The sequence below is a fragment of the Mucilaginibacter sp. OAE612 genome, from assembly GCF_041806395.1.
Taxonomy (GTDB): Bacteria; Bacteroidota; Bacteroidia; order Sphingobacteriales; family Sphingobacteriaceae; genus Mucilaginibacter; species Mucilaginibacter rubeus.
In genome coordinates this window covers 461371-576713 of sequence record NZ_JBGMUW010000001.1, presented here as the reverse complement: position 1 = coordinate 576713, position 115343 = coordinate 461371, and the positions used below count along the sequence as shown (strand labels likewise).

Here is a 115343-nt window from a genome sequence, read left to right as displayed (position 1 = left end):
GTGCACCTCATCAATAATATAAACCTTGTAACGTGCCGCCTGGGGCGGGATCCGTACCTGCTCAATCAAACTGCGGATATCATCAACAGAGTTGTTTGAAGCAGCGTCAAGCTCATGAACATTAAAAGAATTTCCGTTTTCAAAAGCCTTGCATGAAGCGCATTCGCCGCAGGCTTCGCCATTGGGCTGTAAATTGGTACAGTTAATGGTTTTTGCCAGGATCCGTGCGCAGGTAGTTTTGCCCACGCCACGCGGCCCACAGAACAAAAATGCCTGTGCCAGCTGGTTATTTTTTATAGCGTTTTTGAGCGTATTGGTTATATGTTGCTGACCAACAACGGTTTCAAAAGTAGCCGGGCGATACTTACGGGCCGAAACAATGAAATTATCCACAAGTGCTAAGGTAGTGAGAAATTAGATTTGGTGAAAGAGCGGCTTTGCTAATTTTTTTACACACCGGCCTCTTCGCCATGTTAAACCCGGCATTATTACATAAACGCTTTTGACACCTTTAAAATAATGCCAAACGAATTGTAAAGCAGACCCCCATGATCATATGCCAGATCATATCCAACAGAATAACCATTTTTTAACGCCCTGATTCCCTCAAAATAGGTTGAGTATTGATGCACCTTTTTAAATGCCCCATAATTGGCAGGGCTTCGTATTTTGCCTCCAACCGATCTATACAGTTCAGTGCCATTATCATAAGTTCCCATATTTTCTGAATAGGAAAACTTGCCTGTATAAAGCCAGTTAAAGGCATAAAACTGCACACCGGTATGCAACGCTAAAACCCTGTTATTTACAAAAAATTGCTTGTTATTACCTATTTGGCTGTCTCTTACATCATTTACTGTAGTTATAAAGGGGGTACCCAATCCAACTTCGTTATATGACCATCCTTCTTCGTACTCATAATTATTGTAATAATTTTCAGCACCTGATTTTGTTTTCTTGGAATCCGCCTTACCAGCCTGGTTCGCTGTGTATAAAAATTCAAATAAAAACTTCTTCCAGTAAAAATGATCCGAGTTTGGCTTGTTATTAACGAAAGTAATTCCGTTTAAGCCATCTGTGACATTAGCTAATGACCTTAAGGCACCTATATCATAAAAGTTTTGGCGATATATTGATACCGTGACCCCATCAAATCTATATTCAGCGCCCATGTCTAACGAACCTAAATGATTGCCAACTTTACTTCCCTGATATAATTTACCGGTAAGCACATACCAATACGTTTCGGATCCCGACAATTGAAAACGGCTAAACACACGTTTTTCATTTCCCCATAAGGCTTCATGATTATAGCCCGCCTGAAACTTAAATCTCCATGATGGCTTGCCTATTTTAACATACAGTGTATTTTCCAGATAATAACCTTTGAAATCTGTTGGCCTTTCACCAGTTCTAACTTTAACATCTCCTAAATAACCACTTGCTAACGTCCCCTTAACTGCAAATAATTTCCCGAAAAATGGAATACTATAATAGTTGGGTATGCTTAAACTAATCTTGGGTATGCCTAAGGCATTACCTGAAATCGGAAATGCCCCGGATGAAAGGGTCGAATCTACAATCCCCACAATATCCTTTGAACGGCCAGCTTTCAATTCAAAAATACCGGCGTGGGCCTTTACAAATCCCTCAACTAAAATAAACTTGCTATTATTTCCGGCATTTCCTCTACCTTCAAAGGATGCGGCCCAGTCGTAAGTTTTTGTTGTATCATAATCTTTCCGAATTTTTCCGATTAAGCTACCGGACCCACCCGATAACGGAATACTGCCAAACTGATTTGCCCTTAACCAAAATGGCACTGAATTATTGGTAGTGACAATGCCCTGGGCCTCCAGGCTAATATGCACATCCTGATTTTGTGCTTTTGCTAAAAAAAAAGATAATAATATCGGCAATAAGACGACTAATTTTTTCATAACAGACAGTTTCGGCTAACGATTAATTTCAAATAACAAAAAATGATAATCTATTAAAAATAATATTATTTTTTTATTAAAATCACATCAATAATACTATTACTAATACAAAAACAATCGTAATGTAGCAAATAAATTACATTATTCGCATTTTAACTTCAAATTAAATTTAACTATCCGTTTAAGTCAATGAAACTCAGGTCGAAAAAAATTAAATCATGAAGAAAAAAATAGACACAAAAGAGCCTGCGTTATGATTACTACGCAATTTTAATTTAACTCAGCTTAGGGAATAGGCTGCTCTGATTGCCTTTTTAAGGCAGCAACAGGAAATAAACAGGAATAAGCAAAAAGGAACTTAATATATCGCGGTCAAACAAACACGACTTAACACATAATATATTAAATATCATCATCAGGCAAATGATCATCATCTTCGGGGTCGGGCTCACCGATACTGCCATCAACCTGTATTTCATGCAGATCTTCTTTATCCTCAAGGATATCATCAAAATCTTCATCTTCCTGGTCGTCCCAGTCGCCTTCAAGGGGATCATCCCCTCCGCCATACATTAAGATCTCATCGAAAGTAAGCGGATTGCTTGTTCCTTTTTCGGCTTGAATAGTTGCGGGTTGCATAGCTTATGAGTTTTTAAGTAAAACCATAAGCTATGCCATAAGTTTTAGAAAAAATATTGTTTTTATCAACACAATCTCTCCCCTGTTTACAGAATATCTATCGATACTATTTCCTTTACCGTATAATACCCCTTGGCTTGCGGCAGATACACTTCCAGGTCCTTCCAGGTTATCTGCAGTTTTTTACCGGCAAGTTTAGCCGGTGAAGCATCTATAAATTTCTCAGACCCGGAAAACTGCCTGAGCCAGATAAATGATTTTTCGGCCGCCGCCTTATCTGTTATAACAATATAATTAAATCCCTTTGTATCAATCCGTTTAAATGCGCCGGTAGTAACTTGGGTACCGCTATCCTCAGCATTGTCATCCTTTCCCATTTTCATGGCCAGCTGCATAAAAGATCCACATTTTTGCTTCATCAGGTTTTTACCAATCTCCACGCCTACTTTACTCATTGCCGGTTCATCGGTTACCTCAACATTTTGCTCTTTGGCTACATCCATCAGCAAGTCGGCATGGTTTTCAAAACACTTTTCAAAAGCATCATTGGCAGCTTGTTTGGTAGATATCTTTGCCACGTCAATTTTGGACAGTTCCTTACAAAGCGAATCAAGCAGGCGTTGCTGCGCGGGCCCTATTGTTTGTGCTTTTATTGCACCGGTTGTTGTTATAAAAAATGCGATAAAAAGGAGCAGGTTCTTTTTCATAATATTAATTTGGCTGCTAATATAAATATAGCACTGCCGGGCTAATTTGCTGTTACACACGTAGCATTTCATTTAAAAACATTTGATTGTTTCAATAATTACCCCTACATTTGCAGCCCCGTTATAGCGGGTAAATAATTAAAAATCAAGTATAATGCAACAGTACGAAATCGTGATCGTTCTAACCCCGTTGCTTTCAGAAGAGACTGCTAAAGAGGCAAATGCCAAATACAGCAAAATTCTTACTGATGGCGGAGCCGAAATTGTCCAGGAGGATAATTGGGGTTTGAGAAAATTAGCGTACCCAATCCAAAAGAAAACTACAGGGTACTATCACTTAACTGAATTTAAGGCTCCGGGTGAATTAATTAACAAATTGGAGATAGAGTTAAGGCGCGATGAGCGTGTTTTGCGTTTCCTGACCATTGCTTTGGATAAACATGCCATTGCTTACAATGACAAAAAACGCAGCGGTGCTTTTAACAAAAAACCAGCAGCTAAAGCAGAGGAGGCAGCAAACTAATGGCTAACGAACAAATTAAATACGTTACCGCTCCAAAAGTGGAGGATAACCGTAAAAAATACTGCCGTTTCAAAAAGAACGGTATCAAGTATATTGATTACAAAGACGCAAACTTTTTATTAAAGTTCATTAACGACCAGGGTAAAGTATTACCACGCCGTTTAACCGGTACTTCATTAAAGTTTCAGCGTAAAGTGGCACAGGCTGTTAAACGCGCACGCCACATCGGTTTATTACCTTACGTTACAGATTCATTAAAATAATAGGAGATTTAAGAAATGGAAGTTATTTTAAAACAAGATGTAAAAAACCTGGGTGATAAAGACGATATCGTAAATGTGAAACCAGGTTATGGCCGTAACTACCTTTTACCAAAAGGCTACGCCATATTAGCTACCGAAAGCGCACGTAAAGTTTTAGCCGAAAACCTTAAACAAGCTCAATTTAAGCAAGAAAAAATCCGCAAGGATGCTGATGCTATTGCAGCTCGTTTAGAAGGTGTTAAACTTAACATTGGTGCTAAAGCCGGCGAAACAGGCAAAATCTTCGGTGCTATCAACACTATCCAAATTGCTGATGCATTGAAAAAAGAAGGTTTTGAAGTTGACCGTCGTCGTATCACTTTTGACCAGGAGCCAAAATTTGTTGGTGAGTATGTTGCCAACATCAACCTGCATAAAGAAGTTAAAGTACAGGTTCCGTTTGAAGTAGTAGCGGAATAATTATATTTCGGAATTCGGATTTAAGATTTCGGATTTTGAAAAACTTAAAAGGTGTTTTGTTAATTCAAAACACCTTTTTTTTATGATTAGAATTAAATAAAAACAAATTCGAAATCGAAAACTCGAAATCCGAAATCAAGAATATTTATTTCGGATTTCTGGAAAAAATTTAGAATTTTAGAGGGTGTTTTGCTAAAGCAAAGCACCCTCTTCTTTTATCAGGAAATATTTTATAACAGTGTTCAAATTCTTCGGCAAAAACAACCAAAAATCAAAGTCGGGCAAACGGAATTCACCATCGGATTCAAAGCTTTATGGCATCCCTAAATTGATATTCAGGATTTTTAAACTGATATTCATCCTGTTTTTTGGGTTAAGCCTTTTGGGTGTAATTGGTTACCGTTTTATAAACCCTCCTTTTACCTGGTTAATGATCGAACGCGGCTTTCAGCGTAAATCGGCAGGTAAGGAATGGAAGATAGATAAAAAATGGAAAGATTTTGACGAGATCTCCGACAATATGAAACGTGCCGCCGTTGCTGCCGAAGACCAGACCTTTTTAGAGCACCACGGCTTCGATTTTAACGCCATCGAAAAAGCTATCGAAAAAAACTCGCACAGCAAAAAACTAATTGGCGGCAGTACCATATCACAGCAGGTAGCCAAAAATGTTTTCCTTTGGGAAGGCCGTTCCATACTCCGTAAAGGTATCGAAGCTTATTTTACCATATTGATAGAAACCTTTTGGAGCAAAAAGCGCATCATGGAGGTTTACCTGAACGAGATTGAAATGGGCGATGGCATATACGGAGTTGAGGCTGCTTCGCAGGCTTATTTTCACAAACCGGCTTCCGATTTAACCCGGCAGGAAGCTGCCGCCATAGCGGTAATTTTCCCAAGCCCGCTAAAATGGTCGGCCACCAACCCAACCAAATATTTAAGGCACAGGCAATATCTCATCATGAAAAATATGAGGAGGTTAGGGCCTTTGGATTTTTAGGCCCCTGCCCCCCTAAAGGGGGAATGAAAATTCCTTTCCTGGTATTTCTTTTTTATTTCAGCAACGCTGCAACCTTTTGTAAATTAAGACTATCTTAATTTATATAACCACACGCCATGTTGAAACAAAGTATCAAGACCAGCCTCTGTCTGCTTGCTTTTATCTTTTTCGCAAACATTGCTGCCGCGCAGGTTAAAAGCGATACCCCCGCCCCTTTTACGGACAAAGACATGGTGCAATGGGACTATCACTCAACAGTTATTGGCGAAGATTATACCATCTACGTACATTTTCCTCCGGGTTATGATACTACTAAAACCAAATACCCGGTATTATACATGACTGATGGCGACTGGAACATGACCGTTGCCATGAACTGCTTCAACATGCTCCGGCAGGATTATGAAACCACCGAAGCACTCATTGTAGGCATTGGTTACGGCAGCCGCCCAAACCAGCGCAGCCGCGATCTGAACCCCACAACCGGCGGACCAAAGTTCATATCATTTATTGAGCAGGAAGTAATTCCTTTTATACAAAGCAAGTACCGTGTAACCGATAATAAAGCCTTATATGGCTATTCGTTTGGAGGTATGTTCACTACTATGGTATTGTTTGAGCACCCCAGCCTGTTTAACATGATTTTCATAGGCGCTCCGGGCAACAGCGGCAGTGAACTTATCCCTTCGGCTAAAAAATACTTCGCTAATAATCATGACATTAACTGCAGGGTATTTTTAGGTGTAGGTTCTTTTGAGCTCTTAACCAGCAAAAATATTCAGGATTTTAAAATCTACATGGAAAATCAGCATTGTAAAGGGCTTGATATTGCTACCGCAATCACCCCAAATGCAGGTCACGGCGCAGCCCTGGCGCAAGTAATGCAAAACGCCATAAAATTCGCTTATTGCAAACAGCATAAGGCTATTAATATACCTGCAAAGCAACTGGAACAATATGCAGGTAATTACCAGATAGCAGGCGATGAAAAAAACAAATTCAAGACTTATGTTGCTGAAGGCAAGCTATACTTCGTCCAAAATGATGCAATACCTATGGTAATTGTATCATATGCAAAAGCGTCGTTCTTTATGTACGAAAATGAACGGGCCGATATTACTTTCCATACAGAAGGCAACAAAATTTACATGGTGTTCAGCTTTCCAAATGAAAAACCAACCCGGCTGGATAAAATAAACTAAACCTATTCCGCACCGTCCAGCAGTGCCGTTAAATCTGGATGATACACAGGAGTCAAGAACTCGGTGACGGTAAATTCAGCAAGTTTATGCTTGTAAAAGGGATCTTCGGTAATGATCTTCTCTATTTGCTCCCTTGAGCCTGCAAAGGCCAGGATTACCCCACCCGTGCGCGGCACCTTAGGCCCCCAAACAACAAACACCTTTTCATCATAATATTTATTAAGATGCTTCAGATGGACCTCCATATAAGCATCAATCTCTTCAAGAGGGGCGATATACTTAAGATCGATGAAAAACATAAGCGTTAAGTTTAATATTCGGTATTTGGAATTTATTTGTACTTCCAGTGCCTTGATTTACCCTCAGTAAGCCACTCAGCAGCGGTTTCCATACGCTTAAGGCGGGTGGCCTCGGTTTTGGCTTCGGTTATCCATTCAATATACTCCTTTTTCTGCGAGTAGCTGAATTGGTTAAGGTTTAACCAGGCTTGCGGATGAGCTTCTAAAAATTTCACGAAGTAGTCAGGTACTACCAGCTCGTCGCGTTGGGCGGGCGACTTTTTTTGGGAAGCCGGCCTCGGTTTATTGTCCTCATTTAAAGCTATTGCCTGTTGTATAAACTCAACAAGTACTTCCTTTGGAGGTAGGTCATCAATACTGGTCAGGCGGCCGAAGCTACCTGCAGCCTGATCGGCCAGGCTCAATACCTTTTGTGGGTCGTATAATAACGATGCCTTCCAAAAACCAAATGAGCAATGTTGTTTAAAAGCGGCCATATTGCAAACCACACCTTTATAATCAAAAAAAGGCATGCTCCATTTCATGGTTTCAATTATCATAGGCGAGGCTTCATGCACCACAGCTCTCAGATAGTTTAAAATCGGCTTTGCAAATTCGGGCGATTTTTCGATGTAGGCATCAACCCGGTTATCGTAATGTTCCATAATTAAAGTTAGCGATTACAACAACTCCGGCAAAATGGATTTAAATACGCCCCGCCAAAACCGGATGGCTACAAGCTCCTGCAAAAAAGGCCCGCTTCAAAAAGAAGCGGGCCTTAAAAAATGTATCAACCATCTCTCCCCTTCAGGGGCCGGGGCTTACGAATCTATTTTAGCGTATTTAGCGTTGCGCTCAATAAACTCGCGGCGTGGGGCAACTTCATCACCCATCAGCATACTGAAGGTATGGTCGCACTCGGCTGCGTTTTCAATGGTAGCACGTTTAAGCGTGCGGGTGGCAGGGTTCATGGTAGTATCCCAAAGCTGGATATCGTTCATCTCACCCAAACCTTTATAGCGCTGCACGTGCACACTGTCTTCCTTGCCGGCACCTTTAAGGCGCTGAATAGCGGCATCGCGCTGTACATCATTCCAGCAGTATTCATACTCCTTACCTTTTTTAACCTGGTAAAGCGGCGGCGAAGCAATATATACATAACCGGCCTCAACCAGCTCCTTCATGTAACGGAAGAAGAAGGTAAGGATCAGCGTGGTAATGTGCGAACCGTCCACGTCGGCATCCGTCATGATGATGATCTTATGGTAACGGAGCTTGCTTAAGTTAAGGGCCTTATCATCTTCAGGAGTACCGCGGCTTACGCCCAAACCGGTAAACATGTTCTTGATCTCCTCGTTTTCGTAAATTTTATGCTCCATGGCTTTCTCCACGTTCAGGATCTTACCACGTAATGGTAAAATAGCCTGATACTCACGGTTACGGCCCTGTTTGGCGGTACCACCCGCCGAGTCACCTTCGACAAGGAATAACTCACAAAGGGTTGGATCGCTATTGGCACAATCAGACAGCTTACCCGGCAATCCCGAGCCTGTCATCACACTCTTGCGCTGCACCATTTCGCGCGCTTTACGGGCGGCGGCACGGGCAGTAGCGGCAAGGATCACTTTATTTACAATCAGGCGGGCTTCTTTAGGGTTCTCTTCCAAAAAGTTACCCAAAATTTCACCCACAGCTACGTCAACCGCGCCCATTACCTCGTTGTTACCCAACTTACTTTTGGTTTGGCCTTCAAACTGAGGCTCCTGAACTTTTACTGATATAATGGCAGTTAATCCTTCGCGGAAGTCATCGCCGCTGATCTCAACTTTTACGTTTTTCAGCAGGCCCTCTTTATCGGCATAAGCTTTTAAAGTGCGGGTTAAACCGCGACGGAAGCCTGCTACGTGCGTACCACCCTCAATGGTGTTAATGTTATTTACGTACGAAAAAACATTCTCGCTGTATGTATCATTATACTGGAGGGCAAGCTCAACCGGGATGCCCCCCTTATTACCATCTACATAAATGGGCTCGGGGATGATCGATGTACGTGTTCCGTCCAAAAACTTAACAAACTCGCGCAAACCACCTTCTGAGAAAAACTCTTCGCTACGGAAAGTACCATCTTCCTGGGTTTCACGCTCATCGGTTAAACTCAGGCGAATGCCTTTGTTCAGGAACGACAGTTCACGCAAACGGGCAGCAAGCGTATCATATTTATACTCGGTAGTTGTAGTAAAAATCTCCGGATCGGGTTGAAAGGTTTGAATAGTACCTGTTTTATCAGATACGCCAATTTCCTTAACGTCAAACATCGGCTTGCCGCGTTCGTATTCCTGGGTAAAGATCTTGCCTTCACGGTGCACAAGGGTCTTCACATGGGTTGATAATGCGTTAACGCAACTCACACCCACACCGTGTAAACCGCCGGATACTTTATAAGTATCCTTATCAAATTTACCACCGGCGTGCAAAACGGTCATTACAATTTCAAGCGCCGATTTACCCTCTTTTGTATTGATACCCGTAGGGATACCACGACCGTTATCTGATACGGTTATGGAATTGCCAACATGTATAGTAACTTTTATATCATCGCAATAACCGGCAAGGGCTTCGTCGATAGAGTTATCAACTACTTCATATACAAGGTGGTGCAAACCTTTAACACCTGTATCGCCAATGTACATCGACGGACGCTTGCGCACCGCCTCTAAACCTTCTAAAACCTGTATGTTATCTGCTGAATAATTGGATTTATCCTGAATTTCTTCGCTCATATTTATTTAATGAAACAATCTTCAAAATTACAAAAAATACCCCGTATTAACGATTATTTGTGGATAAAAGTACAGTTGTGGAGAGTTGTCAGAATCAGAATTTACAGGATTTTAGGATTAACAGAATACCTTGTCTGAACTCGAATTTTATAGAATTTAAAGGATTTATAGAATTTGTTGTATTTCCAACCCTGGCAATGCATTAATAATTTTAAAGAATCCAGTTCATAAGTTCCGAAATCAAAAATCCGATATTCAAAATCATTAATGGCGTTGCCTGCGGCCGGGCTATCCGCTCATACGCCTGCAGGCATTACACTCAGGCCGGTATCCGCTACTATCCCTAACGCAAATTTACAGACCATAAAAACCTTTGAGGCAACCCAACCTTTGCGGCCTTAACGCCTTAGCGTGAAAAAAATCTTCGTTTTCAAATAACGGGCCGCCGCAACAAACATCATCTACACATTCGCGTATCTGAAATCTGCACATCTGATTATCTGCACATCCGATTAGGATACTTGCAATGAAAGATTATCTTTGTCAAAATTTTATAATAATTTTCAGATTGACAGAATGAAAACCAGTGCTTCAGTTTTAACCAAACTTACTTTAGGATTAGCAATTGCAGGTAGCGTTGCGGCCTGTACTCAAAATAAAACCGCCGATAAACCGGCTGCTGCAACCGCAGCAACGCCTGATAAAGAAACTATTGTTTATGTAAACTCCGATTCTTTATTAAACAAGTACGATTACTTTAAGGATATGTCAAAACGCCTTGAAGAAAAAGGCAAAGCATCACAAACCGATCTGCAAAACCGCGGTCAGGCTTTTCAGCGCCAGGTTGCCGAGTACCAGAAAAATCAGGCTACTATGCCTGCCGATCAGCGCCAGGCTACTGAGCAACAGTTACAGCGTAAACAACAGGAATTACAGGGCTACTCTCAAAATGCAGGTGCCGAATTCCAAAACGAGCAAGCCTCTGAAAATGCTAAGCTGTATGATAAAATTGCCGACTTTGTAAAAGGTTATGCTAAAGAAAAAGGCTACAAACTGGTGTTAACCTATTCAAAAGCCAATCCAACCGTATTGTATGGTGATCCATCTTTAGATGTTACCGTTGACGTTGCCAAACGCCTTAACGAAGCTTACGCTAAAGACAAAAAATAATATACGATTTGAAAATTTGATGATGTAGTAATTTGAAAATTACAAGTCATTTTCAAATATTCAAATTGACACATTTTCAAATTAAAACCTCAACTTCGGTTGAGGTTTTTTAATTTAGGGCAATATGGAAAATACGGCACACGAAAAATTTATGCGCATAGCCATTGAACTGGCCGAAGACAATGTAAAGCGTGGAATGGGCGGGCCTTTTGGGGCCGTAATAGTTAAGGACGGCATGATCATAGCCCGCAGCGCCAACCGTGTTGTGCCCACTAATGACCCTACCGCACACGCCGAAGTCTCGGTGATCCGTCTGGCCTGCCAGGAACTGGGAACCTATAATTTATCAGGCTGCGAAATTTATACCAGCTGCGAACCATGCCCCATGTGCCTGGGTGCCATTTACTGGGCCCGTATCGATAAAATTTATTACGCCAATACCAAAGCCGATGCGGCCGCGATAGGTTTCGACGATCATTTTATTTATGATGAACTGGGCTGTACCATGGAAAAACGCAAACTCCCTTTTGTCCAAATCCTTCGTGATGAAGCGCTAACTGCTTTTAAACTTTGGGAAACAACCGAACATAAAGATCATTATTAAATCGCCCCTCTAAACGGCGTAGCCCTCATGAGCACTAAAAACAAATTAATTGCGAATAATCTCCCCTAAAGGGAAGACTTTTAAAATACATTACCCGGCTTTTAGAAGCACTATCCCTTTAGGGGAGGGTTGGGTGGGGCTATTCCTCTTCTTTTTCTTCAAAAAAATTATCTTTCAGGTCATCAATCTCGCGCCTGTCGGCCTTCGTGGGACGGCCCGTGCCACGATCACGCTTCAGTATCGGGGCATGGAACATTGATTTAAAGGCCTGGGTTTGTTCAACAGGAGTTATATCCTCGTAAAAATTGACAGCCGTTTTGGCGTCTACCCGGTTTTCCAACAAGCCGGTTACTTTTACAACCTTGCGTTCAATGCCTTTTGCTACCTGGTAAACATCGCCAATTTTTACCTCGTACGATGGTTTTATATTTTTACCATCCAGTTTTACGCGGCCAGCTTTACAGGCATCAGAAGCAAGTGTTCGTGTTTTAAAAACGCGGATGGCCCACAGGTATTTATCTATTCTCAGTTTCTCTTTTTCGGCCATAAATCAATTCCTTTCATATTTACCGGCCAGGCGTTCGGCCAATGCATCAATATCGTTTTTCCGGGCAAGCATAAGTACCCAATGTTCGGGAATACTTTCAAAACCATAAATTAAACCAGCCAATCCACCCGTTACCGCTGCGGTGGTATCGGTGTCAAGGCCCAAATTTACAGATTTTAATACGGCTTCACTATAGTTCGTTGTGGTTAACAAACACCAAATTGCCGCTTCAAGAGTATGCAGTACGTATCCGCTACTTTGTATTTCAGTTACAGGCAGTATGTAAATATCGCCTTTCAATAACCTGTCAAACAAGGCTATCTCATCGGGGTTAATAGTTGTTCCCTCTAAAAACGAAGACACTTCAGTCTTTACTTTCTGATAAACAGATTCAGGATCATTATTTGCCAGCAAGCTACGGGCAAACTCCAGGTAATAAAAACAAGCTATTACCGAACGCACATGTCCATGTGTTATAGATGATACCTCTTTTGCGATGGCAAAACGCTCTTTTACAGGCTTATCTTTTATGTAAAATAGTAGAGGCAGAATCCGCATTAACGAACCATTGCCATTTGATGATTCATCGAACTCACCGGCCAGATCGGGCCGTACTTTGTGTAAAACCCGTTCAATAGCAACTCGGGTTGCCATGCCTACGTCAAACACCTCTCCGCGCGCAGTCCATTGTTCGTTATATAACCAGTTAACAAAACTATCGGCAATTTTTTGCAAACTATAACCATCTGCTAAAACATCGGCGAGACAAAAAGTCAACGAACTATCGTCCGACCATGTACCCGGCGGCTGTCCATAAGTACCGAAACCGGTCATATCAGTTACCGGCTTTTTAGCAATGTCTTCCCGCGATTTAAATTCAACAGGAACACCCAGTGCGTCGCCAACGGCTACACCAAATAATACGTCTTTATAAAAATTACGATTCACAGTCACAAGGGCTAATTAACACAACATTTTTTAATATGCTGGCAAATCAACAACCGCAAAACTTCGTTTTTACAATTTACTTGGGCAGGTCTTTTTTAATGAACTTATGATAAAGGTATTCGGCATAACCAACACTAACATAATCCGGAAATTTCCAGTGTGGATAATAGCGCCTTTGGATGTATTTGAGTAAACTAAAAAACAAAACGCTTAAGATAAGCAGCAGTGCCACCGAAAGCAAAATAACTGCAAATAGTACTAAAGGGGTCATATTGGGAATAATTTGTTAACAGCAATAAATTAAAAGGTTAAAACAATTATACCAATATTCAGCTAAGCTAACAGATTGATATAATAAGCAGTTATACGATAAGTAAAGTGCTAATGTTTACTGTTTTATAAACTTATTTACCAACAACATTAACAAATAACAATAAATAAACGCTCTTTTAAAATCAATTTATTTACCCAAAAATCCTATTATACCAACCCCGGAATTATACCTATAAGCGCCCGTTGAAATAAAAAAAGTAAGCCTCCCCGACACTCGCTGTCCGGAAGGCTTTGACACCTAATTAGTTTAAACGTTGGTTTCCGTTTACATAAAATTAAGGCTTACTTAATGTTTTTTATATAGCTACCCATCGATTGTCCGGATATTGTATAAATGTGTGTAAAACAAGGCTCTGTAAGTCAAAATATTATACGCAACACGTCGGTTATACTCACAGATTTTCCGAAGTATCACTCATACAATCCTAAGTTAAAGGCAACCGGTGGTATAATTCTATTTGATTTCCTGCTTGTTTCAAATCCTGATCGAATCCCCCCTTCACTTCATGATATACAATCTTTTAAAACATATTTCCTTAAAAATCCTTTAATTTGCCAAAAGTTTAATTTCACCAATGCAAGATCTTAAAAAACTGATTGAAGAGGCCTGGGAAGACAGGAACCTGCTGAACTATAATGAATACACCAACGCCATTGAAACCGTTATTGACCGTTTGGACAAAGGCGAGATCCGTGTGGCCGAACCCATTGGCACACGCTGGCATGTAAATGAGTGGATTAAAAAGGCGGTTGTTTTGTATTTCCCGACCAGGCAGATGGAAGAAATTAAAACCGGCCCTTTTGTTTTTCATGACAAAATGAAACTCAAAACGGATTACAAGCAAACCGGCGTTCGCGTGGTACCTCATGGTATTGCCCGCTACGGTGCCCACCTGGCCAAAGGTGTTATCATGATGCCATCGTACGTAAACATTGGCGCTTATGTTGATGAAGGCACCATGGTTGATACCTGGGCTACTGTAGGCTCATGTGCGCAGATTGGCAAACATGTACACTTAAGCGGTGGTGTTGGTATTGGTGGTGTTTTAGAACCGCTACAGGCTGCCCCGGTTATTATTGAAGATAACTGCTTTATTGGTTCACGTGCCATTGTTGTTGAGGGCGTACATGTTGAACATGAAGCTGTATTAGGTGCAAACGTGGTATTAACCGCATCAACCAAAATCATTGATGTTACCCACAGCACCCCGGTTGAATATAAAGGCCGCGTACCTGCCCGCTCGGTGGTAATTCCGGGTTCATATACCAAAAAGTTTGCTGCCGGCGAATACCAGGTGCCTTGCGCCCTCATCATCGGTACCCGCAAGGAATCAACCGACAAAAAAACGTCATTAAATGACGCCCTGCGTGAAAACAACGTAGCGGTGTAATTTTAGATATGAGATGTTAGATAGGAGATTTGAGACTGCGCACATATCGCTTTCTTTTATCCCTTATTTAAAATAAAGATGTGAGCCTTGGGATGTGAGATTAAGACTGTCGAATGCAGCTTATTTTATTCTCACGTCTCATATCTCACATCTCAAATCTAACACCCAAATGAAGATAGGATACGATGCTAAACGGGCTTTTTACAATAATACCGGCTTGGGTAATTACAGCCGCTGGTTAATTAAAGGCATAGCATCGCTCAATCTATCCAACCTTTTATATCTATATACGCCAAAGGCCAAAGCTAATCCACGGCTTAATTTCATTGGCGATTATCCCAGCATTCGCACTGTTACCCCAAAAAGCAAATGGTTCACTTCATGGTGGCGTAGTAAAGGAATTATCAAAGTTTTAAAACGTGATGGTATTGAATTGTACCATGGTTTAAGTCACGAGTTGCCTTCAGGAATCGAACATACCGGCATTAAGTCGGTTGTTACCATGCATGACCTCATCTTCATGCGTTATCCAAAACATTTTGGTGCGGTTAACTACCGCATTTACCTCGCTAAGGTTAAACATGCCTGCCGCGTCGCGGATCAAATTATCGCCATAAGCCAAAAAACAAAGGATGACCTTGTCGACCTGCTCAGCATCGCCCCCAAAAAAATAGAAGTTATTTACCAGGGATGTGACCCTTCATTTGCAATTGAACAAACCGCCGCGCAAAAATCGGCAGTAAAAGAAAAATATAAGCTGCCTAACCGCTTTATATTGAGCGTTGGCACTATTGAAGAACGCAAAAACCTGCTGTTAACCGTTAAGGCGTTAAAAAATGTGGATGACATAACGCTGGTAGTAATTGGCAAAGAAACCCGATACACAGAATTGGTTAAAACATATATAACAGCTAATAACTTAAACCACCGGGTAATATTTTTAAAAGACGTTACCTTTGCAGAGTTACCTGCTGTTTATCAGCTGGCATCAGTATTTGTTTACCCATCACGGTACGAAGGCTTTGGTATACCGGTGTTAGAAGCTTTAAACTGCGGCACGCCGGTTATAGCAGCAACAGGCTCCTGCCTCGAAGAAGCAGGCGGGCCGGGCAGTCTTTATGTAAACCCGGATGATGATGCCGGTCTTGCCGAAAAACTAAACCAGGTGCTTAGTGATGATGGCTTAAGGCAAACCATGATCACCAAAGGCCGCGCTTACGCAGCCAATTTTACTAATGATAAACTAAGCCGGCAATTAATGCAGCTTTACCAAAATATTCTGAACCATGCTTAGAGACGAAGTAGCCAAGGCTTTTAAAATTGTACAAGAGGGTGGCATCATCCTTTACCCTACCGATACCATTTGGGGCATAGGCTGCGACGCCACCAACACCGAAGCCATTCAAAAGATCTATCGCCTGAAACAGCGCGATGAGGCCAAAAGCATGATCATTTTGCTGGATACTGAAAACAAGCTGGAAAGCTATATCAGTGAAGTAAACCCGCTGGCCTTTGAACTGATTGAATACGCAGAAAACCCGTTAACACTGGTAATGCCGGGCGCTAAAAACATTTCTCCGGCATTAATTGCCGCCGATGGCAGTGTGGGGATCAGGGTTGTAAAAGACACCCCTTTTTGCCAGCAGTTGATTCAGCGTTTACGCAAACCATTGGTGTCAACATCAGCTAACATCAGCGGGAAACCTTCGCCACAATATTTTTCGCAGATAGACCAGGAAATTATTGATGGCGTTGATTACGTTGTTGATTTAGAGCAGCATAGCAAAGAGATCAAAACACCGTCAACCATCATGAGGTTGGCCCCTGATGGGCGGTTTGAGTTTTTGCGTCGTTAACGCGAAATTAGAGGTTGGAGATTAGTGATTAGTTAAAAAAGGCATTTTTGAAAATATCTTTTGACAGAAACATTTTTGGAAAATCTTTGGCGTAACCCCTCTATACATTTAATATATTGACTATCAATTATTTAAATCAAAATAATTTAAATTGTGTTAACCCTGTTAACCCCCCATCGTGCAGAAAGTCGGAAGTATGAGGTTCAAAGTCTGAAGTCTGAAGTCTGAAAGTTTTGTTTATTAAGTGGGAAGATACTTAAGACTTCCCACTTAGGACTTTCGACTTAAGACTTTCGACTTTACCGGGGCATTTTACCAATTAATCTTACCTTTGTACCCTTATTAGCGTTTTTAAGCATCAAACTATGCAACAACACCTCAGGCATCCCGTATTTTCTGTTATATCCCGTTTGGCGGGCGAACAAAATGTACAGGCCTATGCTATAGGTGGTTTTGTGCGCGATATTTTCCTGAACCGCCCGTCGAAAGATATTGATATCGTGATTATTGGCAACGGGATAGCTTTTGCCGAAATTGTTGCCAATACACTTAAAGTTAAACTGGCGGTTTATAAAAACTTCGGTACTGCCTCGCTCAAATACCGCGATCTGGAGATAGAGTTTGTTGGCGCCCGTAAAGAATCATACCGCCGCGACTCGCGCAAGCCAATTGTGGAGAACGGCACTTTGGAAGACGACCAGAAACGCCGCGATTTTACCATCAACGCGCTGGCCATTTCCCTCCACCCGGATACTTTTGGCGAGTTGCTTGATCCCTTTAACGGCATTGCCGACCTGCAAAACAAGCTGATCCGCACACCGCTTAATCCTAACGAAACATTTTCTGATGATCCGCTGCGCATGATGCGGGCCATCAGGTTTGCTACCCAGCTTAATTTCAGGATTGATGATATCGCTGTTGAAGCCATTAAAACCACTGCCGACAGGATCAGCATCATATCGCAGGAGCGCATTACCGATGAACTGAACAAGATCATCCTGTCGCCGGTACCATCAATCGGCTTTAATTATTTGTTTGATACCGGGCTGCTGCATAAGATCACTTCCCGCAAATGGTAGCCCTTTACGGGGTTGACTATGTAGATGGTAAAGGCCATAAGGATAACTTTTACCATACCCTTCAGGTACTTGACAACATCTGCGAAACTACTGACGATCTGTGGTTACGCTGGGCTGCTATACTGCATGACATAGCCAAACCCGCCACCAAACGTTTTGAGCCCGGCCACGGCTGGACTTTTCATGGTCATGAAGACCGGGGCGCACGCATGGTGCCCAAGATCTTCACCCAGCTTAAGCTGCCGCTTAATGAAAAAATGAAGCAGGTTCAAAAGTTGGTGCAGCTGCATTTAAGGCCCATCGTACTTTCACAATCCATAGTTACCGATTCGGCAGTGAGGCGTTTGCTTTTTGAGGCAGGAGACGATATTGAAGCACTCATGTTGTTGTGTAAAGCAGACATCACCACCAAAAATGAATATAAGGTTAAAAAATATCGTAACAATTTTGAGCTTGTTCAACAAAAATTAAAAGATGTTGAAGAACGCGACAGCATCCGTAACTGGCAACCGCCGGTTACCGGTAACGATATCATGACCATGTTCGGTATAAAAGAAGGCCGCGAGGTGGGAATAATCAAAAATCAGATCCGCGAAGCCATATTGGAAGGCGAAATTCCTAACAATCGTGAGGCCGCGTTAAGCTTTACAATAAGCAAGGGCCTTGAAATTGGCTTAAAAGTTGTGACTACCCCAAATTAAATTAAAACATTATTATTTTTGTCCAAAATCTACAATAAGCAATGGCAGTATACAGGTTCAGGGTTACTTTTGAAGACTACGATGACGTTACGAGAGAAATTGATGTAAAATCAAATCAAACTTTCGAAGATCTTCACCGCGCAATTCATCAGTCAACCGGTTATAATCCGGAATTTCCTTCATCATTTTATATCAGCAATGATCAGTGGACTAAAGGTGAAGAAATAACTTACCTGCCTAACCAAAGGCGTATTGACCGTGGTGTATCATTAATGAATAAAGTAAAGCTGTTGAGTTTTATTGATGATCCGCACCAAAAATTTTACTATACATTCAATTTCGACCGCCCGTTTGATTTTCATGTGGAACTGATGAAGATCATTTTAGATGAAACACCGGGTACTACTTACCCTGCCGTTGTAAAATCAGTTGGCGAAGCGCCTAAACAATTTGGCAATGCATTTAATGCTACCGTTTTACCGCCTGTTACCGAAGACTTCGACTTTTTGAACGAAATGGCCTTTAACCCGGAGGATGCTGAAGATTTTTCGGAAGTTACCGACACCGATGATCTGCCGGAAGAAAAACACAGCGGCGGCGAAGAAGAAGAGGAGGAAGATGAATTCGGCAATGAATTTAGCGATGACGAAGGCTTTGATGATGATGAAAGGCCCGGCCGTAGCAGTAGCGACGATTATTAATCATAAAAAACGAGTATATAAATTATATACTCGTTTTTTATGTTAGGCTGTCTCACTTGTTTTGATACTTTAACCAGCTCATAATAATTTACCCCCATTTATCAATGAATAACAAAAATTACTATGCCATAATTATGGCCGGAGGAATTGGAAGCCGCTTTTGGCCGATAAGCCGTACATCGCACCCCAAACAGTTTATAGATATACTTGGTACCGGTAAAACCTTAATACAAAATACCTACGAACGTTTCCTGAAAGTTTGCCCCAAAGAAAATATTTACGTTGTTACTAACGAAAACTACACCAAACTTGTAAAACAACAATTGCCCGATATGGAGGATCAGCAGATCCTTACCGAACCGGTAATGCGAAACACCGCACCTTGTGTTGCCTATGGCTGTTTTAAAATTGAAAGTCTTAACCCCGATGCCGCCATTGTTGTGGCCCCTTCTGATCAGCAGATCCTGGATGAGGATGCTTTTGTTGCCGCTATCGAAAAATCATTGCAAACCGCTGCTTCAAATGATTATCTGATAACCCTGGGCATTAAACCATCAAGGCCCGATACCGGTTACGGATATATCCAATACACTGATAACGTTATCAATGATGAGTTTCATAAAGTAAAAACCTTTACCGAAAAACCCACTCTTGAAATAGCTAAAACCTTTATTCAAAGCGGCGACTTTTTATGGAACGCCGGCATCTTTGTTTGGTCGGCCAAAACTATTGTTAAGGCCTTTAGCCAGTACCTGCCCGAAATGCACGAAATATTTGCTGATGCGAAGCCGGTGTACAATTCGGATAAAGAGAAACCTCACGTTCACAATGTATACCAGCAATGCGTCAATATCTCGATAGATTACGGCATTATGGAAAAAGCAGATAATGTGTATGTATTACCTTCGGATTTTGGGTGGAGCGATCTGGGTACCTGGGCATCAATATATGACCTGGCCGAAAAGGATTATGTAGGTAATGCCGTTATCCCTGCCGAAAAAGTGATCATGTATGACTCTTCAAACTGTATGGTAAACGTGCCGGGCGAAAAACTGGTAATATTGCAGGGGCTGCATGATTATATAGTAGTAGAATCGAACAACTCCCTGCTCATTTGCCCCCGCGACCAGGAACAGAACATCAAGCAGGTTGTGGCCGATGTAAAAAATAAGTTCGGAACGAAGTATATTTAGTTACCGACATTTTTGATATGAGTAAAGCTTAGGCTTATGAACATGACGCAGGGTAATAAAACCCTCATTGTAGTTGCCGGTCCCACTGCAGTAGGGAAAACAGCTGCAGCTATTAAGTTGGCGCAGCATTTCAATACTGTGGTGGTTTCTGCCGATTCGAGACAATTTTTCAGGGAGATGAGTATTGGTACTGCCAAACCTGATGAAAGCGAGTTGGCTGCGACCAAACACTACTTTATCAATTCGCACTCCATATCCGAAAGTTTTTCTGTTGGCGATTTTGAAAAACAGGGGCTTGCGCTTTTAGATGAACTTTTTAAAGTACATGATAAGGTGATCCTGGCGGGAGGATCGGGTTTGTACATTAAAGCTATTTGTGAAGGCTTTGATGACTTGCCCGTAGCCGATATTTCAGTCCGTGAAAAACTAAACCAACAACTGGAAAGGGAAGGAATTACTACATTACAAAAACAACTACAACAGGTCGACCCGGATTATTACACCCAGGTCGACCTTAATAATCCTCAGCGTATCATCAGGGCGTTGGAAGTATTTGAAACCTCAGGTAAACCATTTTCATCTTACCGCAACGCTACTGTAAATAAAAGACCTTTTAATATTATCAAACTGGCACTTGATATGCCCCGCGAAAAACTATATGAGCGTATAAACCTTCGCGTCGATCTGATGGTTAAACAAGGCCTTATTCAAGAAGTAAAAAGCCTCCTGCCCTACCGGGAGCTTAATGCTTTAAATACAGTAGGCTATTCTGAGCTGTTTGATCATTTTGATGGCAAGACCAGCGTTGACGAAGCGCTGTTGCTTATAAAACAAAATACCAGGCGCTTTGCCAAAAGGCAGCTTACCTGGTTCAGAAAAGATAAAGATTTTGTTTGGTTTGATGCCGGTGTTCCCGATGTTATTGACCAGATGGTCAAAGCCATTGAAACTTCCGCATAATTATTTTATTGCGGCAGCAGGCTTTGTAAATATTTGCCGTAACCACTTTTGATATACTTGTTAACTAACAGCCGCAACTGATCGTCATTGATAAACCCACGGCGGTAAGCAACCTCCTCAATACATCCGATTTTTGTTGACTGGCGTTTTTCGATCACGCGCACATATTCGGTAGCATCGCTCAATGAATCAAACGTACCCGTATCTAACCAGGCTGTTCCCTTATCCATAACGCCAACATGCAGGTTACCCTGTTCAAGGTAAAACTTGTTAACATCGGTAATTTCATACTCACCGCGGGGTGAGGGTTCAAGATCTTTAGCTATTTGAATTACCGAATTATCATAAAAATAAAGGCCGGGTACTGCAAATTTCGATTTTGGCTGCAAAGGTTTCTCTTCAATTGACAAGGCCCTGAATTCGGCATCAAACTCAACCACACCGTAACGTTCAGGATCGGCCACATGATAGGCAAAAATAGCTGCGCCATCTACATCATTAAAACTGCGGATCAATTCGTTAAATCCGGTACCATAAAATATATTATCGCCCAATATCAAAGCTACTTTATCATCGCCTATAAATTGCTCGCCAATAACAAAAGCCTGGGCAAGTCCGTTAGGCTTTTCCTGTATAGCATATTCAAATTTACAGCCTAACTCTGTACCATCGCCCAATAACCGCTTAAAACCGGGATTATCTTCGGCTGTAGTAATGATCAGAATTTCTTTGATATCCGCCTGCATCAAAACCGATAGCGGGTAGTATATCATAGGCTTATCATAAATAGGCATCAGTTGTTTACTGATTGCCCTGGTTATAGGATAAAGCCGGGTGCCTGACCCTCCTGCTAAAATAATGCCTTTCATATTTGATTATACTAATTTTTAAGTAAACATCCCGAAGTTAGTATATAATAATGCTCCCGTAATATCAGCACCCATTATTATACTATTGAACAATGCTATCAGGTATAAAGTTGGTATTTATTGTTCAATATGCAAACTTATATTTTATCTGATTATTTTGAACATAAACCATGTACCAGGCAACAAGCCTTTTTCAAAAGCAAAATCCATTTAATCCCCTCAACATTAGCATAAAATTGTTATTATTGCAGTTTGAACGTTAAAAACTACTATTTAGGTGGATTTAGCGGATTTTCATTGTTAACATGCATAAATATTATCTTACTCATCTGCAGGAATTAGAATCAGAGGCCATTTACGTTATCAGGGAAGTGGTTGCACAATTTGATCGTCCTGCCATCCTGTTTTCGGGCGGGAAAGACTCTATTGTTGTAACACACCTGGCAAAAAAGGCATTCTGGCCCGCTAAAATCCCAATGCCCCTAATCCATATTGATACCGGTCATAACTTTCCTGAAACTATGGAGTTTAGGGATAAGCTGGTTGAAAACCTTGGCGTACAACTTATTGTAGGCTCAGTTCAGGAATCAATTAACAAAGGCCGCGCAGTTGAGGAAAGCGGTATCAACGCCAGCCGCAACGAGTTGCAGATAGTAACCCTGCTTGATACCATCGAAAGCAATAAGATTGATGCCGCTATCGGCGGTGCACGCCGTGATGAAGAAAAGGCCCGTGCTAAAGAACGTTTCTTCAGTCACCGCGATGAGTTTGGCCAGTGGGATCCTAAAAACCAACGCCCCGAGCTCTGGAATATCTTTAACGGCCGCAAGCGCATGGGCGAACACTTCCGTGTGTTCCCGATCAGTAACTGGACCGAAATGGATATCTGGAACTACATTCTGCAGGAAAATATAGCTATACCTTCATTATACTTTGCACACCAGCGTAACGCGGTTTACCGCGATAATACCTGGCTGCCCGCTTCAGAGTTCTTACAGCTTAGGGAGGGTGAAACTATCGAAAACAAACTCATGCGTTTTCGTACCCTGGGCGATATCACCATCACCGGCGGCATCGAATCAGACGCCGATACGCTGGAGAAGATAGTTGCTGAAGTATCAGCAACCCGCAGCACCGAACGCGGTAACCGAAGTGACGATAAACGCTCGGATACATCAATGGAAGACAGGAAAAAACAAGGTTATTTTTAAATTTGATTCAATGAGCCTTCAGGCAGTCAAGCCCGGAGCAAAACATACCACCACAATGGAATTATTACGTTTTACTACAGCAGGTAGTGTTGACGATGGGAAAAGCACCCTTATAGGGCGCTTGCTATACGATTCGAAATCCATCTTTGAAGACCAGATGGAGGCTGTAAAACAATCGAGCGAACGAAAAGGGCTTCAGCATGTTGATCTTTCATTATTAACTGATGGTTTACGTTCGGAGCGCGAGCAGGGCATTACCATTGACGTGGCCTACCGCTATTTTGCCACGCCCAAACGTAAATTTATTATAGCCGATACCCCCGGCCATATCCAGTATACCCGCAACATGGTTACCGGCGCTTCAACCGCAAACCTTGCCCTGGTACTTATTGATGCCCGCAAAGGCGTGGTTGAGCAAACCTGCCGCCACTCATTTATTGCATCACTATTAAAAATACCACACATTATTGTTTGTGTGAACAAAATGGATTTGGTTGACTACAGCGAAGAGGCTTTTAACAAAGTAGTTGAACAATATGAAGCTTTTGCAGCAAAAATTGATGTTACCGATATCCGTTTTGTACCTATCAGTGCTTTAGCTGGTGACAATGTGGTTAACGATTCGGAAAACATGCCATGGTACAAAGGCGAAAGCCTGTTACATACACTGGAGACTATTCATATTGCCAGTGATGAAAACCACTCTGATGCCCGCTTCCCGGTGCAAACAGTGATCCGTCCTCATGCGGCTGAATATCATGATTACCGCGGTTATGCCGGCCGGATAGCAGGCGGCATTTTCAGGCCTGGCGATAAGATCACTGTATTGCCGTCAGGGCTAACATCGGCTATAAAATCTATCGATACCTATTCGGGCCCGGTTGAGGAAGCTTTTGCACCAATGTCGGTTTCCATTACTTTGGAGGATGATATTGATGTAAGCCGCGGCGATATGATTGTAAAAGATGACAGCGAACCGCAGGTGAGCCAGGACCTTGACGCCATGATTTGCTGGATGGCAACCCGCAGCCCGCGCCCAGGTGCTAAATATCACCTCAAAACCACCACCCGCGAGGTAATGTCGATCATTAAGGAAGTTTATTATAAACTTGATATCAATACGCTTGAAAAGCAGGAAGAAAATACTGATATTAAGATGAACGAAATGGTGAAGATCCGTTTACGCACCACTCAACCCGTAGTGTTTGACGAGTATCGCAAAAACCGTATTACCGGCTCATTGATACTGGTTGATGAATCAACTAATGAAACGGTAGCAGCTGGGACATTCCTGTAAGCTATTTGGGGAAAAACTAAAAAATGCCAGGTTTGTAAGAAAAGCCTGGCATTTTATTTTTTTTAAAACTCATTGTTTATTGTGCGGCAGCCAATTTTTTAATACAAGCTTTTAAGCTGTCGCGCCAGTAAGGGATCTCTATATTAAACGTAGCTTTGATCTTAGCCTTATCCAGTACCGAATATGCCGGTCGTTGCGCATTCGTTGGATATTCTGATGTGCGTATTGGGAGTACTTTAACATCAGTACCTGAAATATCAAAGATGCCTTTGGCAAAGTCATACCATGAGGTTACCCCTTCATTGCTGTAATGATAAATACCATATGCTTTTTTGCCAGCTGTTATGATAGTTAAAATTGCTTCTGCCAGGTCAATAGCATATGTGGGTGTGCCCACCTGGTCTGCAATCACCTTAAGCTCATCACGGTCGGCCCCAAGCCTTAGCATGGTTTTTACAAAATTGTTGCCATACTCGGAGTATAGCCAGCTTGTACGAATTGTATAGTGTTCATCAAGAATTTCCGCAATTGCCTGTTCTCCCTCCAGTTTGGTAAGGCCATATACACTGATAGGCTCAGCAATGGCTTCTTCTGTGAGTGGCAATGCCACGTCTCCCTTAAAAATAAAATCAGTTGAGATCTGCACAAGGGTAGCACCATATGCTTTACAATGCCTGGCAAGATTTGCGGCCCCGGTTTTATTGATCGCCCGGGCCAGGTCAACTTCGTCTTCCGCTTTATCAACAGCGGTATAAGCAGCGCAATTGATAGCAAACGTTGGTTTATATTTTTCAAAAACAATATCGAGCAAATCGTCCCGCAAAATGTCTGCCTCTTCTTCGGGCAGGAAATGGATATAATCTATTTTCCTTTCGCCTGCAACTTTCTTTAAGCAGTTACCCAATTGTCCTGATGCTCCAAATACGATGATATTTTGCATTTTTTAGAAGTGTTATTTTTTGATTAAACCAGGATAAAAATTAGAACCCAAAATCAGGAGCATCCTTTAAAAAGGGCAGTTCAAGGTCTTTGTCCGATACCAGCACATCGCTCCCGCTGAGCTGCCAATCAATATTTAAATCAGGATCGGCATAATGCAGACCACTTTCTGACTCTTTGTTATAGTAGTTATCACATTTATACTGGAATACAGCTTCATCGCTCAATACAATAAAGCCATGGGCAAATCCACGGGGAATAAAAAATTGCTCGTTATTCTGTTCGGTTAAATGCACTCCATGATATTGCCCATAAGTTGCCGATCCCTTGCGCAGGTCGACAGCTACGTCTAATACTTCGCCTTTGGTTACCCTAACCAACTTAGCTTGCGAAAACCGACCTTTCTGCAAGTGCAGGCCACGTAATACACCTTTAGTTGAATAGGATTGATTATCCTGTACAAAATTGACATTGAAGCCCGTAGCATCAGCAAACCGCTGTTGATTAAACGATTCAAAAAAATAACCGCGGTCATCATTAAAAATACGTGGTTTTATTAATAAACATCCCTCAAGCGGGGTTGGTATTATAGTCATATGTTTCCCTTATAAACACAGTAATGTGTGGTCATTATAATTTGATATAATTGACAAAACACATTAAAATTTATGCAATATTAACTAATAGATCTATAATCAAAGCCGATAATCATTCAAAAAGTCTTTTAACGGCTTAATAAAACCCTGGTTACATCAATAATAGTTATACTTCTTACGATGGCAAAAAACTTAAGTTTCTCATTATAGCAAAAATTATGCAGCCGCAAATGTTAAAAAAAGTAATTCAAGTTACGTTAATTTGCACCTTCTTCTTAATCAGGCTACAGTGGATTGCACGAAATACTTAAATAACATTCATAATTAATTCATACAAAAATCGTTTATTACGTCTTAAATAAAGGCATTTACAAAAGAAAAAGGATTAACAAATAATTAATTGATAGCATGCAAATAAATAAATATCGTTCCCACATAATTATCTCATTACTTAGTCTTTTTTTGTTGTTCTTCTGTATCAATCTCTATTTCAAAGAGCGAGAGGTTCAACAACAGCGCACAGTAGCTGACCCTGAATTAAAATCAGCAGACAACGAGGTTAACTCAAAGGATGACAAATTAAGTGCAACCACACAGGAACAAAAGCAACCAGAACAAAAACAACCAGAACAAAAACCTATCCGCAATGCCATTGCAAGCCTGGCAAAAAAAGAGGATATTCAGGATAGTTCAGATCCCAGCACCCTGAAAAAACTTTTAATTAAAAAAGGCATTTATTTTGGCGATTTTTTGGGGAACGAAGATGTTGAACTCGCAGCTCCGCGTCCGGCGAACTTCTTAACACAAATTAACCAGTATTTTAATCTGTATACCGTGCCTGCCTGGTTTCATCATGTGGAACTCAAAAATGGCCAGTATGATTTTAGGGGCATTGATGAAGTTGCAGACTTTGCTGTAGCGCATGGCGCCAAAATACAAATGCAAAGCCCTGTGTGGTGGTATGTGCCTGATTGGGTAAAAAAAGGAAACTTTACGCCCGATGAGCTTAAAAATATCCTAAAAAATCATATCCAGGCTGTAATGCGCCATTATAGGGATAAATATCCGGGAGCCGTGCTTTCATGGGCCATTGTCAATGAATCGATGAGTGACAGCCCCGATTTTAATCCAAAATATTCGTTGCCAAACGGACTTAGAAGTAACTTACCAATATGGAATGTAATTCACAAGCCCGGTTCAAATGACCCTACTGATTATATTCAATTAGCATTTGAATGGGCGCACGAAGCTGATCCTACAGCGAAACTCTATTGGACCGAATTTAACGTTGAATACAAAGGTTTTAAAATGGACAGATGGTTTAATATCGTTAAACAACTAAAAGATAAAGGCGTTCCTATTAATGGCGTGGGTTTCCAAACTCATTTGTATCAGGGATATAACCATCCATTTAGCGAGTTAACTGAAAACATGGACAGGTTTGCAGCTATTGGCCTTACAAGCGAAATAACTGAGTTAGACGCAATTATGTCAACTACATCACCAGTTGACCCACCTTTATTCAGGCCAACAATTATCGGTTCACCAACCCAGGTTGATTTTGATAAGCAAGGAAAATTATTTGCCGGCGTAATTTCAGCCTGCATTAAGGCCCAAAAATGCGATGCTATAATATTATGGGGCGAATGGGACCCAACCAGCTCGACAAATACTCAATACAAAAACAAATTAACAGGAAATCCCCTTGGCAAGATGCACGCCAATATATTAGATGATAATTTGAAGCCTAAACCAGCGGTTGCCGCTATGGTTAATGCTGCCCGGCAACTCATATCTAAATAACTTATTACTTCAGAAAACGCCTCACGAAAACCGTGGGGCGTTTTAGCAAATTTTGGAGACATTATTATATAATCGCCATCCTAATAACAAATCCAGAAAGCCCCCAAAATCTTCAAAAAAAAAGTTTGCCTTATAAAAAGGCAAACTTTTTTTGAAATAACTGCCGCAAGCGGCATATAGTTAAAGCGCGTTATAAAACGGAATCATTTAACGTTGAGCAAATTCACCCTCTTTGCTCAAAAAATCCTGGTAAGCAAATTTAATTCCATCTTCCAGGCCGGTATGATATTTCCATCCGGCTTCACTCAACTTGGTTACATCCATTAATTTTCTTGGTGTACCATCTGGTTTAGAAACATCGAAAGTAATCTCTCCTTCATAACCGATAATTTTTTTAACAAGCAATGCCAAATCTTTTATAGATATATCCTCACCCGTGCCAATGTTAACAAGACCGGGTTCATTATAGTTCTCCATTAAATAATAGCATGCTTCGGCAAGGTCATCGGCAAATAAAAATTCCCGTTTCGGAGAACCCGTTCCCCAAATGGTTACAAACGGCGCTTCCTGCTCTTTGGCTTCATGAAACCTACGTATCAGTGCCGGCAAAACATGCGAATTTTGAGGATGGTAATTATCATTAAACCCGTATAAATTTGTAGGCATAACTGATATGTAATTACAGCCATATTGAGCCCTGTATGCATCGCACATCTTTATTCCGGCAATTTTTGCAACTGCATAAGGCTCATTCGTTTCTTCCAACAAACCCGTTAATAAGTAATCTTCTTTTAATGGTTGAGGAGCAAGTTTAGGATAAATACAACTTGAACCAAGAAACATCAGCTTTTTTACATCATTCAAGTATGATTGATGGATGATGTTGTTTTGTATTTGCAGATTATCGTACAAAAACTCGGCGCGGTAAACATTATTGGCTACAATACCTCCTACTTTTGCTGCAGCCAAAAAAACGTAATCTGGTTTTTCCTGTTCAAAAAAATCAGCTACCGCTTTTTGGTCTCTTAGATCAAGTGCAGATGAACTACGGGTAACAAAGTTAGTAAAACCCTCCTTTTCGAGCTTTCGCTGAATGGCTGAACCAACCATCCCCCTGTGACCGGCGATGTATATTTTACTTGATTTATCCATATTATTCAAATTGGTTTTTAATGCTGTATCCTGATTCTTTCAATAACTTTTCCCTTCTGAATAAATCCACATCAGCCGCAACCATTTCTTTAACCAATCCCTGCAGGTCATATTTAGGAGCCCAACCTAATTTTGTTTTAGATTTTGTTGGATCGCCGATAAGTAAATCAACTTCTGTCGGGCGGAAATACGCTTTGTCGACCGCTACTACTTCCTTACCAATTTCGATCTGAAAATCAGGGTTATTACAGCTAACAACATATCCAACTTCGTTAACACCTTCACCTTTAAATTCAATCTCGATACCAACTTCAGCAAATGCCAACCTTACAAATTCGCGAACCCTGGTAGTTACCCCAGTGGCGATAACATAGTCTTCAGCAACTTCCTGCTGTAATATAAGGTACATGGCCTCCACATAATCCTTGGCATGTCCCCAGTCCCTTTGAGCATCCAGATTGCCCAGAAATAATTTATCCTGCAACCCCATAGCAATTTTTGCAGTTGCGCGGGTAATTTTACGGGTCACAAAAGTTTCACCACGCAATGGGCTTTCATGATTAAATAAAATACCGTTGCAGGCGTAAATTCCATAAGCTTCCCTATAGTTTACAGTTATCCAATACGCATACATTTTTGCAACTGCATACGGAGAACGAGGGTAAAATGGAGTGGTTTCTGATTGAGGAACTGCTTGTACCAGTCCATAAAGTTCAGATGTTGAAGCCTGGTATATCTTGGTTTTCTTTTCAAGCCCTAAAATCCGGATTGCTTCAAGCAATCTTAAAGTACCAATACCATCAGCATTAGCTGTATACTCGGGAGTATCAAAGCTAACCTTAACATGCGACATAGCCCCAAGATTATAGATCTCATCGGGCTGTACTTGCTGAATAATGCGGATAAGGTTAGTACTGTCGCTAAGATCACCATAATGTAGGATCATATTTTTATTATCATCGTGCGGATCCTGATATAAATGGTCAATCCTATCTGTATTAAATAACGAGCTGCGGCGTTTTATACCGTGTACCACGTATCCTTTTGACAATAGTAGTTCGGTTAGATAGGCACCGTCCTGGCCTGTTATCCCTGTGATTAAAGCAATTTTCTTCATTATATTTTCTTTTATTAAATACTACAAACGGAACCTCTATTTCAAATAATTTCTGTTAGGCAACTATTACTTAAAATTAAACAGTTAAGCAAAAAGAAGCCGGCTACGAAGGAATAACCCTCCTTTTAAATTTGATCATAAATATTTCGTACAAAAAAATCGGCCCATAATATAAGTAACGTCTCCATAAGCGCCTTGGCTCCTTCAATAATCTCAGCAGCCATTCCATTCCCAGGTTAATTGCAAGCTTACCTGGTCGTTTTACTGTTCCTGCATAAAAATCAAATACTGCCCCTATCGAGCAAATTACATTTGCATCAATTTGATCTTTTAAAGCATAGGCCCATTTTTCCTGTTTTGGGGCTGTCATACCAACAAATAGTACATCCGGCTTAAAATCATTTATGGCTTTAAGCATTTCCTTATTATCGCTGTCGCTAAATTGCGGTTTATACGGGGGCGAATATGACCCAACTTTAATATTAGGATACTCATCATTTACCCGCTTTATGATTTTTCCTAAAGTTTCATCTGTTGCACCGAGATAGAAACATGAACCATTATTCAAATTTGCCTCATTTAACAAATAGCTATGTATATCGGCTCCTGCAATTTTCTTTATTCGTTTCCCGGTCAGCAATCTTGTAGCCCAAACAATAGCAACACCGTCGGGCAGCAGTATTTCAGATTTTTTAAGAGATTCTTTAAAATCAACATCTTCTTTAGCAATACAATATGAATATTGATTAATGGTTGAAATTAAGGCTTTCTCCTTTATAGAAACCTTATTCAATGAGTCAGCATAAACAGTATAGCCAAGACAACTTATAGTGTTGAATATATTTTTCATATGGTATTTATTTTCATGCAGCTAATATTTTTTATTACTAAAGGCCGCCTTTTTTGATTAAACTTTTAACAAATTTAATTTAAAACACGGAAAATATTGAAATTAAAGCACTGTAATTTACGATAAATTATCTTTTTTGCAATTGCCAATGTGATAAATCTGTTAACTACTTATGCCCCGTAAGGTGTTATCCTTTATTTCTTGAGGGAAATAATGAGTAAAAATCAATTTTTTCAAATATTTGCAAATTCCCGCCAATTGTGGCATCCTTAATTATCCGTCCATCTTGCTCAAACGCCTTCCGAGACAATTTATAGGCAAATTCTTCGCTTTGCAAATCCGGCGCAAACCATGTCATTCCAGGTTTATAATACCCTTTTATAAAATGATTGTCTTCTTTTCCTGTACTTTTAATAGTTGCCCCTGATTTCGCATTGGTATTATATGAGTGATCTTTTCCTATAATATATAGCTCGTTAAACCCCATATAAAACGCCAGCTGCATTGCCATATAAGTAACTGACTGGCCGGTACCATATCCTTGCCTGGCGATGTTTGTAGAAAATTCAGGTGTTAATTTATCTTTTATAAAGTATTGATTTTTTCTTTTTGAAAACTTGTGTCTATAATCCCAATTGAAAAAACATGGCAACTGTAAATTATCATAGTCATCAATAAATTGAGATAACTGTGCTTCTATATCGATACATGCTAAATATGTAGGCGAAAAACCAGTTTCTTTTTCCATTAAATAAATCCGGTTTAAGCCTATAGTATATTCATTTTTCAATAGTGAAAAATCGATATGCTTCAAACTTGGGCCATTGGCAATTAAAAAACACCGTTTACCGGCATGTATATTTTTAAATTGCTCAATACCGCTCCTGTTTGCTTTTGTGAATGGAAAAGGGGCAGCCCAAATAACTTTTTGAGGTATATCAGCAATCCTTCTCCAAATCGCTTTACTTATCCGTGATAGGGTAACATCGCTCCTTTTCAGGGTTAATAAACGTTTAATATTTCCTAATGCCATAATGTTTGATCAAGCTGTAATTATTTTTTCAGTGCTTAAGATTCCCGCTTTTTTGCCAAAACTGTTACAGCACCACCATTTCCATCTTCCACAAATAAAGGGGCTACAATTACCCATTCAAATTCATGATACGCTTCGTTTAACGCCATATCCTCTATTACAAGAATACTTTTCTTATCGCCGCCCGGGCAAAGGAACTGCCTGTGGCTTTCCCTTCCCTGTGGTCGGAACTTCCATGAAGTAAGGGATATAAAATCAAAGCCTACACATCTTAGTTCAGGGTATTCGGTTCTGAAGTAATCTGCCAGTTCCGGCGCCAACCCAGGGTTATCGTTCCAGTACTTATCGTCATTCCTGTAATTTTCAAATCCAGTACGTATCAGCAAAAGCTCAACATCTTTATTAATTGGTGGTAAATTTTCAAAATCACTGATGTTTATCAATTTTGCCTCGCTGCAAAGAATCTCTACCGTAACAACGTTTTTATAAAAATATTCTTCCAGGGGTATTTCAAAAGTCTTTTTTCCGTCCTGGCAAAAATGAAAAGGCGAATCGATATGGGTACCTATATGGTTATTTGAAAATATCCAGCAAGCCGTATTTGCCGTTTCGCCTTTTAAAATTGACGAATTATCCCTTATAAATACGCGATCCTTATTTCCGTACGACGGCGTATTTTGTGAGATAATATGTGAAAGGCGGATATTCATAGGGATAGATTTATTTTAAACATGAAATTTGGGCAGCAACAATGTTGATTAATATATAGCACCTGTTAACAGATTACCAACACGCTAAATAGCTACCTTAATAGTAATTTTTTTAATAAACTCTGGCTGATTAACGTAATGCTGAGGGCCGTGTCCGTCTTCGGGAAACATTATAGCAAATATTCCGTTCCCTATATCAACATGAGTACCCTGGCTTGATGGATCTTTATAGAAGGTACGGTCATGCTCTTCACTATACGGAATATTTACATTCATACCTTCAATTGGCGACCATTTAACCCTTTCAAGGCCCCTTATAGGATATTGAATGTCAATAACGTGTTTATGAGCTTCATATCCCCTTTCAAAGTTTTCAACGGTATTATATTCGCTAACAATCGCTTTTACGTTATCGTTAATTTTATAAACACCAACTTCAATATCCGGAGTGGCGTTTTGTAAATATTGAAGACCAGCATATATATCCTCAGAAATGCCTTTATATGTATCAATATTCTTTAATTTATCAACTATCATTGTATAATTAGTTTAATTCGTTTGTAAAATACTCGTTTAGCCATCCAACAAATTGTTCATCCATCGGCCTTAAATCTTTGAATATTTTGCCGTAACCTTTATTAAGGATCAAGCCCAATGTTTTACCTACGTTCTTTTTGTCTTTGCTTAATGCTACCGTAAATTTATCAAGCGAGATATCAGTAATAGAAGTTCCCTCCCACACTTGTTTTAATAACTCCCTTATGTTTTGACGCACCGAATTATCAATGTATCCAAGCTTTACTGATACAAAATTGGCCATATCCATACCGTAACTTACAGCAATTCCGTGAGGTATCCGATAATTAGTTAATGATTCGATAGCATGCCCGAATGAATGACCGTAATTAAATACAAGGCGCTCGTTTTTGTCAAATTCATCCCGCTCAATGTAGCCCTTCTTTATTTCCAGGCTTCTGTTAATGATACCGGCTAAAACTTTTTTATCTGTTAGGGCCTGTGCATATTCATTTTTAAACCTTGTAAAATCCTCTTCGCCCGATACAATGAAATAGTGACACATTTCGCCCATTCCTGATTTCAAATCCCACAATGAAAGGGTATCTAAAAATTCAAGGTTAATAAATATTTGGTTAGGCGGGTAAAAACCTCCCAGTTGATTTTTATATTGATTAAAATTGATAGAGGTTTTACTTCCTATACAGCTATCGCCCTGGGCAAGTAATGATGTTGGGAAAAAATACCAATCAACCCCACGGTACATGATTGACGCTATAAACGCTGTAGCATCCTGGGTTATACCGCCGCCAATGGCAACCAACCTATGATTTTTTCTGAAACCATTATCTATCAGGCTTTCAATTATAGGCATTACCCCCTGGTAACTCTTAACTTTTTCGGAGGCATCAATGCCAATGTGCCAATACAAATCAAGTACAGGCTGAAGCAGATCTTTATATAGCTCCTTTATTTTGTTATCAATGATAATTACGTCGCCTTCTTTAAGTTCCTTAAGTAAAACTCCTTGCGTATCATCTATAAACTGAACACCGTAATCGTGAACAATTGATTTTATTTTAAAATTATACATTGGTATATCCTCCGTCAACAATTATATTTTGACCTGTTAAATAACTATTTAAATTGCTGCTTAAAAAAAGTACAACGTTAGCAATTTCTACAGGTTGAGCCATCCTGTTCATAGGGATAACTTCAGTTAGTTTTTTCAAATCTTCGGCCGAGTTTGTGGTAGCTGTAAGCTCCGTAAGCGTAAAACCAGGCCCAACTGCATTTACCAGGATATCATACTTACCCAATTCAATTGCCAACGTTTTGGTAAGCCCAACAATGGCATTTTTATTGGTGGTGTAAACAGAACGCCCCGGCCTGGTAATAGTGCTCCAGATAGAGGTGATATTAACAATGCGGCCATAACCGTTTTTTTTCATCAGTTTGCTAACTTCACGGCAAAGCACGTACGGTCCCTTTACATTAACATTATGCAGCAAATCAAAATCGGCATCGGTAGTATCCACGTTGAGCGCAACCTTGTTAATCCCCGCATTATTGATAAGCACATCTATCTTATCTAATTCATTCAGTTTCAACAAAAACCTTTCAACTGATTCAGGACGGGTGAAATCAAGCTGTAAATAACTGATCCTCTTAACGGTATTTTCATTATTTAAACGCTCTATTTCGGAAGCATTAGTTCCGGTTAAAATTACAGAACAACCGGCTTCAAGAAAGCGTTCGGCTATCGCGTTGCCAATGCCCCTTGTACCGCCGGTTATAAGTGCCACTTTACCAGTCAGATCAATCTTTATGTTAGATATGCTATCCATAAAGAATAATTAGTTAGCAGTAAGTGCTAAAAACTCCTCGTCGGTTGAAAGGTAGTTTACTATTATATGATTTAAGATCATATGCACGTCTTCAATCGGGCCGTAATCTCCTTTAGGGTTTGGTGTATACAGTGGTATAGATGATATTTCATTTAATTTTCCACCCAAAAAGCCTACGAATGCAATTGTAGTACCGCCTAATTCATTAGCAAACTCGGCAGCCTTCACCAAATTTGGTGAATTTCCACTTGCTGATATAGCGATCAAAATGTCGCCTGAAACAAACTGACCGCGCATTTGCTCAACAAAAACATCGTCAAAGTTATTATCATTACCTATTGCGGTAATCATAGGTACGTTATCGGTTAAAGCGATAATCTTAGGGCGGAACTTTGAGAAATAACGAACAAAGAACCTGAAGTCGGCCTGCATGTGAGATGCTGTAGCAGCGCTCCCGCCATTACCAACAACATAAATGGTATTGCCGTTTTTAAAGGCGGTGATCATAGCAGTAATTACCTGCTCAAGTTTTGTAACTTCAATTTTATTTAAAATATCAGTCAAACGGGCGATATAATCACCCAGGTAGTTTTTAACTTTCTCTTGTCTTTCCATTGTAATAGATTTTTATCTTATTGTTACTAATTAAAATTCTTTTTGTTCGTATACTTTATCTATGATACGCATGAGTTTGTAAGCATCCTCCGAATTACCGATGGCTATCGGCTTATCAGCAGTAATTGAATCAAAAAAATGATCCATTTCGTAACGCCAGCTGTTGTTATCAACATACTTGGTTACTATTTCATCTTTCCAGGTAGCCGCAGGCGCCGTCGACCTGTTTTTGGCAATGGAGAGTGTTTCTTCGCCATATGACATTGATGATGTTATAAGGCCGTTTAATACCATATAACCTTTTTCAAGGAATATCTCTAACGAAAACAAATGGCGCCATTGCGACATGGTAGAGTGTAATGAAGCTACTTTGCCTGTTGCCGATTCTTTAAGGATCACAAAAGCGTTATCCTCAACATCCATGTGCCAATAAAGGTTTGAAACCTCTGCTTTAACAACATCAAAATCACCTGAGAGGTACAGGAACAAATCAAGCATATGAATACCCTGATCCATTAAGATACCACCGCCGGCTAATTCCTTTTTAGCCCTCCATTGGTTAAAATAATCGCTGGTTACACTTTTTCCGTAACGGCCACGCAACCATAATACTTTTCCATATTCACCGCTGTCAATCAGCTTTTTGATATGCATAACGCTATCATGATGACGGTGATTAAAACCGTACATCAATTTTTTGCCGCTGGCTGCTTCGGCCTTTTGTATCTCTAATATATCAGCACCGGTAAAAGCGGGTGGTTTTTCGCAAAAAACATGCTTTCCGGCATTCAGGGCCCGTATGGTTAAATCTTTGTTTAAAAAGTTGGGGGTGCAAACTATGATCGCATCTATATCTGCATGATTTATAATTTCCTCATGGCTGATATTGGGGATACCTTTTATTTCAGTTTCTCCATTGGGCTCAGATACAGCTACTACAACGCCTTTTTTAATTTCATCGATAGCCTGGTGCCGGATTTTTCCCATTACACCATAACCTATTATACCAATTTTGTAATTCATAGTATGTATTATTTTAGTGCGTTAATTAAGTTTTTAACAGCGTCAATTTCCATTAATAGTTTTCCTTCTTCGGCATATGAACCAAGGTGAGGGGTAAGCACTACATTATCCAGATCGCATAAAGGGCCTGAATATGGCTCAGAAGAGAAAACGTCAATAGCTGCTCCGGTTAATTTATTAGCTGCAAGGGCATTATATAAAGCTTCTTCATCAACAATACCACCGCGGGATATATTTACCAGGAACGCGCCTGTTTTCATCAAATCAATCTCTTTAGTACCTATTACCGCAGATCCGTCTTCATTGCCTGGTACATGAATTGTAACGACATCGGCTTTGGTTAACAATGTATCAAAATCAACCAATTCAACTCCGTTATCTGTTGCCCAGGCAGCATCAGCGTAAGGGTCATAACCAATTACCGGGTTCCCTATCCCCCTGAACAGTTGCGATACCAGTTTACCAATACGTCCTAAACCTACAACTCCAACAACTTTATTAAGAAAAAGGTTGCCTACCTGCTTTTTCCATACTTTATTTTTAAGATCAGCATGAGCCTGTGGTATTTTTCGCAATAATGACAGTGTCATAGCCAGTGTCAATTCTGCAACTGCCCTGGTTGGGCCATCGGGGGTATTGGTTACAATAATCCCTTTTTCGGCTGCGTATTTTAAATCTACGCTATCCATGCCTATTCCAACGCGGCTAATACATTTCAACTTAGGCAGTGCATCCATTACCCTGGCGGTAAGTGGTTCTACACCGGCTACTATACCAATGCAGTCTGCGGCCAACTCTATAACTTCATCTTCTGTTAGCTTTCTTCCGTAAGGGTTATTGATTACTTCATAACCATTTTGGAGAAGCAACTCTACAGGTTCATTTCCAACTTGGCCAAAAGACGAGGGCGAGGTTAATATTTTCATAGTATAAATTATCGTTCTTTTATTACAATTGTTATGTTGACAAAATGCAATGGTGTCCTTAATTACTTGCTCCAGTACTTGGGCGTTGCATTTTGGGTTGACTGATATTTCCTGGCAATTAATAGCGCCTCGGCAAGCCTGAAATCTTTTTCCTCGCTTACCTTCACAGCTACCAATGGGTCAAGCGGCCAAAAAAGCCTGTTCACCCCAAAATATCCGCTTCGGTTGTTTTCGTATAGTTTTCTAAAAACATTTGCGTTCCATATAGTTACAGCCCAATTACATATTGTAATCACCCTATTATTCTGCGACGGGGCAAGCGGGCCGTCAACTACAATGTTTATCGGTTCATTATCAACAAATGACTGCATTTGTGTTTGTGTACATCCAATAAGGGTGTCTGCATCTGATGCCGAATATGCCTCGAGCGCACCTTGGATATCAGCTTCCCGGATCAGAGGACAAACAGGATTAATAAGCACCAGTGTATCCGGATTTTTGGCATTAATAAAATCATAAGTAAAATCTTCGCCGGTTGCGTCGTCACCACCCAATAATGCGGGGCGCCGGTATACTTTACAATTTAAACTTTCAGCTATTGCCGCAAGCGAATCATCATCGGTGTTCACATAAACCTCATCCAATAGGTTACAACTTAAAGCACTTTCAATGCTATAGGCAATCATTGGTTTACCATCCATGTACCTAAGGTTTTTTGACTGTACCCTTTTACTTCCCCCTCTTGCGGGGATATGAGCTATTACTTTTCCTAATTTCATAGAATGAGATTATAATATTATTAACGACTGACTTTTAAATCAGATTATCCTTTTTTTGATTGTTGCTTTATCGCGATTAAACTTTTAGCAACAACTATTGATGCCTTCGCAGCTTTAATAGTGTATAATACCATGGGGTTGCCGTTTATTAATTCAAAATTTTTCAGCTGCCCTTTTACTACCCGGCATTTCTACAATGTATTCTATCTTAAATTGAATCAACTAAATATTTTATATTTTTAACATAATTATCAAACTCAGCAAAAGAACTTACACTTGCTTTAAGCTTGTCTTTGTCATAGTTTGTGTTTAACATGCTATTAATTTTGGCGGTTAATGCTTCTTTATCATCAAAGTTGATAAACTCAGCTCCCTTATTTACTTCTCTCAATACCGGAATATCAGAACATAACGCCGGCGTTCCAACGTACTGTGCCTCTATAGGTGGTAAACCATACCCTTCAAATGACGAACTGTAGATTAATAGTTTTGACGACGCTAAATGCTTATATTTTTCGGACTCAGAAATACCCGATTTAAAAACCAACTCGATACTGTTTTCTTTTGCCTGATTGATCAAAGCCTGATATATCTCCGGATTTAATTTTGCCGGATTACCAATAACAAGTAAAATATACCCGGCAGGTAAAGCATTTATAATATCGTTAAGCACATTTGAGTTTTTGTGCTTTTCTCCAAAACGTCCGAAATAAATAACCTGGTTTCTTTTTTGAGTATCGATAAAACCATCTGCAACCTTTGAGTTAATACTCAGATACAGTTGTTTAAAACTTAAGTTAGGATTAAATCGGGCATAATATTCTTCAGCATACTTTGTTCCTTCCTTCGTAGTTGACAGTATTGCATCAACTGATGGCAAAATCTTATTGCTATATTTATAAGCACTCTCCGGCCTGCTTTGCGGGGTTAGTTTATTAATCCAGTTTGGACTTTCGAAATCAAGAAACCACAACTGACATTTGGAAGCACGTTGAAACTTCTTAACAGTTGGATAGAAAAAGAACCTATCAAACACGATAGATTTTTTTGAAGCCAGGTGCGGAACAACCAGTAATAAATCGTAATTATTTACACGCGGAAAATTAAAATACTTACTCACTTTTAAGTGCAAATTTCCGCTTCCGGGGTAAATGTTAAAATCATCAAAAAACACCGGCGCTAAATTGGTATAATAATCAACCGTATAACCGTTTGCAGCAAAGCCATGCGCCATCATCAGCGCGTGGATTCGCCCTCCAGAATAGTTGTTTTTATAATTTAATGCAAATACAGCTACCTTCATGATTTAATAAGTTGCGTTTCTGCCTGACTATTTAACATTATCTTTTTTAACCGGGCTTTTTCATTGACTATATAAAGACAGATTGAAAAGCAGATAACGCCCGCAGCATAAGAAAATGGCCAGCTGAGTAAACTCATTAAGAGTATTGTTATTAAGAAAAAAAACTCCGTTGTTTTCTTTGACTTTCGCATGGTTTTGTATATCAGGGAAAAATATACACACAGATAAATTAGTCCAAAGCGTGCATAATCTCCTATGAAACCTACATCGGATAAAAAATACCCTTCAGATGCACCTAATCGCGTTACTTTGGCGCCATATGCCGAACTGGCATCATACTGTCCATTTCCAAACAATACCTCCGAAATATTATCAGAGAAATTAAACAAGAAATAATTGGCGGCCTTTACCCTGATGTAGCTATCGCCCTGATGTATCTGATCGGCCGTTAAAGCCGTTATCTCTTCATAATACTTAGTTGGGATTAAGAAAATAGCTGCTACAAATAAAAGGAACATTACCACTATCGCCCTTGCTTTTTCTTTAGAGTTGATAAATAAAAGGAATATACCAACGGCACAAGCAAACAATATATAGCGCGACCCCTGTAAAAACAAGCCTGCCGTTAAAAGAATAACTAATGCGAATTGAAATACCTTAAATCCCTGGCGGATCATTCTGTCAATCAGGAAAAACAGTCCCAGATATATGTATTCCTGCCCGTCGATTCTGAATCGAACGGTTGATCTTTCGACGAGAAAATTGGAACTATTTACAATTTCAATTGGATAAACTATTACCTGTATGATTACTATCAAAGAAACCAGTGATGCCAGGATCAATATGGTGTTATACATCATATCTATATCCGGCTTTGTTACCAACAGATAAAAATATAATAAATAAAAGTACATGAACCGCTGCTCGAGAAAAGTAGTCGCGAAATCCTGATCATGAAACATTATAGCATTGAACGCGCTGATAAAAACACAACCAAGTATAAAAAAAATCGGCCTTTGAAAAATGGTAAGTTTTAACTTATTCAAATTGGCTAACACAGTACCAAATAAATAAATTATAACCAGCGCCTGACTTACGGCAATAACATTCACGCTAAAAAAGATCAACCTGAAATAGCCCGATCCCATAAAAAGTATAAGCGAAAGAAAAATAGTTTTTAATTTCATCTATTTACCGTTTAACCCCCAACACTGCCATCTACGCATTATTATATTAAAAAAACTAACCACAGTTATTGATTTTCACGTTTAAAAAAAGCTTTAATGCTACTATTATTAAAGTACAGTATAACAAAGAATATCAAAGCACATACTCCTATTCTTAAGATCAAGCTATTATCTGGTATAAATATACCAATAGCTATTACCGCAAGTGAAGCTATTGAAGGCTTTATCATAACTGAAAACGTTAGCTTCAATGATCTGTAGAAAACCAAAAACAATAATGGCGTAATAATCAAATATGATAAAAAATATGCCAGCGCTTCGCCTTTTGCCCCATAGTACGACCCAAACCACAATACAGGAGTACATAATATAGCGTTCGCTATACCGCATATCGACAAAATCCTTTGTTTATCTGCTGCCATCCAAAGTGTTCCGACCAAACCCTGGATAGTAAATAAGAAAACAAACCAAATTTGATATTTAAAAATAAAAATAGCGGGCAGATAGTCCTTTCCGAATACAATGAGGATTATCTCCTTGCTGAAAATTGAAAAGAACACGCATATCAGCAATAAAATATTAATAAACAATGGCATCAATTGCTGAATCTTATCTTTAAAACGTTCGGCATTGTTAACCCATAACACGCTTACGTTAGGAAAAAAAGAAGAAAGTGCAAGAGTTGTAATTAATTTTACGGGCTGTGTAAGCCTGTTGCTTGTATTAAAGTATCCTAACTCAGCATTACTACTATTTATTTTCAAAAAGTTGTTTGCCAAAAAGTTTATCGGAAGATTTACCACGATTAGTATAAAGTATGGCAAAGCCTGACCAAAAATGTTTTTCACTGTCGCCGCAAAATCAACTATTTTGTTATCTAACAATTTAGCTTGTTTTAACGCAAAGTAGGCAACCACTATGTTTATAAACAACACTATAGTGTAGGTGATAAACATAGTTTGATAAGTAAACAATTTATTACTTATGACAAAAATGAAAACTACCCAAATGGCTAATGTTATTGATTTTAACACTCCGGGATAAAGCATTCTCTGATGAGCCATATAAACAGCTTCAGAAGTATCCCAAAAGTTCAACGACATTATATTAATACTTAAAATAACAAACGTAAATGCATCATAAGGAGATACCAACCAGCTGTACAGGCCTAATAAAATAATAGACCCAATAAATCCGATACCCTGCAGGTAAATACCAGCCCAAAAAATTGTATTTGATTGATTCAGATCTCTGGCTATATTCCGAATTAAAATATTCTTAATCCCGATAGAAGCTATGGTAGCAAATAACTGTCCCTGCACAAGTAGGTAACTAAATTCACCAAAGCCTTCTGATTTTAATCTCCGGGCTATATAAATTAAGCTCAGAAGGTTAAAAACCTGATAAACCAGGTTACCAAAAACCAACTCGCTAAAGTTTTTTACAACTTTTAAGGTGCCTACTTTTTTAAACTTCGCTACTAAACTAACCATTATCAAATTAAAATCTTTTTTCAGGCTGTAAAAATGGGATGGATCATCGCCTTACCTATTCACTATATCTTTTTAAACAACCCTACCATTAGCCCTTTTATATATACACCAACCTTATCAGGAAAATAATCTCTGAAAATGTACCTGTATACAAACTTAGGAAGCATCCATAATTGCTTGCCAATGCCATATACCAGGTTTTTGGCGGTTCCATGTTTCTTAATCAGATAGAAATAATTACGTGCGGTATAAAACAACGCTTCATTTGATGGGAACCGCCTTCCTTTTTCACCTGCGCCATCTTTCCATATATGTTCATGCCAGCAATGAACATCAGTGGTAACCGCTATCTTAATACCATGTTTTACTGCCCGGTAAAATACATCTGTTTCGTCGCCGTATAAAAATATCTTCTCATCGTAAAGACCAACTTTTTCCCAAAACTCCTTTTTAACCATATACATTCCTCCACAAACAAAAGTCACCTCTTTATAAGCCGGGATAGAAGCATCAAGTTTAGATCCTACATAATGTTTCTTTATCACAAAATCCTTAGTTGAAATTTCACCTCCGTATTCGCGAATTATGGGCGATCTTTTTTCATAAAAAATCACCGGGCATATAACTCCATATTCAGGCTTTTCTTCCATTATTTCAGCCATACGGGTAAGGCTGCCCTTTGGAAGGTACATATCCTGAATTATAAAAATGATGTGCGTACAATCCCGGGTCATGGCATATTTTATCCCGGCATTGAAGCCACCTGCTACACCACCATCTTTCTCAAGCTCAATAATTGTTGAATTTGTGTAATAGTCCCTAACTTTCTTTTTATAGCCGGGTTTTGAACCGTTATCAACAATTACGTGTTCATACACTTCATCTTTAAACTCATTATAAAAACTGCACCACTGGTCAAATTGATAATCTTCATCATGAGCCGTTGTAACAACAAGGATTTTATTCATAAAATAATTTTTCTATTATTAATAAGGATATTTTGAAACAAACATTAAATATTATTAAAGCCAAACAAAGATTGTATTAAGCAACTTCTGCGGCTTGTAAACACGGTTAAACTTTTTCCCATAAACCCGATTCTGCATTATATTTTTTTATGATTTTGGCAGGTGCTCCAGCAATCACACAGTAATCAGGATACTTTCCACTTACAACGCTATTAGCGGCAATTACACAATGCCTGCCTGTTTCGGTGCCCGGAAGTATAACCGAGTTGTTATAAACATAAGTTTGATCACCCAACTTTACCGGAAAGGTTTTGAGCTTAGTTTTATTTATCGGAATGTTAATGTCATCATGCGGATGTATTATATCAGTAATCGTTACGTTTGATGTGACAATTACATCGTTACCGATAACTATTGAATCTGCACAGGTAATATGGCAGTTTGGATGAATTTGCGAATTATCACCTAAAACTAACTTAGGTTCAAATTCCACTCCTGCATAACGTGGCAAAAGTTCTATCCGGCTGTTAGGTAAAAGAATTGCGTTATTTCCTAATGTAATTCCTTTAGCAAATACTAATATATTTTGCTTAAAAACTATGGCCTTTTTGCCAACTCCGTTAAAAAAAAACTTTAAATAAAATTGTGTAAAAACGTGACGATATGTTCTTTTGATTAACATTAACCTGGAAAAATAATCCATTTTGATTAATGTCTTGAGATATCGGAAAATCTTGTGCAACATACGTTGTTACGTTAATAGAACTGAATTTTAAATGTTAATTTGAGCCGGGCGATACCCTATTTAAGCAGATCAAATATCCTCGAAATTTCGGCTCTGATAGATTCTTTACCGGATAAACTGAATCCCGATTTTGTAATCATATCCGTACTTATCGAAACCTCGTTTGCTTCTAAAGGCTGATCAGATTTTATTACCAGTTTGCACTCTTCATTGTACTTATCCTCATAAATCTCTTTTACTATTCCAGCGATCTCAACTATGGTAAAATTGTTTCCGGATGCTCCGTTAACGATTGTATTTTCATAATCAGCAAATGATTCGCAGAGCATAATAGTAACGTTTGAAAGATCATTCAAATCGATAAAATCTCTTGTTTGCTTTCCGGAACTCATTAATGTGATGGTCTTTTTTTCAACCGCTTCTTTGCAAAAACAATTAGGCACAAGTGTCCATCTATCAATATCTTTATTAACCGGGGCACCATAAATATTAGTAGGCCTTACAATAATGTGCTTTATTGAAGTTGTGCGGCTAAACATCTTAACATAATCTTCGGCCTGCATGTGGGTTATAGCATAATCATTTACAGGCTCAAGCACCGTTTCTTCATTCATTACTCCACTTACCTTTCCATATACCTGGAAAGTTGAAAAGTAAATGAACTTGTTTATGCCGTTGGCCTTACACAGATCAAGACAGTATTTAGTACCCAATACTGTAGTGAGCATAGCTGTTTTAGGATCCAAAGAATCAATATCATTCGCGGCGGCCAAATGGATAAACACGTCATATTGATGCTTAAGTTCTATTTTTATTGGCTGCGTAATGTCCGCCTCATAAAAAACAATTTTTTCTGACTGAACAGAAAGATTGTTTTTTCTACCCAATACCCCTACCGCTTCGCTTTTGTCAATTATTTTATTTAATAAATTTGATCCGATATAGCCTCCGCCTCCGCTTATAAGTACTTTCATAGGTATGCTTGATTATTTTTTTATAAAATCAGGATGAGAATTATCTTTTTCAGAAATTATCGGATTGGTTATGCCCCAGTTAATACCAAATAACGGATCATTCCACCTTATGCCCCTTTCGCTGCCAGGAGTATAGAAGTTTGAAACCTGGTAAAAGATCTCAGAATTATCCTCATTTGTTAGATACCCGTGTGCAAATCCTTCAGGTACATATATCATCTTGTAATTATCTCCGGTTAATTCAACCGATATATGTTCGCAATAAGTAGCTGATTCAGGGCGGATATCAATAATAACATCAGTTATGGCGCCTCTTATACAGCGTATAAGTTTGGCTTCTTCAGCGCCGTCAATTTGGAAATGCATCCCCCTGAGTGTGTTTTTGTGTATTGATTTAGAAAGGTTGCTTTGAACCATGTTATATTTCAATCCCATCTTTTTAAACTCATCAGCACAAAATGCGCGGGCAAAAAAACCACGGTCATCCTGCCTTAAAGAAAGGTCAATTATGTAAGCTCCTTTTAATTTTGTTTCAGTAAATATCATTTTTCTATTATTATATAAAACTATTATACACTTAACTTAAAAAATAGCGCTCAATTTGTTTATAGCTAACCTCTTTCATATCCATATTATCGCGGTAAGCCTTGGTCCACTCAACGATATTTCCTAACGCGGTTTCTATTCCCCATTTAGGATACCATCCGAGCAAAGTTTTGGCTTTTGAGCAATCCAGTTTTAAATAATTGGCTTCGTGTGGGTTATTGCCGGTGTCCAATCCAAACTGAGCACCATCACCCCATAGTGAACATATCTTATCAATTATCCAGCCTACGTTCTTCGCGTCAGAGTCATCAGGGCCAAAATTCCATCCTTCAGCGTACTTAACACCATCCTGATACAATTTTTCGGCTAACGTTAAATAACCTGAAAGCGGCTCAAGAACATGTTGCCATGGCCTAATGGCATTAGGGTTTCTTATTACAACTTTTTCGTTATTAGTGATAGCACGAATAAAATCAGGTATTAAACGATCAACTGCCCAATCGCCGCCGCCAATCACATTCCCAGCCCTGCCAGATGCCAGGCCAACTCCATGTTGACTATATGCCTCCGGATTGAAAAAAGAATTTCTAAAAGATGATGTCACTAATTCCGAGCAACCTTTGCTATTTGAATATGGATCATAGCCGCCCATCGGTTCATCTTCTCTGTATCCCCAAACCCATTCTTTATTTTCATAGCATTTATCAGTGGTTACATTTACTACCGCTTTTACACTTTTTGTGTTCCTTATAGCTTGTAAAAGATTTACGGTGCCCATCACGTTAACCTCGTAAGTTTCTACAGGGTTTTTATATGATTCTCTTACCAGGGGTTGAGCAGCCATATGTATAACAACTTCAGGTTTCACCTCATCCATAAATTTCGCAAGGGCGTTATAATTCCTGATGTCATTTATTTCAGAAGTTACAAGTTCGTTCACACGAGCGATAGAAAACAAACTCGGAGTTGTTGGAGAAGGCAGCGAATAACCGTAAACTTTGGCACCTAACCTATTAAGTACTAAGCATAACCACGAACCTTTAAAACCAGTGTGCCCGGTTACAAGCACTCTTCTGTTTTTATAAAAGCCGTTAAACAAATTTTCCATAGTGTATTTTTAGTATAAGTACTTATCTATTATAGAAAAAACTACCATTTAATCCATGAGGCGGTACCTGAAGCAATCATTTCTTCGAGTTGCGCTTTATCTCTCACGGTATCCATAGGTTTCCAGAAACCGTGATGTTTGTAGGCGAACAATTGGCCGTCTTTCGCAAGATTCTCGAGTGGTGCCCGTTCAAATATTGTAGTATCATCTTCAAGATAATCGATAACTTCAGGCTGACAAACAAAGAAACCACCATTACTCCATCCTCCATCGCCTTTCGGTTTCTCCTGGAACGACAAAATCTTTTGGCTATCATCAAAGTTTATCAACCCAAAACGGCCTTCGGGTTGTACAGAAGTGAGCGTTATTAATTTGCCGTGAGATTCATGAAAAGCTACCAGTTCGTTTACATCGATGTCGGCAACACCGTCACCATAGGTTAGCATAAATGGTTCGCCGTTTAGGTATTCTTTTACACGTTTTAAACGGCCACCTGTCATTGTTTCTAAACCGGTATCAACCAATGTAATATTCCATGGCTCAGCTTGGGTATCGTGAACCTTTACATCGTTATTTGCCAGGTTGATTGTTACGTTGGATTTATGCAGGTAATAATTGGCAAAATATTCCTTTATCAAGTAGCCTTTATAACCGAGGCAAACAACAAAGTCTGTAAACCCGTAGTGAGAATAAATTTTCATTATATGCCATAATATTGGCATACCCCCGATTTCAACCATTGGTTTTGGCTTAAGTATCGTTTCTTCTGATAATCGGGTTCCTAATCCACCAGCTAATATTACTACTTTCATGCTTAATTATTTAATATTATAAATTGTTTATATGGCTTTAATTTTAACTTGTTCCTCAGTTTTTTTTTTATTATCCACTTCTGCTTTCTTTCCCTTTAACTTTTTGGCTAATTCTCTACCGTAATCATTTATTGGGGTTTCCACATATCTATAAAACACATATGACAAGCCCAGTGTTAATGGTATAAGCAACACCCATATTTCAAACAGTTGCCATTTTTGCAACAGCAAATAAGTAACACTTAATAATAGTAAGGGATGAATCAGGTAAAGGCTATATGATATCTGGCCTAATCGAAGCCAAATAGAATGTAATAACCTCCGTTGAAACACACTATGAAATGACAAGATGATAAAGGCCAAACTTGCAAACATTTGCACCTCATAACTTATGCTATCAACTATGTAATACAGGGCAGGCACCGGTTCAATAAAATGCTTTAGCCCATCAATACAATAAAGAATAACCATAATAAAGAACAAAACACAGGCAGATAAATTTGAGTAGTTATTTATTTTATTAACCCAAAATTTCAGATACTTATTTAAGTAAGCGCCCAAAATAAAAGGAGACACATAATGTAAAACTTTTGCATCATAGATAATCTTGGGGTTATCGCTTAATAAAGAAAAAGAAAAATGCGATACTAAGATTACTACTATTAAAAACACCGCGTTTTTATATCCATTATTGAGCCGGTCCATCAATAAAATAAAAAGCGGCAATAATATAGATATCTTTATTTCAATTATTAAACTCCACAATGTAGTATCAACATTGTGCGTACCGCCTTGTAAAAAAAGAAATTTAATAAAATTGATTACAGAAACAGGGTGCTCCCACATTTTTTTAAACCAAAAGCTAATTTCAGGGTGGCTGTTAATACCCGGGGTGTAAAAAAGCTTTCTTAAAATTATTGAGAGTACAATAACGATAATAAAAGGCACCCATAATCTAAAAAATCTCTTTACTAAATATTGCTTAAATAGCAGATAATTAACTCTGTTAAATAGTGTTCCTGATAAAACAAACCCGCTTAGTATGAAAAAAAAAACAACGGCTTCATTACCAGCTTTAAAGAACGCTAACGGAGTATAGGTAAGGATATATGCCCACTTTGAGGTGCTATACATAGTGCCCGCATCGGGCACTCCCCAGTAAGTAGCCGCAAAGAATACCGATGAGATCGATAGCAAATGCATCAAAAAAACCTGAGAACTCGCAATCCCTCTTAGTGAATCAAGCTGCTCATACCTATTCCCTGCCATAAAAAATAAATTTTAGTTATCAATAATTCGATGCTGATTATTGTTAGATAGTATTATGAGATCAACTAAATAGTTGATCTCATAATGCTATTTCTTCTTCTTGATGAAGTCAAAAAAGCCCTTTTTTGAGTTTCCCTGATCTATATAATCACCATAGCCATAACCGTAACCATAGCCGTACCCGTAGCCGTACCCGTAACCATAGTACCCGCCTTTCTTAGTCTCGATATCATTAATGACCAAATAAGCTTTTTTCATTTTATTTGATACAACAAGATCATTTATAAGACCTAATTGAGCTTTTAAAGTATAACGCTGCCGTACTATATACAAAGTGAGGTCGGCATATTTCTCAATTAACAATGCATCAGAAACCAAACCTACTGGGGCGCTATCTATAATTATATAATCAAATTTTTTCTTTAATTCTTCAATCATAGTACCAAGCTTGGCGCTGAGTAGTAATTCGGACGGGTTTGGAGGAATGGCGCCTGAACTAATGATGAAACAATCTTCGCTAAACCATGTAGGTTTAATAATTGCGTCAACTTCAACCGTGTTTGATATAGCGTAATTCGTAAACCCGTAGCTATTATCAATCCCTATGTTTTGAGACAGCTTTGGTTTACGTAAATCCAACTCTATAAAAACAACCTTTTTGCCACTCAGAGCCAATACACTACCCAGGTTCAATGATATAAATGACTTCCCTTCACCACTCATGCTTGATGTTACCATTATTACCTGTGGTTTGTCAGCATTTAATAGAAACTGAGAATTTGTTCTCAATCCTCTAAACTGTTCGGAAATGATAGATCTTGATTTATTGGTAACCACTAACGATTGTTCTTCGTCATTGTGGCTAATTTCTCCAACAACCGGTATTTTAGTATGTTCCTCAACGTCATATTTGGAAATAATTTTGACGTTCAACATTTCTCTTATCCCCAGAAAAACTAACGGACAAACAAAGCCCATTATTAAACACAATACAAAAACCAGTGATATTTTTGATTTATCAGGCTCATAGCTGCTTTTAGCCGGGTCTACTACCCTTGCTGTTGAAATGGTTGATGTTTTAGATATTGCTGTTTCTTCCCGTTTTTGCAATAAGTAAACATACAGGTCCTGCTTAACTGTTTGCTGTCTTGTATAATCTAAGAATATTCTTGCCTGGGCGGGCACATTTTCTATTTTATTTAAAGAACTATTGCTTTGATTTTGGAGATTGGCTCTGCTTACGGTTAACCCTTTTAAGTACGAATTGATATTTTTCAGTACGATAAGGCGTAGGCTCTCAATTTGACTATCAAGAGCTTGTATATAAGGGTTTTTTTCGGTGCTTGCCAAACTTTGGCGATCACGATCAAGCAACAATTCATTATAGCGCCCTACAACATCAGAGATAGTTTGATTATCAGATCCTAACGCTGTAACAGGGATAACCTTTTTGTTATTTGGATTATTCAGAAACTTCAACAAATCCTGAACTACCGAAATTTGTACATCAAGTGCACTGATCTGTTTTTGGAAATCGCTTGCAGATCCTATCAAAGCTTTTGATTGTTCATCAACATCGGCAATCTTATTTGTTTTTCGGAATTGCTCAAAACTCTGTTCTACTCCTTGCAATTGCTTGCCTACCAATTCTAACCGTTCGTCAATAAATGTAAGGGTACTATCAGCAATCTGAACTTTATTATCCCTGTTGGCTTTCAGATAAATCTCCATCATCTTATTCAAGATGGCCTCACCCTTTTTTGAATTGGGATAATCTAAAGATAGATTGATCGTAGTGGTCGTTTTACTGGACAAACTTACCTGTACACCTTTAGATAGAGCTTCAACAGAAGATTCGACAGACGCAATATCCACAACATAACCGATCTTGTCTACCGGGTTTCCCGTCGGATTGAAAACAATATCATATTGCGGTAAACTTACTTTCTGACCATACTTGGCATTTATATCAATATCTTCAACGCTGTTGTGTATATGTATCAGATCATTTTTAACTGTTACATTATACCTTCTGAGATCAATAGAATCGCGTTTATTGGTAACGTCAACTGTGAAAGGAGCTTCGTCAAAAAGTTCTGTTTTCTTAATTCTCCCATTTAATCTAATTACAACGTTTAAATTCAACGCCTTTACTACGTTGCTTACGATGTGCCTTGAGTTCAATATCTGAACTTCATTTTCGGCGTTATTAGGGATACCGAATAAAGATGATATATCAGTTAAATTACTTAAGCCGCCTGCCGCAGAACCGCCTCCCCCTGTTTTATCTTCGGGCTCAACTATCATTAAAGCATTAACTTTATAATTAGGAGTGGCATATCTTTTGTAAACTAATCCCACAGCTCCAAACACCACTATACAAATCAAAAACAGCGGCCAGTTTGTGATAACCCTTGCAATGTATTTCTTATAATCAATACCTACTTCTTCCTGAGATTTTTCAAGACTTTGGTTATTTAAATTCATTCCTGAATATTATTTTCTTGTAAATAAAACGATTAGTACTGACAGTAAGGACCCAACTAAGGTGTAATATCTTGCTTGTGAAGCATCGGTTGTTGAAACTTTACCTGGTCCGGGTTCTACATAAATTATGTCATTTTGATGCAGATAAAAGTAAGGAGAACTCATTATGTCGCTTTTTTTCAGATTAAAACGATATGGAGTTTTAGTACCATCTTTATTTTCACGTATTAATAATACGTTATCCCTTTTTGCGAAAATTGTTAAATCACCTGCCAAAGCGATAGCGTCGAGCACACTTACCTTTTCATTTGGTAAAACATACATTCCTGGTTTGAGTACTTCCCCAGTTACACTTACTTTGAAATTTGCATAACGCACTATTACTGTTGGCTCTTTGTAATATTTTATGGCCTCCGCCTTTATTACTTCAGTAGCTTCAGATGTAGTATAGCCGGCAACTTTGATTTTTCCGAGTATTGGAATGGTAATAAAACCATCTTTATCAACTAAAATACCTAACGATGGTTGCTGACTAACACTCGACAAACTTGTAGGATTTAATGAGGTGCCTGTACTTGGAAACGGAAGATTGCCAACATTAATAGCTGCAGTATTTTGAGGATCGATAGTCTGCACAACAATTGTTAGGATATCATCGGGTTGAATTACCGGAGGTTGATAATCTGCTTTAGAGATCGTTTTCATCTGACCGGAGTCAGCAAGATCTTGAAAATATTTTACCTTTTTGGCCGAATTGCAAGAAAGCAGCCCTGCAGAAATGAATAAAATGAACAGAACTAAAAATGAATTTACAATATGGGATTTTCTCATAGAACTTAGGAATTCATGTCTTTATAGGTGTAAGTTGTAAAACGTTGCAATATATACACTTTTTTCTCAAAAACAACACATTATTATTAAATTTTTCACAAACAAGGCATAAGCATAACTTTTCCTTAACCAAAATGGCATTTTAATATAATATTATCAATTATGCTTGCCCCATTGTACCGCCAAAATTCATAGGGAAACCTGGATGATCAGGCTGTACTTTGATGCGGCCGTTAATGGCTTCATACTTTTCAATGTTATCTTCCAGGGCCGAAAGAAGGCGTTTGGCATGCTCGGGGGTTAATATGATCCGCGATTTTACCCTGGCTTTGGGTACGCCTGGCATTACCCGGATAAAATCCAATACAAACTCAGAGTTTGAATGAGTAATGATAGCCAGGTTTGAGTAGATACCTTCTGCAATTTCTTCTGAAAGCTCAATGTTGAGCTGATTTTCATTTTGTTCTTCCATGCTACTAAAATAACAAAAAGACGTTCTCCATAAACAGCCTTTTTTTGAGGTGATTATTGAGCCTTGTTTTACTTTCGATAACATGGATCAACCCCATTGTGACCTTGCGCAAGGTCGAACGTAGAACAGAGATGTTTTACCTTTGTTTTAACAATTTTAAAAAAAGTTATAAAAAAAGCCTCCCGGAAACCGGGAGGCTCAATAAAATATTTAAACAGTTGAAAATTAAGCTTCCAACTCTTCTGCTTTCGAAGCCATCAGGCGGTCAAATTCTTCCTGTGAGCCTACACGGATATTTTCATACTCGCGTAAACCGGTACCTGAAGGTATTAAGTGACCTACAATAACGTTTTCTTTCAGGCCAAGCATATTATCTTTTTTACCTGCGATAGCTGCTTCGTTCAGTACTTTGGTAGTTTCCTGGAATGACGCTGCCGAGATAAACGACTTCGTACCTAACGATGCCCTGGTGATACCTTGCAGTATCGGACTTGACGTTGCAGGGATTGCGTCACGTACCTCAACCAATTTAAGGTCGCGGCGTTTCAATACCGAGTTTTCATCGCGTAAGCGGCGTAATGAAACTATCTGACCAGCTTTCAATGTAGTTGAATCGCCTGGATCAACTACAACTTTCTTGTCATAAATCTCATCGTTCTCGTTCATAAAATCCCATCCGTCAACAGCTTCACGCTCTAAGAAACGGGTATCGCCTGCATCTTCGATCTGAACCTTCTGCATCATCTGGTGAACGATAACCTCAAAGTGCTTATCATTGATCTTCACACCCTGTAAGCGGTAAACTTCCTGGATACCGTTAACAAGGTACTCTTGTACTGCGGCAGGGCCTTTGATAGCAAGGATATCTGAAGGTGAAATTGAACCGTCAGACAATGGCATACCGGCTTTAACAAAGTCATTATCCTGTACAAGGATGTGTTTTGAAAGCGGTACAAGGTATTTTTTAACCTGGCCGTCCTTCGACTCGATGGTGATTTCGCGATTACCACGTTTAACACCACCTAAAGTTACCACACCATCAATTTCAGTCACTACAGCAGGGTTTGAAGGGTTACGTGCTTCAAATAACTCGGTTACACGTGGTAAACCACCTGTAATATCTCGTGTTTTACCGGTTGAACGTGGGATTTTAGCAATAACCTGACCAGTTTGTAACCTATCGCCTTCATCAACAGCGATGTGTGCACCTACCGGAATGTTGTATCCTTTAATGATGTTACCTTTATTATCTGTGATCTGGATAGCAGGGTTTTTTGTTTTATCCCTGGTATCGATGATCACTTTTTCGCGGTGACCGGTTTGTTCGTCACTTTCTTCCCGGAAAGTGATGCCTTCCAATACAGCGTCAAACTGAGCAATACCCGCAAATTCAGAGATAATTACTGCGTTGTACGGATCCCATGAACAGATACGGTCGCCTTTGGTGATCTTGCTGCCATCTTTTACATACAGGTATGAACCGTATGGAATATTATTAGTAACAATTACTTTATTGCTTCCGGCTTCGATAATACGGAACTCGCCCGAACGGCCTAATACCACATCAACAGCGCCGTCTTCGGCAGTTTCATAAGTAACGGTACGTACGTTCTCAAACTCAATGATACCATCAAACTTAGCGTTGATCTGAGATTCAGCAGCGATGTTTGACGCGGTACCACCCACGTGGAATGTACGAAGTGTTAACTGTGTACCCGGCTCACCGATTGACTGTGCAGCAATTACACCAACAGCCTCGCCTTTTTGCACGCGTTTACCGCTTGCAAGGTTACGGCCGTAGCACAATGCACATACACCACGTTTGCTTTCGCAGGTTAATACCGAACGGATCTCGATACCTTCTAACGGAGAATTCTCGATCTTTTTGGCAACCTCTTCGGTAATGTCCTGACCGGCTACCGCTAACAGTTCGTTAGTGATTGGGTCATGAACATCATGCAAAGTGGTACGACCTAAAATACGATCATATAATGGCTCAACAATGTCCTCGTTATCTTTCAGTGCAGTTGTGTAGATACCTCTTAAAGTACCGCAATCAACCTCACCAACAATCATATCCTGGGCAACGTCATGCAACCTACGTGTTAAGTAACCAGCATCCGCTGTTTTTAACGCCGTATCCGCCAAACCTTTACGGGCACCGTGGGTAGAGATGAAGTACTCCAATACCGACAAACCTTCTTTAAAGTTTGAAAGGATCGGGTTTTCAATGATCTCACCACCTGAACCTGATTTTTGAGGTTTCGCCATCAAACCACGCATACCTGCAAGCTGACGGATCTGCTCTTTAGAACCACGGGCACCTGAGTCAAGCATCATGTAAACAGAGTTGAAGCCCTGGTTATCGTTGCTCAGGATATCCATCACGTTAGCAGTTAAGCGGTTGTTGATACGTGTCCAGATATCGATGATCTGGTTGTAGCGCTCGTTGTTGGTAATGAAACCCATGTTATAGTTGTTCATCACCTCATCAACCTGTTTAGAAGCAGTATCAATCAGGGTTACTTTTTCTGCAGGGATATTGATATCCTTCAGGTTAAATGATAAACCACCCTGGAACGCCATTTTAAATCCTAATTCCTTAATATCGTCAAGGAACTGGGCAGCACGCGCCATACCGGTGATTTTTACTACTTCACCAATGATATCACGAAGTGATTTTTTGGTAAGCAGCTCATTAATATATCCCACTTCTACAGGAACATGCTGGTTAAACAACACGCGGCCTACAGTAGTATCGATAATTTTGTTTACGATTTTGCCATCGCGCTCTTTAACTAAAGCTTTAACTTTAATGAACGCATGCAGATCAAGTTTTTTCTCGTTATAAGCGATAATTACTTCTTCTGCAGAGTAAAAAGTTAAACCTTGTCCTTTAACCACACGTGTTTCATCAGTTTTACGGCCTTTGGTTATGTAGTACAAACCAAGCACCATGTCCTGAGATGGTACAGTAATAGGCGTACCATTAGCAGGGTTAAGGATGTTGTGCGAAGCAAGCATCAGGATTTGGGCTTCCAAAATTGCCGCGTTACCAAGTGGTACGTGAACGGCCATCTGGTCACCGTCAAAATCCGCGTTGAATGCTGTACAGGTTAATGGGTGCAATTGGATCGCTTTACCTTCAACCAGTTTTGGCTGGAACGACTGGATACCTAACCTGTGCAACGTAGGCGCACGGTTTAGTAATACAGGGTGTCCCTTCAATACGTTTTCCAAAATGTCCCAAACTAATGGGTCTTTACGGTCAACGATTTTTTTGGCAGATTTTACTGTTTTAACCACACCACGCTCAATCATTTTACGGATGATAAATGGTTTAAACAGCTCGGCAGCCATATCTTTTGGTAAACCGCACTCGTGTAATTTAAGGTTAGGACCTACAACAATTACCGAACGGGCAGAGTAATCCACACGTTTACCTAATAAGTTCTGACGGAAACGGCCTTGCTTACCTTTCAGGATGTCTGAAAGCGATTTCAAGGCACGGTTACCTTCAGTTTTTACCGCGTTAACTTTACGTGAGTTATCGAATAACGAATCCACAGCTTCCTGCAACATACGTTTTTCGTTACGTAAAATCACCTCTGGTGCTTTAATCTCGATCAAACGTTTTAAACGATTGTTACGGATAATAACACGACGGTAAAGGTCGTTCAAATCTGAAGTAGCGAAACGGCCACCTTCCAGTGGTACTAACGGACGCAATTCAGGCGGGATAACCGGAACGATCTTAACGATCATCCACTCAGGGTTATTCTCGATCCTGGTTTTTGCATCACGGAAAGCTTCAACAACCTGTAAACGTTTTAAGGCTTCGTTTTTACGTTGCTGAGAAGTTTCGTTTGCTGCCTGGTGACGCAAGCTGAATGATAATTCGTCAAGGTCGAGGCGTTTCAATAACTCTTCCAAAGCCTCGGCACCCATTTTGGCAACAAATTTCTGAGGATCTTTATCGTCAAGGTACTGGTTTTCTTTTGGAAGGGTATCCAATACGTCAAGGTATTCTTCTTCAGTAAGGAAATCCATTTTGTTGATTCCGTCTGCTTCTTTAATACCCGGTTGGATAACTACGTAACGCTCGTAGTATATAATAAGGTCGAGCCTTTTTGTAGGCAAGCCTAATAAATAACCAATTTTGTTTGGCAATGAGCGGAAGTACCAGATGTGTGCAACAGGCACCACCAGGTTGATGTGGCCCATACGCTCACGACGTACTTTCTTTTCGGTTACTTCAACACCGCAACGGTCGCACACGATACCTTTGTAACGGATACGTTTGTATTTACCGCAATGGCACTCATAATCCTTAACCGGACCAAAAATACGCTCGCAGAACAAACCATCACGCTCGGGTTTGTAAGTACGGTAGTTAATGGTTTCCGGCTTTAAAACTTCACCGCTTGAACGCTCAAGGATAGACTCTGGAGAGGCTAAACTGATGGTAATGGTGGTAAAGTTACTTTTGATTTTATTATCCTTTTTGTAAGACATATCTCTTTTTTTGTAGGTTAAAGGTGAAAGGCGAAGGGCGAAAGGTTTTCCTTTTCTGCCGATTCCTTCTCCTGTTATCTAATGACTTTTAAAGGGTGAAAGGTAAGGGACATAATCTTTTACCTTTCACCTTTATCCTTTTACCTTATTCTAAGGTGATATCCAAACCTAAGCCGCGTAACTCGTGAACCAATACATTGAATGATTCAGGAACTGATGGCGTTGGCAGGTTTTCACCTTTAACAATAGCCTCATATGTTTTGGCGCGGCCGATAACATCATCCGATTTAACGGTTAATATCTCCTGCAGGATGTTTGATGCACCAAATGCTTCCAGTGCCCAAACCTCCATCTCACCAAAACGCTGGCCACCGAATTGTGCTTTACCGCCCAATGGTTGCTGAGTGATCAATGAGTACGGACCGATTGAACGGGCGTGCATCTTATCATCAACCATGTGACCTAATTTCAGCATGTAGATAATACCTACAGTAGTTTGCTGATCAAAACGATCACCTGTTAAACCATTGTATAAGTAAGTACGGCCTGATTCTGGTAAGTTGGCTTTCTTAATCCACTCTTCCACTTCTTCATGGCTTGCACCGTCGAAGATTGGAGTAGCAAATTTAACACCAAGCTCTTTACCGGCCCAGCCTAATACGGTTTCATAGATCTGGCCCAAGTTCATACGTGAAGGTACACCCAGTGGGTTCAACACAATATCAACCGGTGTTCCGTCTTCAAGGAAAGGCATGTCTTCGTCACGTACAATACGTGCAACGATACCTTTGTTACCGTGACGACCCGCCATTTTATCACCTACTTTAAGCTTACGCTTTTTAGCGATATAAACTTTAGCCATTTGCACGATGCCTGATGGAAGCTCATCACCCACACTGATAGCGAATTTATCACGACGGTAAGCACCCAACTCTTCATTGTACTTAATGTTGAAGTTATGAAGAAGGATCTTGATCTGATCGTTTTTATCGTCATCAGTAGTCCATTTAGTTGGGTTAATGTTATCGTAATTAAGCTCAACTAATATTTTTTGGGTGAATTTAACACCTTTAGGAACCTGTAACTCTTTATAAACGTTATAAACACCTTGCGAAGTTTTACCGTTAACAATCTCAAATAACTTGTCGATCAAGGTATTTTTCAGATCTTTTACAGCTTTATCATGCTTGTTATCCAATTTCTCTAACTGTGCTTTTTCTTCAGCTTTTGAAGTCTTTTTAGCACGGGAGAATAATTTGGTATCGATAACAACACCGGCAATTGACGGCGGGGTTTTCAATGAAGCATCTTTAACGTCGCCGGCTTTATCACCGAAGATAGCGCGTAACAGTTTTTCTTCCGGTGATGGGTCTGACTCACCTTTAGGGGTGATCTTACCAATCAGGATGTCGCCTTCTTTAACCTCGGCGCCTACACGGATGATACCGTCTTCGTCAAGGTCTTTAGTAGCTTCTTCTGATACGTTAGGGATATCTGGTGTTAACTCTTCCTCACCACGTTTAGTATCACGAACTTCAAGCTCGAACTCTTCAACGTGGATTGAAGTAAAGATATCTTGTGAAACAACACGCTCAGAGATTACAATCGCATCCTCAAAGTTATATCCCTGCCAAGGCATGAACGCTACTTTAAGGTTACGGCCCAATGCAAGCTCGCCATTCTGGGTAGCGTAACCTTCGCAAAGTACTTCACCTTTTTCAACCCTCTGGCCTTTTTTAACAATAGGCTTAAGGTTCATGGTGGTGCTTTGGTTGGTTTTCTTAAACTTGGTTAATCGGTAGCTTTTGCTATCTCCTTCAAACGAGATCAAACGATCAAGTTCGTTACGGTCATATTTAATACGGATTTCGTTAGCATCAACGTACTCAACCACACCATCGCCTTCGGCGTTGATCAGGGTACGGGAGTCTTTTGCAACACGACCTTCCAAACCAGTACCAACAATTGGCGCTTCAGGGCGCAACAATGGTACGGCCTGGCGTTGCATGTTTGAACCCATCAATGCACGGTTGGCGTCATCATGCTCTAAGAACGGAATCAGCGAAGCCGCAATTGAAGTAATCTGGTTTGGAGCGATGTCCATCAAATCCAGACGCTCTGGCTCGATAACCGGGAAGTCACCTTCGAAACGTGCTTTTACACGTGGCAATTCAAACTCACCTTTGTCATCATATACCGCGTTTGCCTGGCCAATGGTTTTACCGTCTTCATCTTCAGCAGATAAATAGATAACCGGCTCATCAACCATAACTTTACCGTCAACTACACGTTTGTACGGAGTTTCGATAAAGCCTAAGTTGTTGATCTTAGCGTGTACGCAAAGTGATGAAATCAAACCAATGTTCGGACCTTCGGGAGTTTCGATAGTACACAACCTACCGTAGTGGGTATAGTGAACGTCACGAACCTCGAAGCCTGCACGCTCACGCGACAGACCGCCGGGGCCTAAGGCTGACAGACGACGCTTGTGCGTGATCTCTGCCAGTGGATTGGTTTGGTCCATGAACTGTGATAACTGGTTTGTTCCGAAGAACGAGTTGATCACAGATGATAATGTACGTGCGTTGATCAGGTCGGTTGGTGTGAACACCTCGTTGTCACGGATGTTCATACGCTCACGAATGGTACGGGCCATACGTGCCAAACCTACGCCAAACTGAGCATAAAGCTGCTCACCAACGGTACGCACACGACGGTTTGACAAGTGATCGATATCATCCACCTCAGCTTTTGAGTTGATTAATTTGATCAGATATTTAACAATCGCGATGATATCCTGCTTGGTTAAAACTTTAGTTTCTTCCGAAGTGCTCAGTTTCAATTTACGGTTGATGCGGTACCGGCCCACATCACCCAGGTCATATCTTTTATCCGAAAAGAATAAACGATCGATGATACCACGAGCTGTTTCTTCATCAGGTGGTTCAGCGTTACGTAACTGGCGGTAGATATGTTCAACCGCTTCCTTCTCAGAGTTGGAAGTATCTTTCTGTAAGGTATTGTATATAATAGTATAATCACCGCTGGTTGAAGCGTCTTCCTTGTTAAGGATAATGGTTTTAACACCCGAGTCAATGATCATATCAATATGGTCGTCTTCCAGTAAGGTTTCACGCTCAAGGATAATCTCATTACGAGGGATAGAAACTACCTCACCGGTATCTTCATCCACAAAGTCTTCGATCCATGTTTTAAGTACCCTTGCAGCAAGCTTACGGCCAATATATTTCTTAAGGCCTGATTTGCTTACTTTAACCTCGTCGGCCAGTTCAAACAGCTCTAATATATCTTTATCAGAGTCATAACCAATGGCGCGAAGCAACGTAGTAACCGGGAATTTCTTTTTACGGTCAATGTAAGCATACATCACGTTGTTAACGTCTGTAGCAAACTCAATCCATGAACCTTTGAAAGGAATAACACGGGCCGAGTATAATTTTGTACCGTTGGTATGGCGGCTCTGACCAAAGAACACACCTGGCGAACGGTGTAACTGTGATACAATTACACGCTCGGCACCATTAATAACAAATGTACCTTTTGGCGTCATATATGGGATAGTACCCAGGTACACGTCCTGTACAATTGTTTCAAAATCTTCGTGCTCCTCATCATTACATGACAGGCGAAGCTTTGCTTTTAATGGTACGCTGTAAGTTAATCCGCGTTCGATACACTCTTGTATATCATAACGGGGCGGATCAATAAAGTAGTCAAGAAACTCCAGGACAAAGATGTTTCTTGAATCTGAAATAGGAAAGTTTTCGGCAAACACTTTAAACAGCCCTTCTTTATAACGGTTGTCGGAAGTGGTTTCCAATTGAAAAAATTCCTGGAAAGATTGTAACTGAACATCCAGAAAATCAGGGTAATCAAGTACCTTTCTACTGGTTGCAAAGTTTACTCTTTGATTATTATTGTTTGCCAAGGTATTTAAATTTTAGTTATTAATTTTTGTAGATGTGAGACTTGAGACATGAGATCTGAGATATGAAATAGCGATTTGAAAAATCTCAAATCTCATATCTAATATCTCACATCTAATTCAAAACCTTTATAAACAGCAATAGACCCCGACCGTTTATGGTCGGAGTCTTGATGCTATATTTCAGTAGGTTAAATTACTTAACCTCAACTACTGCTCCGGCTTCTTCTAATTGTTTTTTCAAAGATTCAGCTTCTTCTTTAGTTACACCAGTTTTAAGTTCTTTTGGTGCACCGTCAACAAGATCTTTAGCTTCTTTCAAACCAAGGCCAGTTAAGTCTTTTACTAATTTAACAACTGCTAATTTAGCGCCACCAGCTTCTTTCAGGATAACGTCAAATGCAGTTTGCTCAGCAGCAGCTGGAGCAGCATCGCCACCGTCAGCAGCAGGAGCAGCAACTGCTACAGCAGCAGCAGCAGGCTCAATACCATACTCATCTTTTAATATTTGAGCTAATTCGTTTACTTCTTTTACTGTTAAGTTTACCAACTGTTCAGCAAACGCTTTTAAATCCGCCATTTTATTTAAATTTTTACTTTTAATGCTTTTTGTTTGTTATTGTCGAACTTTTGTGAGGCGTTCGTTAACCTCTTTCCTGTAATGTTTTTACAAGGCCTGCAATTGTAGTTCCGCCTGATTGTAGTGCAGAAAGTACGTTTTTGGCAGGTGATTGTAGTAAGCCAACTATCTCGCCGATCAGTTGTTCTTTTGATTTCAGTTTGGTTAAAGTATCTAACTGGTTATCACCGATAAATACCGCCGAATCAATATAAGCTGCTTTTAAAATTGGTTTTTCACCTGTTTTCCTTAATTGTTTGATCAACTTTGCCGGAGCAGTTGCTGACTTTGAGAAAAGGATTGATGATGAACCTTTTAATACATCATATATAGGGCTGAAATCGCCGCCTGCAGCTTCCATAGCTTTTTTGATCAAGCTATTTTTGGTTACCTGCATCGTAATGTCGTTTTCGAAACATTTACGGCGGATGTTGTTGATCTTGGCTACAGTTAAATCAGAGGTATCAGTGATATAAAAATTACCATACTCTTTGATTTGCTCAGTTAGGGCTACAACAAGGTCGTATTTTTCTTCTTTATTCATGATTAGATCCCCGCTACTGATTTAGTTTCAACTGTAATTCCAGGCGACATAGTTGAAGAGATATGAATGCTCTTGAAATATGTTCCTTTTGCTGCAGAAGGTTTTAATTTAGAAATTGTTTGCAATACTTCTAATGCATTCTCATAAATTTTATCTGCAGAGAAAGATGCTTTTCCTATTGAAGTGTGGATGATACCGGTTTTGTCAACCTTGAAATCGATTTTACCACCTTTTACCTCAGTTACAGCTTTACCAACTTCTGGGGTAACTGTACCTGATTTAGGGTTTGGCATAAGGTTACGCGGGCCTAAAATACGACCTAAACGACCTACCTTCGCCATAACACTTGGCATAGTAATGATAATATCAACATCAGTCCATCCGCCTTCAATCTTGGCAATATAATCATCCAAACCTACGTAATCTGCACCTGCGTCTTTAGCTTCTTGTTCCTTATCAGGAGTACAAAGCACTAATACACGTACAGTTTTACCGGTTCCATGAGGTAATGTTGCAATACCACGTACCATTTGATTGGCTTTACGCGGGTCAACACCTAAACGAACGTCTATATCAACTGATGAATCAAATTTAGTAAGGGTTAATTCCTTTACCAATGCAGATGCATCCTGTAATGTGTACGATTTGTTTGCCTCAATTTTGGAGAGTGCCACTTTTTGATTTTTTGTTAATCTTGCCACTGTCTTTAAACTGATTTGTATAAATTAATTAATTCCAGGGAGCTGTACCTGATACGGTAATTCCCATGCTGCGGGCAGTACCTGCCACCATTTTCATGGCCGATTCAACTGTGAATGCATTCAAGTCAACCATTTTATCTTTTGCTATAGTCTCAACCTGCTCCCAGTTAACACTGGCAACTTTTTTACGGTTAGGCTCAGCAGAACCACTCTTTAAACCGGTAGCTTCCAATAACTGGATAGCAACGGGAGGGGTTTTGATGATAAATTCGAATGATTTGTCAACATAAACAGTAATCAAAACAGGCAATACTTTTCCAGCTTTGTCCTGGGTGCGTGCATTAAATTGTTTGCAAAACTCCATGATGTTCACACCTTTTGCACCCAATGCAGGGCCAATTGGTGGTGATGGGTTTGCGGCGCCGCCTTTAACTTGCAGCTTAACCATTGCACCGATCTCTTTTGCCATTTTAATTTACTTTAATTATAAACTCAATGTTAGTAAGTGGAAGCTAAGTAACATTTAAGATTGTGTCGATTTCGGATTTGGGAATTTCCATTTCGGATTTAACTCCCGCTTCTTTCATCTTATATTTTAAATTCAATAATTTCGAAATCGAAAAATCCTACATCCGAAATTATTTGAAAACTATTCTTTCTCTACCTGCATGTAATTCAATTCAAGCGGCGTACGGCGCCCGAATATCTTTACCATTACTTTCAGTTTCTTTTTCTCTTCGTTAACCTCTTCAATAACGCCGCTGAAACCGTTGAAAGGTCCGTCCATAACTTTAACGGCCTCACCAACATAATAAGGTACATTCATGGTTTCGCCCTGTGTGCTCATTTCGTCAACCTTACCTAAAATCCGGTTAACTTCTGACTGGCGAAGCGGTATAGCGTTTCCGGCTTTATCGCCCAGAAAACCTATAACACTGTTTATATTTTTAATGATGTGTTCAGTTTCGCCATCTAAAACGGCTTCCATAAGCACATAGCCCGGAAAGTAGTTACGCTCTTTCGCGATCTTCTTTCCATCACGCATCTGGTAATACTTCTCGGTAGGTATTAATACCTGTGGTACCAAATGACTAATGCCCAAACGGCTAATTTCGGCATCTATGTATTGTTTAACTTTCTTTTCCTTACCACTAATAGCCCTAACTACATACCATTTCAATTGATCACTCATCTCCGTCTCCCCTGATATTATGTTAGTGATGTGTAAAACAGTTTAAGCAAATAATTAATGATCTGGTCCATACCTAAGATAACCAGCGCAATAATTATAGCGGCAACCAATACCAAAACAGCGCTGCTTTGAAGCTCGCGCCATGTAGGCCAGGTAACCTTTTCGGTTAACTCGATGTATGACTCTTTAATATATTCAGCTACGCCTGCCATTTTTATATTGTGCTTAAGCACGGGAACAAGGATTCGAACCCTGATCAAAGGTTTTGGAGACCTCTATTCTACCGTTGAACTATTCCCGTGTGTTATTTATAATAAGAAAACATAAGTTTGCCGTTAAAGGCTAAACTTATGTTTTCAAATTAACCTTTTTATTGAAATATTATTATTTCAAGATTTCAGTTACCTGACCAGCACCTACGGTACGACCACCTTCACGGATAGCGAAACGTAAGCCTTTTTCCATTGCGATAGCGTTGATCAGTTTTACAGTGATTGTAACATTATCACCTGGCATAACCATTTCTACACCTGGTTCTAATGAAATCTCACCAGTAACGTCAGTGGTACGGAAATAGAATTGCGGGCGGTATTTGTTGAAGAATGGAGTGTGACGGCCACCTTCTGCTTTTGATAATACGTAAACTTCTGCTTTGAAATCGGTGTGAGGAGTTACTGAACCTGGTTTGCAGATAACCATACCACGACGGATATCAGTTTTCTCAATACCACGTAACAATAAACCTACGTTGTCACCAGCTTCACCACGGTCAAGGATTTTGCGGAACATCTCAACACCAGTTACGGTTGATTTCAAGTTCTCAGCACCCATACCCAGGATATCAACAGGCTCACCAGAGTTGATTACACCACGCTCAATACGACCGGTGGCAACAGTACCACGACCAGTGATTGAGAACACGTCTTCAACAGGCATCAAGAAAGGAAGATCTGTCAAACGTGGAGGGATTGGGATGTAGCTATCTACAGCATCCATCAACTCCATGATTTTACCAACCCAGGTAGGATCGCCGTTAAGGCCACCTAATGCAGAACCCTGGATAACTGGAATATCATCACCTGGGAATTCGTAGAACGATAATAATTCACGAACTTCCATTTCTACTAACTCTAATAATTCCGGATCATCAACCATGTCAACTTTGTTCATGAAAACAACAAGTGCAGGTACACCTACCTGACGAGCTAACAGGATGTGCTCACGAGTTTGTGGCATCGGACCATCAGTTGCAGCAACTACGATGATTGCACCGTCCATTTGCGCAGCACCAGTAACCATGTTTTTCACATAATCCGCGTGACCTGGACAGTCAACGTGTGCATAGTGACGGTTAGCTGTTGAATATTCAACGTGGGCAGTGTTGATGGTAATACCACGTTCTTTTTCTTCAGGAGCCGAGTCAATTGAATCAAATGAACGAGCTTCTGATAAACCTGCATCAGCCAAAACTTTAGTAATAGCTGCGGTAAGGGTTGTTTTACCGTGGTCAACGTGACCGATTGTACCGATGTTTAAGTGCGGCTTACTGCGGTCAAACTTTTCTTTTGCCATGATCTATAAATTATTTTTGTAGGTTAATTTTAACTTTAATGTATGTTTTATAACACCGAGCCAACAACGGGATTTGAACCCGTGACCTCTTCCTTACCAAGGAAGTGCTCTACCACTGAGCTACGTCGGCTTATTTTTTTATTTCGGATTTCGGATGTTCGATGCCGGATTTATTCCTTTCTCTACTTGCCTTACCCGGCATCTAATTTTTTGCTTAGTTCAATTCGGAAATTTCAAATCCGACATCACCGAGCGGAAGACGAGGTTCGAACTCGCGACCTATAGCTTGGAAGGCTATCGCTCTACCAACTGAGCTACTTCCGCTTATTCAGCTTTCGGTTTGCAGTTTTCAATTAGCAGCTTAACCGCTCAATGACACCCATTCCTCAAACCCTTTTAATCAAGTTAGCAGTTTATAGTTCGGTTAACAAAACTGCTAACTGCGAACTACAAACTGCTTACTTGATAAGTGGGGGGAGAAGGATTCGAACCTTCGTAGCCGAAGCAACGGATTTACAGTCCGTCCCATTTGACCGCTCTGGTATCCCCCCGGTAGTTGTTTCCGGATTTGCGATATCCAAAATTGAAGCTAAATACCTCAATCCGAAAAAAACTGAGCCTCCTATCGGGATCGAACCAATGACCTACTGATTACAAGTCAGTTGCTCTACCAGCTGAGCTAAGGAGGCTTATATTTATTTTGCCTTTACATTATCTAAACGCTGTGTTGCTTTCGATAACGGAGCGCAAAAGTAATAAGCTTTTTGATATTTTAAAGAACTATTTTAACTTTTTTTCGAGGCGTTAAATACCTCCCCGAAAGGGACTGCAAATCTACAAAAAATAACGCCACGTCAAAATTTTTTATCAAAAAAAATCGGCAGGCTAAAAACCTGCCGATTTACGCTTAAAACAAGCCTTTTTATAATATTAAAAACCCTCCTCAACTGCCGTTAAAACAGCTTTTTTTGCTGTAGCATCAGCAAGGGCTTTCTTTTGTTTATGCTTTTCAATTTGCTTCCTCAGGCTTTCAACCGCCAGGTCGGTAGCTTCCTCAAAACTCTTACACTTCTCTTTTGCAAATATTTGATTTCCGGGTAGCAATAATTTGATCTCCGTTATCTTATTACATTCATCTTCCACATTCTCAAGCTTTAAGTAAACTTCACCGCTAATAATATGGTCATAAAACGTATCAAGCTTATCAGCTTTTTTCTGAATAAAATCTAAAAGTTTCCTGTCTGCGGTGAAATGAATTGACTGCACTGTAATTTTCATGTTTCCTCCTTTTTAAGCCTTTGGATGGGCGAGTTTATAAATAGATTTTAGTCTTTCAACTGAATTGTGCGTGTAAATTTGGGTTGCGCTCAGGTTAGCGTGTCCCAAAAGCTCCTTAATTGAATTTAAATCGGCCCCGTTATTTAGCATAGTGGTTGCAAAGGTGTGCCTGAGCACATGTGGGCTCCGTTTATTTTGGGTTGATATGTTAGACAGATATTTTTGCACTATTAAATAAATCAATTTCGGATACGCATCGGCTCCTTTATTTGTAACGATTAATGTGAAGGAATTGTTATCAAAATTTTGATTTTTCTTTACCTCCATATATTCGGGCAGCAGGGCCTTCAGCTCATTATTAATAGGAATAATGCGCTCTTTGTTACGCTTACCCAGTACCTTTACCACTCCCCCCTCAAAGCTAATATCCTGTTGCTTAATACCTAACAGTTCGGCAAGCCGCATGCCGGTGCCAAACAACAGCTCAATAACAAGCTTATCACGCAGGCCTGGAAAATCATTTGTAAAAATGTCATCACTATCTAACATTTTTGTGAGGCGCGTATCTTCAACCACTACGGGCAACGTTTTAGCAACCTTTTGCGACCGTACCCTTGATACCGGGTTTGTTTCAACAACACCTTCCTGCAATAAAAATTTAAAGTATTTGCGCAATGTGGCCATTTTGCGGTTAACCGAACGGCCGGTAAGTTTTTGATCAATAAGCTCAACCATCCAGTTACGGATGTCGTGGTAGCTTACCTGCGATGGATGGGTAATAACCGGCTCAGGTGCGGGATCGGCACCGCCGGGATTGTTTAAAAAGCGCATAAACTGATCCAGATCAGACTGATATGCGGAAACAGTATGCACTGAATACCGCTTTTCGTACTTGATGTACTGGATAAAACGCTCTAAAAACATAAAAAACTATTTATACATCCGGGATGATGAATGTACAAATAGTTTTAATATAGTGTCAAGAAATTAATTAATTCTTTTCAACAAAAAAGAATTAAACAGTTTCCTGGTTTAAAGTCTGTTTGTAGATAGCATGTTTAACAACATGACGACGGGTTACAGATTTTTTTTTCGAAAGCCTGACGACTGCGTAGTTCTCTTAAAACACCTGTTTTTTCGAATTTCTTTTTGAAGCGTTTCAATGCTTTGTCTAATGATTCGCCGTCTTTTACGTTAATAATGATCATAATTCCTAAAATACCTCCTTTCAAGGGAGGGCAAAGATAACCACAATGTTTTGAATATCAAATAGAGAGCGGGAATTATTTTTTAATTTGAAGATTACAACGATTGAAGTATGATTGCACCGATGGTATGATGAATTAAAGTACTATATCTTTTAATATAAAAACTACTTATCTAACTTTCTTAACAAACTTTACCCTCACATTCTTTTAATAGGACATTTGTAATAAATATATTGTAATATCAATCTAAATAGAATGAATTTCAACGACTACTTTCTTCATGACGCAACAGTTTTAAAGGTTATCGAATATCCAGAAACTCAAACATTCGACTTTCATATTAACTACCCTATAAATTGGGAAGAGAATATTTTTGAACCTAAGATTATAAGATTTAACAATGTTACTTTGTACCACCGCAATGAGATAAGATTTAATGGTCTTCCCACTATACTTAAAGTTGACATTATAAACGAGCATAAAATAGCGTTGATCACCAATTCAGGTGAAAGAATAATTGAATTTGAAACCTGGGTATTGATATAGATAAATCTCCATAAACAACAAAGGCCGCCAATGGCAGCCTTTGTTGTTCTCATAACCTATAAGCAATAATTATTGTTTATCCCAATAAACCCTTGTATTAAGCGCATCCGGGCCCTGACGGGCAATTACAGCGTTGTAATTAGCTTTATTAAGGTCGTTCTCGGTTTGCGGATATTGTTGCCTGCGCGGGATCTTTTGATCCGGGCTTAATGAACCCGGAACCGGATCAAGTAATTTAGGCAAGCCTGTACGGCGATATTCTGCCCATGACTCCCAACCGTTACCTAAGAAACCTGCAATCCATTTCTGGGTCATGATCTGGTTCATAGCAGTTGCTGCAGAAAATTTAACTGATGCCTGCGCAAGGTAAGCGCTTTCATCTGACGAGCTAACACCATTTTGTTCTAATGAGGCGGCTACGCCTTTATTATAGAAAGTGGCAGCAGCAGCATCACCTCCTGTAATCCAGCCAAGGTGTGCAGCTTCGGCCTGCGTAAACATCACCTGTGCAAAAGAAGTCCATACAGTTGGCGAATTTTGATCAGAAACCTTTATACCTATTAAAGATATATTACCCGGCTTACTCCGTGTACCCTTGCTATACTGACCTAACGCCGCGCCAGAGGTACCGTAAGGCAAACCAACATAAGTTTTTGAGGCAGTTTGCGCGGCATAAACCGGCAAACGCGGGTCATTGAGTCCGCTTAAGGTATTAACAACCAAACTGCTTACTGCATAATCATAACGACTACGGTAGTTTCCGTAGTACGGATTTTCATTGGTCTGAGCAGCAAGGTATACATAAGTAGCATTATCATTATTCGAGTCCATCAATCCGCCTGCAACGGCTTTGGCGTACTCCGCACGACCGGTAGTCGGGTCAACCTTCGAAAGCCTTAAAGCCATAATAGCATGTAATGAATTGGCCCAATGTTTCCACTTGGTAATATCGCCACCAAACAAAATATCCTGTTGTGCAGGTATAGTAGCGCCGCCGTCAAATTGTTTTTGTGCTTCATCAAGTTCTTTCATCAGAGCGGTATAGATATCTTTTTGCGGATCAAAAGCCGGCGTGAAATTAGCTTTACCACTTAATGCCTGCGAGTATGGTATATCACCCCAGCGATCTGTAATTGTTAAATAAACAAACGCGGTAAGAATGCGCGCGGTAGCGATCTGGTTGCTATTTGATCCGAAACGGGTAATAGCCTGTAAACCTTTGGTTGAAGCATCGGTATTTACTTCTATTATGGTTTTAAGATCTTTTAACGGACCCGTATAATAACCTTGGTAGTCATATTGCTTTAATGAAAATAACGATTCGTTAGTATTAAAACGTCTCGGAGAGGTATTGTGAGTACAGTTCGCCGGCATACGAATTAATGTTGGTGGTAGCACCGCTACCGCCTGTACCACCCAAAAACTGCAACGAACTGGTTAACAAATACCCCGACTGTACATTGGGTGATTGGTTGGGGCTAACATTCACATCGCCACCTGTTTTACACGAAGCTAGGATAACTACACCTGCCCCTACTATATATCTACTTATTATATTATATATTCTTTTCATAATTTGTGAGCTTTTTTAGAACGTTAACTTGATGTTAAACCCTAAGTTTCTGGTGTTTGGCAATTGGCCACCTTCATAGAAGGAAGTTTGCAATTGTGATGGATCAACTCCTTTTAGTTTAGAGTAGATCATCCATGGGTTTTGAGAAGTTATACCAAAATAAGCCGTCTGAAATGGCAATTTACCCAGCATCTTTTTAGGAAACGAATAACCCACACTAACCTCCCTCAGTTTCACATACGATGCGTCGTAAGTCCATTTTTCCCAAATCTGGCTATATGTTTGCTCATATAAAGCACGCGTATCTACATAAGTAGTATTAGGGGTTCCATCGGCATGTACTCCTGCAACCAGGGTACCACCACCCTCAGATACCGGGTTACGTACTGGGTTACCTTTTGCGTTGTTACCAACAGTTTCGATACCTAAACCTGAACCATTAAGATTTTGCTGAGTAACTGAAACAAATTTGCCGCCTTTTTGAAAATCAAGCGAAAACGCCAATACTACACCTTTGTAATTGAACGAGTTGGTAAAACCGCCTGTATAGCTTGGCAACATGCTGCCCAGATTAACGTTATCCTGCCTTAATGGCAAACCGTCTTCATCTACCACAATATTTCCTTTGTTATCACGAACAAAGCCCGAACCGATTATCTGACCATAAGATTGGCCGGGGAAACCATTGATACCAAAGCTTGGTGACCCTACAAAACCAAAGCCTTGTGTACCGGCAGCTTGGTTACCACCAGATAACGTGTAGCCGCCAGGGCCATCAGGAACAACCTTAACATTTGGTACGCCAGGATAAAGTGAAAGGATTTTGTTACGGTTAAACGAAAGATTGAAATCGGCATTCCAGGTAAAATCTTTTGATTTGATTGGAGTACCGCCAAGCGATATCTCAACGCCCCTGTTACGGATTGAGCCTGCGTTGATATACACTGTTGAATAACCGATAGTACCATTAACAGGTAAGGGTAGAATCTGGTCTTTTTGAGTACGTGTATAGTAGTTAAAATCAAATTTCACCCTGTCTTTAAGAAAATGTAACTCGGCACCAACTTCATAAGATGTTGAAAGCGAGGGCTTCAGGCTGGCGTTTGGTAAGCCGTTAGGTACGGTTTGAACCGGCGAATTTCCGTCGGTAGTAGGCCCGTAAGGTGTTAAGCTCAGGTTATATGTTTGATATATAGAATATAACGACGCATCCGATCCTAATTTAGCACCAGAAAGTCTTAATTTACCAAATGTCAGTATATCGTTTTTTGGCAGTAGTTCGGTAAATACAAACGAGCCTGATAAACCACCATACCAGTACGATTTATTGTTTACCGGCAATGTTGATGAAATATCATTACGGGCATTGAAATCAAGATAAAGGAAATCTTTATAGCCCAATGAAGTGTAACCGTAGTAGCTGTTTACCCGCGATAAAGCGTTGTAGCTGATTGAAGTAGGGGCATCCAACGAGTTTGATAAGGTGTAAAGGTCTGGGATAGCCAAACCACCGTTGGTGTTGCCACCTGTATACAGGTAACGATCCTGGCGTGTTTCGGCATATAAACCCGCTTTTACCGACAGATCTTTAAAATTGTGGCTGAATGATAAGTTTGCCACGTAATTATTTTCTTTGTAAGTGTATTGATTTTGTAAGTATGAATCGGTGTTAAGTGTGCCCGAGCCAATACGCCCATTATTATCGGCATTTAACAAATCCTCGCGGGCGATAAATGATAACGAGAGGTCCTTGGTAAATTGATAAGAAGCTGTTAAGTTACCAAAAACGCGGTTATTATTCGATTTTGAGGTATTTACATATGCCTCGGTGTATGGGTTATCCCAATAGTGCGGCGTCAAATCATCCGGGCCGCTAATATTCCAGGTAGTATAAGTACCGTCGGCCCTTCTGTAATTTTTAAGTTTATCAATCTCGATATCCCTGTGAAACCACTGGCTGAATGAACCTGCGGTTTGGGTGCCGTAGCCTTCAGAAGGTATGTTGTTTGAATTGATTTGCGAGAAGTTAATATTGGCGCTAACAGTAAATTTTTTAGTAAGCTTCAATTCGCCGTTCAGGCCAACGTTGTTACGTTTCTGATCGCTGTTTGGTGTAATACCCGTACGATCTATATTGGTGTATGATACCCTCAGGTTATAATCATCGGCAGCTTTTGAAAACGCTGCGTTAGTATTGTAGGTAACGCCTGTACGGTAAAAATCACGTACGTTATTTGGCTGGGGCACAAAAGGCTTCAATTTACCAAAATCCGGATTTGAAGGATCCCAGAAATACCAAGGGGCATATAGGGTGCCGTCCATTTTAGGACCCCAGCTTTCATCAACACCATAATCGTAAATCTTGGTGCCGTTAAATTTGGCATACGAAGCGGGCGAGCCCTTGTTTGGGTCGTAGGTGTAAGTATCCCATTTAAGATCAGTACCACCACCGTATTCATTTTGGTACTCAGGCAACTGGTACACTTTTTCGAAAGTAGTTGATTGATTGAAAGAAACGCCGACACCTTTGTTTACACCTTTTTTCAGGGTAATCACTACGGCTCCTTCAGATGCACGCTGGCCATAAAGTGCTGTAGCGGCAGGGCCCTTAAGTACTGTTAAAGACTCAATATCATCATTATTGACAGCATTTGGATCAGTAACAACACCGTTTACAACATAAATGGGATTAGCACCCGATAGCGAGTTTATACCACGAATACGGATAGTCGATGTACCGAACTTTGCACCCGAACCGCCTAAAACCTGTACGCCTGCAATTTTACCGGCAAGTGCGGTGTTAAGGTCAGATTGCTTGGTAACGGTAAGGTCGTCGCCTTTTACCTGCTGAGCAGCGTAGCCCAGTGATTTTTGCTGCCTTGAGATACCTAACGCGGTCACGATTACCTCGTTAAGGCCACGGGCTGATGCTTCTAAAACCACTTTCAGATTTGAAGCGTTACCAACAGGAACATCCTGTGTGGCATAGCCAATAAAACTAAATGATAAAACCGCGTTGTTTGGAACGTTGAGTGAAAATTTACCGTCGACGGTGGTTTGGGTACCGGTAGTTGTCCCTTTTATCTTCACCGATACACCCGGCAGAGGAAGGCCGTCCTCCTTGGCTGTTACCGTACCGGTAACAGTGTGATTTTGCGCAAAAAGCTGTGTTACAGCAAATACGAAACTGCACAAAATTAGTAGTAGTCGTTTTTTCATAGAAAAAATTTAGCTAATAGTTAAGGAAGCAAACTTAATAGCCAATGATAAAATAAAACAAATAATAAATGTAATATTTCTTTTACATGAATTTTTTTAACCACAGTGAAGGTTTTAGGAAATTATCAACAAGAAATTACCTTTGCTGTCGTTAATACCATATGGCCGTTAGATCCGGCCGGTAATAAGTCAGTTAATATTGTTAATTATAAGTTAGGAAAATGCGCGAGGCATTTTCCTAACTTGTTTTACAAGCTCTTGTAAATCAAAACACAATAAAGTTAACTGTTACGAGAAATCCAAAAGAAAAACTACAACCAACAGTTCCTTAAAACCTCTTTTTACAACAATAAATTGCACCATGCATAGCCCGTTGAAAAAGGCATGGCAGGAAGGAAAAAGCTTAATTTTTTCATACTTTTCGGCGAGAAACGGCCACGTAACAATATATTTACATGGTTTATTACAGAATATAGCTCATCAATCACGGCACTAAATGATTCAGGAGTGACAGAAAAGGGCGTCACACTTCAAAAATTATTCAAAAATGGTTTAGAACATTTTGTTTAAAAAGCATATCAGTCCTTGTCTTCTTCCCCAATGGAGAGGGTGGGGGTGATGAGGCGACCTACCTTTACAAATCTCTCAAATACGGTTTCGGTATGTGGTGCGTCGGCAAGTTCATCTGTCAAATCCTGTCCGGCCCAGTGCTCATAATGTTTCCCGTTTCGCCATAATCGGCTTTCAGTTACATCATAAATATCACCTTTATAGGCAACCCAGATCCGGGGTTTGTCCTGACCGTTGCGTAAGGCCAGCTGTGATTTGGTATATGTCGGCAACTCACTCATCGGCTTAACCTCTGTTGTTTAAAATATTCAAAGAACCCGATGTTCATGAGCAGTAAAGCCATCAGGTAAAAATGATCCTCAAATGGGATAGTGCCAACCCGCTTTCCCAGGTTTTCGGCATTGTTGTACAACACTATTGGGACAGAGGTTAATATGCCGTTTACTATATAAAATGGTAAAAGTGCTACAATATAAGCCAGGTAATAACGATTAACCCAATCGGCCTTAAAAACGTATTGAATCAACACCACAAGCAGTAGCAATAAGCCAAACGTAACCGCGGTATAAAGCCGGTCGTGATAAAATATCAGCATCAGGATACTCAGTAATATTACCATACTGCTTATAATACCGGTAAGCCTGAAAGGCATCAGCCATTTAACATAGTGATTAAGGCAGGCGTAAATAAATATACAGGCAAACGGTACCGTTAAAAAGAATAGTATTTCCTCTAAAGGCAAACCAAAAAACTTAACGCCAATGATGTATGCCGAATTGAACGACCAAACACCCCTGACGGTAAAAAGCACATCCCAAAACAAAAAAAACAAACCAGTAACGGCCATGCCGGGCCATATAAATTTCCAGCTTTTGTAAAACCGCACCCTTTTATCAAACGAAAGCACAACGGGAAAAAATACCGTTAGCAGGTTGATCAGTAAATAGGTGTATCTCACGTAAGTTCGGTTAAGTGTTTATTGAGCGCCTGGCTTTGGGCAGGAGTACATCTTTTTGAATGAAGAAGGAATTTGATAATCTGGATGGTTAATTCCTTATCAGCCGAGCCATAATTCTTTTTACCCAGTTGGGCTATGATATCGTCGGTATCCGCCGCGAGGTCTTTATTAAAACCTAAAATGGAAGGCACGTTGTGTTCAACAGAAAAGCGCATGAACCTGATCTCGATATTATGCGGATCGTCAATTAATGCCTGCTTAAATACCTTTTCTGATCTGTTAAGATATTTCAATTTTAAATATGGGTTCCAGGCATGCTTGGCTTTTAAGGCAAGCAGGCCGCCTATGAAACCATTGACAATACCACTCTTTTCTTTGATACCATTAAGATTATTATACAACGAATCGGTGGTTTTGCTTTTATCAATAGCAATGAGCATTTGCTTACGCAGCACTTTCAGATTGGGTTCCTCGGCTTTAGCCATTCGCAACCCGAATACTACTACCAATATACTGGCTATAAAAAAGATCTTCTTTAACATTAAATAACATTTAACTTTTGCTGCAGAACAGCTTTGATGTACAAACTCATTTTACGCGCATCAGAAACCCTGATACGTTTTTGTAGTATTACGTTTGCAGGAGTGTAACTTATTTTTTTAAACAACTGCAGGTAGTAAATATAGGCAATATAAACCCCAAGCCTGGTGCCAGCCGGCAGGCATTTTATTCCCTCAAATGCTTCGTCAAAATCGTGTTTAATTTCCGCCTCAATGGCAAGCTTATCCCGCTCGGTAAAATTATTGAAATCGATCCCCGGAAAGTATGTGCGCCCGCGTTCTGTATAATCTGCCTTAACATCCCGTAAAAAATTGATCTTTTGGAAAGCGGCACCCAGGCTTCGTGCCTTGGGTACAAGAGCCTGGTAAAGGGTATCATCATTGGTAAAAACACGCAGGCACATCATGCCGATAACCTCTGCCGAACCATAGATATAAGTTTGATAGCTGTCCTTATCATAGGCTTTGTTATCCAGATCCATTTCCATTGATCGCAGAAAAGCCCTGATCAATTCATGATCGATCTCAAACCGGTTAACTACCTGTTGAAAAGATTGAATTACAGGGTTAGTGCTGATCCTTTCTCTGATAGCCTTGAAAGTCTCTTCCTCAAACCTGCTGATCAGTTGCTGCTGGTTATACCCATGAAAGGTATCCACAATTTCATCGGCGTAGCGTACAAAGCCGTAGATGGCATAAATGGGATAACGAAAACTTTTATCGAAAGTTTTAATGCCGAGACTAAAGGAAGTGCTATATTTTTTAGTTATCAGTTTACTGCATTCAAAACAAGTTTCATCGTACAGGCTCATCATTGGCACTCGCGTGGTCATTTTTTCAAAAGTACAAATTCAAAGCGGTATTGTTTTTTATAGGCCTAAAACATTTTGCTTATCTTGGGCTTCACATTAAACATGAGCAGCAAGCATATTATTGTTATTGGTTCGGGCTTTGCTGGTTTATCGGCGGCCTGTGTTTTGGCTAAAGAAGGCTATAAAGTTACCATATTGGAAAAAAACGACCAGCCCGGCGGCCGTGCCAGGGTCTGGGAGCAGGATGGTTTCAGGTTTGATATGGGGCCAAGCTGGTACTGGATGCCCGACGTATTTGAAAACTTTTTTGCACTGTTCGGCAAAAAAACTTCCGATTATTACCAGTTAAAAAGATTGGATCCCGGCTACCGTATTTATTACAGCAAAAATGAAATATTTGATGTCCCCGCAGACATGATTGAGCTTGAAGCCCTGTTTGAACAAGCCGAACCTGGCAGTAGTAAAGCATTACAGGATTTCTTAAACCAGGCGGCATATAAATATAAAGTAGGCATGGGTGAGTACGTTTTCCGCCCCTCCCATTCCATCACCGAATTTATCGACTTTAACCTGATCAAAAAAAGCTTCAGCATGCAGCTGCTTACCAGTATGAGCAGCCATGTAAGCAAATATTTTAAAAACCCCAAACTAATTAAACTACTGGAATTCCCCGTGTTATTTTTAGGAGCCACCCCGCAAAATACCCCGGCCATGTATAGCATGATGAACTATGCCGACCTTGCCCTGGGCACCTGGTATCCCATGGGCGGTATGAACGAAATAGTAAAAGCTATGGTAAGCCTGGCTACCGAACTGGGAGTTGAGATCAGGCTCAATACAGAGGTTACAAAAATCAACATAGAAAATAAACAGGTTAATAAAATCCAAACCAATAATCGCGTGTTCACTGCCGATATGGTAATTGCAGGGGCAGATTATGAATATGTTGACCAGCATTTAATCGAGAAACCCCATCGTAACTATACTCCTAAATACTGGGATAACCGGACAATGTCGCCATCGAGTTTATTGTTCTATATCGGCACCAACAAAAAAGTGCCGGGCATACAGCATCATAATCTATTTTTTGACGAAGATTTTGAATTGCATGCCAAAGAGATCTATGCTGTGCCCCAATGGCCTACCAATCCGCTGTTCTATGTTTGCTGCAGTTCAAAAACGGATAACACGGTTGCCCCAGAAGGCGGCGAGAACCTGTTTTTCCTGATGCCGATAGCGCCGGGCTTAAATGATGACGAAACCATCCGCGAAAAATATTTCACCCTGATGATGGACAGGTTTGCTCAGATTACCGGGCATGACATGAGGGATTCGATTGTGGTGAAACGAAGCTATGCGCTTAATGATTTCAAGGTAGATTATCATTCATTTAAAGGCAATGCTTACGGGTTGGCAAATACACTTGCCCAAACTGCTTTTTTTAAACCCGCCATGCGGGCAAAACATATCAACAACCTGTTGTATACCGGCCAGCTTACTGTACCCGGGCCTGGTGTGCCACCGGCAATTATCTCAGGGCAGGTGGTAGCGAAGGAGGCATTGAAGAAGCTGGTGTAGTAGCAATAACAGCGATGTCGTAAACATGACGTAAACAAGTCGGCAATTAATATCTTTAGTCTGTTATACTTTTGTTCAGCAAAATATATCAATATGAAAACCTATAACCCCGGAAAAAAGATTAAGGAATTGCGCAACCGTAAAGGATTAAGCCAGGAAGAATTGGCTGAACAAGCCCAACTAAGTTTAAGAACCGTACAACGAATAGAAAACGATGAAACAGATGCAAGGGGTGATACACTTAAAAGACTGGCAACCGCGCTAAATATTACCCCTGAAGATTTAACAGAATTACCTTTCGAGCCGGCAGGAATTTTGAATTATGATAGCAGAAACTTCTTACTACAATTCAATTTATCAGCCTTAAGCTTCATTATATTCCCGATGTTAGGAATAGCATTGCCACTGGCCTTGTGGTTATCCAACAGGAAAAAAATTAAGGATATAGATAAACCTTGTAAACGGCTTATCAATTTTCAAATATCATGGTGTTTAGCTATCGTTTTAACAGCTATTGTTCTTTTTAACCACGAATTTTTTCATATTCCCTCATCTATATTGAACCTTGGCGCGGGCGAACTTATATTATTGAGTATGCCGTTGTTTTATGCTATAAACTTTATTTATATTGTTTTCAACAGCGTACTGGTATATAACACCCGGCAAATATTTTATCAGCCAGCTGTACCTTTTTTAAGATAACACAAACCCGTTAATAACCCGAGCTAAAACAAGAAACCCGCCTCATGGGCGGGTTTCCTATATATATGATGGAGTTTAATTGAACATTAATTCTCTGCGTAAACGGGTTTGGCGATGCCGTTATCATATGCCTTAAGGTTTTTCTTGAGCAGTTTGCGTGCTACGTGTATGCGGGTTTTTACCGTACCGATCGGGATATCCAGGTGATCGGCAATTTCATGGTATTTATGACCTTCAAAGTACATAGTGAAGGGTACATAATAATCTTCGGGCAGCCTGTCTAAAGCTTTTTTAATATCATCCATAACAAATTTGGCTTCGCCCTGGTTTTTGGTTGAACTGAATACCAGGTTTGGTGATGAAATTTCATCACTCTTGGTAACAAAAGTGCTCATTTTAACAAAACGGCGATAGTTGTTGATGAATGTGTTTTTCATGATGGTATATAACCATCCTTTTAAATTGGTGCCTTCCTTAAACTTGTTGTAGTAAGTTATGGCCTTCAACATTGTATCCTGGACAAGGTCGTTAGCATCGTCTGCGTCGTGCGTGAAATGTAAAGCGTATGATCTTAAAGAAGTCGCCTGACGTAGTACAAGGGTGTTAAACTCAATCTTTGTCATTTTGTTAAAGTTTTGTGTTAACAATTAGACAAGCATGATGCCATTAAGCTAAAGTGTGTAGTAAAAAGTCCACAATTAAACATCGGTATTGAAACTTATTCATTGTGTATCTTTAACACATTGAAAACAAATACAATACTGAAAAACAGAACGTTATGGATTTTTACGTCAGAGAATCAAACTTATTTAGGGAACATTTGTAACAGGAATGTTATTCAGAAGAAATTTTATTAAAAATGAAAATTCACTTTAAATAAAGTTATTTAACTAATAATATTAACCTCTCGTTGTAGTGTAACGCCAAATTTAGTGTACACACTGTCTATGATTTGCGACGAAAAGTTATACACTTCCTGCCCCGTAGCGCCTCCGTGGTTCACCAAAACCAGGGCCTGGTTCTTCCATGTTCCTGTGTGCCCCACGGTTTTTCCTTTCCATCCACATTGTTCTATAAGCCATCCGGCGGCCAGTTTTACGCCGCCATCAGCAGCAGGATAGTTTACCACATCAGGAAATTTAGCTTGCACCACAGCAAATTCTTCGGCACTGATCACCGGATTTTTAAAGAAGCTGCCCGCGTTTCCTATAGTTGACGGATCGGGTAATTTGGATACCCGGATATGCGCCACCACCTGCGATACATCTTTAATAGTAGGGTTTGAGATACCCCTGTTTTGTAATTCTTGCTCAATAGCCCCATATCTGGTGTTAATGCTTGCCACCAGCGATAAGTGGAACTTTACCGATACTATAATATACTGTTCTTTCAGTTCGGCTTTAAAAATGCTTTCGCGGTAACCAAATTTACAATCCTCTTTGCTGAAAGTTCTGAATGTTCCTGTCGCTATTTCAAAAGCGCGGCAACTGTGAAATACATCTTTAAGCTCAACGCCATAGGCGCCTATATTTTGTATAGGCGATGCCCCTACCGAACCCGGGATCAGGCTCAGATTTTCGACACCAGCATATTCATGCGCAACGCAATAATTAACCAGGTCATTCCATACCTCGCCACCACCTGCTTCTACATAAACATCATCGTGACTGATGCGGTGCTCAATACCGCGGATGTTCATGCGCACAACCAGTCCGTCAAAATCATCAACCATAAGCATATTGCTGCCGCCACCGAGTATTAGTCGCTCTGTTTGCTGCCACTGCGGATCGGCAAATAGCTCGGCAAGCTCATCTTCATGGGCAATTTCCACAAAGTAGCGGGCACGGGTATCAATACCGAAAGTGTTAAAATTTTTGAGGGATACGTTTTCCTGTATTTGCAGCATGGGTATTTGATGTCGGATTTCGGATGTTCGATTTCGGAGTTTCCAGCGCAAAAATAGTTAAAAGATGGTGATTGTTTGATTTTGGATTTTTCACAATTTAATTGTTCTTTCAACGGTGTTCAAGAGGGCTACGCCGTTTCGGATGTTCGATTTCGGATTTTGTCTGAACAGACAAACCTCTTTCCCAATCAACTACTCGCTACCCACCCAACCGTTAAAATTTGTTAAAAAATCACAAACCTCTTGCAAATACGAAATCTATCGTAGATATTTGTACGAAGAAATTCGTAATAAAGATAGACAGATGGAAATTAAACCAACAGAAAGCGAACTTGAAATTTTACAGGTGATCTGGAAAAAGGGCCGGTGCACCGTACGTGAAGTTCATGAAGAGCTTGCTAAAAACAAGGATGCCGGCTACACCACTACTTTAAAATTGATGCAGATCATGCATGATAAAGGAATGGTTGAGCGCGACACCACTTCAAAAACCCATGTTTACAAGGCTTTATTCACAATGGAGCAGGCCCAAAGCAACGCTCTGGACAAAATCTTGTCTACTGTATTTAAAGGCTCCACTTCCGATTTGGTGATCCAGGCGCTTGGCCAGCACCGCGCATCAAAAGACGAGATTGACGCTATTAAAAATTTTTTGAATCAATTTGATCAGGACAAAAAATAAACGTGATGGAAAATTTATTCTATAATATAAGCCAGGTGTTGGGCGTAACCATTCTGCAATCGTTATGGCAGGGTTTGTTAGTATGGTTTGCCTTAAGGTTAGTGTTTATTTGCAGGCCGCAGTTATCGGCCATTAAAAAGCACAATTGGGCCATGGGCGCCATGCTTGCCATAAGCGCCTGGTTTATATACACGTTTATCCATCAGTTCAGGCTGCATGAGTGGATCAATTATACATCCGCCAATGCACCATCTTTATTACCACGTTTCTACCTGCCTTTGCATGAAGTAGCAGCCAGACCGCAAAATAGTTATTACGAATACGTTATAAAAGGCTATCTGCCTTATATATCGGCCCTTTACTTTGCTGGTTTGGTATTTAACCTGCTTAAAGTGAGCTTAAGCTGGCAAAGGATCAGCCTGATAAAACGTACCATGGTACCTGCCGACAGGCTGCAGGACTTTGCTGATGAGCTTTGCCAAAAGCTGGGTATTGCTAAAAATGTGTGGGTGAACTTTAGCCGTATGGTTGACGCCCCTTGTATGATAGGCTTTTTAAGCCCTATTATTTTGTTGCCGATAACCCTTACTACATACTTATCAGCTACCGAGGTTGAAGCCATTTTACTACATGAGCTATCCCATATTAAACGTAACGATTACCTGCTGAACCTGGTGCAGCAATTTGTTTCCATACTGTTATTCTTCAATCCCTTTGCCCAATTAATTAATCGAATCATTAACCAGGAGCGCGAAAACAGCTGCGATGATCTGGTTGTGGCAACAACACAACAACCTTTGATCTATGCACATGCGCTTCTTAAACTGGAGCAAACCAGGCAGCAGCATTTACAGCTGGCCCTGGCTGCTAACGGCAAAAAATATCATTTATTAAACAGAATTGAACGCATCATGAAAACAAAGAAACCTATAGGCAATATCCGCCACCTGCTTGTGGCCATTGCTATAATGACTGCCGGCGTTAGCAGCATTGCCTGGCTAAACCCCACTATAAAAGATGGCAAGCTAACCGTTAAAAAGGTTACTGCCCCTGCCGCCTTACACGCCATATTTGTGGAAGATACCATACGTAAGGCGGCTCCTAAAACTAAAAAGCCCGTAACCTATAAAAAGAAAACCCAGGCCGAAATAGTTAGAGCTAAACAACGCCATGATAATTTTGACTATAGCGGCTTTAACGACCCTGATCTTGAAAAACTAAGCGCCGAAGTAAACAAACAAGGCGAGCTGATTGGTAAATACTACAACAGCAATGATTTCAAAAAGCAACAGGAAATGCTTGAAGCTAAAAGCAAAGCCCTGCAGGCCTATTATAATACTGAAGGCATGGAAAAAATGAAGCTGGAAATGCAAAAAATGGGCGAAGATTTTCAAAAGGAGTATGGCGAAACTTCCGAATCTAAAAAAACCAGCGAACAGATGGGTGAGATAGGCCGCAAGATCGGTGCTTATTACAGCAGTCCTGAGTTTAAAAAAATGAACGAAGAGCTGGAGAAAAAGTATGGCATTCCGCATAACCGCGGCTATAATAGCTATAATGACGACAGAGATCCTAATTACAAAAAGTACCAGGACGAGCTGCAAAGCAAGATCCCGGCTGATGTGAAGGCGCAAACAGAGCAGTTGAAAAACCTGGGCCAAAAAATCCGCAGCCGCTATGATTCGCCGGAGTTCATCGCTAAAAGAAACCGCATGCAGGCCATGGGCGATAGCATCAGGATGGCCTACAACAATCCTGACATGAAAAAACTACAGGAGGATGTGAGGGACATTGGCCGGCAAATGCGCGGCTTCCAGGATAGCCCTGAAATTAGAGCGGCACAACAACGGCTTAAAGAAGCCAGCAAAAAACTGCGGGACTACATGAAAAGCCCGGCCTTTAAGCAAAAAATGAAACTATACCGCGATAAAATGGATAAAGACTTTGATTATAAGTTTGACAACGACGATAAAGAGGAGATCAAAGCCGATACAGCTGACTAAATAAATTAGCAAAAAGCATTAAAAATATTTTTTAAAGAGCCTTAATTTGTAATTTAGTGTCCTCAATAAAATGAGGACACTTTTTTTATGCTTCAAAAGCTAACCATTAATAACTATGCGCTTATCGACAACCTGGAGATAGGTTTTAATAGCGGTCTGAACATATTAACCGGCGAAACCGGCGCAGGTAAATCGATCATATTGGGTGCCCTTTCACTTATTTTAGGACAGCGGGCCGAAAGTAAATACTTTTTCAACCAGCAGAAAAAATGCGTTATTGAGGGCACTTTCAAAATCAGCGGCTTTCATTTGGCCGATTTCTTTGAAGAAAACGATCTCGATTACGAAACGGAGACCGTGCTGCGCCGGGAGATCTCGGCCGATGGCAAATCTCGTGCTTTTGTGAACGATACCCCGGTTAACCTCTCAGCCCTGAAACAGTTGGGCGAAAAACTGATAGATATCCACTCGCAGCACGCTACATTGGAAATTAATGACCCGGATTTTCAATTGTTAGTAGTTGATTCGGTTGCGCGTCATTCAGATTTACTGTTTGATTATCAAACAAAATTCCGGGCCTATAAAAAATCATTGAGTAAGCTTAACCAATTGATTGCCGAAAGCGACAAGGCAAAAGCCGATCTGGATTATTTCCAGTTTCAGTTTGATGAGTTGGAAAAAGGTGCATTGGTTGCCGATGAACAGGAACATCTGGAACAGGAGCTCAACACCCTTAATAATGCAGAAGAAATTAAACGCAGCCTTTTAGGCGCTAATTATCTTTTACAGGACGGCGAGGCTGCCGCATTGATCCAGTTAAAAGAAGCTGGACAGGCTTTAGGTTCGATAGAAAAATACAATCCTGCTGTTGCCGAATTACATCAGCGTATCAATAGCATTATTATTGAACTTAAAGATATCGCCGCCGAAATTGAAGGCATCGAGCAGCATACTTTTATTGACGAAGCCCGTGCCGAAGAGGTGAACAACCGGTTAAGCATGATCTACAATCTGCAAAAAAAGCATCGGGTAAATACCATCGCCGAGCTATTGCAGATTCAGGAAGAATTATCAGACAAAGTGCAGCAAGCCCTTTTTGGTGACGAAGCTATCGAAAAACTGCAAAAACAAATTGCCGCCGATAAAGCCGAACTTGAAAAGCTGGCGACGCAGTTATCAGTCAACCGCAAAAAAGCTATCCCGGATATTGAGAAGCAGGTGTTGGCAACGCTGGCCGAAATGGGGATGGGAAACTCGAGTTTGAAGATTGAGCAGACGCCCCCCCCGCCCCCTAAAGGGGGAGCTACCGAGCAAGCTCCCTTACTTACTGCTACGGGGATCGACAACATTAAATTTTTGTTTTCGGCTAATAAGGGACATGCTTTGGCCGAGATGAGCAAAGTCGCCTCGGGTGGTGAGCTTTCGAGACTGATGCTGAGCATTAAATCTATCGTAGCGCAATACACAGCCCTGCCTACCATTATTTTTGATGAGATAGATACAGGCGTATCGGGCGAAGTTGCCAACAAGGTTGGGCAGATCATGGAGCGCTTAGCCCAAAACCTGCAGGTAATTACCATTACCCATTTGCCGCAAATTGCCAGCAAGGGCCAAAGCCATTATTTTGTTTATAAGGATGACAGCGAGGCGGCTACTTTTACCCGCATTAAACAGCTGAATAATGATGAACGGGTATTGGAAATTGCCAAAATGCTAAGCGGGGATAAGCCGGGTGAGAGTGCTTTGCAAAATGCGAGGGAACTGTTGAGCGTTTAGTCAAGTGATTACATATAACCTAAACCGTGATGAGAACATTTTTATGCGCGATACTGCTGCTGGTTTCGATCAATTTATCGGCTCAAAAAAGCAAACCCGATACGGTTATTAAGCGTGACACTATTAACCTGCGTGGGTATATTTACGACAGCATGGGTAAACCCATCAGGCACATCGGTATACAATCAACAAACACCTGGATGGAAGCACCTTCATGGCACGTGGGCACTATGACCGATACTACCGGTTATTTTGAATTAAAAGGGGCAAAGTTTAATGATACTCTAACTTTTGAAGAAAGTGTGTTATATAATGCCGTCCCGGTTTATAATAAAGGTAGCAGGTATATGATCATTTACCTGGCTTCGTTACCTCCGATAGATATAACTGCTCAAAACCCTATAGCTATTACCGCTGTTCGTAAACACAAAAAAGTGACACCGATATTTAACGTAACTTACAGTACAGCTAATATTGATAAATTTAGCTTTCAAGCACCCCCAAAATTTGAAGGCGGAAACGGGCACTTTACTGAACTGATAAAATAGCAGCTACATTACCCACCCAAAGCTATTGACAATAATATTGAGGGTACTGTAACCGTAGCTTTCCAGGTTGAAAGAGACGGCTTCCCTGTTAAATTTAAAGTATTGAAAGGTATAGGTTACGGCTGCGAGGAAGTGCTGATCAACATTATCAAATCCCTCCCCCACTGGCGACCGGCGATTGAAAATGGGAGACCGGTGGCGGTGCCTCAAACTGTTTCGGTTGAATTTAAACTAACTGATAAATAATTATAACTTTGCTTCAATTATAAAAACTTAACAAATGGCTTATAATTTATTAAAAGGTAAAAAAGGCATCATTTTCGGTGCACTAAATGAGCAATCAATAGCCTGGAAGGTAGCACAGCGTGCCGTACAGGAAGGTGCTGAAATTGTATTATCAAACGCCCCTATTGCTTTACGCATGGGCGAACTCAATAAACTGGCTGAAGAATGTAACGCGCCGGTTATTGGTGCCGATGTTACCAATGGCGATGATATCAATAACCTGTTCACCAAAACCATGGAGCATTTTGGCGGCAAGGTTGACTTCATCCTGCACTCAATAGGCATGAGCGTTAACGTACGCAAAAACATCCCTTACTTTGAAAACAATTACGATTTTACCCATAAAGGGTTTGATATATCTGCATTAAGCCTTCACCGCATTTTGCAGGCTGCCATGAAACATGATGCCATTAATGAATGGGGATCGGTATTGGCTTTAAGCTATATCGCCGCTCAGCGTTATTTCCCTGGCTACAATGACATGGCCGATAACAAAGCAGTATTAGAAAGCATTGCCCGTAACTTTGGTTATGAATATGGCATGGCTAAAAAAGTACGTGTTAATACCATCTCTCAGTCGCCAACTCGTACAACCGCAGGTTCGGGCGTAAAAGGCTTCGACGGCTTTATTGAGTTTGCCGAAAAAATGAGCCCGCTGGGTAATGCTGATGCTGATCAGTGCGCTGATTACTGCGTTACTATGTTTAGCGATTTAACCAAAATGGTTACCATGCAAAACCTTTTCCATGACGGTGGTTTTTCTTACACTGGCGTAACCCAGGCGGTTATTGACCAGATGGGGAAATAATTTCAAATGTTCTTAAACAAAAAGGAGCGTTGCGTTTGCAAGGCTCCTTTTTGTTTTGAGTTAGATTGGATTACGGCACCAATACTATTTTCACTTTTCGGGGATCTGGTTTAGCTGGCACTGTACCATCAGCATTTTGAGCATCTATGTATAACACACCATTGCCGTACTCAGCTCTAAATGTTACACCTCCATACACATTAGGCAATTGCTCATACGTCCCATTGTTATCCAGGTATACCAAAACAGCGCCATGCTTATCATAATAATCTGTAATTTCAGGAACATTTAAAGTTGATGTATATCCACCAACGTCACTATTAGCAACAAAAGCTGGTAGGGTATCAAAAATAGTGGTAGCGCTCGGGCTGGTAGTTACATATTCCTTTTTACACGATGTTGCAGCAAGTACTATAGTGCAGCAAATTAAAGTCAAGATTTTTTTCATAAAGTATTGCGTTAGTTATATAACTGTTTGAACAAAAAATTGTTCAAAGGTTTAAACGTTTTTTAAATTATTTTATTTCGAACCTTATTTCCTGATGTTTTTTCGCCACTTTTGATTAACTAATACTTTAGTTTAACTTTGGCTATGCATAAGTCCTTCTTACTTTTATCGTTACTGATACCAACATATTGCCTTGCCCAAATAAAAATTACCGGCAAAGTGATTAATATGACCGATACCAAACCTGTGCCCAACGCAAGTGTATTTTTAAACAACGCCCAGGTAGGCAATAAAACGGCCGATGACGGAACTTTTACTTTAAGTAATGTAAAGCCCGGCAAATATGATTTTATTATATCTATAGTAGGTTATGAAACCTACACCTATAGTTTGCAAACGGGCAATGCCGATATCAATCTCGGTACCATCAGCATTATCCCCAAAACCTTTCAGCTAAATGAGGTTAAGATCAGGCCTGATCCTAACCGTGAAAAATACTATGCCATTTTCAGGCAGCAATTTTTAGGCTATTCGGACAATTCCGCTAAATGTAAAATCCTGAACTCAGATGTGCTTGATTTCGATTATGATGAAGCTACCCGAATCCTAAAAGCTACTTCTCACGATTTCCTAGAGATTGAAAACAAGGCTCTTGGCTATAGGATAAAGTACAAACTAACCAACTTCAATTACAACCCGGCAAAAGCTATGCTATACTATGAGGGGATCTCCAATTTCGAAGACCTGAAGGGAACCGAAAAACAAAAGCGTAAATGGCGTAAAGAACGACAATCAGCGTACCTTGGTTCATATATGCATTTCTATCGGTCGGCTATAAAAGACAGTCTCACACAAGAAAACTTTGTTGTGATGCGCCTGATCCGTAAACCCAATCCAAATTACCACGGTGGCCTCAATAATAAATACCTGCAAAGTCTTGTCAATAAACCCTTAGATAGGGCCGACTTTTTCAAGCTAACAGACCAGGAAGGCTTATTTGCTATAGGATTTACCGATTGCCTGTATGTTATGTATACTAAAAAAGGCCGAGCCCCTTCAGATAATACCGTACAGGCTTTTAATATGCCTAACAATGCCACAACCATTATTTCTTTCGATGAGCAATATGCCTTTTTTGATAACAATGGTATTGTAGCTAATCCTCATTCTGTAATCTATGAAGGTGACTGGGGCATAAGTCGCGTTGCCGAAATGTTACCGGTCGATTATGAGCCGGTGGTGGAGAAGAAATGAGTCTGAATCAGAATTTTCAGAATTAAAGGATTTACAGAATATCGTCTGAACTCGAATTAAACGAATTGAGTGAATTATCAGAATGAAAAGGCAATTAAATAAATTCTTAAAATTCAAAAATTCGAGTTCAGACAAAAATCCGATTAATCCCAAAAATCCACTAAAATCCCGGTTCAGACAGCAAACAAAACCCCGTTCCGAAAAATCGAAACGGGGTTTTAATATTACTTACAGTATTGCAAAATTACTTTTGCTCTTCCTGCTCTGGTTTTTTGCTTTCGCCTTTGCGGTCGGTGATTTTGATCTCTTTGGTTTCAGTATCAAAATCAACTACCATCACGTCACCTTCGGCCAATTCACCTTTAAGGATCTCTTCGGCAATCGGGTCTTCCAGGTATTTCTGGATGGCGCGTTTAAGCGGCCTTGCACCAAACTGCGAGTCGTAACCTTTATCGGCAATGAACTCCTTGGCAGCTTCAGTAAGCTCAATTTTGAAACCTAAGCCATTTACACGGCTAAACAGGTAGGCAAGCTCGATATCGATGATCCTGAAGATCTCTTCTTTACCTAATGAGTTAAATACGATAACATCATCAATACGGTTCAGGAACTCAGGGGCAAATGCACGTTTCAATGCATTCTCGATAACACCGCGTGAATGGCTTTCGGCCTGTAAAGTTTTAGCATTAGTGCTGAAACCTACGCCCTGGCCAAAGTCTTTCAACTGACGGGCACCGATGTTTGATGTCATGATGATGATAGTATTCCTGAAATCAACCTTACGGCCTAATGAATCAGTCAACTGACCTTCATCCAACACCTGTAACAGGATATTGAATACATCAGGGTGAGCTTTTTCGATCTCATCCAATAACACTACGGCATAAGGTTTACGGCGTACTTTTTCAGTTAACTGTCCACCTTCTTCGTAACCTACATAACCTGGAGGCGCACCTACTAAACGGGATACCGCGAATTTCTCCATGTACTCGCTCATGTCAATCTGGATCAGGGCATCTTCAGTGTCAAACATAAAGCGGGCAAGCTCTTTAGCAAGCTCGGTTTTACCAACACCTGTAGGGCCCAGGAAGATGAATGAACCAATAGGTTTTTTAGGATCTTTTAAACCTGCACGCGTACGTTGTATAGCACGGGTTAGCTTTTTGATAGCCTCATCCTGACCAATGATCTTGCTGGCAACAGTATCGCTCATATGCAGCAGTTTCTGACTGTCGGCCTGGCCTACACGTTGTACAGGGATGCCGGTCATCATAGATACAACTTCGGCAACGTTGTCTTCAGTTACAGTATAGCGTTTTGATTTTGTTTCGGCTTCCCAAACAGCTTTTGCCTGGTCAAGCTCAACTAACAAATTCTTTTCAGTATCACGCAATTGAGCAGCTTCTTCATATTTCTGGCTGCGAACAACTTTGTTTTTCTCAATCTTGATCTGCTCTATCTTTTGCTCAATATCCAAAATGTTTTGAGGCACGTGGATATTGGTTAAGTGAACACGTGAACCTGCTTCGTCAAGCGCGTCGATAGCCTTGTCCGGTAAAAACCTGTCGGTGATGTAACGGGTGGTTAAGTTAACGCAAGCATTGATAGCTTCTGGAGTATAAGTAACACCGTGGTGCTCTTCATATTTATCCTTAATGCGGTTCAGGATCTCGATAGTTTCAGTCGGCGTAGCCGGCTCAACCATTACCTTTTGGAAACGACGGTCCAAAGCACCATCTTTTTCAATGTACTGGCGGTATTCATCTAAAGTGGTTGCGCCAATGCATTGTATCTCTCCCCTCGCCAAAGCCGGTTTAAACATGTTTGATGCATCAAGCGAACCTGAAGCACCACCAGCGCCTACTATAGTATGGATCTCGTCAATAAACAAAATTACATCAGGTGATTTTTCCAGTTCGTTCATTACCGCTTTCATACGCTCTTCAAACTGGCCACGGTATTTGGTACCGGCAACCAATGAGGCTAAATCAAGTGTAACTACACGCTTGTTGAACAATACACGTGATACTTTGCGCTGAACAATGCGCAATGCAAGACCTTCGGCAATGGCCGATTTACCTACACCCGGCTCACCTATTAATATAGGGTTGTTCTTTTTACGGCGCGATAGAATTTGTGATACCCTTTCGATCTCTTTTTCACGACCGACAATAGGGTCAAGCTTGCCATCTTCAGCGGCGCGGGTTAAATCGCGGCCGAAGTTATCAAGCACCGGTGTTTTTGATTTGATGTCAGATACTTTTTTAGGCTGGCTAAATGATTCTTCTTCTTTAAAATCATCATCACCGCCTGTAGGTGATCCCGGCATTTCGTCAGTAACATCGTTTTTATGCGATTCAACTTCACCCTTAAATACCTCGTAGTTTACATTAAACTGTACCAGTATTTGTGAGGCGATGTTGTCCTCATCGCGAAGGATAGACAGCAGCAGGTGCTCTGTACCAATCACATCGCTCTTAAATATTTTGGCTTCCAGATAAGTTATCTTCAATACCTTCTCGGCCTGTTTTGTTAACGGGATGCTGCCGATATGTACGTTTGTTCCAATAGTTCCCTTTACTGCATCCTCAACGGCGCGGCGAAGTTTTGCGGTATCAACGTTCAATCCCTTCAGCAATTTAATTGCTACACCATCCCCATCGCGGATAAGCCCAAGCAAAAGATGTTCTGTACCAATATAGTCATGCCCAAGGCGTAATGCCTCTTCCCTGCTATATTGAATAACATCCTTTACCCTCGGCGAAAATTTAGCTTCCATATATACCTTTCTAATTATTGAACGCCCTAATGTATAAATTATGTTTTTACAAATTACGACGCCTGTTTACTTTCATCAACAATATTGCCAACATTTAATGCTTTGCAGAAACAGACATTGTAATGATACGCAATGTATCAAAGTTTGGCATCAATCAACAGTTTTTATCTGAAAAGCCCGCTAACAAGCATTTTTTTTACAATATACGAACGAAACTTACCTGTTTGATATAAATATCCTAAAAAAGTTTGAACAAATTTCAAATATTTAATAACATTTCCACCTTTTAGGGCATTTCGTCATAAACATGACAATTAGGCATTAGCCAGCAGGTATCGTCATATAACTTATATACGGGAAACCCTCGGTGATGGTTGTGCGCTTCGCTTAAGATTCAATTAAATTTAAATTAACATTATAACTCAAAAAACAACTTAAAATTACTACCCCCCTAATCATTAATCTACAACCTCCGTTTCATCTATTTTAGCCATATTTGAATTTCTATTTATTGATCCAATTATAATGGCAGACGAAAAGATAATTTTTTCAATGGCCGGGGTGAGCAAAGTTTATCCCCCGCAAAAAACAGTATTAAAAAACATATACCTGTCGTTTTTTTACGGCGCAAAAATTGGCGTTATCGGCTTAAATGGCTCCGGTAAATCGTCATTGCTCAAAATTATTGCAGGGATTGATAAAACTAATATAGGCGAAGTGGTGTTTTCGCCGGGCTATACCGTTGGCTACCTGAGCCAGGAACCGGAACTTGATCCTGAAAAAACCGTGCGCGAAATAGTTGAGGAAGGGGTTTCTGAAACTACTGCCCTATTAAAGGAGTACGAAGAGATCAACGAAAAATTCGGTCTTCCGGAATATTATGAAGATGCCGATGCCATGGAAAAACTAATGAACCGCCAGGGCGAATTACAGGATAAAATTGATGCGGTAAACGCGTGGGAGCTGGATAGCAAACTGGAACGTGCTATGGACGCCCTCCGTTGCCCGGAACCCGACACCAAAATTTCGGTACTATCAGGAGGTGAGCGCCGCCGTGTAGCGCTATGCCGCCTGTTATTAAAAGAACCGGATGTTTTATTGCTTGATGAGCCTACCAACCACCTGGATGCCGAATCTATTGATTGGCTGGAGCAACATTTACAACAATATAAAGGAACAGTTATCGCAGTAACGCACGATAGGTATTTCCTTGACAACGTTGCCGGCTGGATCCTCGAACTCGACCGTGGAGAAGGAATCCCATGGAAAGGAAATTATTCCTCATGGTTAGATCAAAAAGCCAAGCGTTTGGCCCAGGAAGAGAAGAGCGAGAGCAAACGCCAGAAAACCCTGGAACGCGAGCTGGAGTGGGTACGCATGGGCCCGAAAGGCCGCCACGCCAAGTCAAAAGCCCGTTTAGGCAATTACGAAAAACTGGCATCTGAGGAAACTAAAGAACGCGAAGAAAAGCTGGAGCTGTTTATTCCGCCGGGCCCGCGTTTGGGTAACGTGGTAATTGAGGCCAATGGTGTTAGTAAATCATACGGCGATAAATTATTATTTGATAACCTGAGCTTTTCATTACCACCAGCTGGTATAGTTGGCATCATCGGCCCGAACGGTGCGGGTAAAACCACGCTGTTCCGTTTAATCACCGGGCAGGACCAGCCCGATGCCGGTACCTTCCGTGTAGGTGAAACTGTAGCTTTAGGTTATGTTGACCAGATGCATGATGACCTTGACCCTAACAAATCTGTTTGGGAAAACGTAACCGGCGGTTTGGAAACCATTATGGTGGGTAACCGTCCGTTAAATTCAAGGGCATATGTATCCAAGTTTAACTTTAACGGTGCCGATCAGCAGAAAAAAGTGGGTGTACTATCGGGTGGCGAGCGTAACCGTGTGCACTTATCTATCACCCTCAAAAAAGGATCGAATGTATTACTGCTGGATGAGCCAACCAACGATATCGACGTAAACACTTTACGTGCATTGGAAGAGGCCCTCGAAAACTTTGGCGGCTGCGCTGTAGTGATCAGTCACGACCGCTGGTTCCTCGACCGTATTTGTACGCACATCCTGGCCTTTGAAGGCAACTCGCAGGTTTACTTTTTTGAAGGAAACTATTCTGATTATGAAGAGAACAGGAAGAAACGTTTGGGCGATGTTGCTCCGAAAAGGATCAAGTATAAGAAGTTGACGGCGTAAGTCCGTATAAAGGCCGTATCTAAAAACAAGTGATGCGGCCTTTTTTTATAGTTTAACTGAGTTCTTTAACACGCGATCTAAATAAAATGGAAAAGCTCGAATACCTATTAAATAAATACGAGTTTGAACGGAGGTCAAAACCTTTGGAACAGAATATTTTAAACGCCCTTCCTTTTCAACTACCTGAAGACTATAAATATTACCTCGAAAATTACGGACCGTTTGGGGAGTTTATTGGCGAAAACTTTGTGCGCCTATGGCCAGGCGAAGAACTTGCAGAAGCAAACGATGGTTATGAATTTCCTGAATACAGGCCTGGTATATTAGGTATTGGCACCAACGGTGGAGGCGAATTCATTGGCATCCAATTTAGAAAAGATGGAACTCATCGTATTATTCTTTCAGATTTTCTTAATGACGAAGAAAAGTACTTTATTGAAATCGGCACATCTTTTTCAGATATGCTTATTCGATTGGATAATGGCAAAGATTGGTTTGAATAAAATAAAATCCAAAATCTGCCGTGGGTTTAGCGATAGCGTAACCCGTGGTAAAACACGCATAAAGCTTTCAGCTTTATCACTGAAGCTGAAAGCTTAAGCAATGCCCACTCCGGGTTACGCTATCGCTAAACCCGAAGTAGTTTTGAATTTAACAAAAAATGCCATCCTAACCGGATGGCATTTTTATAGCTATTGAAATAAAATCTTACTTTATCCCGTAATGATCATTCATCAATTTCTCAAACAACCCACCCGGCAATATCGCTTTTAGCGTAGGCACAATAGTTTGGCCAACCTGTCCAACCAGGTAACGATGTTTAGGGCTTGACGAAGCTACTATCGAAACCAGCTTTTTAGCTAATGATTCAGGGCTTGGGGCAATGCTTTCGTCTTTTTCCATAGCGGCAACGGCGGCATTGTATTCAGTTTCAAGCTTATCATTTTTGATAGGAAATTTAACCTTAGCGCGGTTCTGGCTAAAATCCGATTTAAAATCACCCGGATTAAGCAGGGTTACTTTAACACCTGTATTACGCAGTTCCATCCTTAAACTTTGCGAGTAGCCTTCAATAGCATATTTTGAGGCGCTGTACATACCCTGGTATGGCAAACCGAATAAACCAGCTAACGAGCTGATATTTACAATAAGTCCCTGACCTTTTTCGATCATGCCCGGCAATACTGCCGAACTAACACGGATCACACCAAAAAAGTTAACCTCAAACTGTTGCTTCGCACTTTCAACCGGCATAGCATAAGCCGGACCAGTTACACCATTGCCGGCATTGTTCACCAATACGTCGATTTTGCCTTCGGCCTTAATAATGGTGTCGATTGCTGCCTTTACCGAAGCATCGTCGGTAACATCAAGTTGAACAGGTTTAAACGATACAGATTTCATGCGGTCGAGGTTACGTGATGACCCGTAAACCATATGGCCTGCCGCCTGCAGTGCACTGGCACAAGCTAAGCCAATACCAGAAGATGCTCCTGTTACTAATATTACCTTTTTCATTGTTTGTAAGGGTGAGTTTGTTTTATTGTTTATTGGTTTGATGGTGCCGTTTTTTGGCAACGTAAAGATGTGAATTTATAATGCAGCAAAGCAAGGGGATAGATTAAAAATAATGCTGGCTACATAAAAAATTCATGATGGGAGAAGGAGGTTAAAACACATATCGTCATGCTGAACTTGTTTCAGCACCCCACGTGTTAAGCCGCCTTGCTAAGCAATTGCCGACCTTGCTTATGGGATGCTGAAACAAGTTCAGCATGACGGTTGGGGATCTATCCTTCCTTTATCCCCTCCTCACCCGGCGCGTGGATCTGCTGTAATGATAACGGGATCAATTTCTTAGTTTTCAGATAAGTAATGCCAACTATAATCATCGTCATGCTCCCACCAAATAACACCGAGGGAACTGTACCCAGCAGTTGCGCAGCCGTGCCCGATTCAAAAGCGCCGATCTCGTTAGATGAGCCGATAAACATCTGGTTCACGGCCGATACCCTGCCACGCATATGATCAGGTGTCAAAAGCTGCATCAGCGTACCTCGGATAATAACACTGATGCTATCAAAAGCTCCTTCAGTAAATATAAATAATAGCGAGAGGTAAAAATTAGTTGATAAACCAAAACATATGATTGACAAACCAAAACCGGTCACCGCAATAAGCAGGTTACGCCACGGCTTGCCCATCGGCGAAAAACGTGTCATCACCAACATAGTTAACACCGCCCCTAATGATGACATCGCCCTCATGATACCCAGTCCCTCAGCACCGACTTTTAATATTTCATTGGCAAAAACAGGCAGCAAAGCCACCGCACCACCAAAAAATACCGAAAACAGATCGAGGCTCATAGCGCCGATCATCATTTTGTTTCCAAACACAAAATGAATCCCTTCCGAAAGGCTTTTCCAGATACTTTCTTTAGGAACATATTGCGCCGGATATTGACGCAGCATGTATACCAATACCAGTGATACTAATAATAAAAATAGGATACAGCTAAACGTAGCGGTAATACCACTTAAGCCCGGTATTACTTTATCCGCATAACCGTATATTAAACCACCTGCTGCCGGGCCCAAAATAGATGCAACTTGCCAGCTGCTACTGCTCCAGGTACTGCCATTTGGATACAATTCTTTTGGGATACTGTTAGCGTAAATGGTGAATGTTGCCGGGCCATAAAAGGCACGCGCCACACCATTACAAAATATCATAGCGTACATAATAGGTACAATCCAACCAGTATGAATAATACCGCTCATGCTTTTGAGTGTTACGGTAAACATCACCAGGGATGTCAGTAACACTCCACTAAAGATCAGCAAAAGCATTTTTCGCTTTTCAGATTTATCGGCGATATAGCCGCCGTACAAAGCAATACCAATAGCCGGAATAGCCTCGCACAAGCCAATAAGGCCGAGGGCTATTTTACTATGGGTGATACTGTAAATATAAAAGCCGAGTACTACGGCCTGCATGGAATATGCAAAAGTGAAACAAAAACGCATGCCTATGTAAGATCTGAAATCTTTATAACGCAATGCTGCAAAGGAGTCTATTTTCCGGGGTTTACTATCGCCTTCTTCGGTCACTATTTATTAATTTTTAGATGTGCCGCAAAGGTAGCTATTTTTTTGAACCTTGATTTTTAGGATTAGAAGATTACCATGAATTTTATGCATGGTATCACATCAGGATCATCCTTTAATCCTAAAAATCATGGTTCGGTTCCTTACAATCCGTGCTGATCTATCAAATAAATTAACGTTGCCATACCAGCCGCGCCAAGTTCCAGCTCACGTTTGTTCACGTTTTCAAAAACGTCTTTAGCGGTATGGTGCAAGTCGAAATATCGTTGTGAATCCGGGCGGAAACCAATTAATACTACTCCCGGTACCGTTTCTTTCATCGGCTCAATATCCGTACCTGCCCCTCCGATGGTTAACTTGTCAACATCGTATGGTTCCAGGATTGATTTGAAGTTATCGTTAACTCTTTTGATAAAATCTTTTGATACATCGGCAAAGCTGAAACCGCGGGGCGTAAAGCCACCTTCGTCGGTTTCAATAGCGGCAATGTGCTGTTCTTTATTCTGAGCGGCCAGTTCGGCGTACTTGGCGCCGCCTTTATGACCGTTCTCCTCGTTCATGAAAAGCACGGCGCGTACCGAGTTTTTAGGTTTATAACCTACGGCCTTAAAAATACGCAATACCTCAACTGATTGCATGACTCCGGTACCATCGTCATGCGCGCCTTCGGCCAAATCCCATGAATCCAGGTGGCCGCCAACGGTAATAAATTTGTTAGGATTTTCAGAACCGGTAATTTCGCCTATAACGTTATATGATTTCACATCAGGCAGTAACTCGCAATTTTGCTTAAAGTAAAATTTTGCCGCCGGGAATTTCCTCAACTTAAGCATAGCGCTTAACTTATTGGCTGCTTTTGTAGAGATGGCCGCAGCTGGAATCATTTTACTGCCCGGGGCAGCAAGGGTAGCGCCGGTATGCGGATAATCATCGATGATTTCAGTGAGCGAACGTACGATTACACCGGCTGCACCAAGTTTGGCGGCTACGGCCGGCCCCATAAAACGCTGATCGCCTGCTGTGCCGTAGGCCATACCTGTTTCAATAAAACGCGGATCGAACGCGCGGTTAAAGAAAACGATCTTTCCTTTTATTACACTCTCGCCAAGGCCTTCAAGTTCTTTTATACTTTTAACCTCGATAACATTAGCTGTAATACCCGCTTTAGGCGTTGCTATCGACATACCCAGGGCAACAATTGGTACGGGGATGCGGGTTTTACCATCAATTATAGCGGCCTCCTCTTTCGCTCCGCGCACCCAATGCGGCACCATTACTTCCTGCAGGTAAACTTTATCGAAACCATAACCATCCATCAGTTTTTTACTCCAGTCGACAGCCTTTTGAGCATTGCCAGAACCGCTGAGGCGCTGACCTATATTTTTACACAGGTAATGGAGATTTTCATAACACTGGCCATTAACCAATGCTTCGTCATACATTTTGCGGATAGTTAAAGAGTCCTGTGCCTCAACTTGTGTACACAGCAATGCAGCAACAGAAAATAATAAAGTAAATTTCTTCATATATAAATAGTAAGATCAGTTTTAACAAATGTACTATTTGACAGCTAAAGGAGGAAGGGTTACGGGCATTATACTAAATTAAAAAAGACCTCATTGCGAGGTACGAAGCAATCCCAAACTTTACCCAGCGAACCTGCACAGCTACTCTGCACACCGGGGATTGCTTCGTTCCTCGCAATGACGCGGGATTATTCTGTAGTATTCCTGGCTTACGATATCTTATCCCAACTCAACCCTGCGTTCTTTACTTCAAAGGCATGATGCAAAATCTGGTTTTCGGGATGTGCCAGTTGAGGGTCTTTTTCAAATATGGCTTCAACACACTTGCGCACCTTAAAAAGCAGCTCCTGGTCGGTGGCCAGGTTGGCCAGCTTCAAATCTACCACGCCGCTTTGCTGGGTGCCTTCTATGTTGCCCGGTCCCCGCAACTGCAGGTCTATCTCCGAAATTTCAAAGCCATTGTTGGTTTTTACCATGGTATCCAAACGAATCTTGCCGTCGTGACTCAATTTATGACTGCTCATCAAAATACAATAGGATTGCTCGGCCCCGCGTCCTACCCTCCCCCTCAGCTGGTGCAATTGCGACAGGCCAAAACGCTCGGCATTTTCAATGATCATCACCGAAGCATTCGGTACGTTTACCCCTACTTCTATTACGGTAGTGGCCACCATGATCTGCGTTTCTCCTTTAATAAAACGCTGCATTTCAAAATCTTTCTCGGCAGGCTTCATTTTGCCGTGTACAATGCTAAGCCGGTAATCAGGCAGCGGAAACTCGCGCGACATGGCTTCGATGCCGTCCTGTAGGTTTTTAAGGTCGAGCTTTTCACTTTCCTGGATCAGCGGATATACTACATAGATCTGCCTGCCCAATGCTATCTCCCGTTTCATAAAACCAAACATCCGTAAGCGCTGATTTTCATAAAAATGAACCGTTTGGATAGGTTTACGACCAGCCGGCAACTGGTCAATCACTGACACATCCAGGTCACCATATAATGTCATGGCCAATGTACGGGGAATAGGTGTAGCCGTCATTACCAATATATGCGGCGGAACAGCATTTTTTCGCCAAAGTTTAGCCCGTTGCTCAACCCCAAAGCGGTGCTGTTCATCAATTACCACAAAGCCCAGGTTTTTAAACTGTACTTTATCTTCAATAAGGGCATGGGTACCAACCAATATTTTAAGCGTACCTTCTTCAAGCTTTTGATGCAACACTTTACGCTCCTTTTGTTTGGTTGAACCCGTTAATAAAGCAACCTCAATAAAATCATCGCCTACGAGGCTTTTAATGGTTTGATAATGCTGGTTGGCCAGGATCTCGGTAGGCGCCATAATACAGGTTTGAAAACCGTTATCAATAGCTATTAACATGCTCATCAGCGCTACTACGGTTTTACCGCTACCCACATCACCCTGAAGCAGACGATTCATTTGTATGCCCCGTTGAGTATCCTGCCTAATCTCCTTCAATACCCGCTTCTGCGGATCGGTTAAGGTAAAAGGCAGCTTGTGATGATAAAACTCATTAAAATAATGCCCAACTTTATCAAATACATTCCCTTTAAACTTTTGCGTATGAAGCAGTTTATTTTTAAGTAGTTTAAGCTGAAGCAGAAACAACTCTTCAAACTTCAAACGGTGTAATGCTTCATTAAGAAATGTAGCATCAGCCGGGAAATGAATGTTACGATAAGCATCGGCCCGGTTGAGCAGCTTAAACTGATTGATGATATATAAAGGCAAGTTTTCGCGTATGTCCTTAGCATGCAGATCAAGCAATACCGCAGTAAGTTTTTGAATTCCTTTGCTATCCAGCGAAAATTGTTTGAGCTTTTCTGTTGAGTTGTAAACAGGTTGTAAGGATAGGTTGCCCTGTTTTTGAGCACCCGGCATATATAACTCCATTTCGGGATGCGCCATCTGTGGCATCATATTAAAAAAGCCGGGCTTTCCGAACAATATATAAACCTTACCGGGAATAATGGTTTTCTCTATCCAGTTAATGCCTTTAAACCATACCAGCTCAATAATACCAGTATCGTCCTTAGCCTTTACCACCAGGCGGCGGCTTTGTTTTTCACCAACAATTTCTTTACTTATAATTCGCGCCAGCACCTGTACATAAGGCAGTTCTTCACGTATCTCCCTTACCTTATAAAAGCGGGTACGGTCAATATACCTGAACGGGAAATGGCGCAGCAGATCCTCAAAGGTGTGCAGTTCAAGTTCCTTTTTCAAAACCTCGGCCCTCGACTGGCCTACACCTTTTAAGTATACAAGTGGCGTTTGAAAAGGATTCATTGATTAACTGTTTTAACCTTTCTTTATAGCGGTAGAGTAAATGTAGTTTATGTGGTTTTCTTAAATTAACAGATGGCTATAAATAACCTATCGACTAATCTATAATATAACGAGACAATCGTTGGTTGGGCCAGGATGCAAGGTAAATGGAGCGTTCTTAAAATCTGCTTATCGAGTTTCATATGCAAACCTAATCTCTAACCTCTAACCGCCAATCTTTAATTTTGGGCGTTCCTGCGGCCGGGCTATCCGCTCATACGCCTGCAGGCCTTAGGCTCAAGCCGGTATCCACTCCTATCCCTAACGCATTTGTCTGAATCAGAAATTACAGAATTTAGGAATTAGCAGAATTCAAAAAATTCAGTGAACCCCTAAATCCGTATAATCCCGGTTCAGACAAAATCTGAAATCGAAAAATCTACTTAACCGCGATAACCGAGATCTCAACGTTTACCCCTTTTGGTAAAGCGGATACCTGGATAGTTTCGCGGGCCGGAAAATCGGCAGTAAAATAGGTTCCGTAAACTTCGTTAACCTGTACAAAATTTTGCAGATCGGTTAAGAAGATACTGGTTTTTACTATGTTATCGAAACCTAAACCAGCTTCGGTTAAAATAGCTTTGATATTTTCCATTACCTGTGTAGCCTCCGCTTTGATATCACCGCTGATGAGTTCGCCACTTAGCGGATCAATAGGGATCTGACCCGAAACAAATAAAAAACCGCCGGCTAAGGTAGCCTGGCTATATGGCCCAATAGGGGCAGGTGCATTGTTGGTATTGATGATTGTTTTCATTTTTTAAGTATAAATACCTGTACCAGTTTCCAGATAATCCCGGCCAGGAACATAATAATAGCCAGCGCATTTATAAAATGCATCACCCTTAAATTAAAATTATCGGGGCGGTTCGGATCTTTTTTTCTGAAGAAATACATTACACAAACTTACGTAAAATTTTGCCGCTGTAAACCCATACCTATTATATAAGGTATAACTATTAAGCACAAAACCTTATAAAACAAAGAAGGCTCCGGGTTATCCGGAGCCTTCGCAAATAATATTTAATCAGATATTATTTCTTTTTGAATTGAACACGACGGTTAAGTACGCGGCCTTCTTCAGTTGAGTTGTCAGCAATTGGGTTAGTTTCACCGTAACCTTTTACTTTCACTTTCTTAGCATCAACACCAGAGTTAACTAAGTAAGTTTTTACTGAGTTAGCACGGTCTTTAGATAATGATAAGTTGTGAGCAGCAGTACCTTCAGATGAAGCGAAACCGTCAACTTCAACAGCTGAACCAGATGAACGTAAATCAGCTGAAGTAGCATCTAATACTGGATAAGATGAAGTACGTAATACTGAGCTGTCAAATTCAAACTGGATGTTTGAGTAAGCAGTAGCAGGAGCAGCAACGGTAGAATCAGCTTTAGGGAATACGATAACGCAACCAGAGCCATCAACTACGCTACCTGCAGCAGTACCTGGGCATTTGTCAAACTGATCAGCAACACCGTCACCGTCAGAGTCTTTTTTCAGGTCGTTAACTGCAGTTTCAACGTTAGCAACACGGCCTTTTAAAGCTTCAACTTCCTGACGTAAAGCTGCATCATACAGCTCGTCATACATCATAGCAACCGGGTTAACCCACTCTAATACTGGTTTCGATTTTGAACCTAAAGTAAATTCTAAACCAGCGTAACCGTATGAGTAGTGGTCTTTAGTAGGATAAGCCCTGTTGAAACCGTCAAGGTTATCGCCGTCAATATAGTTTTGAGTATAACCCAAATCTAAGGCAACAGCGTCACTTAACCTGAATTTAACACCTGCACCAACAGGGATAACCAGTTCTTTTACGTAATGAGTACCGTCAGTACCATTGTTTTTGAAATGACCGGTTATTTGGGTTCCACCGTTAATCCTTGTAATAGTTGGATCATACATCGCTAAACCGAAACCACCTTTGAAGTAGAAGTTAACAGCATTTTTACGACGGATGAAATCGATAGTAGCAACGTTAACAACCGCGCTTAAACTTCCCTGCCAGAATTTGGTATCATAGCTAACATAACCATTACGGTAAGTGCCGCCGGTACCATCATTTTCGCCTTTAATTTTACCGCCGTTCAGGTCTAATTGTAAAGCAAAAGAATGTGCTAATTGCTCTTTCAATGAAATACCATAACCAAGGCTAAGTTTTTTCTTTTGGAAATCGCTTGAACCACCGGTTGCTAATGATTGTGAGGTAACACCACCATTTACACCAATGCTAAATTTCCTGTACTGGCCTAAACCACCAAATACCTTAGCGGTTGAGGTTTCAGATGACGTTGTAGTTGCCGTTGTTTTGGTTGAATCGGTTTGCGCGTTCGCCAAACCTGCAACCATCAAAGAAGCAAAAGACAATGCGACTGTTTTCTTTAATGTAGAATAATTCATAGTTTTTAAGATTAAACGATTTTAATTGTGATTTTTTTCAAATTTAGTAATTATGTTTGAATCCATGACCAAACATTGTTCCAAAAATTGTAATAGTTACACAAATAACTAAAAAAAAATGATTTAATAAAATATTCAACCGATAAATATGAAATATCTGCCGATAAAAAATAGCTTATTTACAAATAATAGAAAAAATTTCGTTTCAAGAACAAAACCCAATTCAATCGCTATTTTTCATGCCAGTGACGAGTTCCCGCGCAGTGGTGATCAGGCATTTATGTTTAAACAAAACCCGGATTTTTTTTACCTAACGGGCATTGATCAGGAACAAAGCATCCTGGTTTTGTACCCCGATTGTCCTAATAAAGCATACAGAGAAGTACTTTTTTTAAGACAAACCAACGAACATATAGCTATTTGGGAGGGCCACAAATACACTAAAGAGGAAGCACGCGAAGCATCGGGCATTGAAAGTATTTTTTGGCTGAATGAATATGATACCATACTCCATGGCATTATTAACTACAGCGAAAATATCTACATCAATACTAACGAAAATGACAGGTACGCTCATACCGTTCCATATCGCGATTACCGCATGTATGAAGCTCTTAAATTAAAGTACCCGCTTCATAATTACACCCGTTCGGCACCGATTTTACGCGATCTTAGGGTAATAAAATCAGATATTGAAATAGAGCTCACGCAAAAAGCCTGCGACATTACGCGTGATGCTTTTGTACGTGTTTTAAAATATACCAAACCCGGTGTAACCGAGTATGAGATTGAAGCTGAGATCATTCATGAATTCATCAGACAGCGTGCTACGGGCCATGCTTACAATCCAATTATTGCTTCGGGCGGCAACGCTATTGTGCTGCACTACAATGATAATAACCAGGTATGTAACAAGGGCGATGTAATACTGCTTGATTTTGGTGCCGAATATGGCAATTATAATGCTGACATGACCCGGTCAATACCTGTTAGCGGCCGTTTCACTGAACGGCAGCGCCAGGTTTATAATGCCGTTTTGAAAGTGATGCGGGAAGCTACAAAACTCATCGTGGCAGGCACAGTATGGAATGAATACCAGGATGAAGTTGGTAAAATCATGACGGGAGAGCTTATTGGCCTGGGCTTGCTTGACAGACATGATGTTGAAAAACAAGACAAAAACGCGCCTCTGTATAAAAAATACTTCATGCACGGCACCTCGCACCACCTGGGCCTGGATGTTCATGACTATGCCAGCAGGTATAAACCTTTTGAGGCGGGGAATATATTAACTTGCGAACCAGGCATTTACATTGCCGCTGAGGGGTTGGGTATCCGCCTTGAAAACAATATCCTCATCACCGGCGCCGGCAATATAGATTTAATGGGTAGCATCCCGGTTGAAGCAGAGCACATTGAAGAAATTATGAACAGCTAAAACTCACATTAAATTTATATAAACAAAAAAGCTCAATCTGTATTTTCTTTACATTAAGCTATCAAATAACTATACATATGTATCCACAAAACTATACAGGTTAAAATTTCCGGCCCCCAAAGCTTTAGCTATATCAAGCTGAAGCTTTTTTTTATCGATTCCAGTCATCATTTTTTGCTGAATAAGTTTGTATACTTTTTCGGTCAGCAGCAATTTACGCCTGTTGTTTTGCTTTAAATTGGTGTGTTGTATAAAGGCGGCTATATCCCCGAGCCCCTGGTTTTGAGAGGCTATAGTTTTAAAAATTGGCGGCTGCTCGTCAACGCTGTGTCCAATGATCTTTTTTAAGTTATTGGCAAACACATCAGCCCCCTCCCGATCTGCTTTATTGATAATAAAAGCATCAGCAATTTCCATCAAGCCCGATTTAATATGTTGGATCTCGTCGCCTGCCTCAGGCACCAATACAACCAGCGTAATATCGGCCAGGCCGGTAATTTCAATTTCAGACTGCCCCACGCCTACTGTTTCAATCAGCACATAATCAAAACCTGCGGCCCTTAGCACATCGGCCATCTCAATAGTTTTTGCCGACAAGCCTCCTAAAGAGCCCCGTGTGGCTAATGACCGGATAAAAACATCGGGATGATTAAAATGGGATGCCATCCTGATTCTATCACCCAGTAATGATCCGAAATTAAATGGTGAAGTGGGGTCGATGGCTAACACGGCTATTTTTTTACCGCTGACCAAAAGTATATCAATGATACCGTTTACCAGGGTGCTCTTGCCGGCTCCGGGAGGGCCGGTAATGCCGATAACCGGGCAGCTTTTATCAAACTTAAGGCTTTTAAGCAATGCGCCGCTGCCATTAAGATCATTCTCAACGATAGTTAACGCGCGCGCAATTACACGAAAATCGTCACTTAGATTGATATCAGGTATTCCGTTCAATTAAATATTAATATAATATATAAAACATATTACAACATGTATATTATTTATATCTTCACAAGATTAATAACCTTAGCTCAAATAACCCAATTTATCTGTATGAAAAAAATCTTTCTAATTACAACCTGCCTATTTATTTTCTTAGGTTGTAGCAAAAATAACAACACCAATTTTACAGTTGTACCCAAACAAACAAAGTCCAAAGATCTTAATAAAAGTACCGGTACCGATAGCCTGCTTATTAACGATAGTGTCAAAAATGCTAAAAAAATCGCGATAAACAGTGATGTTTCATGTGCTTATTCAAAATCATATTCATCACCGTATCCGTCAAGCTACTATACAGTGATTTCACGTTTTCCAGTGGCTGGAGCCTCGTCTGTAATAATTCCTAAAGGATCATGGCAAGCAGGAATCTACGCATTCAATAACCAGGATGACGGAAACCTTGTTGTCTATGTAAAAAACACGGGCAAAGTATTATGGGCAAGCGGTACAAATAACAAAGTAACGAGATTAGACGCACAAAACGATCTGAATTTGGTGCTTTATCAGGTAAATGGCCCTCCCGTATTTGAATCTCAGACATATTATTATAAATGCGGCAGTAAAAACCCAAGAAACACGATGTTAGTTTTAACTAATGATGGAGACTTATCAATTATTGCAGATGGAATGGCAACATTTGGTCCTGTAACAGTAACGTTAGCGACAACCCGCACATTTGGGGGAGTAGTAAGCCCTAATAATGGTACGTTTTTCAAATTATACACAACATCTGGAGGCACCGGGGGTGTAAATTTTGTATATTAATTTTAAGAGATCCCAATCAAATTAGAAACAGAGCCAGGTTATTAATTAGTAGCAAAGGTGTGTAATCGAATAATAACGAGCACACCTTTCCTATTTTATCCATCGTATTAATTTTATCCATCGTATTAAATTATTTATATAATTAAAATACAAGAATAAAACTATTGTATAATTTAAATCTTTATTATTGCCGTTGGTTAAATATAATAGCCGATCAACATCTGCAATAAAAATCATGTTCCAATTTCAGGATACAGAAGCGCCGCACATCTTAATAAGCAGGGTTGATGCTATTGGCGATGTTGTACTAACATTACCTGTGGCATCCTACCTTAAACAATTGTTCCCAGGCGCTAAAGTCTCGTTTTTGGGCCGAACATATACACAGCCGGTAATTAACGCTATGGCTTCGATAGATGCTTTTGTTAATTACGACGAACTAAAAACGCTCCCTGATACCAGCCAAATTGAATATCTGCAAAAGCAAAACATTGACGCAGTAATACACGTGCTGCCCAATAAACATATTGCCAGGATAGCAAAACAGGCAGGTATTAAACTCCGGATAGGAACAACCAACAGGGTTTTTCATTGGTACACCTGTAACAAGCTGGTAAAATTAAGCCGTAAAAAATCAGATCTGCATGAGTCGCAGCTTAACCTGGTCCTGTTAAAGCCATTAGGCCTTGAGCATATACCTTCCTTACCTGGAATTATAGCACATGATAATTTCCAGAATAATGTTGAGCTTACGCCAGCTTTGGGGGCTGTACTTGTAAACGATAAATTTAACCTGATCATCCATCCAAAATCGCATGGCAGTGGTATGGAGTGGGGCCTGGATAATTTTGCAGAGCTCATCAATAACTTGCCGCCCGACAAATTCAACATTATCATAACAGGGTCTGAAAACGAAAAAGCATTACTTGCAAACTGGATCAAAACACTCCCGACAACAGTACGGGATATGACCGGGCAGATGTCGCTGGGGCAATTGATAGCCTTCATAAGTAAAGCTGGCGGGCTTATTGCTTCAGGTACAGGTCCGCTGCATTTGGCCGCTCTAACCGGGATCAATACCCTTGGATTATTCCCCTCATTAAGGCCTATACACCCGGGCAGATGGGCACCTGTTGGCAAAAAGGCGGGCTATATTGAAAGCGGAACAAACAATTTAGAAACAATTACGCCGTTTATGGTGGCAGAACAAGTTAAAACATGGCTATAAATAAACCTCGTGTATTGGTAACGTTGGACTCCATGAGGTACCCGAATACCGGCCTATATCATTTTGGAAAGAGCCTTGGGAAAGCCCTGGCAAAAGAAAACACAGGTTTTAATTTGACATATTTTCTGCACAAATCGGTAACCGAATTTGATGCGGATGCGGCAATACACAGAACTTATTTACAAAAGCATCACAAGTTTTTTTTCTACAATAACAAAGGCATTGACCTATTCCATTTTACCGACCAGTTTTCAAGGCTAAAGCCTAAAAAAGTGCGGAGCAAATACAAAAAGATACTTACTATACATGACATTAACCAGGTGCATGAAAACGTAGGCAAAGAAAAACTGAACCTGTACCTTAAAAAGCTGGGGGAGCGAATTAATTCAAGTAATAAAATAGTAACAATATCAAACTTTGCTGCTAACGATGTTTTAACCTACTTCCCGCATATTGCAAACAGGTTAACAGTTATTCATAATGGTGCTGATAAATTGATATTAAAACAAGGGCACCAACCGGCTTACTTCCCTCAAAAACCTTTTTTATTTACCATTGGGATTGTGGCAGCCAAAAAAAACTTTCACGTACTACCTGCCTTACTTGCAAATAATGATTTTGAACTCGTCATTTCGGGCATCAAAACGCCCTATGAAGAAAAGATCATTGAAGAGGCAAAAAAACATGGCGTAGAAAACAGGGTTAAAATAACCGGGCCGATATCAGATGATGACAGGGCCTGGTATTATAAAAATTGTGAAGCATTTGTTTTTCCTTCCATTGCTGAAGGGTTCGGTTTACCAGTAATTGAAGCTATGCATTTTGGCAAACCTGTTTTTGTATCTACCCGCACCTCCCTACCCGAAATTGCGGGAGATTGTGCTTATTATTTTGACGATTTTGAACCTGCTGAAATGCAAAATGTATTTAATGCAGGTTTGGAAGATTTTCATAAAAATTCACCGTCAGATAAGATAATTGCCCACGCCGAAACTTTTAACTGGGATGAAACAGCTAAGCGGTATTTAGAGCTATATCAGGAAGTACTTAAAGGCAGGTAATTATGATTTGCCTCGCATTTTTCTGACCATAAACCTAAACCAGAATTTAAAACCAAAATTCTTTAATATCAGTTTAGGTTTATCCTTTTCAAATACCATATCTCGCGACTGGCCTGAAACACCATCATGACTAAAATTTGCTATTACATGGTTCAAATGCACAAACTTCAAACTTTTATCGCCAAAGCATTGCATATTCAGCGCAAAATCGGCCGAGGAACGATACTTAAAGTTATAGCTATATTTTTCAAAAACGATTTTAGGATAAATGATAGACTGTTGAATAATGCCGTGCTTGGCAAGATAGTAATCAGATACCTCGCCCAAGGGCTTTAATCCTCTCGTCAATACGCTTCCGTAATAAATGGTATTAGGCTCATTTAGTTCCATAGCCATATTTGAAAAATCAGGCAATAAATCATCATCAGCCCCTAAAAAATAAATCCAATCGCCTTTAGCTTGTTTTAAAGCCTTAGTCATAGCATCGTATATGCCGTTATCAGGTTCGCTTCTCCAGTAAGTGATCTTATCGTTATTGGCAATCAATATATCTTTTGTGCCATCGCTGCTGTTCCCATCAACAACAATGAGTTCAATATCAGGGTAACTTTGCATGTAAACGCTATCCAGGCTTTTTTGCAATGTGGCGGCAGCATTATAAGTAACAATTATAACTGTGAGCCTCCGTGCATACGCATCTACCTTTTTTGACGTTATATTTTGTGTATTTTCGCTCATTATTTAATTGTACAAAGTAAATACTATAAAGGCAAATACATTACCTTTTATCTGTTGTTTTTAAATGCAAAAAAACAGGAATCTATTCCGGCTAACACGCTTCATCTTACTAAAAATACCATACGTATTCCGATTTTTTGCTTTATTCAAACCCTCCAAAAAAAGAATACTAATCATTAAGGCCGATGCCATAGGTGATTACGTTTTGTTCAGAAATTTTATTGAGATCTTAAAGCAATCAACAAAGTACCGTAATTACGAAATAGATTTATTAGGTAACGAAATATGGCGCGATATTGCTACAACGCATGACGGACAATACATAACAAAATTTTTCTTTACAAAAGCAAATAATCTTTATTATTCGCCCGGGGCAGTTTTTAAATTAGGATTGCAGTTATTTGGCAGAAGTTATGAGAAAGTTTTAAACCCTACCAGTACACGTACCTTTATTACGGATGGGCTCGCCGCGCTTTCGGGTTCATCAAACCTGATTGGTTTTGAAAGCGATACTGAAGGCATTGAACCTAAATACAAAGTTAAAACAGATAAATTTTATAAAACATTATTACCAATTCCCCCTTTAATACATTTTGAATTTGCCAGGAACCGATATTTTTTTGAACAGGCACTTGATCAACTTATCTCCATTCGAAAACAATTTATTGGTGCTAACCGAACAACAAAAAGTGGCATCATTGTCTTTCCGGGAGCAGGACTTAAAAGCCGGGGATGGGAAGCTGAAAAATTTGCGCTTTTAATTAAAAAGCTTAGGCAAAACACAAATGAAATCATTTACCTGGCGGGCGGTAAAGCTGAAATACCGCTCTGCAATTATATAATGGAACAATCGCAATCAGCATCAGTCGTCAACATCAGCGGTAAAACCAATTTAAACGAACTTATCGAGTTGGTTGCAAATTCAGCTATGATAATCTGTAATGATAGCAGCGCCGTTCACATAGCCGCGGCCGTTGACACTCCTTTTGTATGTATTGTTGGTGGTGGTCATTTCGATCGTTTTGTTCCTTATCCTGAAGACATCGTCAAAAACGGATCATTTATCTACGAAAAAATGGATTGCTATTATTGCAACTGGAACTGCGTATTTAAAGTACAAAGTGACGAATCTTTTCCATGCATTGCAGGTATAGATATCGAGCAAGTTTGGCAGGCAACCCAAAAGTATTTGCCCGTAGGATGATATGCTTTTAGACCACGTTACACGTTATTAGCTAATTACTATTAGCTTTGCATTTTATAATAAAATTTAATGAAGATTTATTTCAGGCTTCTTTCCTTCGCCCGTCCCATAGGTAAATTCGCGGTCCCTTATTTTATATGTACTTTATTTTCGGTAATATTTAATACTCTTAACCTTGCTTTACTGGCACCATTGCTAAAAACAATTTTTGACCCCAAAACCGGCGAAGCGGTTACCAAACCGACAAACTGGTGGAACCCCCTAAAAGATTTCGACTATTTTGCCCACGAAGCCAATTTAACTTACGGGCCGCTTGGAGCTTTGAAATTTGTTTGCGCAGCTATAGTTGTGTCTGTATTACTAAGCAACCTGTTTCGTTATTTTTCACAGCGGATTATGGAAAACCTGCGTATATACACTCTGCTTAACCTGCGCCGTACTGTTTTTAATAATGTTATGAACCTGCACCTGGGTTATTTTAGTAATGAACGCAAGGGTGATATCCTTTCAAAGATCTCAGCAGATGTGCAGGTTGTTCAGTTTTCGGTAACGGGTACTTTGCAGGTTGCGTTTAAAGAGCCTTTCCAGCTTTTAACTTATCTTGTATTTTTATTTGTAATATCAGTTAAACTGACGTTGTTTTCCATGTTGATAATCCCTGTTTCGGCATTTATCATATCAAGGATAGTTAAGCGTTTGAAAGAACAAGCTGCAGAATCACAGCAAACTTACGGCAACATGATCAGTAATCTTGATGAAGCCTTATCAGGCATCAAGATTATCAAAGCATTTAATGCAGTTTCGTTTATAAAAAACCGGTTTGATCACGAAAACAAAGAATATTCAAGAATTACCCGCTCTATGGCAAAGAGGCAGCAAATGGCCTCGCCGGTATCTGAATTTCTGGGTGTATTAATGGTTGCAGGAATAGTATTATATGGCGGCTCGTTAATTATCAGTCACCAGGGTACACTATCTGCCGATAATTTCATAGTTTATATTGCTATGTTTTCGCAGATCATGCGCCCGGCCAAGGCTATATCCGATTCATTTAGCAATATCCATTCGGGCATAGCAGCGGGTGAACGCGTATTGGCACTCATAGATGAGAAGCCATTAATTGTTAATGCACCCAATGCCACGGAGCTAACTGGTTTTGAGGATAGGATCAGTTTCGAAAACGTATCATTTGCATATACTATTAAACCTGATGCTGCCCAGGTTTCGGGTACCGAAAAACAGCTAATTGAAACTGAGAAATACGTACTTAAAAACATCAACCTCGAAATTCCGAAAGGAAAAACAGTAGCGCTGGTTGGGCCCTCAGGTGGTGGAAAATCTACTTTAATGGATCTACTGCCACGGTTCAGTGAGCCCCAGTCAGGTACGATCTCTATCGACGGTAAAAACATCCAAACTGTTACTATGGAATCATTAAGGGCTTTAATGGGCATTGTGAACCAGGAGTCGATTTTATTTAATGATACGATATTTAATAATATCGCATTCGGCAAGCCAAATGTGACCCAGGAAGAAGTTGAAGCGGCTGCCCGCATAGCTAATGCACATAACTTTATTATGGAAACAGGCAAAGGTTATCAAACCAACACCGGCGACCGCGGCACCAAACTATCAGGAGGCCAGCGTCAGCGTATCTGTATTGCCCGGGCGGTGCTGAACAACCCGCCGATTATGTTACTTGATGAAGCAACATCAGCCCTAGATACCGAATCAGAAAAGCTGGTTCAAGAAGCTTTAAACAATCTAATGAAGAACAGAACTTCACTTATCATAGCCCATCGCTTAAGCACCATTCAAAATGCAGATATTATAATTGTGCTTGAAAACGGCAGTATTGTTGAACGGGGATCACATGTAGAATTACTTCAAAACAATGGCGTATATAAAAAGCTGATAGATATGCAGGCTTTTAATGCCCAGGCGTAGGCTCTTATTTGCTTTGAAAGGTTTTTGATTTGCAAACCCAGGGCATGCTTACTTATAACTAAAGTGCACCTCCTGCCCTTATTATATACTAAAAAAATCTAAAGATATTTCGTACATATATAGATTGCAGCCTGTTTATGTAGCTTAAGTGTTACACATTTTTTGATAACAATCTGTAGCGTTCGACGTTATTATTGCGCTAATATCACTGCAGTATTATTATAACGAACAACTGTTTTATCACAACAGTATTCGTGCGTGGAGTTTTTTCTAAACACAGCAACTGCCACAAACAGCTAAAGTTTAAAACAAAACATCAACTTTTTTCTTTTTTTACCCGTGAAAGCAGCAGTAGTGATCCCTTTTTATAAGCCTGTTATGAGCAATCTCGAACACACGGCTCTTGTACAGGCAACTAAAGTATTATCGGCCCATGATATAATAGTTATTAAACCACATAACCTTATATTGCCCGATGAAGCCCAATTAGATGCCATAGCTAATGTAATTAATTTCGACGACAGGTATTTTAAAAATATTAAAGGCTATAATGCACTTATGCTTTCGGAAGAATTTTACCGAAGCTTTTTAACTTACGATTTCATGCTGATACATCAACTGGATGCATTTGTATTTAGCGATGAATTAATGGAATGGTGCACACAGGGCTATGATTATATAGGTGCGCCATGGATCCATAAGTACGGTTACCCGGATGTTGTTAAAGCTGTAAAGTCCAAACTTCAGCGATGGCTGCATTTAAAGTTCGACGTTCAAAAAGATGGCCGGCCATCACCTATGCAATTTGAAAACGGGGTTGGTAACGGTGGTTTCTCCTTACGCAGGGTAAATAAATTTCATGAACTCTGCATCAATATGAAAAACCAGGCAAAACGATATTTAAGCCTTAGCCATGATCATTACTTCAACGAAGATGTTTTTTGGAGCATCGAGGTTAACAGGAAAAGAAAAGTACTTAATATCCCTTCTTATAAAAAAGCCACGGGTTTCTCAATCGAATTATTTCCCGAACGAGCTATAAAAATAAACAATAATAAACTACCGTTTGGCTGCCATGCCTGGGATAAAAACCTTGACTATTGGCGGCCGGTAATTCAAAATTACGGTTACCAAATTTAATACTCCCCTATCGATAGCATTACCAGCGTACAGGCGTACTCGGTTTCGATACCTTGTTCATTGGCTTTGCGCCTCAGTTCGGTATTTTCGGTTCCTGGATTAAAGATGATCCGTTTGGGCTTTGTGTTCAATATATAATCATACAACGGAGGTTGATTTTGTGGGCCAACATACAGCGTTATGGTATCAATATCATGATGTATGGTTTCAGGTTTTTCAATAGGTACACCAGCTACTTCGCCCGTTTTTATGCCAACATTAACAATGGTATGCCCGCGTTCAACCAGGCGGGTAGCCGCAAAGTTGGCGTACCTGCTGGTATCTGGCGTTGCCCCTAATATTAATGTTTTTTTATTAGCCATTGATCATCCTGTTTAGTAAAGCAATTTGCGCCGAATGATAAATATGATGCTGTATCAAACCGGCCACCTGGTATTCGTAAGTTTCTCCGGCTTCTCCGCCCTTTTTGGTAACAGGCTCGTTCCATTTTTCTTCCGGGAAGTTTTGGATAAAGCCTGCCAGGTTTACATTCACCAGCTTTATATCTTCAACAATCCATTTCCACTTTTGTTCGTCGGGCAGGCCGGGTTCGGGCCAGTCACCACGAACCGGCAACTGTGCGTCCATGCCATTCATGCGGTCCATTACTTCTTCAGTCCATCCGGTCATGTGCAAAATAATAGCGGCAATATTATGTATTGAGCCAGCGGGCTTTTCATAGGCAGCTTCAAAACTGATATTATCAACAATGGAATAAACTGAGGGGCCATACCATGGTTCCCCCGACAAAACACTTTGAAGCTGGTTAAATAATTTTTGAGATGTGGTCATGATAATATTTTTAAAGCAGCAGATGCACAGTTAATCCCATCAATAGCAGCAGAAATTATACCACCCGCATAGCCCGCCCCCTCTCCGCAGGGAAATAAACCCGTAACCTGTGGATGCTGTAAGGTCTCCCTGTCGCGAGGGATTTTAACAGGCGATGACGTACGCGATTCAACACCAACCAAAATGGCGTCGTTGGTATAATAGCCTTTCATTTTTTTACCGAATGCCGGTAGCGCTTTGCGCAAGCGTTCATTGATCCACCCGGGTAACACTTCTTTCAGTTCAACGCTTTTAGTACCGGGCAAGTATGAATTAACGGGTAAATCGTTTGATAAACGATTCTGCACAAAGTCAACCATCCGTTGTCCGGGCGCTACGAGGTTACCACCGCCTGCTACAAAAGCAGCCTGTTCAACCTGCTTCTGAAAGTTGAGCATCTTAAAAGGGTCGTGATCATCGCCGGCAACATCATCTAAATTAATTTGCACCACAGTGCCCGAATTTGCGAAAGGGTTATTCCGTTTTGAGGGACTCCAGCCATTAACTACGATCTCGCCGGCTTCGGTTGAACACGGTGCGATGATACCACCGGGACACATACAAAAAGAAAACACACCGCGGTCGTCAACCTGCTCGACAAGACTATAATATGATGGTGGCAGGTCAGGTCCTCGCAACTCGCAATGATATTGTGCACGATCAATTATTTCCTGCGGATGCTCTATCCTCACACCCAAAGCAAAAGGTTTAGCTTCGATCAGGATATTTTGGCTATGCAGCATTTCAAACACATCCCTTGCCGAGTGGCCTGTAGCCAGGATCACAGCATCAGCCACGATCTTTTCGCCTGTAGCTATTTTTACGCCTTTAATTTTTCCAAAATCCACCAGCAATTGGGTTACCTTGGTATCAAACATGATCTCTCCGCCAGCGTTCAGTACGGTTTCGCGCATAGCTGTAATGATCTGTGGCAGTTTATTGGTGCCGATGTGCGGTCGCGCATCAATCAAGATATCTTCGTCGGCACCATGGGCCACAAACATTTTAAGCACCTGGTTCACGTC

105 protein-coding genes, 5 tRNA genes and 3 pseudogenes (2 of these 113 only partly in view) are annotated in these 115343 nt (G+C 40.4%); 35 read left to right on the top strand and 78 right to left on the bottom strand.

Annotation, left to right across the window (positions count from 1 at the left end):
• From ABID99_RS02570 to ABID99_RS02555, 4 genes are all read right to left on the bottom strand, one after another.
• Window positions 1-393, bottom strand: the 5' portion of a protein-coding gene (locus ABID99_RS02570) for a DNA polymerase III subunit gamma/tau (RefSeq protein ID WP_090528498.1). It extends 1401 nt beyond the left edge of the window; the window shows 393 of its 1794 coding nt (coding positions 1-393); its start codon is at window positions 391-393; its stop codon lies beyond the left edge, outside the window.
• Between the two features lie 95 nt (window positions 394-488).
• Window positions 489-1940, bottom strand: a complete 1452-nt coding sequence (locus ABID99_RS02565) for a capsule assembly Wzi family protein (RefSeq protein ID WP_188833310.1) — start codon at window positions 1938-1940, stop codon at window positions 489-491.
• 402 nt (window positions 1941-2342) lie between these two features.
• Window positions 2343-2579 carry a hypothetical protein gene (locus ABID99_RS02560; protein ID WP_090528506.1) on the bottom strand — a complete coding sequence of 79 codons (237 nt, stop codon included), beginning with the start codon at window positions 2577-2579 and terminating at the stop codon, window positions 2343-2345.
• Between the two features lie 86 nt (window positions 2580-2665).
• The gene (locus ABID99_RS02555; RefSeq protein ID WP_373612732.1) at window positions 2666-3286 is read right to left on the bottom strand and encodes a hypothetical protein; all 621 of its coding nucleotides are present in this window, start codon (window positions 3284-3286) and stop codon (window positions 2666-2668) included.
• A gap of 154 nt (window positions 3287-3440) precedes the next feature.
• Between ABID99_RS02555 and rpsF the strand changes: the two genes are divergently transcribed.
• From rpsF to ABID99_RS02530, 5 genes are all read left to right on the top strand, one after another.
• Complete coding sequence (gene rpsF / locus ABID99_RS02550; RefSeq protein ID WP_090528512.1) at window positions 3441-3809, top strand: 30S ribosomal protein S6; 369 nt, start codon at window positions 3441-3443, stop codon at window positions 3807-3809.
• Window positions 3809-4072, top strand: coding sequence for a 30S ribosomal protein S18 (gene rpsR, locus ABID99_RS02545; protein WP_022833472.1), 264 nt, complete (start codon window positions 3809-3811; stop codon window positions 4070-4072). The genes rpsF and rpsR overlap by 1 nt, the downstream gene beginning before the upstream one ends.
• A 15-nt stretch (window positions 4073-4087) precedes the next feature.
• Entirely contained in the window at window positions 4088-4531 is a 444-nt protein-coding gene (rplI, locus tag ABID99_RS02540) for a 50S ribosomal protein L9 (RefSeq protein WP_090528515.1), read from the top strand.
• A 328-nt stretch (window positions 4532-4859) separates the two neighbouring features.
• The gene (gene mtgA, locus ABID99_RS02535; RefSeq protein ID WP_373615887.1) at window positions 4860-5531 is read left to right on the top strand and encodes a monofunctional biosynthetic peptidoglycan transglycosylase; all 672 of its coding nucleotides are present in this window, start codon (window positions 4860-4862) and stop codon (window positions 5529-5531) included.
• 116 nt (window positions 5532-5647) lie between these two features.
• The gene (locus ABID99_RS02530) at window positions 5648-6733 is read left to right on the top strand and encodes an alpha/beta hydrolase (protein ID WP_373612731.1); all 1086 of its coding nucleotides are present in this window, start codon (window positions 5648-5650) and stop codon (window positions 6731-6733) included.
• Window positions 6734-6735: 2 nt separating this feature from the next.
• Here ABID99_RS02530 and ABID99_RS02525 read toward each other — a convergent pair whose 3' ends face one another.
• The 3 genes from ABID99_RS02525 to gyrB form a co-directional block, all read right to left on the bottom strand.
• Window positions 6736-7032, bottom strand: coding sequence for a YciI family protein (locus ABID99_RS02525; protein WP_373612729.1), 297 nt, complete (start codon window positions 7030-7032; stop codon window positions 6736-6738).
• A 32-nt stretch (window positions 7033-7064) separates the two neighbouring features.
• On the bottom strand, window positions 7065-7676 hold the full coding sequence (locus tag ABID99_RS02520; RefSeq protein ID WP_373612728.1) for a YdeI family protein: 612 nt from the start codon (window positions 7674-7676) through the stop codon (window positions 7065-7067).
• 156 nt (window positions 7677-7832) lie between these two features.
• The gene (gene gyrB / locus ABID99_RS02515; protein WP_090528528.1) at window positions 7833-9791 is read right to left on the bottom strand and encodes a DNA topoisomerase (ATP-hydrolyzing) subunit B; all 1959 of its coding nucleotides are present in this window, start codon (window positions 9789-9791) and stop codon (window positions 7833-7835) included.
• A 576-nt stretch (window positions 9792-10367) separates the two neighbouring features.
• Here gyrB and ABID99_RS02510 point away from each other — a divergent pair.
• Together ABID99_RS02510 and ABID99_RS02505 are read left to right on the top strand one after the other, a co-directional pair.
• On the top strand, window positions 10368-10961 hold the full coding sequence (locus tag ABID99_RS02510; protein WP_354486081.1) for an OmpH family outer membrane protein: 594 nt from the start codon (window positions 10368-10370) through the stop codon (window positions 10959-10961).
• A gap of 124 nt (window positions 10962-11085) precedes the next feature.
• Window positions 11086-11565 carry a nucleoside deaminase gene (locus tag ABID99_RS02505; protein WP_090528535.1) on the top strand — a complete coding sequence of 160 codons (480 nt, stop codon included), beginning with the start codon at window positions 11086-11088 and terminating at the stop codon, window positions 11563-11565.
• 139 nt (window positions 11566-11704) lie between these two features.
• Here ABID99_RS02505 and ABID99_RS02500 read toward each other — a convergent pair whose 3' ends face one another.
• The 3 genes from ABID99_RS02500 to ABID99_RS02490 form a co-directional block, all read right to left on the bottom strand.
• Window positions 11705-12112 (bottom strand): RNA-binding S4 domain-containing protein, encoded by a 408-nt coding sequence (locus ABID99_RS02500; protein WP_373612727.1) that lies wholly within the window; start codon window positions 12110-12112, stop codon window positions 11705-11707.
• Window positions 12113-12115: 3 nt separating this feature from the next.
• Window positions 12116-13060: an ADP-ribosylglycohydrolase family protein gene (locus ABID99_RS02495; RefSeq protein WP_373612726.1), complete on the bottom strand. Its 945-nt coding sequence runs from the start codon at window positions 13058-13060 to the stop codon at window positions 12116-12118.
• A gap of 76 nt (window positions 13061-13136) precedes the next feature.
• Window positions 13137-13331 carry a hypothetical protein gene (locus ABID99_RS02490; protein ID WP_090528540.1) on the bottom strand — a complete coding sequence of 65 codons (195 nt, stop codon included), beginning with the start codon at window positions 13329-13331 and terminating at the stop codon, window positions 13137-13139.
• A 637-nt stretch (window positions 13332-13968) separates the two neighbouring features.
• Here ABID99_RS02490 and ABID99_RS02485 point away from each other — a divergent pair.
• From ABID99_RS02485 to miaA, 7 genes and pseudogenes are all read left to right on the top strand, one after another.
• Window positions 13969-14784 carry a 2,3,4,5-tetrahydropyridine-2,6-dicarboxylate N-succinyltransferase gene (locus tag ABID99_RS02485; RefSeq protein ID WP_090528546.1) on the top strand — a complete coding sequence of 272 codons (816 nt, stop codon included), beginning with the start codon at window positions 13969-13971 and terminating at the stop codon, window positions 14782-14784.
• Window positions 14785-14953: 169 nt separating this feature from the next.
• Window positions 14954-16078 (top strand): glycosyltransferase family 4 protein, encoded by a 1125-nt coding sequence (locus ABID99_RS02480; RefSeq protein ID WP_373612725.1) that lies wholly within the window; start codon window positions 14954-14956, stop codon window positions 16076-16078.
• Window positions 16071-16640: an L-threonylcarbamoyladenylate synthase gene (locus ABID99_RS02475; RefSeq protein WP_091166671.1), complete on the top strand. Its 570-nt coding sequence runs from the start codon at window positions 16071-16073 to the stop codon at window positions 16638-16640. Before ABID99_RS02480 ends, ABID99_RS02475 begins: the two co-directional genes overlap by 8 nt.
• A gap of 365 nt (window positions 16641-17005) precedes the next feature.
• Window positions 17006-18420: pseudogene (locus tag ABID99_RS02470) on the top strand (CCA tRNA nucleotidyltransferase).
• A 41-nt stretch (window positions 18421-18461) separates the two neighbouring features.
• Window positions 18462-19121: a hypothetical protein gene (locus tag ABID99_RS02465; protein ID WP_188833317.1), complete on the top strand. Its 660-nt coding sequence runs from the start codon at window positions 18462-18464 to the stop codon at window positions 19119-19121.
• Window positions 19122-19225: 104 nt separating this feature from the next.
• Window positions 19226-20314, top strand: a complete 1089-nt coding sequence (locus ABID99_RS02460) for a mannose-1-phosphate guanylyltransferase (RefSeq protein WP_188833318.1) — start codon at window positions 19226-19228, stop codon at window positions 20312-20314.
• A gap of 36 nt (window positions 20315-20350) precedes the next feature.
• The gene (gene miaA / locus ABID99_RS02455) at window positions 20351-21274 is read left to right on the top strand and encodes a tRNA (adenosine(37)-N6)-dimethylallyltransferase MiaA (RefSeq protein ID WP_373612724.1); all 924 of its coding nucleotides are present in this window, start codon (window positions 20351-20353) and stop codon (window positions 21272-21274) included.
• Between the two features lie 5 nt (window positions 21275-21279).
• Here miaA and rfbA read toward each other — a convergent pair whose 3' ends face one another.
• Window positions 21280-22143, bottom strand: coding sequence for a glucose-1-phosphate thymidylyltransferase RfbA (gene rfbA / locus ABID99_RS02450; RefSeq protein WP_090528569.1), 864 nt, complete (start codon window positions 22141-22143; stop codon window positions 21280-21282).
• A gap of 305 nt (window positions 22144-22448) precedes the next feature.
• Here rfbA and cysD point away from each other — a divergent pair, with 305 nt between their 5' ends.
• Window positions 22449-23354 (top strand): sulfate adenylyltransferase subunit CysD, encoded by a 906-nt coding sequence (cysD, locus tag ABID99_RS02445; protein WP_090528572.1) that lies wholly within the window; start codon window positions 22449-22451, stop codon window positions 23352-23354.
• 10 nt (window positions 23355-23364) lie between these two features.
• Window positions 23365-24651, top strand: coding sequence for a sulfate adenylyltransferase subunit CysN (cysN, locus tag ABID99_RS02440; RefSeq protein ID WP_090528575.1), 1287 nt, complete (start codon window positions 23365-23367; stop codon window positions 24649-24651).
• 76 nt (window positions 24652-24727) lie between these two features.
• Here the strand turns inward: cysN and rfbD are convergent, their stop codons facing one another.
• The gene (gene rfbD, locus ABID99_RS02435; protein ID WP_090528578.1) at window positions 24728-25591 is read right to left on the bottom strand and encodes a dTDP-4-dehydrorhamnose reductase; all 864 of its coding nucleotides are present in this window, start codon (window positions 25589-25591) and stop codon (window positions 24728-24730) included.
• A 40-nt stretch (window positions 25592-25631) separates the two neighbouring features.
• Window positions 25632-26186 carry a dTDP-4-dehydrorhamnose 3,5-epimerase gene (gene rfbC / locus ABID99_RS02430; RefSeq protein WP_090528581.1) on the bottom strand — a complete coding sequence of 185 codons (555 nt, stop codon included), beginning with the start codon at window positions 26184-26186 and terminating at the stop codon, window positions 25632-25634.
• Between the two features lie 408 nt (window positions 26187-26594).
• Here rfbC (ABID99_RS02430) and ABID99_RS02425 point away from each other — a divergent pair, with 408 nt between their 5' ends.
• Window positions 26595-27989, top strand: a complete 1395-nt coding sequence (locus ABID99_RS02425; protein WP_373612723.1) for an endo-1,4-beta-xylanase — start codon at window positions 26595-26597, stop codon at window positions 27987-27989.
• Window positions 27990-28196: 207 nt separating this feature from the next.
• Here ABID99_RS02425 and ABID99_RS02420 read toward each other — a convergent pair whose 3' ends face one another.
• The 49 genes and pseudogenes from ABID99_RS02420 to ABID99_RS02180 form a co-directional block, all read right to left on the bottom strand.
• Entirely contained in the window at window positions 28197-29141 is a 945-nt protein-coding gene (locus ABID99_RS02420) for a GDP-L-fucose synthase (RefSeq protein ID WP_090528588.1), read from the bottom strand.
• Window position 29142: 1 nt separating this feature from the next.
• Window positions 29143-30258, bottom strand: a complete 1116-nt coding sequence (gene gmd, locus ABID99_RS02415) for a GDP-mannose 4,6-dehydratase (protein WP_090528591.1) — start codon at window positions 30256-30258, stop codon at window positions 29143-29145.
• Window positions 30259-30361: 103 nt separating this feature from the next.
• The gene (locus tag ABID99_RS02410; protein WP_090528594.1) at window positions 30362-31108 is read right to left on the bottom strand and encodes a WecB/TagA/CpsF family glycosyltransferase; all 747 of its coding nucleotides are present in this window, start codon (window positions 31106-31108) and stop codon (window positions 30362-30364) included.
• A gap of 187 nt (window positions 31109-31295) precedes the next feature.
• Complete coding sequence (locus ABID99_RS02405) at window positions 31296-32141, bottom strand: 6-hydroxymethylpterin diphosphokinase MptE-like protein (protein WP_090528598.1); 846 nt, start codon at window positions 32139-32141, stop codon at window positions 31296-31298.
• 35 nt (window positions 32142-32176) lie between these two features.
• Window positions 32177-32851, bottom strand: a complete 675-nt coding sequence (locus tag ABID99_RS02400) for a cyclase family protein (RefSeq protein ID WP_090528601.1) — start codon at window positions 32849-32851, stop codon at window positions 32177-32179.
• Between the two features lie 84 nt (window positions 32852-32935).
• Window positions 32936-33388: a YhcH/YjgK/YiaL family protein gene (locus ABID99_RS02395; protein ID WP_090528604.1), complete on the bottom strand. Its 453-nt coding sequence runs from the start codon at window positions 33386-33388 to the stop codon at window positions 32936-32938.
• A 7-nt stretch (window positions 33389-33395) separates the two neighbouring features.
• Window positions 33396-34460, bottom strand: coding sequence for an AroB-related putative sugar phosphate phospholyase (cyclizing) (locus ABID99_RS02390; RefSeq protein ID WP_188833322.1), 1065 nt, complete (start codon window positions 34458-34460; stop codon window positions 33396-33398).
• The gene (locus ABID99_RS02385) at window positions 34453-35214 is read right to left on the bottom strand and encodes an SDR family NAD(P)-dependent oxidoreductase (protein ID WP_188833323.1); all 762 of its coding nucleotides are present in this window, start codon (window positions 35212-35214) and stop codon (window positions 34453-34455) included. The genes ABID99_RS02390 and ABID99_RS02385 overlap by 8 nt, the downstream gene beginning before the upstream one ends.
• 9 nt (window positions 35215-35223) lie before the next feature.
• Complete coding sequence (locus ABID99_RS02380) at window positions 35224-35829, bottom strand: SIS domain-containing protein (RefSeq protein ID WP_090528613.1); 606 nt, start codon at window positions 35827-35829, stop codon at window positions 35224-35226.
• A gap of 30 nt (window positions 35830-35859) precedes the next feature.
• Window positions 35860-36852: a Gfo/Idh/MocA family protein gene (locus ABID99_RS02375; protein ID WP_090528616.1), complete on the bottom strand. Its 993-nt coding sequence runs from the start codon at window positions 36850-36852 to the stop codon at window positions 35860-35862.
• A gap of 8 nt (window positions 36853-36860) precedes the next feature.
• Window positions 36861-37778: a phosphoglycerate dehydrogenase gene (locus ABID99_RS02370; protein WP_090528619.1), complete on the bottom strand. Its 918-nt coding sequence runs from the start codon at window positions 37776-37778 to the stop codon at window positions 36861-36863.
• Between the two features lie 62 nt (window positions 37779-37840).
• On the bottom strand, window positions 37841-38557 hold the full coding sequence (locus ABID99_RS02365; RefSeq protein WP_188833325.1) for a cytidylyltransferase domain-containing protein: 717 nt from the start codon (window positions 38555-38557) through the stop codon (window positions 37841-37843).
• 208 nt (window positions 38558-38765) lie between these two features.
• Window positions 38766-39860, bottom strand: a complete 1095-nt coding sequence (locus ABID99_RS02360; RefSeq protein WP_373612722.1) for a glycosyltransferase family 4 protein — start codon at window positions 39858-39860, stop codon at window positions 38766-38768.
• Window positions 39857-41047, bottom strand: a complete 1191-nt coding sequence (locus tag ABID99_RS02355; protein ID WP_090528627.1) for a hypothetical protein — start codon at window positions 41045-41047, stop codon at window positions 39857-39859. Before ABID99_RS02355 ends, ABID99_RS02360 begins: the two co-directional genes overlap by 4 nt.
• Window positions 41048-41112: 65 nt before the next feature.
• The gene (locus ABID99_RS02350) at window positions 41113-42540 is read right to left on the bottom strand and encodes an oligosaccharide flippase family protein (RefSeq protein WP_090528630.1); all 1428 of its coding nucleotides are present in this window, start codon (window positions 42538-42540) and stop codon (window positions 41113-41115) included.
• Window positions 42541-42602: 62 nt separating this feature from the next.
• The gene (locus ABID99_RS02345) at window positions 42603-43508 is read right to left on the bottom strand and encodes a glycosyltransferase family 2 protein (protein WP_090528633.1); all 906 of its coding nucleotides are present in this window, start codon (window positions 43506-43508) and stop codon (window positions 42603-42605) included.
• 106 nt (window positions 43509-43614) lie between these two features.
• Window positions 43615-44211 (bottom strand): hypothetical protein, encoded by a 597-nt coding sequence (locus ABID99_RS02340; protein WP_373612721.1) that lies wholly within the window; start codon window positions 44209-44211, stop codon window positions 43615-43617.
• A 98-nt stretch (window positions 44212-44309) separates the two neighbouring features.
• Window positions 44310-45227, bottom strand: a complete 918-nt coding sequence (locus ABID99_RS02335) for an NAD(P)-dependent oxidoreductase (RefSeq protein ID WP_188833327.1) — start codon at window positions 45225-45227, stop codon at window positions 44310-44312.
• Between the two features lie 12 nt (window positions 45228-45239).
• On the bottom strand, window positions 45240-45773 hold the full coding sequence (gene rfbC / locus ABID99_RS02330; RefSeq protein ID WP_090528643.1) for a dTDP-4-dehydrorhamnose 3,5-epimerase: 534 nt from the start codon (window positions 45771-45773) through the stop codon (window positions 45240-45242).
• 31 nt (window positions 45774-45804) lie between these two features.
• Complete coding sequence (gene rfbG / locus ABID99_RS02325) at window positions 45805-46881, bottom strand: CDP-glucose 4,6-dehydratase (protein ID WP_373612720.1); 1077 nt, start codon at window positions 46879-46881, stop codon at window positions 45805-45807.
• Between the two features lie 41 nt (window positions 46882-46922).
• Window positions 46923-47693, bottom strand: coding sequence for a glucose-1-phosphate cytidylyltransferase (gene rfbF / locus ABID99_RS02320; RefSeq protein WP_090528649.1), 771 nt, complete (start codon window positions 47691-47693; stop codon window positions 46923-46925).
• 27 nt (window positions 47694-47720) lie between these two features.
• Window positions 47721-48962, bottom strand: coding sequence for an acyltransferase family protein (locus tag ABID99_RS02315; protein WP_373612719.1), 1242 nt, complete (start codon window positions 48960-48962; stop codon window positions 47721-47723).
• 87 nt (window positions 48963-49049) lie between these two features.
• The gene (locus tag ABID99_RS02310) at window positions 49050-51449 is read right to left on the bottom strand and encodes a GumC family protein (RefSeq protein WP_373612718.1); all 2400 of its coding nucleotides are present in this window, start codon (window positions 51447-51449) and stop codon (window positions 49050-49052) included.
• A 9-nt stretch (window positions 51450-51458) separates the two neighbouring features.
• The gene (locus tag ABID99_RS02305; protein ID WP_090528659.1) at window positions 51459-52280 is read right to left on the bottom strand and encodes a polysaccharide biosynthesis/export family protein; all 822 of its coding nucleotides are present in this window, start codon (window positions 52278-52280) and stop codon (window positions 51459-51461) included.
• Window positions 52281-52440: 160 nt separating this feature from the next.
• Window positions 52441-52752, bottom strand: a complete 312-nt coding sequence (locus ABID99_RS02300; protein ID WP_090528662.1) for a DUF3467 domain-containing protein — start codon at window positions 52750-52752, stop codon at window positions 52441-52443.
• A 225-nt stretch (window positions 52753-52977) separates the two neighbouring features.
• A complete protein-coding gene (gene rpoC / locus ABID99_RS02295; RefSeq protein WP_354486061.1) occupies window positions 52978-57267 on the bottom strand; it encodes a DNA-directed RNA polymerase subunit beta' in 4290 nt (1429 codons plus the stop codon).
• Between the two features lie 145 nt (window positions 57268-57412).
• Window positions 57413-61216: a DNA-directed RNA polymerase subunit beta gene (rpoB, locus tag ABID99_RS02290; protein WP_090528667.1), complete on the bottom strand. Its 3804-nt coding sequence runs from the start codon at window positions 61214-61216 to the stop codon at window positions 57413-57415.
• Between the two features lie 193 nt (window positions 61217-61409).
• Window positions 61410-61793, bottom strand: coding sequence for a 50S ribosomal protein L7/L12 (gene rplL / locus ABID99_RS02285; protein ID WP_022833154.1), 384 nt, complete (start codon window positions 61791-61793; stop codon window positions 61410-61412).
• A 64-nt stretch (window positions 61794-61857) separates the two neighbouring features.
• Window positions 61858-62376 (bottom strand): 50S ribosomal protein L10, encoded by a 519-nt coding sequence (gene rplJ, locus ABID99_RS02280; RefSeq protein ID WP_090528670.1) that lies wholly within the window; start codon window positions 62374-62376, stop codon window positions 61858-61860.
• A 2-nt stretch (window positions 62377-62378) separates the two neighbouring features.
• The gene (gene rplA / locus ABID99_RS02275; protein ID WP_090528673.1) at window positions 62379-63077 is read right to left on the bottom strand and encodes a 50S ribosomal protein L1; all 699 of its coding nucleotides are present in this window, start codon (window positions 63075-63077) and stop codon (window positions 62379-62381) included.
• Window positions 63078-63105: 28 nt separating this feature from the next.
• Window positions 63106-63546, bottom strand: a complete 441-nt coding sequence (gene rplK / locus ABID99_RS02270; RefSeq protein WP_090528676.1) for a 50S ribosomal protein L11 — start codon at window positions 63544-63546, stop codon at window positions 63106-63108.
• Between the two features lie 180 nt (window positions 63547-63726).
• Window positions 63727-64269, bottom strand: coding sequence for a transcription termination/antitermination protein NusG (nusG, locus tag ABID99_RS02265; protein WP_090528679.1), 543 nt, complete (start codon window positions 64267-64269; stop codon window positions 63727-63729).
• A 17-nt stretch (window positions 64270-64286) separates the two neighbouring features.
• Complete coding sequence (secE, locus tag ABID99_RS02260; protein ID WP_090529653.1) at window positions 64287-64481, bottom strand: preprotein translocase subunit SecE; 195 nt, start codon at window positions 64479-64481, stop codon at window positions 64287-64289.
• Between the two features lie 18 nt (window positions 64482-64499).
• A tRNA-Trp gene (locus ABID99_RS02255) sits at window positions 64500-64570 on the bottom strand.
• A gap of 83 nt (window positions 64571-64653) precedes the next feature.
• Entirely contained in the window at window positions 64654-65841 is a 1188-nt protein-coding gene (tuf, locus tag ABID99_RS02250) for an elongation factor Tu (protein WP_090528682.1), read from the bottom strand.
• Window positions 65842-65899: 58 nt separating this feature from the next.
• Window positions 65900-65971, bottom strand: a tRNA-Thr gene (locus ABID99_RS02245).
• A gap of 121 nt (window positions 65972-66092) precedes the next feature.
• Window positions 66093-66165: transfer RNA gene (locus tag ABID99_RS02240), tRNA-Gly, on the bottom strand.
• Between the two features lie 146 nt (window positions 66166-66311).
• Window positions 66312-66392: transfer RNA gene (locus ABID99_RS02235), tRNA-Tyr, on the bottom strand.
• Between the two features lie 65 nt (window positions 66393-66457).
• Window positions 66458-66530 (bottom strand) — tRNA-Thr (locus ABID99_RS02230).
• 241 nt (window positions 66531-66771) lie between these two features.
• A complete protein-coding gene (gene hpf / locus ABID99_RS02225; RefSeq protein WP_090528685.1) occupies window positions 66772-67119 on the bottom strand; it encodes a ribosome hibernation-promoting factor, HPF/YfiA family in 348 nt (115 codons plus the stop codon).
• Window positions 67120-67131: 12 nt separating this feature from the next.
• Window positions 67132-68043 carry a tyrosine-type recombinase/integrase gene (locus tag ABID99_RS02220; RefSeq protein WP_373612715.1) on the bottom strand — a complete coding sequence of 304 codons (912 nt, stop codon included), beginning with the start codon at window positions 68041-68043 and terminating at the stop codon, window positions 67132-67134.
• Window positions 68044-68134: 91 nt separating this feature from the next.
• A pseudogene (gene rpsU / locus ABID99_RS02215) lies at window positions 68135-68327 on the bottom strand (30S ribosomal protein S21).
• Window positions 68328-68942: 615 nt separating this feature from the next.
• On the bottom strand, window positions 68943-70247 hold the full coding sequence (locus ABID99_RS02210; protein ID WP_373612713.1) for a SusD/RagB family nutrient-binding outer membrane lipoprotein: 1305 nt from the start codon (window positions 70245-70247) through the stop codon (window positions 68943-68945).
• Window positions 70204-70446: a hypothetical protein gene (locus ABID99_RS02205; RefSeq protein WP_373612712.1), complete on the bottom strand. Its 243-nt coding sequence runs from the start codon at window positions 70444-70446 to the stop codon at window positions 70204-70206. Before ABID99_RS02205 ends, ABID99_RS02210 begins: the two co-directional genes overlap by 44 nt.
• Window positions 70447-70461: 15 nt before the next feature.
• On the bottom strand, window positions 70462-73665 hold the full coding sequence (locus tag ABID99_RS02200; RefSeq protein WP_373612711.1) for a SusC/RagA family TonB-linked outer membrane protein: 3204 nt from the start codon (window positions 73663-73665) through the stop codon (window positions 70462-70464).
• Window positions 73666-74243: 578 nt separating this feature from the next.
• The gene (locus ABID99_RS02195) at window positions 74244-74516 is read right to left on the bottom strand and encodes a cytochrome b5 domain-containing protein (RefSeq protein ID WP_373612710.1); all 273 of its coding nucleotides are present in this window, start codon (window positions 74514-74516) and stop codon (window positions 74244-74246) included.
• Window positions 74513-75193 carry a lycopene cyclase domain-containing protein gene (locus tag ABID99_RS02190; RefSeq protein WP_090528706.1) on the bottom strand — a complete coding sequence of 227 codons (681 nt, stop codon included), beginning with the start codon at window positions 75191-75193 and terminating at the stop codon, window positions 74513-74515. Before ABID99_RS02190 ends, ABID99_RS02195 begins: the two co-directional genes overlap by 4 nt.
• A complete protein-coding gene (locus tag ABID99_RS02185; RefSeq protein WP_373612709.1) occupies window positions 75190-75735 on the bottom strand; it encodes a hypothetical protein in 546 nt (181 codons plus the stop codon). Before ABID99_RS02185 ends, ABID99_RS02190 begins: the two co-directional genes overlap by 4 nt.
• A complete protein-coding gene (locus ABID99_RS02180; RefSeq protein ID WP_373612708.1) occupies window positions 75735-76586 on the bottom strand; it encodes a phytoene/squalene synthase family protein in 852 nt (283 codons plus the stop codon). The genes ABID99_RS02185 and ABID99_RS02180 overlap by 1 nt, the downstream gene beginning before the upstream one ends.
• A gap of 81 nt (window positions 76587-76667) precedes the next feature.
• Between ABID99_RS02180 and ABID99_RS02175 the strand changes: the two genes are divergently transcribed.
• Window positions 76668-78143 (top strand): phytoene desaturase family protein, encoded by a 1476-nt coding sequence (locus ABID99_RS02175; RefSeq protein ID WP_373612707.1) that lies wholly within the window; start codon window positions 76668-76670, stop codon window positions 78141-78143.
• 93 nt (window positions 78144-78236) lie between these two features.
• Window positions 78237-78845, top strand: coding sequence for a helix-turn-helix domain-containing protein (locus ABID99_RS02170; protein ID WP_373612706.1), 609 nt, complete (start codon window positions 78237-78239; stop codon window positions 78843-78845).
• Window positions 78846-78931: 86 nt separating this feature from the next.
• Here the strand turns inward: ABID99_RS02170 and ABID99_RS02165 are convergent, their stop codons facing one another.
• A complete protein-coding gene (locus ABID99_RS02165) occupies window positions 78932-79468 on the bottom strand; it encodes an RNA polymerase sigma factor (protein ID WP_090528721.1) in 537 nt (178 codons plus the stop codon).
• 263 nt (window positions 79469-79731) lie between these two features.
• Window positions 79732-80769, bottom strand: coding sequence for a UDP-N-acetylmuramate dehydrogenase (murB, locus tag ABID99_RS02160; protein ID WP_373615886.1), 1038 nt, complete (start codon window positions 80767-80769; stop codon window positions 79732-79734).
• Window positions 80770-81055: 286 nt separating this feature from the next.
• Here murB and ABID99_RS02155 point away from each other — a divergent pair, with 286 nt between their 5' ends.
• The 6 genes and pseudogenes from ABID99_RS02155 (at window position 81056) to ABID99_RS02130 (ending at window position 86853) form a co-directional block, all read left to right on the top strand.
• Window positions 81056-81433 (top strand): BlaI/MecI/CopY family transcriptional regulator, encoded by a 378-nt coding sequence (locus ABID99_RS02155; RefSeq protein WP_090528727.1) that lies wholly within the window; start codon window positions 81056-81058, stop codon window positions 81431-81433.
• A gap of 5 nt (window positions 81434-81438) precedes the next feature.
• Window positions 81439-83436 carry a M56 family metallopeptidase gene (locus tag ABID99_RS02150; protein ID WP_373612704.1) on the top strand — a complete coding sequence of 666 codons (1998 nt, stop codon included), beginning with the start codon at window positions 81439-81441 and terminating at the stop codon, window positions 83434-83436.
• A gap of 87 nt (window positions 83437-83523) precedes the next feature.
• A complete protein-coding gene (gene recN, locus ABID99_RS02145; RefSeq protein WP_373612703.1) occupies window positions 83524-85212 on the top strand; it encodes a DNA repair protein RecN in 1689 nt (562 codons plus the stop codon).
• Window positions 85213-85241: 29 nt separating this feature from the next.
• Window positions 85242-85760 (top strand): hypothetical protein, encoded by a 519-nt coding sequence (locus ABID99_RS02140; RefSeq protein ID WP_373612702.1) that lies wholly within the window; start codon window positions 85242-85244, stop codon window positions 85758-85760.
• A gap of 12 nt (window positions 85761-85772) precedes the next feature.
• Window positions 85773-86006 (top strand): annotated as a pseudogene (locus tag ABID99_RS02135) (energy transducer TonB); the annotation flags it as partial.
• Window positions 86007-86040: 34 nt separating this feature from the next.
• Entirely contained in the window at window positions 86041-86853 is an 813-nt protein-coding gene (locus ABID99_RS02130) for an enoyl-ACP reductase (protein ID WP_090528737.1), read from the top strand.
• A 70-nt stretch (window positions 86854-86923) separates the two neighbouring features.
• On the opposite strand, the gene ABID99_RS02125 is transcribed toward ABID99_RS02130, so the two are convergent.
• Window positions 86924-87301, bottom strand: coding sequence for a hypothetical protein (locus ABID99_RS02125; protein WP_090528741.1), 378 nt, complete (start codon window positions 87299-87301; stop codon window positions 86924-86926).
• 144 nt (window positions 87302-87445) lie between these two features.
• On the opposite strand from ABID99_RS02125, the gene ABID99_RS02120 reads away from it, so the two are divergent.
• Entirely contained in the window at window positions 87446-88555 is a 1110-nt protein-coding gene (locus ABID99_RS02120; RefSeq protein ID WP_373612701.1) for a carboxypeptidase-like regulatory domain-containing protein, read from the top strand.
• Between the two features lie 244 nt (window positions 88556-88799).
• Here the strand turns inward: ABID99_RS02120 and ABID99_RS02115 are convergent, their stop codons facing one another.
• Window positions 88800-91334 (bottom strand): ATP-dependent Clp protease ATP-binding subunit, encoded by a 2535-nt coding sequence (locus tag ABID99_RS02115; protein ID WP_090528747.1) that lies wholly within the window; start codon window positions 91332-91334, stop codon window positions 88800-88802.
• A gap of 525 nt (window positions 91335-91859) precedes the next feature.
• On the opposite strand from ABID99_RS02115, the gene ettA reads away from it, so the two are divergent.
• Both ettA and ABID99_RS02105 read left to right on the top strand, forming a co-directional pair.
• Window positions 91860-93542, top strand: a complete 1683-nt coding sequence (gene ettA / locus ABID99_RS02110) for an energy-dependent translational throttle protein EttA (protein WP_090528750.1) — start codon at window positions 91860-91862, stop codon at window positions 93540-93542.
• An 86-nt stretch (window positions 93543-93628) separates the two neighbouring features.
• Window positions 93629-94045: an SMI1/KNR4 family protein gene (locus ABID99_RS02105; protein WP_373612699.1), complete on the top strand. Its 417-nt coding sequence runs from the start codon at window positions 93629-93631 to the stop codon at window positions 94043-94045.
• 205 nt (window positions 94046-94250) lie between these two features.
• Here the strand turns inward: ABID99_RS02105 and ABID99_RS02100 are convergent, their stop codons facing one another.
• The 7 genes from ABID99_RS02100 to ABID99_RS02070 form a co-directional block, all read right to left on the bottom strand.
• The gene (locus ABID99_RS02100) at window positions 94251-95060 is read right to left on the bottom strand and encodes an SDR family oxidoreductase (RefSeq protein WP_373612698.1); all 810 of its coding nucleotides are present in this window, start codon (window positions 95058-95060) and stop codon (window positions 94251-94253) included.
• Window positions 95061-95332: 272 nt separating this feature from the next.
• The gene (locus ABID99_RS02095; RefSeq protein WP_373612697.1) at window positions 95333-96655 is read right to left on the bottom strand and encodes an MFS transporter; all 1323 of its coding nucleotides are present in this window, start codon (window positions 96653-96655) and stop codon (window positions 95333-95335) included.
• A gap of 140 nt (window positions 96656-96795) precedes the next feature.
• On the bottom strand, window positions 96796-98178 hold the full coding sequence (locus ABID99_RS02090) for a M20/M25/M40 family metallo-hydrolase (protein ID WP_373612696.1): 1383 nt from the start codon (window positions 98176-98178) through the stop codon (window positions 96796-96798).
• Between the two features lie 209 nt (window positions 98179-98387).
• Window positions 98388-100487 (bottom strand): ATP-dependent DNA helicase RecG, encoded by a 2100-nt coding sequence (gene recG / locus ABID99_RS02085; RefSeq protein ID WP_090528762.1) that lies wholly within the window; start codon window positions 100485-100487, stop codon window positions 98388-98390.
• A 418-nt stretch (window positions 100488-100905) separates the two neighbouring features.
• Window positions 100906-101283 carry a RidA family protein gene (locus ABID99_RS02080; protein WP_373612695.1) on the bottom strand — a complete coding sequence of 126 codons (378 nt, stop codon included), beginning with the start codon at window positions 101281-101283 and terminating at the stop codon, window positions 100906-100908.
• Window positions 101280-101423, bottom strand: coding sequence for a DUF6728 family protein (locus ABID99_RS02075; RefSeq protein ID WP_162997005.1), 144 nt, complete (start codon window positions 101421-101423; stop codon window positions 101280-101282). Before ABID99_RS02075 ends, ABID99_RS02080 begins: the two co-directional genes overlap by 4 nt.
• Window positions 101424-101560: 137 nt before the next feature.
• Window positions 101561-102925, bottom strand: coding sequence for an OmpA family protein (locus ABID99_RS02070; protein ID WP_090528769.1), 1365 nt, complete (start codon window positions 102923-102925; stop codon window positions 101561-101563).
• A gap of 148 nt (window positions 102926-103073) precedes the next feature.
• Between ABID99_RS02070 and ABID99_RS02065 the strand changes: the two genes are divergently transcribed.
• Window positions 103074-104363, top strand: a complete 1290-nt coding sequence (locus tag ABID99_RS02065; RefSeq protein ID WP_188833344.1) for an aminopeptidase P N-terminal domain-containing protein — start codon at window positions 103074-103076, stop codon at window positions 104361-104363.
• 69 nt (window positions 104364-104432) lie between these two features.
• Here ABID99_RS02065 and meaB read toward each other — a convergent pair whose 3' ends face one another.
• Window positions 104433-105317 (bottom strand): methylmalonyl Co-A mutase-associated GTPase MeaB, encoded by an 885-nt coding sequence (gene meaB / locus ABID99_RS02060; RefSeq protein ID WP_176628028.1) that lies wholly within the window; start codon window positions 105315-105317, stop codon window positions 104433-104435.
• A gap of 99 nt (window positions 105318-105416) precedes the next feature.
• Here meaB and ABID99_RS02055 point away from each other — a divergent pair, with 99 nt between their 5' ends.
• From ABID99_RS02055 to ABID99_RS02045, 3 genes are all read left to right on the top strand, one after another.
• Window positions 105417-106130 (top strand): hypothetical protein, encoded by a 714-nt coding sequence (locus ABID99_RS02055; protein ID WP_090528777.1) that lies wholly within the window; start codon window positions 105417-105419, stop codon window positions 106128-106130.
• 235 nt (window positions 106131-106365) lie between these two features.
• The gene (locus ABID99_RS02050; protein WP_090529660.1) at window positions 106366-107358 is read left to right on the top strand and encodes a glycosyltransferase family 9 protein; all 993 of its coding nucleotides are present in this window, start codon (window positions 106366-106368) and stop codon (window positions 107356-107358) included.
• Window positions 107349-108419: a glycosyltransferase family 1 protein gene (locus ABID99_RS02045; protein ID WP_176628027.1), complete on the top strand. Its 1071-nt coding sequence runs from the start codon at window positions 107349-107351 to the stop codon at window positions 108417-108419. The genes ABID99_RS02050 and ABID99_RS02045 overlap by 10 nt, the downstream gene beginning before the upstream one ends.
• On the opposite strand, the gene ABID99_RS02040 is transcribed toward ABID99_RS02045, so the two are convergent.
• Window positions 108420-109157 (bottom strand): glycosyltransferase family 2 protein, encoded by a 738-nt coding sequence (locus ABID99_RS02040; RefSeq protein WP_373612694.1) that lies wholly within the window; start codon window positions 109155-109157, stop codon window positions 108420-108422.
• Between the two features lie 205 nt (window positions 109158-109362).
• Here ABID99_RS02040 and ABID99_RS02035 point away from each other — a divergent pair, with 205 nt between their 5' ends.
• The 3 genes from ABID99_RS02035 (at window position 109363) to ABID99_RS02025 (ending at window position 113448) form a co-directional block, all read left to right on the top strand.
• Complete coding sequence (locus tag ABID99_RS02035) at window positions 109363-110361, top strand: glycosyltransferase family 9 protein (RefSeq protein WP_373612693.1); 999 nt, start codon at window positions 109363-109365, stop codon at window positions 110359-110361.
• A gap of 69 nt (window positions 110362-110430) precedes the next feature.
• A complete protein-coding gene (locus tag ABID99_RS02030) occupies window positions 110431-112308 on the top strand; it encodes an ABC transporter ATP-binding protein (RefSeq protein WP_090528788.1) in 1878 nt (625 codons plus the stop codon).
• 339 nt (window positions 112309-112647) lie between these two features.
• The gene (locus tag ABID99_RS02025) at window positions 112648-113448 is read left to right on the top strand and encodes a DUF5672 family protein (RefSeq protein ID WP_090528791.1); all 801 of its coding nucleotides are present in this window, start codon (window positions 112648-112650) and stop codon (window positions 113446-113448) included.
• Here ABID99_RS02025 and ABID99_RS02020 read toward each other — a convergent pair.
• The 3 genes in view from ABID99_RS02020 to ABID99_RS02010 are tightly spaced (each overlapping or abutting the next) and all read right to left on the bottom strand, a layout consistent with a single transcriptional unit that may run on beyond the window.
• Entirely contained in the window at window positions 113445-113810 is a 366-nt protein-coding gene (locus tag ABID99_RS02020; protein WP_188833348.1) for a CoA-binding protein, read from the bottom strand. The two genes, ABID99_RS02025 and ABID99_RS02020, sit on opposite strands and share 4 nt — an antisense overlap.
• Complete coding sequence (locus tag ABID99_RS02015) at window positions 113803-114279, bottom strand: DinB family protein (protein WP_373612692.1); 477 nt, start codon at window positions 114277-114279, stop codon at window positions 113803-113805. Before ABID99_RS02015 ends, ABID99_RS02020 begins: the two co-directional genes overlap by 8 nt.
• Window positions 114276-115343, bottom strand: the 3' portion of a protein-coding gene (locus ABID99_RS02010; protein WP_373612691.1) for an NAD(P)/FAD-dependent oxidoreductase. It continues 483 nt past the right edge of the window; 1068 of the gene's 1551 nt are visible here — the last part of the coding sequence; its start codon lies off the right edge, out of view — the gene reads right to left on this strand; the stop codon is at window positions 114276-114278. The genes ABID99_RS02015 and ABID99_RS02010 overlap by 4 nt, the downstream gene beginning before the upstream one ends.

What these genes read in the sequence shown, in the direction of transcription:
- gmd (WP_090528591.1), bottom strand. Translation starts at nt 30,258, where the DNA reads ATGAAGAAAATTGCTTTAATCACAGGGATAACAGGCCAGGACGGTGCC.
- cysD (WP_090528572.1), top strand. Translation starts at nt 22,449, where the DNA reads ATGCATAAATATTATCTTACTCATCTGCAGGAATTAGAATCAGAGGCC.
- cysN (WP_090528575.1), top strand. Translation starts at nt 23,365, where the DNA reads ATGAGCCTTCAGGCAGTCAAGCCCGGAGCAAAACATACCACCACAATG.
- rplJ (WP_090528670.1), bottom strand. Translation starts at nt 62,376, where the DNA reads ATGAATAAAGAAGAAAAATACGACCTTGTTGTAGCCCTAACTGAGCAA.
- ABID99_RS02180 (WP_373612708.1), bottom strand. Translation starts at nt 76,586, where the DNA reads ATGACCACGCGAGTGCCAATGATGAGCCTGTACGATGAAACTTGTTTT.
- rplI (WP_090528515.1), top strand. Translation starts at nt 4,088, where the DNA reads ATGGAAGTTATTTTAAAACAAGATGTAAAAAACCTGGGTGATAAAGAC.
- ABID99_RS02350 (WP_090528630.1), bottom strand. Translation starts at nt 42,540, where the DNA reads ATGGTTAGTTTAGTAGCGAAGTTTAAAAAAGTAGGCACCTTAAAAGTT.
- miaA (WP_373612724.1), top strand. Translation starts at nt 20,351, where the DNA reads ATGAACATGACGCAGGGTAATAAAACCCTCATTGTAGTTGCCGGTCCC.
- rpsR (WP_022833472.1), top strand. Translation starts at nt 3,809, where the DNA reads ATGGCTAACGAACAAATTAAATACGTTACCGCTCCAAAAGTGGAGGAT.
- ABID99_RS02480 (WP_373612725.1), top strand. Translation starts at nt 14,954, where the DNA reads ATGAAGATAGGATACGATGCTAAACGGGCTTTTTACAATAATACCGGC.
- rfbG (WP_373612720.1), bottom strand. Translation starts at nt 46,881, where the DNA reads ATGGAAAATTTGTTTAACGGCTTTTATAAAAACAGAAGAGTGCTTGTA.
- ABID99_RS02070 (WP_090528769.1), bottom strand. Translation starts at nt 102,925, where the DNA reads ATGAATTATTCTACATTAAAGAAAACAGTCGCATTGTCTTTTGCTTCT.
- rfbD (WP_090528578.1), bottom strand. Translation starts at nt 25,591, where the DNA reads ATGCAAAATATCATCGTATTTGGAGCATCAGGACAATTGGGTAACTGC.
- ABID99_RS02040 (WP_373612694.1), bottom strand. Translation starts at nt 109,157, where the DNA reads ATGAGCGAAAATACACAAAATATAACGTCAAAAAAGGTAGATGCGTAT.
- ABID99_RS02210 (WP_373612713.1), bottom strand. Translation starts at nt 70,247, where the DNA reads ATGCCGGCGAACTGTACTCACAATACCTCTCCGAGACGTTTTAATACT.
- ABID99_RS02530 (WP_373612731.1), top strand. Translation starts at nt 5,648, where the DNA reads ATGTTGAAACAAAGTATCAAGACCAGCCTCTGTCTGCTTGCTTTTATC.
- ABID99_RS02485 (WP_090528546.1), top strand. Translation starts at nt 13,969, where the DNA reads ATGCAAGATCTTAAAAAACTGATTGAAGAGGCCTGGGAAGACAGGAAC.
- tuf (WP_090528682.1), bottom strand. Translation starts at nt 65,841, where the DNA reads ATGGCAAAAGAAAAGTTTGACCGCAGTAAGCCGCACTTAAACATCGGT.
- ABID99_RS02140 (WP_373612702.1), top strand. Translation starts at nt 85,242, where the DNA reads ATGAGAACATTTTTATGCGCGATACTGCTGCTGGTTTCGATCAATTTA.
- gyrB (WP_090528528.1), bottom strand. Translation starts at nt 9,791, where the DNA reads ATGAGCGAAGAAATTCAGGATAAATCCAATTATTCAGCAGATAACATA.
- ABID99_RS02520 (WP_373612728.1), bottom strand. Translation starts at nt 7,676, where the DNA reads ATGGAACATTACGATAACCGGGTTGATGCCTACATCGAAAAATCGCCC.
- ABID99_RS02380 (WP_090528613.1), bottom strand. Translation starts at nt 35,829, where the DNA reads ATGGAAAGACAAGAGAAAGTTAAAAACTACCTGGGTGATTATATCGCC.
- ABID99_RS02365 (WP_188833325.1), bottom strand. Translation starts at nt 38,557, where the DNA reads ATGAAATTAGGAAAAGTAATAGCTCATATCCCCGCAAGAGGGGGAAGT.
- ABID99_RS02080 (WP_373612695.1), bottom strand. Translation starts at nt 101,283, where the DNA reads ATGAAAACAATCATCAATACCAACAATGCACCTGCCCCTATTGGGCCA.
- ABID99_RS02410 (WP_090528594.1), bottom strand. Translation starts at nt 31,108, where the DNA reads ATGAAAAATATATTCAACACTATAAGTTGTCTTGGCTATACTGTTTAT.
- ABID99_RS02150 (WP_373612704.1), top strand. Translation starts at nt 81,439, where the DNA reads ATGGAAAATTTATTCTATAATATAAGCCAGGTGTTGGGCGTAACCATT.
- nusG (WP_090528679.1), bottom strand. Translation starts at nt 64,269, where the DNA reads ATGAGTGATCAATTGAAATGGTATGTAGTTAGGGCTATTAGTGGTAAG.
- ABID99_RS02315 (WP_373612719.1), bottom strand. Translation starts at nt 48,962, where the DNA reads ATGGCAGGGAATAGGTATGAGCAGCTTGATTCACTAAGAGGGATTGCG.
- ettA (WP_090528750.1), top strand. Translation starts at nt 91,860, where the DNA reads ATGGCAGACGAAAAGATAATTTTTTCAATGGCCGGGGTGAGCAAAGTT.
- ABID99_RS02460 (WP_188833318.1), top strand. Translation starts at nt 19,226, where the DNA reads ATGAATAACAAAAATTACTATGCCATAATTATGGCCGGAGGAATTGGA.
- ABID99_RS02395 (WP_090528604.1), bottom strand. Translation starts at nt 33,388, where the DNA reads ATGATAGTTGATAAATTAAAGAATATTGATACATATAAAGGCATTTCT.
- ABID99_RS02030 (WP_090528788.1), top strand. Translation starts at nt 110,431, where the DNA reads ATGAAGATTTATTTCAGGCTTCTTTCCTTCGCCCGTCCCATAGGTAAA.
- ABID99_RS02355 (WP_090528627.1), bottom strand. Translation starts at nt 41,047, where the DNA reads ATGAAATTAAAAACTATTTTTCTTTCGCTTATACTTTTTATGGGATCG.
- rplL (WP_022833154.1), bottom strand. Translation starts at nt 61,793, where the DNA reads ATGGCGGATTTAAAAGCGTTTGCTGAACAGTTGGTAAACTTAACAGTA.
- ABID99_RS02360 (WP_373612722.1), bottom strand. Translation starts at nt 39,860, where the DNA reads ATGAAGGTAGCTGTATTTGCATTAAATTATAAAAACAACTATTCTGGA.
- ABID99_RS02510 (WP_354486081.1), top strand. Translation starts at nt 10,368, where the DNA reads ATGAAAACCAGTGCTTCAGTTTTAACCAAACTTACTTTAGGATTAGCA.
- rfbC (WP_090528581.1), bottom strand. Translation starts at nt 26,186, where the DNA reads ATGACTATAATACCAACCCCGCTTGAGGGATGTTTATTAATAAAACCA.
- ABID99_RS02425 (WP_373612723.1), top strand. Translation starts at nt 26,595, where the DNA reads ATGCAAATAAATAAATATCGTTCCCACATAATTATCTCATTACTTAGT.
- ABID99_RS02100 (WP_373612698.1), bottom strand. Translation starts at nt 95,060, where the DNA reads ATGAAAAAGGTAATATTAGTAACAGGAGCATCTTCTGGTATTGGCTTA.
- hpf (WP_090528685.1), bottom strand. Translation starts at nt 67,119, where the DNA reads ATGAAAATTACAGTGCAGTCAATTCATTTCACCGCAGACAGGAAACTT.
- ABID99_RS02105 (WP_373612699.1), top strand. Translation starts at nt 93,629, where the DNA reads ATGGAAAAGCTCGAATACCTATTAAATAAATACGAGTTTGAACGGAGG.
- secE (WP_090529653.1), bottom strand. Translation starts at nt 64,481, where the DNA reads ATGGCAGGCGTAGCTGAATATATTAAAGAGTCATACATCGAGTTAACC.
- ABID99_RS02185 (WP_373612709.1), bottom strand. Translation starts at nt 75,735, where the DNA reads ATGTTAAAGAAGATCTTTTTTATAGCCAGTATATTGGTAGTAGTATTC.
- ABID99_RS02340 (WP_373612721.1), bottom strand. Translation starts at nt 44,211, where the DNA reads ATGGATTATTTTTCCAGGTTAATGTTAATCAAAAGAACATATCGTCAC.
- ABID99_RS02525 (WP_373612729.1), bottom strand. Translation starts at nt 7,032, where the DNA reads ATGTTTTTCATCGATCTTAAGTATATCGCCCCTCTTGAAGAGATTGAT.
- ABID99_RS02125 (WP_090528741.1), bottom strand. Translation starts at nt 87,301, where the DNA reads ATGAAAAAAATCTTGACTTTAATTTGCTGCACTATAGTACTTGCTGCA.
- rfbA (WP_090528569.1), bottom strand. Translation starts at nt 22,143, where the DNA reads ATGAAAGGCATTATTTTAGCAGGAGGGTCAGGCACCCGGCTTTATCCT.
- ABID99_RS02055 (WP_090528777.1), top strand. Translation starts at nt 105,417, where the DNA reads ATGAAAAAAATCTTTCTAATTACAACCTGCCTATTTATTTTCTTAGGT.
- ABID99_RS02310 (WP_373612718.1), bottom strand. Translation starts at nt 51,449, where the DNA reads ATGAATTTAAATAACCAAAGTCTTGAAAAATCTCAGGAAGAAGTAGGT.
- ABID99_RS02420 (WP_090528588.1), bottom strand. Translation starts at nt 29,141, where the DNA reads ATGGATAAATCAAGTAAAATATACATCGCCGGTCACAGGGGGATGGTT.
- ABID99_RS02015 (WP_373612692.1), bottom strand. Translation starts at nt 114,279, where the DNA reads ATGACCACATCTCAAAAATTATTTAACCAGCTTCAAAGTGTTTTGTCG.
- ABID99_RS02490 (WP_090528540.1), bottom strand. Translation starts at nt 13,331, where the DNA reads ATGACCCCTTTAGTACTATTTGCAGTTATTTTGCTTTCGGTGGCACTG.
- rpsF (WP_090528512.1), top strand. Translation starts at nt 3,441, where the DNA reads ATGCAACAGTACGAAATCGTGATCGTTCTAACCCCGTTGCTTTCAGAA.
- ABID99_RS02050 (WP_090529660.1), top strand. Translation starts at nt 106,366, where the DNA reads ATGTTCCAATTTCAGGATACAGAAGCGCCGCACATCTTAATAAGCAGG.
- ABID99_RS02075 (WP_162997005.1), bottom strand. Translation starts at nt 101,423, where the DNA reads ATGTATTTCTTCAGAAAAAAAGATCCGAACCGCCCCGATAATTTTAAT.
- ABID99_RS02175 (WP_373612707.1), top strand. Translation starts at nt 76,668, where the DNA reads ATGAGCAGCAAGCATATTATTGTTATTGGTTCGGGCTTTGCTGGTTTA.
- ABID99_RS02090 (WP_373612696.1), bottom strand. Translation starts at nt 98,178, where the DNA reads ATGAAGAAATTTACTTTATTATTTTCTGTTGCTGCATTGCTGTGTACA.
- ABID99_RS02155 (WP_090528727.1), top strand. Translation starts at nt 81,056, where the DNA reads ATGGAAATTAAACCAACAGAAAGCGAACTTGAAATTTTACAGGTGATC.
- rpoC (WP_354486061.1), bottom strand. Translation starts at nt 57,267, where the DNA reads ATGTCTTACAAAAAGGATAATAAAATCAAAAGTAACTTTACCACCATT.
- ABID99_RS02045 (WP_176628027.1), top strand. Translation starts at nt 107,349, where the DNA reads ATGGCTATAAATAAACCTCGTGTATTGGTAACGTTGGACTCCATGAGG.
- recN (WP_373612703.1), top strand. Translation starts at nt 83,524, where the DNA reads ATGCTTCAAAAGCTAACCATTAATAACTATGCGCTTATCGACAACCTG.
- ABID99_RS02565 (WP_188833310.1), bottom strand. Translation starts at nt 1,940, where the DNA reads ATGAAAAAATTAGTCGTCTTATTGCCGATATTATTATCTTTTTTTTTA.
- ABID99_RS02120 (WP_373612701.1), top strand. Translation starts at nt 87,446, where the DNA reads ATGCATAAGTCCTTCTTACTTTTATCGTTACTGATACCAACATATTGC.
- ABID99_RS02500 (WP_373612727.1), bottom strand. Translation starts at nt 12,112, where the DNA reads ATGGCCGAAAAAGAGAAACTGAGAATAGATAAATACCTGTGGGCCATC.
- recG (WP_090528762.1), bottom strand. Translation starts at nt 100,487, where the DNA reads ATGAATCCTTTTCAAACGCCACTTGTATACTTAAAAGGTGTAGGCCAG.
- ABID99_RS02505 (WP_090528535.1), top strand. Translation starts at nt 11,086, where the DNA reads ATGGAAAATACGGCACACGAAAAATTTATGCGCATAGCCATTGAACTG.
- ABID99_RS02560 (WP_090528506.1), bottom strand. Translation starts at nt 2,579, where the DNA reads ATGCAACCCGCAACTATTCAAGCCGAAAAAGGAACAAGCAATCCGCTT.
- ABID99_RS02130 (WP_090528737.1), top strand. Translation starts at nt 86,041, where the DNA reads ATGGCTTATAATTTATTAAAAGGTAAAAAAGGCATCATTTTCGGTGCA.
- ABID99_RS02405 (WP_090528598.1), bottom strand. Translation starts at nt 32,141, where the DNA reads ATGGCATTAGGAAATATTAAACGTTTATTAACCCTGAAAAGGAGCGAT.
- ABID99_RS02300 (WP_090528662.1), bottom strand. Translation starts at nt 52,752, where the DNA reads ATGGAAGAACAAAATGAAAATCAGCTCAACATTGAGCTTTCAGAAGAA.
- rplK (WP_090528676.1), bottom strand. Translation starts at nt 63,546, where the DNA reads ATGGCAAAAGAGATCGGTGCAATGGTTAAGCTGCAAGTTAAAGGCGGC.
- ABID99_RS02065 (WP_188833344.1), top strand. Translation starts at nt 103,074, where the DNA reads ATGAAATATCTGCCGATAAAAAATAGCTTATTTACAAATAATAGAAAA.
- ABID99_RS02390 (WP_188833322.1), bottom strand. Translation starts at nt 34,460, where the DNA reads ATGTATAATTTTAAAATAAAATCAATTGTTCACGATTACGGTGTTCAG.
- ABID99_RS02205 (WP_373612712.1), bottom strand. Translation starts at nt 70,446, where the DNA reads ATGAAAAGAATATATAATATAATAAGTAGATATATAGTAGGGGCAGGT.
- ABID99_RS02555 (WP_373612732.1), bottom strand. Translation starts at nt 3,286, where the DNA reads ATGAAAAAGAACCTGCTCCTTTTTATCGCATTTTTTATAACAACAACC.
- ABID99_RS02170 (WP_373612706.1), top strand. Translation starts at nt 78,237, where the DNA reads ATGAAAACCTATAACCCCGGAAAAAAGATTAAGGAATTGCGCAACCGT.
- ABID99_RS02195 (WP_373612710.1), bottom strand. Translation starts at nt 74,516, where the DNA reads ATGAGTGAGTTGCCGACATATACCAAATCACAGCTGGCCTTACGCAAC.
- rfbC (WP_090528643.1), bottom strand. Translation starts at nt 45,773, where the DNA reads ATGATATTTACTGAAACAAAATTAAAAGGAGCTTACATAATTGACCTT.
- rfbF (WP_090528649.1), bottom strand. Translation starts at nt 47,693, where the DNA reads ATGAAAGTAGTAATATTAGCTGGTGGATTAGGAACCCGATTATCAGAA.
- ABID99_RS02370 (WP_090528619.1), bottom strand. Translation starts at nt 37,778, where the DNA reads ATGAAAATATTAACCTCGCCCTCGTCTTTTGGCCAAGTTGGAAATGAA.
- ABID99_RS02115 (WP_090528747.1), bottom strand. Translation starts at nt 91,334, where the DNA reads ATGGAAGCTAAATTTTCGCCGAGGGTAAAGGATGTTATTCAATATAGC.
- ABID99_RS02465 (WP_188833317.1), top strand. Translation starts at nt 18,462, where the DNA reads ATGGCAGTATACAGGTTCAGGGTTACTTTTGAAGACTACGATGACGTT.
- ABID99_RS02200 (WP_373612711.1), bottom strand. Translation starts at nt 73,665, where the DNA reads ATGAAAAAACGACTACTACTAATTTTGTGCAGTTTCGTATTTGCTGTA.
- ABID99_RS02335 (WP_188833327.1), bottom strand. Translation starts at nt 45,227, where the DNA reads ATGAAAGTACTTATAAGCGGAGGCGGAGGCTATATCGGATCAAATTTA.
- ABID99_RS02020 (WP_188833348.1), bottom strand. Translation starts at nt 113,810, where the DNA reads ATGGCTAATAAAAAAACATTAATATTAGGGGCAACGCCAGATACCAGC.
- ABID99_RS02475 (WP_091166671.1), top strand. Translation starts at nt 16,071, where the DNA reads ATGCTTAGAGACGAAGTAGCCAAGGCTTTTAAAATTGTACAAGAGGGT.
- ABID99_RS02385 (WP_188833323.1), bottom strand. Translation starts at nt 35,214, where the DNA reads ATGGATAGCATATCTAACATAAAGATTGATCTGACTGGTAAAGTGGCA.
- ABID99_RS02220 (WP_373612715.1), bottom strand. Translation starts at nt 68,043, where the DNA reads ATGTTTTTAGAGCGTTTTATCCAGTACATCAAGTACGAAAAGCGGTAT.
- ABID99_RS02375 (WP_090528616.1), bottom strand. Translation starts at nt 36,852, where the DNA reads ATGAATTACAAAATTGGTATAATAGGTTATGGTGTAATGGGAAAAATC.
- ABID99_RS02345 (WP_090528633.1), bottom strand. Translation starts at nt 43,508, where the DNA reads ATGAATAAAATCCTTGTTGTTACAACGGCTCATGATGAAGATTATCAA.
- ABID99_RS02305 (WP_090528659.1), bottom strand. Translation starts at nt 52,280, where the DNA reads ATGAGAAAATCCCATATTGTAAATTCATTTTTAGTTCTGTTCATTTTA.
- ABID99_RS02400 (WP_090528601.1), bottom strand. Translation starts at nt 32,851, where the DNA reads ATGAATATCCGCCTTTCACATATTATCTCACAAAATACGCCGTCGTAC.
- ABID99_RS02165 (WP_090528721.1), bottom strand. Translation starts at nt 79,468, where the DNA reads ATGACAAAGATTGAGTTTAACACCCTTGTACTACGTCAGGCGACTTCT.